The following is a 115,343-nucleotide window of genomic DNA, read 5'->3' on the forward strand; positions in this document are numbered from 1 at the left end:
GGGGCCAATCCACGCTTAATACTCAGCAAGAACAATAGTGGTCTGACCCTGAGGGATCCCCGATTTTTCTTAAGAAAAATCAAGAAGTTGGAATCATTGAAGAAGCCTGCATGAGTCGGCAACTTGGTTTGCACCACACTAAAACAAGATCCTCGACCCATGCAAGCCATCCGTTTTTTACACAGAGCGCTCGCTCAAGCACTGCCTTCAATCCATTCTCGTCGCCTGACAACACTGATGAGTTGTGTCAGTTCGTTACTGCAGGGATTCCTCAGGGTCAGACAACGTTAGTGCTCCGCCAGAAGAATAGGCGAAAAATAGGGGTCAGACCGCGTTTAGTGCTCCGTAAAAAATAGTAGCATAACCCCATTTTTTGCTCTTCCAAAGAAGAATAGTGTTCTGACTTATTTTTATCCTGTTTTCCTTTTACTGAACGATTCAACTAGACTAAAACCTTTTTGAGTAACGCTTTTCTAATCTTTCAGCAGACCTTAGAACAGCGCCCCCATCATCAGGAAAGAAAGTAGAGTATACATGAGCTGCAATTTTCATCAGGAAAACGTAGTCAGGCACTGGAAGACTTGAAGTTTCCACCTCGCCCAAAAAAAAGCTGACCTCATTGAAATCCTCTGGATCGTCCCAATCCTGATCGAGAGAGTAAAAAAAACCTTCACTTACAGAGACGCCAACCCCCCGCGAAGCATCATAGATAAAAGCCGGGAAGTTAGTCCTCCCTCTCGCTATAGCAGCCTCTATGAGTTCGTAAAGATCTTCATAACCCAGACCAGTTGAAGAAAATGACTCCTTGAGTTTTTCAAGCCAAACCAATCCATCCATCATTTTGTCCTTGAAAAATAGGGGGAAGACCACGTTTAATGCACCGCCAGAAGAATAGTGATCTGACCCCATTTCTCCCTTGACCTGAAGCGTCCAATTCTTCCAGTAATGCCCACTAAACTCATTAGAAACAGTAGAGATCAGACCACCTTTAGTGCTCATTTAGAACAACCTAGCTCTCCACATTAGTGATCTGATCGCATTTTTTTCGCAGGATCCGACCCATTTTTTCAACTCAAAAATCACTCTTTTCGACGATAAACAGCCCTATTGCCTTCCGAAAAACTAGGTAGATTTTCATTACCGACTAAAATCTCTGACTTGCATTGTAAACTCGAATCCTGATACGCGGCATATTGACATATAATGTCTTCTATCTCAGCGGTATCATCTTCTATATTTTTCTCGAGATAAAATCTTATTACCCAGACATCAACCTCACAAGATAACACCACCATTCTAAAGTTTGGAGTAACTGCCCCTAGCATCGCTTGAACAAGCATTAACACTTGGAAATTCCAAGCTTTCAATTTGGCTACCGCATTCATTTCTCGAGAAAAATGGGACAGATTTATTTAACTTTCCGAGCCCTTTGTTACTTAAACCAACCCATCCCCTTTTCCCTAAATACCTACCAGGACAAAAATGGCAATAAATTTCATTTTTAAGTGGGAAGGCGGGCTAACCTTTGCCATCACAGAGAAGAACCTCAAGCGCGGACTTAGCCTTATCCACCACTAACTGCCACTCTTTCTTCTCCAAGTAATCCTTATCAGAAAGATCAACGCCATACTTATCAAAAACCACATCAATGGCACTCACAAGGGCTGCCATAGAACTGGCTTCTTCCGTATTTCTCAGAACCACACCTATCCAAGCATAGGGATCCTTAGCGAGCCCGGTATCATCATATAAGAAATGCACAGTGTAATCGAGTTTGTCATACCCAGACTCTGGCAAGGAGTGTTCAACCCAGGCCCGATACTGATAATTAGCGTCTGACAACCCACCCATATAAGACAGAAGCTCCTCCCTCATTGTCGGTAGCTCCAGCTCGGAAAGTTCAGTACGTTTCATTTTTACACTCACCCAAGGACATAAGAAAAAAGGTGCCAAATTTACTTGTGATATCGACCACGTAAAATCAAATAAATTACCCACATTTTCCGCCCAGGGGAGAAAAAGCGGACGGATTTATTTGATTTTCCGAGTTCTTTGTTACTTAAAAAAATCTGTCCCCTTTTCGCCCCAGAGCCTTTTAACCTACACGTTGAAACCAGAGCTACCACCCTCAAGCAGTGCCGGGCTTCCCGTCGTCATAGATGTCGGCAAGACCGCGTACCTTAGTCAAGTTGCCGGTTTGAATCACGATGGTTTTGGCGAACATATCGCCGAGGCGGGTTCTGGACTCAAGGAAAATCCACACCCAGTCGATGATCACCAGCACCCCGGCATTGCGGGTGAGCGACTGAGAAATGGAGCAGCCCTTGCGGGTTTTACGGTCGACGACCGCGATGCTCAGCAAGCGCTTGCCCAGGCTCTGGCCATTGGGCAGCGCGTCTGCGAGCAAGAGGTAGGCAAAACCTGCGAAAAACGCCGCAAGGAACCCGCCCTTGGCCTTCACGGCGGGGACGGACGCCGACAGCACCTCGGCGCCGAACTTGACGATGAAAAAGATCAGCACCGCGATGCCAGAGTCGATGATTCGGGCCAGCAGGCGACGGCCGATGCTAGCCAAAATGGTCGGCCGTTTAGCGGGGGTAATTGCGTCCATACGGTGTCACTCCGGCTTATGTAAACAGCAACAACGGCCAAGCTCAACGCCCGGCCGCCTCAATCGCTTTTTTACTCACTTGCTTTCTTTTGCAATGGTACCCAACGACGCGTCCTTGACCAGATAACGGCCTTCCACATCGCTCAGCACTTTGAGGCTGTTGCGCGCCACGGCGAAGCCCATTTCGACTTCCTGCTTGAGGTAAACCACCTCACCGGCCTTGACGTTGATCGGCATGTCAGCCCAGTTTTCAGCTTTGGAACTGATCACGTGCTGGCCCGGCGACACGAAGAAATAAATGTACTGGTTACCACGGTTGTAACCCATCTCCGAGTCGGCTTCCTTGTCATCCAGGAACACGTTGAACCGCACCATCATCCCCACGTTGCTTGGGCGCACGACATACACCAGGCCTTTATCGGCGACGGCGGCCTTGGGCAACGAGTAGTTCGCCACGTCAGCCTGCATCTTCTCCACCGACGGCGTCGAGGAGCAGCCAAACAGCGTGGCCAGGGACAATACAACAGCAGCTTTGCAGAACAGCTTGATCATGTACTTCTTCCTTGTGGTGTGACGGTAGAGCGGGTTGAGAGCGCCGGCGATTGGCCGGCGCGGGTTCTTTGATGCGTTTAATCATCGCCAGGGTATCGGCCGCGGGGATGAAGACGTGAAGCGTTGTGCGTGGGCCAGCACTTTGATGCATTGTGGGGGGGTGGGCGCGGGGCTTGTAGTCCGGCCCGTCGCCCATATGGCGAACAGGTTTGGCGACCTGACAAGAGAGTGCAAAAGCAAGTTCTTCGTTATTTAAATAAATCTGTCCCCTTTTCGTTTCATCGTAGATAAAAAGCTCATCACCTAAGTTTAAAATGGATAGGCAAAAACCGTTATCAAACGAGAGAGCAACGCCTATCACTACGTCTTCTGCTAAGGACTGCACAAGCGATGCCGACACTAACCTTCTTCCTACAACATTGGAGAAATAAAGCTCACCAGAAATATTAAAAATATCTTGCCTACCGTATTCACCTAGATCGCAGTTTGAAATCGGATTCAAAGAAAAACAGATAGACGCACCATCAGGCCCGCCATAGAGCTTCCCAATTTCAGAACTTTCAAATAGAAGGCCAACCTCTTGAGGGGCAGAATCCCTCTCGAAAGAGAAACATGGAATAGAGCATTTACTGACAGTAATTTCTTCCCGAGCACTGTTAACAGCCAGGCAACCATAAGTCTAGGAGAGTTCATTACCTAACGCCGCCCTTTGATGCACTCTGCAGAAAAATAGAGGTCAGCACCACGTTTAGTGCTCCGTCAGAAGAATAGTAGTCTGACCCCATTTTTCTTTTTACCAATCCCCTCCTATTTCATTCTTATACTTTGTGTAACGTCCACCATCGGCAACTCACCTCAGGTTCGAATATCACCCTCGCCTCTGACAGTGATTCAGACATATCAAAGACAACATGAATCCCAGCCCCAGACTCATCTCGCACTAACTCAATAGACTTGACGCTCTCGGACGAAATAACTGCTAGCTCTTGAGTGGAAAGCCTAAGCACGACTTGGAATGACTTCATCACAGCACTAAAAGAAACATCAACCTCAAGTTCGCTATTTTTAGACTTCTGGATATAACGACATAGCGCCAAGTTTGGATCAACCTCAATAGGCTGGATACCGAACTCTTCCAAAAAATCATCTGTGCTTGGAAATTTCATTACGACCTCCTCAGTGAAGCGGTATGACTGTGCTGAGTTTACGACTTCCATCATCAAGAACCTGGAACGTGCTCTGAAAATTAGCAGCCTTACCCGATGGTCCCATAAACAAGGACTCTCTGACCTCAAATTTTCCGTATTGATTGGAGAATGCATTAATTAAATTGCCGTCAGTTTTGGCAGAGCGAGTCAAGTGATCAGTTAGCATCTGGCGACCAGCGGCATTATCTGGAACACCAAGTCTCTTCATTTCGAGAAAAAATAGGGGTCAGACCACGTTTAGTGATCCGTCAGAAGAATAGTTGCCTGACCCCATTTTTCCTCATTTACAAGCGAACCGGTCTTCCAATTGAGAAGGTGCGACAGCGGGATACTTTCAAACGTCTGCCCAAACAGGTCTTCAACCCGGCTGAACTTGGGTGGGCTGATTGCATCAGGGATAACCTGCACTGGTCCTTTTGCACCGCTTCAATCCAGAAACAGGACGTTGCCTCTTATAAATCACACACTAGAAAGCTTCCACAGTATCGCGTAAGGCAGCTCATCATCAACAATATCATGCAAGCGAAAATAATAAACAGCCAATGAACTTTCTAAGCCCTTATGAACAAATGCACCATCAGACATAACACGATAAGACGCGTACTCCATAAACTTCTCAGAACCAAGAGAGCTAAGAGCATTTTTAATCTGACTATAGGTCCCCCCCGCCCCAACCGGAAGCAACTCAGGCGGCGGCCGGCATACGGCCATGTCATCATTTTCAACATCCCTGTAGTAGGCTCTTCTAAATGCAGGCTCACTGCAAGCCCAGTAGAGGGATAGCAAACAAAGTTTTTCCTCTCCCTCATCAGAAAAAGCGTCAGCTAAAAAATACTGATCGTCTGAAATTTTGTATGCGCCGTCGTCCATAGCGATAACGCATTGCTCCCGTACATCAACGGCGTCCCCAACCTTTGACTTGCACAGCGATGACCATTCTTTCATCTTAAATACCTCAAGCCTATTGTGGCCATTTGAATATTCGGCCTTCGACCCTGCCAGCCTTAAGCGCACTCTCTGCGGCTGCTTTGGCCGATCCCTCCGGCATATTTTTAACAGAGTTTATGATCTCTGACTGCCAGGCCTGTAACTTTGAATCTGGCAAGGACGTCGGATAGCTTCCGCCAGGAGCACGATACTTGGCGTCCCAGACGATCACAGATCGCGATGATGGATCATACGTAATGTAATCTGCACCTGGGAGTGACGCTTTCCCAGGTCCGGAAATTGGTGTTTGCCCCGATTCAATAGCCTGACTCCAGCCACGAGCCTCCCCAATTGCACCGTTTAACTCAGAATATGGGCTGCGTCGAAAAAGGGGACAGATTTATTTAGTCCGAGCTCTTTGTTACTTAAATAAATCTGTCCCCTTTTTCCGTTGCTTTTGCACCATCAAGTTTTAACTAAAACGAACTCCAATAACGTATCAGGGTCTGAAATCGTACTTAGGAAGTACTTGGCCGATTTTCTAGACTCAGCTGGGAATAGCTCTCCGGTAGTCATAGCCAGGGCAGAAAAATCCGCAATACAATCCATGTCAGGCACTCTTTTACCTCCAACGACTTTGAACCCCTCGATTCCGAGTACGGCTGCATCGTGCTCATCGCAAAAAACTAGTAACTTATGCCCATCAATTAAGTTAAATAAAGGCGTTTCACCCCAAAGCCTAGTGGGCTCCGGCCCCGCACCCAGAAATATGAATTCATTCATTACATTTAGTCCCATGGCGCGACCCAATTTTTATCATTCTTATCCGATACCTGCACGATCGTACCAGTCCGGTCATTCCGCACAACGTAAGAACCATCTTTGGCTACATAACCAGTTGCGGGATCATTGAGTCTAGTACCAGAAGCCGGATCGAACCTAGTATCTTTAGTCACAACAGTCTTGCTTGGGTTTGCGATAACACCTTCAAGAGAATCGGTTGTCCAACCTCGCTTCCCCATTTGCTGAGCAATTTTTGGCTCCACGATTGAAGATATTCCTTTTGCACCAGACGGCATAACCCCTTTACCGTCTGCCGACGTTTTATCCTGCCCCGCCTGCGCTCCCGACGTCCCTCCCTTATTCTTCCCAATCATCGACGCGATAGACGTTTTATCACGCCCTATGGACGCACCTGTAGAGGTAAGCACCTCTTTTCCAATTAAAGCTGCTTTCTCCCATGTAGGTAGGGAGTTGTACAACAGCCCCATGTCGTACTGGTTTTCTTCAGTGACAAACTGGCTCAGGCGTGAAGCGTCTGCTTCTGAAAGGCCGAAGAACCAGCGCATGCTACTGACACTATCAGCCGTCTGTATCCCACCCTCATACTCAGACTGGTAACCCACGCTGCAAAGCCCGCCCGTGCCCGCACAGCCTGCCAGCATCTCTGCGCGCTTCTCAGCGCTCAACTCTTTGTATTTCTCCCAAATGGCTTCTGTTGGCTGTCCATTTTTACTGGCTTTTGCGAGTTCAGTCTGTAAATCCACGACATCTTTCGCGCTCAATTGGTTGTTTTCAACCGCATTCTTCCCAGCCTGAGCCGCCGCCACCGCACTCAGCGCATCCTTGCCCACAGCAGAACCCGCAATCCCTGCCACTAACGTCGACAATGCAGAGATCGTTTGTTTCTGCTCCGATGTCAGCTCGTCATTACTGACGTTTCCGTACAGCTCACTACGAATCAACCTCGCCGTGGCTTCCGCTGCTAACGCACCACCGGCCCCCACCAGCGCCGAATTACCACCAGCCCTGGCCAATACCGCGCCCAACACCGCATGAGCCATCAGGTTGGCGGCGTCATCACCTGCCGTCAGGTCTTTTACTTGTTGCGCGAGGTAGGGCGCGGATGCCCCCGCAATGGCCGCTCCCACATTGCCACCGGCGATCCCCTGCACGATGGCGGTCACGGTCTGCGTCGTGCGTTGGAAACTGCTGCCAACGCCGTAATCCCGTTCAGCCTGTTGCCTCACCTGTGCGGTGGTCGGGTCACTGATCCCACTGTCCAGCAACTTCTGCCGAGCAGCTTTACCCGCGTCGCTGTTGGGATCTTCAGACTCGTCGATCTTCGCCTTGCCAATGGTGCTTCCGATCGTTATGGCCAGTTGCGCAGAGCTGTTGATCAGGTCCATGCGTTCGCGCATAGCCTTTTCATCTGGCTTGTCGAGGTGCTTGTTGGCGTTTTGCGTATCGCGATTGAGGCCGACCAGATCGTTGGCGCCCTCAGGGTTACGCACAACAATCGTGCCCTCGCTGACCGCCGCCCGGGTTTTGCTGCTGTCGGACTCACTCAGTACTGCGCCCATAGGCGGGCCCATTGTGATACCGCTGGACCCTCCGGAAATGCCTGCGCTTGCCGAAGTGCTGTTGATCTTGCTGGTGTTCTTGATGTCACTGGTAAGCAAGCGATCGGTAATCAACAGGTTCTTGTCAGCACTGGCTTCGCTCGCAATGACGGCGCCCTGTAGCGTGGTGTTTTTACCCACATCCAGGGTGTAGCCATCCTTGCCCGCATACAGCCCCGTCTGATCGGTGACCGCCTTGTAGTCACTGTTCATGTTGCCGGCAGACATGTTCGCGGACGCCGTCACCGTCGTACCGTAGCAGAATGGTGGCACGCAGATACTTGCGCCAACACCGGCGCTGCTTTGCTTGCTCTTCTGGGTGTCGGTGTCATGGCGCGAAGCGATGTTGAGGTTACCGCCGATATCCGCCTTGATGCTGTCAGCACGTACCTGGGCACCCGCCAGTGTGGTGTCTTGGCCACTGCTCAGAACCAGCGCACCAGTGTCCAGTTTGGTGTTGACCTGAGTAACAGAACTGCCGGAACCCATGCCTTTGGCAATTTGTGCACCGAGGTCCAGAGTGAAGCCGTTTTGCTCGCCGATATTGAAGCTGGCACCGATGCTGGTTTTATTGTTGTTACTGTCGTTTTTCCGCTCGGTAGTGTTCTGTGCGCTTTCCAGAATGATGTCGTTTTTGGCGATGAGCGTGGTATTGGCTGCCTTCAGCTCACTGCCAATGACATGGATATCACCTTGGGTTTCTGCGGCCTTGCCGGTGGCCACAATCGATAGCCCTTGACCGGCGTTGAGCGTGCTTTGCTTCGCCGTTTCACTGCGGTACTCAGTGGTATTTTTACTGCTGGTATTGGCCAGTTCGGTGCCAATTTTGATCAGTGAGCCGTTGCTGGCCGTGCCTCCTTTTTTATCCGCGAAACCAGAACCCTGACCATTGGCATCCGCCATCTGGCCGCCCAGGTTATAGGTGTTCAAGGCAACCTGAGCCAGCTTCACCGCTTTGAGCCGAGGATCATCGGCATTTTTAGCGGCCTCAACCCCGTCGCGGATGCTCCTGGCGGTATCGACAACGGTTCCGCCGATAACGCGCCCAACTGCAAGGCTCTTGGACTTGTCGACCGTGCTTTGGCTGGCATTCTCCATACCCGCAGCAATGGTCACATTGGAGCCTTTGAGATCCATGTCCTTGGTACTGACCAAGTCACTGGCCACCACCTTCAGCTCACGCCCCGCCTCCAGCTTTACGTTGCCAGCACTGGAACCGACTGTGCTGCCGGTAAGCGTAGTTTCTGTCGCAGTGCCGTTATGTTTCTGGCTATTGATGAACAGATGCTGGTTGCCGGTGATGTCATCCAGGCCCAGCTTATTGCCGGTTAGCACACCCGTCAGGTCGCGGTTCTTTTCCTTATGCATGTCAGTGCGCGAGAAGGTGTTCTGCGCCGCGTCGATGGCCAGGTCACGTCCGGCCTGTACCGTAAGGTCGCCGGTGCTGACCAGTGACGAACCCGTCACTTTCACGTCTTGCCCGCCCGCAACAGTGACGGTATCGCCGGAGACCATACTCCCCACCGCAGTGGTACGTTTCTCGTCGACCTGGTCCTCAACCTTGCTCGACTTGAACCCACCCCAACTGCTTTTGCTTTCCTTGCGCTCATGGCTAACGCTGTCGGAATCGGTCACGGCCAGAATCTGTACATCCTTGCCGGCCACCAATTTCGCGGCACCTTTCTCGGCAGTCACGGCACTGCCGGCCAACAGCAGGTTTTCACCGGCTACCAACGTGCTGTTACCACCTGAGTTGACCAAGCTGCCAACGTTCGTGACGGTATCGGTTTCATCGAGACGGAACTTCTTGCCCGTCGATGTCTTGCTGGTCTTGCTAAAGAAGCTGTAGTCCTGGTCCTCAGCAGATTTGAGTTCCAGATTTTTACCCGCGTACAAATACGCCTCATCCCCCGCCGTCACCCGGCTGGCAATCAACGCCAAATCATTCCCGGCACTCAACGCCACATCACCACCGGCCTTCACCGTGGTGGACACTTGCTGGGCGTGGTCTTCCTGGATCTTGACCTTCTTGGTGTTATACGAGTAATGCTGTTCATCCACGCCTGAAGCCAAGGTCAGGTCGCCCGTGGCGGCCATGGCAACGTCACGCTTGGCGTCGATCCGGCTGGCAATGGCGCTGATATCACGCCCAGCCTGCACACGGAAGTCACGGCCGGCCTCGATCACGGTGCCGTGTTGGGTGACGCTGCCGGTGCTAGCCTCTGTGGTGCCACGGCCAGTGCGTTTTTCGGCTGCGATGAGGTTCACATCGCGCCCCGCCGCTATCGTCATGTCGGCGCCGCTGCTCATCACGCCGCCAACGCTGTTAACGTCGCGACCGGCGCGTACGCTCAGGTTGTTGGCCGCTTCGATACGGGCAGCGTTGTCCACAAAGTCCTGCCGCACCTCTCGGATGTACGCCCCGCCGCTGCTCTCGTGAGTGGTAACCGTGCGCTCGTTGATCACGTCGCCGTTAACCGCCGTGAGACTCACGTCGCGCCCAGAAATGATCCCGCCCGCCTTGTTGATCAGGTTATTGCCCGCCAACAGATCGAGACGATTACCGGCCTCGATCAGGCCGCTATTGACCAGGTTGCCGCCGGCGCTGGCCGACAGATTGTTGGTGGCGCGCAGGGTGCCGACGTTGTTGAGGTTTTCACCGGCAATCAGGTTGACGTCGTTACCGGCGATCAGTGCACCGTTGGGGCCAAGACGGTTATTGGCTTGGGCCAGATACAAAACCGGTACCAGCACTTGTTGACCGGCTACGGAGGCGCTTTCCATCCACACGATGTCGTGGGTCAGCGCCGCGACCTGTTCGGAAGTGAGGCTTACGCCTACGGCCAGGTTCAGTTGTTGCTTGCTGGCGATGGCGTTGTCCATCAGGTATTTGTACAAACCGGCATCGCTGGTCTGGTTGTCGATGAAGCGCTGTCCGGTGCGGGCGATAACGGCTTGCTGGATCAGCCGTTGTTCGTAGCGCAATTGATCGGTTTCACTGAGTAAGTCAGCGGCACGAGAACATTGGCTTTTTGATACCTTGCGCGTCTTTGCGCTGAAGGCTTATAGTCCGCCGGTCGCCCATATGGCGATTCAGGTTTGGCGACCTGACGGTAGAGAATGCGCAAGCTGACGGCTTTTTTGCAGACACTTGTGCGCCCGCAAAGTCGTTTATGACGGCTGTGCGCGGGAGACCTTAGGGTCTGCCGGTTTTCTCTACTGCCGGTTCGCCAACCTGCGTACAGCTGTCACCCATACGTTTGGCGACGTTTGAGTGATGGCATCCATCACTTAAGTAGAGAGATATAAAATGACCCGATACATGGCACTGACAGGCCACGATTCAACCATCCCCGCGCTGGTGATCGACACGCAAGCCCCTCTTGATGTTCTCTATGATGCCGCTGCTTACCGCATTCGTGCGGTGACTTAGTTTCTGGAAAACCTGGCATTTCGCGAGGAAATCAGGAGTGATGCGATTGTCCTTCACGACTTTGCGTTGTTGCTGGCTATTCCATTGCGTGATGGTTGCGATCTCATGGATGTGATTGGGCGAAGGCTGATTTCGCAAGACTTATAAATAAATTCGGGCGGCGTAGAGCCGCCCGATCTGGGTAAGCTCAGAGCCCACAATTTAAAAATAAAAGCCAATTTTTTAAAGAGCCAGTTTTTAATGTCTCAAACAAAAATCACATAGACCCAACAAAATCACACCAAACCTAAATAGATCCACCTTCCCCAGACACAAATACTCTATGAAAATCAAATAAATTTGTCCCCTTTTCCTTTCAGTAGCTCATACGGGCAACGCCTAATCTGACCTACCCAACAACCGCGCCCACCATCCAGACTTGGCACTTGGATTAGGTGTTGGTATCACTTCCTCACTGGGATGGAGCAAATCACCCGGATAGTGTTCGTGCCCAATGCAATTGCTGTCATCAAGCCCAAATACTTTCACGGCGGCGACCGCCTCAAGACACCAGCGGCCGAAGTAGCTTCCCATCTCAAGTGGATGTTTTACCGGATCACCATAGATGTACCACCACGGTTGCTGTTTACCGCGCCTGTTCAACTCCGGATACCAATGCTCTACGAATGCCAACAGCAGAGCTGCTTGTTGCACCTGTGGCGCATCAATTGCCTTGAGCAGTCTCGCATATGGTTTGGCATGTAACAGCTTCTCCCCAATTGCCCGCTCTGGTTGGCGGTACGCAATGATCCGATCCAGCAGAACGTCCTGCCCCCCTTTACCTATTAACGCAACCAATCGAAGCCACTGGTCATCGGGAATTTCGAGAGCAAGCGCCAGGCCCACCAGCCAGAAACAGTAGATGTAGTGGTTTAAGTCGGTCAGCTCGAAGGTCCAGTCTCGGCAAGTCTGAAGACCATTTTCAGCGCATATTTTGTCGGATTCTCGGTTGGAAAGTTCCCATGCATCCAGAACTCCGGGGAAGTATGTTGCGATCGATTTAACATCTCCACCACTCGAGTAGACCCGTATGGCCGCACGCAAATTATCTTTGGCAAAGTCGAACGTAAATTGCGCTCTGTATACGGGGTTAGCCGATGGCTCCGACAAAATCTTACTGGCACGCTCAATCCATTGCAGATCCTTTGCCTCACGACCATCCCAATACTGCTTATCTCCCCAAGGCGCACGAATCATGGAAAAACCCCATTCAAATTTTTGGAAGATATAATTTTAGACGTATCTATCGCTTTGATTTTTCCACGGGCATCAAGCACTTCAATTTCTGTCGCACCATCTGGCCGAGTTCTCACAACCCAGGTTTCAGTACGATTCGCATCCACGGCGATCCGTACATCTATGCTTTGATTCTCTCCGACCGCACGTTCCAGACGGTCACCTCCGAGTATCCATGAAGTCGAACCTTGTTTACCATCTTGCGTATTGCCTAGCCCCGAGGAGCCAGATTTTTTGTTATCACCAACAAATTTGTACTCGATAACAACAAAGTCGACATCCGGGCGATTGACCTTATAAAGATCATCGACCCCCGTCTCTCCAACACCCGGTACCCGCGCCAGTTTCTGTCCTTCGGGAACGATTTGCTGGACAGAACGTTCGCCAAACAAGTCACCCATGACACCTTTCTGTTCTCTGGTTAATATCCCCAGGTCCATCATCGGCTTGCCATCTGGACCAAAGATACCGCCACTCTTGATCAGTGCTTGTTCGGACGCTTCGTTGAGTATTCCGGTGAAACGTCTCCCCACGGCCTCTGCAAGCTCCCCTGTCAGGCGTGTCGTTGCCCCCCCCGCACCACCGACACCGGCACCACCCAGACCAATACCCACTCCCGCAGAGGTCGCGATAGCCTCATTCTGCCTCAGTACATCAGCACCATATCCCTGCATAATATGAAGTGTGTCCAGATACCCCTTGAGCCTTAACTCCTCAGGCAAACTCTGGACAGCTTCAACAGCGGCGACAAACTGTCGCCCTCCACAACTAGGGCAATTCACCGTGCTCATCGCCCACAGTGCCGTCTTGGATCCAAGGCTTGCCAAATCCTCTACAGCATTAGCAAAACCTTCGGCGCTACCCTGGCCCTTCGCGTTAAGTATTTCAGCCTGATTCTTAGGATCGTGCAGGTACTTATCAGGGTCAACCAACTCAATGTACTTGACTAGGTTTTCAACTGATTTCCTATCTTTCATCAGCTGTGACAAGCCCAGTCGCTCATTATTGTAGTCCGCCAGACTCACCTGAAACAGATCCGTACTTTTCGATTGCGAAAGCTCCGCGCGAAGGAAGCTGGCAGCATCCGCCGTATTGCCATCCCCGACACTCAGCACAGCATTCCACCCTCGGTCAACCATCGCCGCAGCAGTTCGCAGAAGCTCCATACGCGCTTGCTCGTCAGTAATACCTTTCTCTTTCGCGTAGCGATTGACTCGATCATTGTCAGAGGCGAACTTGATTTCGTCCGGATGCAACTGGCGGTTGTACTTCTCCACACCCACTGCAGTCCCAGCGGCCACGACTGAGCCGCTCACGCCATTACTGGATCCGACCGCAGTACCTACACCCGCGGCTATCAATGAGGCTACGGCCTTTTGATCAGCCTCATTCATCTTGCTGTCAGCCAGAGCTTGCATGACGGATGGTAGTAGAGCCGCCGAGGCTCCCGCACCCAACGCTCCGCTCTGCGCACTACCGCTGGAAAGCCCAATCGCTGCGCCCGCCAAAGCGTGCAATAAAACGCGCGCCGCGCCGCCTTCTTCCCATGCAGCCTTAGTCACGCTATCTATGTCTTTCCGGTTTTTCTGTTCGTCGGCGAAGCTACCAATTTTATTGAATATGTCACTGGATGAAGTATTAGCAACAATCCCAACCGCCGTACCACCCGTTGCACCACCCAAGCCCGCAGCAACCAGGCCCGATGCAATATCGGCCATCATTTTCTTATCGCCACCGACCTGCCAACGCTGGGCCTCTGCGTATGCCGCATCGGCTGCACGTGCTGTTCCGGCTGCATCAGACGAACCTGCGTTAGCCTGCGCCTCCGCCTGCTTGCGCAGTTTATTAGCCTCATCCGCCTTGGCTTTACCCACCATGCTGATCACGCTGCTGGAAAGCTGCGCCGAGCTTTGGATCAGGTCGATCCGCTCTTGCATGGCCTTCTCGTCCGGCCGATCAAGATGTTTGTTGGCATTGGCGGGGTCGCGGCTCAACCCCACCAGATCATTCGCCCCGGCAGCGTCACGCACGACGATGGTCCCAGGGCTGACAGCGCTGCGGGTTTTACTGCTGTCGGATTCCTTGAGCATCAACGGCATCGTGCCGCCGGTGTCCGTGTGCGCCCACTGCCTTTGATCGTCCGGTGTTTTTGGACCGCCCGGTTTATCCCCTTTGGTGCTGGTATAGGAAAGGCTCAGGCTGGCCGCCTGGCTTTTGATATCACTCTTGTTCTTGATATCGCTGACCAGCAAGCGTTCGGTGCTGAGGCGGTTTTTATCAGCGCTGGCTTCACTGGCAATCACGGCGCCTTCAAGCGTGGTGTTTTTGCCCACATTGATGTCGTAGCCACCGCTACCTGCAAACAACCCGGTCTGATCAGTGACGGCTTTGTAGTCACTGTTCATTTTACTGCCGGCGATATTGCCGGAGGCCGTCACCATCGAACCCCAGCAGAAAGGAGGTACGCAGATACTCGCGCCGACACCTGCGCTGGTCTGCTTGTTCTTCTGGCTCGCCTCGTCCTGGCGCGACGCGATATTCAGGTTGCCGCCAATGTCAGCCTTGATGGCATCGGCTCGCACTTGGGCTCCGGCCAGCGTGGTGTCCTGCCCGCTTTTGAGCACTAACCCACCAGTGTCGACGGTACTATTGACCTGAGTAACCTCCTGCCCAGTGCCCATGCCTTTGGCCATTTTGGCGCCAAGGTCGAGGGTGAAACCGTTCTGGTCACCAATGTTGAAGCTAGCACCGATACTGGTTTTGTTATTGCTGTTCTGGTTGTCCCAGTTTTTGCGATCTTGTGCGCTTTCCAGAGTGATGTTGTTTTTCGCCAGCAGCAGCACTTCCTTGGCCTTGATGCTGCTGCCAATCACATGGATATCGCCTTTGGTATCCGGCGCGTTGCCTGTGGCAACGATAGCCAGACTGCCACCGCTGTTGAGACTCGATTGTTTGACCGTTTCGGCGTCGTACTCGCTGGTGCTTTTCTTACGTGTAGAAGCCAGCTCGGTACCGATCTTGATCATGGAACCTTTGCTATTGGCGGGCTTGCCATCCGATTCGTTGGCCGCGCTGTCATCGCCGTTCATTGCGCCATAGGCAGAAAGCAGCGCCTGAGCGCCTTTGACGGCTTTCAAACGGCTGTCATCGGCCTGTTGTGCCGCCCGCACGTCATTGCGGATGCTCTTGGCGGTATCGACGATTGTCCCGCCGATCACGCGTCCCACGGCCAAACTTTTGGAACTGTCCTTACTGGTCTGGTTAGCCGTTTCGGTCCCTGCGGCGATGGTGACGTTCGCGCCATTCAGGGACATGTCTTTGGTGCTGATCAGGTCACTGGCTATCACCGTTAGCTCGCGCCCTGCGGTCAGCGTCACGTTGCCAGCGCTGGAGCCAACGGTGCTGCCGGTGAGGGTAGTTTCTGTAGCGGTTCCGTTGTGTTTCTGGCTGTTGATGAACAGATGCTGGTTGCCGGTGATGTCATCCAGGCCCAGCTTATTGCCTGTTAACACCCCCGTCAGGTCACGGTTCTTTTCCTTGTGCATGTCGGTGCGTGAGAAGGTATTCTGCGCCGCGTCGATGGTCAGATCACGCCCAGCCTGCACAGCCAAGTCACCGGTGCTGACCAGTGACGAACCCGTCACTTTCACGTCTTGCCCGCCCACGACAGTGACGGTATCACCGGAGACCATACTCCCCACCGCAGTGGTATGCTTCTCGTCGACCTGGTCCTCAACCTTGCTCGACTTAAACCCACCCCAACTGCTTTTGCTTTCCTTGCGCTCATGGCGAGCGCTGTCGGAATCGGTCACGGCCAGAACCTGTACATCCTTACCGGCCACCAATTTCGCGGCACCTTTCTCGGCAGTCACAGCACTGCCGGCCAACAGCAGGTTTTCACCAGCTACCAGAGTGCTGTTGCCACCTGAGTTGACCAAACTGCCAACGTTCGTGACGGTATCGGTTTCATCGAGACGGAACTTCTTGCCCGTCGATGTCTTGCTGGTCTTACTAAAGAAGCTGTAGTCCTGGTCCTCAGCAGATTTGAGTTCCAGATTTTTACCCGCGTACAAATACGCCTCATCCCCCGCCGTCACCCGGCTGGCAATCAACGCCAAATCATTCCCGGCACTCAACGCCACATCACCACCGGCCTTCACCGTGGTGGACACTTGCTGGGCGTGGTCTTCCTGGATCTTGACCTTCTTGGTGTTATACGAGTAATGCTGTTCATCCACGCCTGAAGCCAAGGTCAGGTCGCCCGTAGCAGCCATGGCAACGTCACGCTTGGCGTCAATCTGGCTGGCAATGGCGCTGATATCACGCCCAGCCTGCACACGGAAGTCGCGGCCGGCTTCGATCACGGTACCATACTGGGTGACGCTGTCAGTGCGCGCCTCTGTGGTGCCACGGCCAGTGCGTTGTTCGGCTGCGACGAGGTTCACGTCACGCCCCGCCGCTATCCTCATGTCGGCGCCGCTGCTCATCACGCCGCCAACGCTATTGACGTCGCGACCGGCGCGTACGCTCAGGTTGTTGGCCGCTTCGATACGGGCAGCGTTGTCCACAAAGTCCTGCCGCACCTCTCGGATGTAAGCCCCGCCGCCGCTCTCGTGAGTGGTAACCGTACGCTCGTTGATCACGTCGCCGTTAACCGCCGTGAGACTCACATCGCGCCCAGAAATGATCCCGCCCGCCTTGTTGATCAGGTTATTGCCCGCCAACAGATCCAGACGATTACCGGCCTCGATCAGGCCGCTGTTGACCAGGTTGGCGCCGGCGCTGGCCGACAGATTGTTGGTGGCGCGCAGGGTGCCGACGTTGTTGAGGTTTTCCCCGGCAATCAGGTTGACGTCGTTACCGGCGATCAATGCACCGTTGGGGCCAAGACGGTTATTGGCCTGGGCCAGATACAAAACCGGCACAAGCACTTGTTGACCGGCTACGGTGGCGCTTTCCATCCAGACGATGTCGTGGGTCAGCGCCGCGACCTGTTCGGAAGTGAGGCTCACGCCTACGGCCAGGTTCAGTTGTTGCTTGCTGGCGATGGCGTTGTCCATCAGGTATTTGTACAAACCGGCATCGCTGGTCTGGTTGTCGATGAAGCGCTGGCCGGTGCGGGCGATCACGGCTTGCTGGATCAGTCGTTGTTCGTAGAGACCATCACCCAGGCGTTTCCAGCTGTTATCCGGGTTGTAACCAAGTTTCGACAGCAGGTAGTCCGAGCCCATGAACTGCTTCAGATCGGTGAGAGCCGGGTTGGTTTCGATCAAATACTTTTGAGGATTGGACACGTAGCTACTGTCAGGCAACCCTTGCACACGGTTAACGGTCAACGAGCCCGTTGATGTCGCCTGCCCCTCTACGGGCGTTGCCGAGGTGACACCGCCGACGTCTGACCGGCCGGGCAGTGTGGCCCCCGTAACAGGATCTACGACCGGGGCCACGTTCAGGGCCGTGCCGCTACCGGATACATTGGCCGCCAGGTCAGCGGTGTGCACAGGTGCTTGCGTGGTCACTGCGGTTTGAGCTGCATTGCCCACCTGCACGGCCCTGCCGCTACTGGCAGGCACCGCTTGTTCACGTTGGGCAGTGTCGATAACCGCGCTGCCCATGGTCCAGCTTTGCGGGCCTTGTTGGGTCGGTGTTGCAGCACCTTGGCCGCTCAGTCGAAACAAACCATTCTGCCCTGTCGGCAGGCTAAAGCCGGGAAGTGTTATTGGGTTGACTTGTTGCTGGGCGAGATCTGGAGGGAGTTGCGCATTGATGGAAATAGGTGTCGAGTAGGCGCTGCCTGCGCCCGTGTCGGTCTTGGTTCGACCTGCCGCGACATAGGCATAGTAGGGACGAACTACGCTGTTATTAATATTCTGGGCAGCGTTGAGAGTGACTGCGCCCCCTGCCTGAATAATCGCATCCAGAGACTCGATGTTGGTGACGGTTGAGCTCTTGGGCAGCGTGACGGGTGGTGGCCCGGTCAAGGCCAGAAAGTTGCTCAGGTCCGCCTCGACCGTGGCCGAAGGAGTCGGGCTGTTTCGTTGATTGAAGAGAGCGGCCAGTTGAGCCGCTGTACCTGTCTGGTCAACGTAACTCACATATTGCTGGCTGGACTTGATCTCTTGCGATTGCAGCCCTTTGTTGTTGATCGTCGTGGCATTTGCCGTCAGGTTACCGGCCGCGCTGATGCTGCTGCTCGTGTTGTTCAGTTCTCGGGCATTGATCACCAGATCCGCACCGCTATTGATCGTGGCCGCTGCGGACCGCAGCGTGATCAGCAAGCGGTCGGTTTCTGAGACCTCCCAAAGGCCGTTGAAGCGCCCACCGCCCCGATTGTCGCATCCCCATATGGGTATCAGTGCGCACGATAGCCGAGTGATGGTCGTGGCACTTTTCTCATGTTCGGTGTACTGCAACACGTCCATGGTGTTGTTGAGTGTGGCGGCGGCGAGGGTCAGGTTGCCCACGCTTTCGATCCCTGCGGAACGGTTGTCCAGCAGGTCTGCTTTGGTCCCGTCTTTGTCCCGGGCAATCAGTAAACTCCCCAAGCTGTAGACCTGGGCGTAGCTGTTGGTGAAGCTCGGGCTGAGCAGCTGCATGTCTGCGCCACTGAAGATCAGGCCGCGGTCGTTGAGCAACGTCCCGGCAGTCACTGTCAGGTTCTGGCCGGCGCCCAGGGTCCCGGTATTGTTCACGCTACCGGCGGTCAGGGTCAGGTCGGTCGCCGACGTCATGCGCCCGGCATTATTCAACTGGCCCGTCACAGACACCGTCGTATTGCCGCCGCCCGCGAGCGTGGCGGCGTTACTGAGGTTCATTTGCGCGGCACTCAGGCCCAGTGTTCCGAGGCTGCTGACGCGTCCACTGCCGCTATAGGTTCCGCCCAGCGTCAGCTTGAGGCCGCCATCACTGGCAATCAGCCCATCGTTACTCCAGTTACCACCATCACCAATCAAGCTATCGGAAGCCAGTAACTGCCCCCCTGCCGTTTGGTTGAGCGTCTTGACGTTAACCGTCAATCGCCCAGCCTGGATCACGCTGCTGTTGGTCCAGTTGTCGGCCGTCAGGGTCAGGCCGCCGCGGGTGATAACGGTGCCGCCCGCATTGGTCAGGTTGGCGGTACTGATATCAAACGTACCAGCCCCCACGTGCAAGACACTGCCGCCCACGTTCTGGAAGCTGCCGGCGTTCAACGTCAGATCGCTGTTGGCGGTTTCCAACGTGCCGTTGCGGTTATCAAACACCCCACCAATCTGAAACTCAGTCTTACCGCTAGCCCCCAGCGCCCGCAGTTGGCCTTTCTGGTTGTCCACGCTGCCCGCAACGACTTTCAGGGTGGTATCGCTTTCAATGATGCCTTTCTGGTTGTTCAGCGCACCGCTGAGGTTGAGGTCGATCTGCCTGCCTGCAACCTGGCCGCGTACATCGCCGCTGTTATCAAAGCTGCCGCCGGTGACCTTGACCGCTCCTTTGGCGTACAGGCCGCCGTCGCGGTTGTCGAAGGCGCCTGTGGTGACAACGGTGTCGCCGCTCTGTGCAGCAATTCGGCCGCCGTTGTTGTTGAGGCTGGCGCTGGTCAGGATCAGGCTTTGTGCCTGGATGATGCCGGCCTGGCGGTTGTTGTTCAGGTCGAAGTCGTTGCGCAGCCAGCCGCCCAGTGCTTTGGCTTGCAGGGCGCCTTTGAGGCTGGCCAGGGTGCCGCCACGGTTGTCGAGGGTCGCGGCGTTGATGTCCACATCACCGGCCTGGGCGATGACTTTGCCGCTTTGGTTGTCGAGGTCGCCGCTGATGTCGAGGTTCAGGGTGGTCTGGCTTTGGATCGAGCCCTTGGCGTTGTCGAGGCTCGCAGCCTTGAGCTTCAAGTCGGCGTTCTGGCTGTAGATCAGGCCGTCGCCGCTGTTTTGTACGGCGCCAGTGGTGGTGATTGCCAGTGCGCCGTTGGCGGCGACGGTGCCGCGATTGCGGTTGTCCAGGCTGCCCGCGAATAGCGTCAGCAGGCCTTGGCTGGCCAGTTGGCCGCCCTGGTTGTTGATTTCAGTGGCGCGTTTGAGCAGCAGCGCGCCAGCGCTGGCGAGCTTGCCATTGGTGTTGGTCAGGGCGCCGAGCAGGTCCAGGGTTACGGTGCCGTTGCCGATCAAGGTGCCGGCGCTGTTGTCGAGGCTGGTGCCGATCAGGCTGAGTGCCTGTTGCGCATTGACTGTGCCGCCCGCGTTGTTGAGCGTTTGCGCTTGCAGGTCGAGGGCCGCGCCGCTGTCAATCAATCCACCTTGGGCGTTGTTGAGCAGGCCGGTGACGGTAAGGGTTTGCCCGCCTGCACTGGAGAGGATGCCTTTGTCACTGTTGTCGAGGCTGGCGGCTTTGACGGTCAGGGCTTTTTGGCTGACCAGCGCACCGGCGCCGCTGTTGAGCAGGCTGTTGCTCAGGGTGGCGTCGACGTTGCCATAACGGCTGGAGACGGTGCCTTGGTTGCGGTTGTCCAGGTCCGCGCCGCTGATGCTGACACCCTGCCAGCCGGAGATCAGGCCGCTCTGGTTGACCAGCTTATTGCCGCTTAGGGTCAGCAGGTTGTTGCTGATCAGTTTGCCGGTGCTGTTATCCAGCGTGCGACCACTGAGGTTGAGGTTCTGAGCGGTGGAGATTTCGCCACCCTGGTTGCTCAGGTCACGCAGGTGCGTGATGGTCAGTTGGCCGTCGGTGGTGATCAGGCCCGCGCTGTTGTTCAGGTCGCCGGTGGCGCTGCCCAGGTCGATGGCAATGGACTTGCCCAGCACAGAGCCGCCCTGGTTGTTCAGGCCGGTGCTGTTGAGGGTCAGGGTATTGGCAGCGTTAATCAGCCCTTGGTTCTGGTTACTGAGCTGGCCGTCGACATTAAACGAAGTGTCGCCACGACTGGTCAGGGTGCCGCCGCTGTTGTCCAGGCTGGCGGCACGGCCGTCGATGGACTGGGCGGCGATCAGGCCTTTGACGTTGCTCAACGCCTGGTTGATGCGCAGGGTCAGCGCCTGGTTGCTGAGCAACTTGCCGTTGCTGTTATCCAGGCTGTCGGCGGCCAGAGTGAAGGCTTGGGCGCTGGAGAGTTCACCGCCCTGGTTGTTCACGCCTTTGAGGTTTTTCAGCATCAACAGCGGACCGTTGATCAGACCGCCCTGGTTGTTCAACTGGCCGTGGTTCAGGTCCAGTGCGACCGAGGTGTTGCTGAAGAGTTTGCCGCCCTGCTGATCCAGGCCGGTGACCTTGGCGATCAGGGCCTTGTTGCTGGTCAAGCGACCGCCGTCCTGGTTGGTCAACTGGCCGGCGGTGATGTCGAGGGTGTCGCTGGTGCTGACGTTGCCGGCGTGGCTATTGTCGAACGCGCCGGTGGTGATCTTCAGCGCGGCAGTGCTGCTGAGGGTGCCTTTTTGCCTGTTATCCAGGCTGGCGCTGCTCAAGGTCAGGCCTGCATCAGTGACCAGTTCCCCGCCTTGGTTATCCACGGCCCCTGGGGTGGTGACGTTTAACGCCCCTGCACTGGATACGCTGCCTTGACGGTTGTTCAGGCTCGCCGCGTTAACAGTCAGCAGACCTTCACTGCTCAACTTGCCTTGGCTGTTGTTCAGCTCGCCACCGAGCTTAAGGGCAAGGTCTTTCTGGCTGATCAGGCTGCCGCCGCTGTTGTCCAGACTGTCGCCTGCCAGGTTCACACCGCTCTGGCCGCTGAGTTGGCCCTTGTTACGGTTCAGCACCTTGTCGACGTTTAGCTTCAAGTCAGTCGCGGCGAGCACCAGGCCACTGTCACTGTTATCCAAACGCTGGCCGGTTATCTGCACGGCGGCTTTGCTGGAGATCTCACCGCCACGGTTATCCACCGCGCCTACGTTGACGTCGGCACGTTGGTTGGCGCCTACGAAACCATTTTTCCGGTTGTCCAGCGTCTGACCTGTAAGGGCAAGCGCACCTTGGGCGATCAGGGCGCCGTTCTGGTTGGTGACCGCCGCGACGTTCACCGTGAGATCACCTTTGCTGGAAACCTGGCCGTCGGTGTTGTCCAGGCTGGCCGCCGTCAGTTGCGCGTTGCCGTCGCCAATCGCCGAGCCGTCCTGGTTCTTGAAAGCACCGTCAACCGTGAGACCTAACTCGCCACGGCTGCTGAGCAGACCGCCGCTGTTATCCAGGCTGGCGCTATGCACCTGCAGCGCAGCTGCAGAAACCAGGCCCTTAATGTTGCTCAGAGCCTGTTCAACGCGCAGGGTCAGCGCTTGGTTGCTGATGAGTTTGCCGCTGCTGTTATCCAGGCTTTTGCTGGCCAGGGTGAACGCCTGGGCACTGGAGATTTCGCCGTTCTGGTTGTTGACCCCGTTGAGTTTTTTCAGCATCAGTAACGGCGCGTTGATCAGGCCTTGCTGGTTGTTCAGTTGACCGTTGTTCAGGTCCAGGCTCAGTGAGGTCTTGCTGTAGAGCTGCCCGCCCTGCTGGTCAAAACCCGTCACGCTGGCGACCAGATTTTTGTCACTGGCAATACGACTGTCCGTGCCGTTGCTGACCTGGCCGGCAGTCAGAGTGAGGGTGTCATTGCTGATCAGGCGACCGGCCTGGGTATTGTCAAAAGCACCGGTGGTAACGCCTACCGCACCCTTGGCACTGAGTGTGCCCCCGCTATTGCCCAGGCTGGCACTGTTAAGGATCAAGCCTTGGTCGGTGGTCACGGCGCCATTGTGGTTAGTCATCGCACCGGTAGCGGTTAGCGCAATGGCACCGGCACTCGATACCTTGCCCGCCGTATTGTTCAGCCCGGCCGTTGTGGCGGTGATGGAGCCTTGACTGGTGAGCAAGCCGCCGGTGTTATTCAGATCACCACTGTGGGTCAGGGTCAGGCCTTGCTGGCCGGACACCGTGCCGCCGCTGTTGTCCAGGCTCAGGCCTTGCAGCGTCACCTTGCCCTTGCCGAACAACAGGCCTTCGCTCTGATTGATGACCTGCGCCACCTTGAGCCCCAGGTCGGTACCGGCCAACAGCTTGCCGTTACCGCTGTTATTGAGGCGGGTACCCGCCAGGTTCACGTCTACGGCGCTGGAGATTTCCCCGGCCTGGTTGTTGATGTCATCGACGGTGAGGGTCAGCGCTTTTGTCGCGCCGATCAGACCGCCGTTGCGGTTATCGAGCGTGCTGCCGGTCAGGCGCAAATTACCTTCGGCGACCAATTCACCTTTTTGCTGATTGAAATGGGTGACGTTGGCCGTCAGATCAGACTTGCTGGAGATACGCCCGCCGGCGTTTTCCACGGTCGTCGCGTCGAGGCGCACCGGTCCCACGCCACTGAGCAAGCCGCCCTGATTACTCAGGGTCGTGCCCAGGTATTGGATCGCCGATTGCCCGCTGAGCAGGCCTTTGTCCTGGTTATTCAACTGGGTGACGTTGAGCTGCAGGTTCTTGTCGGCACTGACCTTGCCGCCACGGTTGTCCAGGCTGGCCGTGTTCAGGGTCAGCAAGTCTCTGCCGCTCAGGCTGCCGCCCCGGTTATCGAGGCTGCCCGCCTGCACATCCATCGTGCCTTTGGCGGTGAGCAAACCGTTGTTCTGGTTGTCCAGCAGGCCCGTGATACGCGCGGTGAGGCTGCCGTTACTGAGCACTTTGCCGGTGTTGCTGTTGTCCAGGCTGGCGGCGGTGATCGAGGCCGTCTGGCCGGTGCCGAGTACGCCTTGACGGTTGTTCAGCGCGCCACGCACATCAACGTTCAATGAGGTATCGCCAGTGACCTTGCCGCCGCTGTTATTCAGGCTGGCAACCTGCACTTGCGTGGCGTTCGTGCTGGAAACTTCGCCCTGGTTGTTGGCCAGGGCCCCGTCCAGGTTCAGCAACAGGCCGGCGTCACTGGTAAGCGTACCCGTGCTGTTGTTCACACTGGCCGCACGGACATCAAGACCGTTGGCCGAGACCACGCCTTTGACGTTGGTCAGCGCCTGGTCCAGGCGCACGTTCAAGGCCTGATCGCTGAGCAGTTTGCCGCCCGTGTTATCCAGGCTCTTCGCCGTGAAGGTGAAACCCTGGGCGCTGGAGATTTCACCGCTCTGGTTGCCGACGTCGGCGAGGTTGTTCAGGGCCAGGGCCGGACCACGGATCAAGCCGCTCTGGTTGTTCAACTGACCCTTGTTCACGTCCAGGGTCAGCGACGTGACGCTGGTGAGTTGACCGGCGTTATTGTTCAGACTGGCAACGTTGGCGGTCAGTGCCTGGTTGCTGGCGATACGGCCAGCGGCGCTGTTATCCACGGCACCGGCCTTGAGGTTCAGCGTGCCTTGGCTGGTAAGTTGACCGCCCTGGTTATTGACCGCGCCGCTGGCGGTGAGGCTCAGGGCGTTGCCCGCAGTGACCAGCCCGGCAACGTTGTCCAGCGAAGCGATGTTCAGCGTGGCCGTGTCAAGGCTCGACACCTCGCCGCTGCGGTTATTCAATTGCCCGGCCGTCGCGCTCAATGGACCACTGCTGTTCACCAGCCCGCCCTGGGCGTTGAGCAATTGGCTGGCATTCAAGGTCAGGCTGCCCGTGCTCAGCACGCGGCCTTTGTTCTGGTTGTCCAGGGTGCCCGCGCTAATATTGGCGACCTGTTTGGCACTCAAGGTTCCGCCCTGGTTGTTCAGGGCTTGTGTCGCGTTGACGGTCAGGTTGCGACTGGCAACCAGACTGCTGGCGTTGTTGTTAACGGTTTGCGCGGTGAGGTTCAGATCACCTGTGGCGTTGCGGGTGTTATCCGCGTTGACCCCGGCCTCGATAATGCCGTTGTTGGTCAGTTGGCCGCCGCTGGTCAAGGTGATGCTGTCGCGGGCCGCGAGGGTTTTACGGCTGTTCAGGTCGCCTTGGGTCTGCACATCCAACGCCGTGCCGGCGTAGACCGGTCCCTGGGCGTCGAGGCTTGCGGCCTTGATGTTGACCGCGCCGCTGGCCGCCGCCTGCGCCATGCTCAACCGCCCATTGGCATCCAGCTGAATATCCCCACCACTGGCCGCCAACGTCCCGTCCAGCTTCACGCCCACACCGGCTTCGGTGCCCACCAGCTTGATCGCACCGGCGTACATCCCGCCTAACGCCGACGAGTCAATCGCCAGTTCCGGCTTGGCGCTGCCGTCATCGGCACGCGCGGTGGCATTCAGGGTCTGGGCGTTGACGTCGTTACGCCCGGCAATCACGGTCAAGTTGCGCGCATTGATCTGCGCGTTGATCTTCGCCGAGCGGGTGATGATTTCGAAGCGGTCGACGTTGCTGGCGTTCAGGCCCTGGCCGTCGATGGTCACGGCGCCGCCATCGACCTGGTAACGGTCCAGGCGGCCGTTATCGAGGATGGGTTTGCCGGTGGTCAGGGTGACGTTGGGGGTGTTGATGAAGCCGCAACCGTTGCAACTGATGCCGTAGGGGTTGGCGACGATGACCTTGGCCGACTGGCCCGCCACTTCGGTGTAGCCACGCAACTGGCTGGGGCTGCCGCCGTTGACTTCGTTGAGGATGATGTTGGCGGCGCGGCCCTGCAGGTTGGAGTTACCGAGGATGATCCCGCCCAACTGGGTCGACTGCGTGGTGGAGGTGGCGTTGTTGAGGATCAGCCCGTTGGCGCCGACGTTGTAGTCCTTGAACTGGTTGTGGGACAAGCCACTGCCATTGGGCGCGGCGATGTTCACCACCGGCACGCCATTGCCGGCCTGGCCGACGCTGGTGCCGGGGGCGCTGACCACAATGCCTTCGGCTTGGGCCAGCAATGGCTGCCAGAACAGCGCATTGGCCAGGATCAGGGCCAAGCCACGTTTGGGCAGGCCCAGGAACGCGTCACGGCTTTTCAGGGCAGCCGAAGGCTGGCGAACAAGGAAGGCAAACTGGCGAACATCCATTTCAAATTCTCGATGCAACGGGGCGTTGAATTACAGGAAAAAATCCATGCGGAAGTAGATCGGCGCTTCGCGTTCAAGCAGCGTGGCCGGTCGTTCCAGCGAGTGGGCAAAGGTCACACTGGTGCTGACGTATTGGCCACGGGCAAACAGCTCCAGCGAGTTGCTCGAGACCCGGCCGTGTAACTCGCCGTTGTAGCGCGCATTGCGAATCACGCCTTGGTCATAACCAACACTGGCGCCGTACTCACCGAACACCGGGCGCAGCCACTCCAGCGTCACCGGGCGACTCCAGCGCAGGTCGTTGCGCCAATAACTTCCACTGTCGCCACTCAGTTGCTGGTCCTTGTAGCCACGAATCGACGAGGAGCCGCCGAGGCTCATGCGCTGCGGGCTGAACAACACATCTTCACTGCGCTGCCCGGTGGCCAGGCTGGTGAAACTGAAGGACTCGCCCCACAGCTTGAACGGTTGCAGGTAGCTGACGGTGGCGGTGTATTTGCGGTAGCGCGCATCCGGCACGCCTGGGCCGGGGTTGTGATTGCCCTGGGCGTCGAACGCGCCGGTGCCGTTTTGCATGCCGACATCGAGGTTGACGAAGGCGCTGCCAATCCGGCGCCCGTGGTTGATGCCCACCTGCAACTCACTGAGGCGGTTGCTGCTCTCTTTGAGGTGGCTGTCGTTGATGTAGTTATTGGTGCGCAGATGGGCCAGGCCCACGTTGACCGAGGTTTTGCTCAGGGCGTCGCGATGGATCACCCGTTCGGCGCGCAATTGGTGGTTCTGGCTGTCGCCGGTTTGCTTGAAGTCAAAGCCGTCGCCCTGGGCCACCGAGCGGTAATCGCTCTGGTTGTAGCTGTAGCTGAAGTTCCACCAGCCCCACGGCACGTTGTAGTAGAGCATGGCGTTTTTTGAGGTTTTCTGGTGGTCGCTGATCGCGTCGTGGCCGCCGCGCAGCACCAGTTGATCAGCCAGGCCGAGTGGGCTGTCCCATTCAAAGCCGGTGCCCCACTGTTGCTCGCCGGTGCTGCGCTGCCCATCGTTATTGCGCGACAGGCTGGCACGCCAGGGTTTTTGCGGGTTGTTTTTGACCAGCACCGTGCTGCCGCCCACTGCGGTGCCGGGAGCCAGTTCCATTTGCGCCTGGTTGGACGGCAACCGATTGAGCTGATCGATGGCCTGCTCGACTTCTCGCAGGTTGAGCAAGTCGCCGGTGTGGCCGGGAAACGCCATGGCCAACTCGCGCTCGGACAGCTTGCTGTTGTCGGCGCCTTTAACCCCTTCGAGCTTGCCTTCCACCACCAATACTTGCAGACGACCGCTGGACAGGTCTTGTTGCGGCAAGTAGGCGCGGCTGGTGACCAGACCTTTGTCGATGTAAGAGTCGGTCACGCGCTTGAGCAATTCATTCAGCTGGGAAACCCCCAGGCACTGATTGAGATAAGGCTTGACCAGGCGCTCGCGCTCATCGACAGACAGGTTGTCTGCGCCCTTGAGTTCAATGTGCTGGATGGGGAAGCAACGGGTATCGACGGGGGTGGCGGGCGCCGCCGGTTTCAGCTCTTTGCCGGGCAGGTCCTTGAGTTCTTCAAGGCGCCGCTGTTGCTCTTCCAGCAGGCGGTTTTGCCGGTCGCGAATCAGGTCCTGGTCACCTGGATTGGTCGCGGCGAAGGCGCTGTTGTGAGCGCTGAGGCACAACACTGTCAGGCACAGTAATGGCCGAATCCATGGCGTGGACAAGTGCATATTCGATCCGTCGATAATTGAAGGCGGAACGCTATCATCGAACTTTGAATATGCCAACATTCCGGCAATTTATAAAATAGTCAGAATTATAGATATAACTTGTTGATATATATAAGAATAAAATAAATTTGTGCATTTTTTGGCATTTAATCTTTCCGACAAGCGGCAATAGACCTTGGCTTGACACTCTCAAAATAACGACTAATGAAATAGGAAATTTCCTAAATAATAGCGAAATTTTCTTAACGCCATAAATAGCCACAACGCTCATGCCCCGCTTCTAGTGCTCCAACGCATACCGCCGACAATGGTTGAGATACCCCTGCTCATGGCTGCCCACCAACTGCACCACGCTGGTCCATAACCACGAGGGCGCATCCAATTGTTTGGAGCGGTTTTCCTGCAACACCGCCATCCACTCCTTGCGCGTATCGCGGTCCATCTGCCGGGCATGGGCGATGCCGACCACGCGGGCCAGGTAACCGGCGGCGTGCATGGCGTCGATCTCGCTTAGCTCATCGAGTTCCAGCTTCATGTCTTGAGGCAGCAGTTCCCGGATGAAGAAACCGTGATCGAGAAAACGTGTGGCCAGCATGCGCTCGCCCAGGCCCGGTGACAGCTGGCGGGCGCCTTCCACCACGCGCCGGCCATTGTCGCGTGGCATCTTCGCGCGTGCCGCCCGGGGCGCGGCGGCGCCGACGGCTTCCTTGATGTCGATCAGGCAATATTCCTGGTCGTCCTTGTCGCCCACGCCCAACAAGGCTGCATAACGCAGCAAGCCGAGGGAGCTGCAGCCTTTGACCCAATAGGCCGAATCAAGCAATTGGACCTTGGCGTCTTTGGGCCGGCCTTTGAGCGAGGTCACCAACTGGTGGATTTCATCCGAGGCGCAAACACTTTGCAGCGCGCTCTTTTCCGCCCGTGACAATGACCAGAAGTGCTTGCCCAACGGAATAGTAGGCCGGGCATTTTCAATGCGTTCACGCGCCAGGTTTTTCCAGGTGCGTTCCACCGCGCTGCGCATGCCAGCCTTGACTTGGGAAGGACGCGGCGGCGCTTCATCGGGCTTGTCTTTGAAGGCTTGTTCGTAGCCCACCATCATTTCTTCCAGCATGCGTGCGGTGGTCACGCCCGGCAGGTCCGAGCCGCGTGCGGCGGTGGCCAACGACAGCGCCAGGCGCACCAGGTCATGGGCCGGGTTGCCGATCACGGTTTGGTCGAGGTCGCGGATATGCATGTCGATACGGCCCTTGGTATCACCCGTGGGGCCGAGGTTGCCCGCGTGGCAATCGCCGCAGATCCAGATCGCCGGGCCATGGGGCAAGCGGCGGCCGGGCTGGCTGTGCAGCCACTCGTAAAACTGCACGGTGCTGCCGCGCACATAAGCATGGGCCGAGCGCGCCATCTTCAGGTTGCGCAGTTGGATGAGGTGGGGCATGCGGGCAGAGGGGCGCGGAATTTTCATGGAAGCACTCGGTACGGGGTACGGTAGAGGTTAACCCGTCACGAATGTTTCATTTTGTTTCAAGAATAAAAACTTCAAGCCTGGGCGCTGTGTGCTTTCAACCAGCCTTTGAACGCGGCCATGGCCGAGGTTTCTGCCCGCGATTGCAAGCGCGTCAGCCAATAACTGCCGGTGCTGATGCCCACGCTGAACGGCTGGCGAATCACATCACTCTCCAGTTGCCGTGAGAACATCATCGCCGGCGCCAAGGCCACGCCGATGCCCTGCTGCGCGGCCTCCATCATCGCCAGGGACGAGTCGAACACGATGCTGCGCGGCACCGGCGTGTCGGCCGGCAGCCCGGCGGCCTGGAACCACAGGTTCCATTCATCGGCGCGGTAAGAGCGCAATAAGGTGTGCTTGAGCACGTCGTCCGGCGTGTGCAATTGCTCGGCAATCTGCGGCACGCACAGCACGGTCAACGGCGCGTCAAGCAACTGGCAGGCGTCGGTGCCATGCCAGGCGCCAGCGCCGAAGCGGATCGCGTAGTCGAGGCCCTCGGCGGCAACGTCAACACGGTTGTTGTGGGTCGACAGGCGCAGGTCGATAAACGGGTAGCGGCTTTGAAAGTCCGGCAAGCGCGGCAGCAACCAGCCGACGGCGAAGGTGCCCACCGCCCCGACGGTGAGCACTTCACGGTAATGGCCACCTTCGAACTGGCCTAAGGTAAGGGCAATCCGGTCGAAAGAGTCGCGCACAACCGGCAGCAGTGTTTCGCCTTCGCGGGTCAGCATCAGGCCGCGTGGCAGGCGCTTGAACAAGGTGACGTTCAACTGCGCCTCCAGGCTTTTGACCTGATGACTGACTGCCGCCTGGGTCACGCACAGCTCGATGGCCGCTCGGGTGAAGCTCAAATGCCGGGCGGAAGCTTCGAATGCGCGCAACGCATTGAGCGGTAAATGGGAGCGCAGCATGCATGACCCTAAATTAACTAATGGCTGATGCGAGATATCATCGTTTGCCCGCCGTACAAAATCCACCTAGATTTGCCCCGCCTGCGCAGGCCTTGATCGTCAGCACATCTTTTACATGGAAGCGAACCCGCATGAATCACACCTTACAAAAAATTCTGTTCAGCGCCCTGTTAATAGGCTCCGGTAGCTGCATGGCCGCCACCGACCTGCGCACGGTAGTCGATGCCAGCGTGGAGCCGCTGATGCAGCAACAAGGGATTCCCGGCCTGTCGGTCGCGGTGGTTAACCAAGGCAAGGTTCAATACTTTAACTACGGTGTTGCATCAAGGGAAACCAAACAGGCCGTCAACCAAGACACCCTGTTTGAAATCGGATCGATCAGCAAAACCTTTACCGCCACCCTCGGCGGCTACGCCCAGGCCACCGGTAAGCTCGAGCTCTCGGATACCGCCAGCCAGCACCTGCCAGCCCTGGCCGGTGGCGTATTCGATCACATCAGCCTGCTGCAACTGGCGACCTACACACCGGGTGGCCTGCCGTTGCAGTTTCCCGACGCGGCCGACAACGCCGGTGCCATGCTCGGTTATTTCCAGCACTGGAAACCCGCGTATGCGCCGGGCGAACAGCGTTTGTATTCCAACCCCAGCATCGGCTTGTTCGGCTACCTCGCGGCGCAAAGCCTGGGGCAGCCGTTTAACGTTGCCATGGAGAAAACCTTGCTGCCCAAGCTGGGCCTGACCAACACCCACGTCAGCGTGCCGGCGAGCAAAACCGCTCAATATGCGCAAGGCTATGACAAAAATCTGAAACCCATTCGCGTCAGCCCCGGCGCCCTGGACAGCGAAGCCTACGGTATCAAGACCAGCACCCAGGACCTCGCCCGCTATGTGATTGCCAACCTGCACCCCGAGCCCCTGGAAAAACCGCTGCAACAAGCGATCTCCACCACTCACGCGGGTTACTACACCGTCAATGGCATGACCCAGGGTCTGGGCTGGGAACGCTACCCCTACCCGATCAAGCTGCAGGCCTTGCTGGAGGGCAACTCGACCGAAATGGCGATGCAGCCGCACAAGGTCAATTGGCTGACGCCGGCGCAGGCACAACCGGCCAACGTGCTGTACAACAAAACCGGCTCCACCGGCGGTTTTGGCGCGTATGTGGCTTACGTACCGAGCAAGGACATGGGTGTGGTGATTCTGGCTAACCGCAATTACCCGAATGCCGAACGGGTGAAGCTGGCTTATGCGATCTTGGGCGCGATGGACCACTAAGACCTGACAAAAACCAAATGTGGGAGCTGGCTTGCCTGCGACGGCGGTATATCAGTCACCGAATTGGCTGACTGAACCACCGCTATCTCAGCATAGGTATCTACACAACTGCCGGTTAAAACAAAGCCTGCGGTACGCCGCTTGTTGTGGCGAGCAGGCTTGCCCTGCGTTGGGCTGCTCAGCAGCCCCCAGCAAGGGCACTGAAATTCTTTCTGAAAGAACTCAGCGCCTGGTTTTGGGGCTGCTGCGCAGCCCAACGCAGGGCAAGCCTGCTCGCCACAGGGGAACGGGGTGCCTTCGAACGTATGGCTATCGCAGGCAAGCCAGCTCCCACATTTTCAGACCGTGTTACATGCCCAGCCAGTGCGGCAGCGCCAGCGAGATAAACGGCAAGTACGTGACCATGATCAAAAACACCAGCAGGATCATCAGCCACGGTAACGCTGCGCGAATCGTCTGCCCGAGGGTCAACCCGGTCACCGCCGAGGTCACAAACAGGTTCAACCCTACTGGCGGGTGCACCAGGCCGATTTCCATGTTGACCACCATCACAATCCCCAGGTGAATCGGGTCAATCCCCAGCTTCATGGCAATAGGGAAGAAGATCGGCGCTAGGATCAGCACAATCGCGGACGGCTCCATAAAGCTGCCGGCCACCAGCAACACCACGTTGACCATGATCAAAAAGCCAATCGGCGTGAGGCCTTCGGAGATCACCCAGGCGGTGATTTCCTGCGGGATCTGTTCGGTGGTCAGTACATGGGCAAAGAGCATGGCGTTGGCGATGATAAACATCAGCATGATCGCCAGGCGCCCGGATTCCAGCAGCACCTTGGGGCAATCGCGCAGCTTCATGTCCTTGTACACAAACAGCGCGACAAACGCCGAATACACCGCCGCCACGGCCGCCGCTTCCGTCGGCGTGAACATGCCGCTGTAGATGCCGCCGAGGATGATCACCAGCAACAGCAAGCCCCAGAACGCGCGACGTGCGCAGGTCAGCCACTCGCGGAAGGTCGCACGGGGCTGCGCCGGCAGCTTCTTGATGCGCGCGACGATGTAGATCGCGACCATCAGCATCAGGCCCAGCAGCAATCCTGGAATCACACCGGCCATGAACAGCTTGCCCACCGAGGTTTCGGTGGCTGCCGAGTACACCACCATCACAATCGACGGCGGGATCAGGATGCCCAGGGTGCCGGCGTTGCAGATGATCCCGGCGCCGAACTCCTTCGGGTAACCCGAGCGCACCATCCCCGCCACGGCAATCGAGCCCACTGCCGCCACCGTCGCCGGCGATGACCCGGACAGCGCCGCAAACAGCATGCACGCCAGCACCGCCGCAATCGCCAGGCCGCCTCGGATATGCCCGACACAGGCGTTGGCGAAGTCGATCAGCCGTTGCGCCACACCGCCGGTGGTCATGAACGCACCGGACAGCAGGAAGAATGGAATCGCCAGGAAGGTGTAGGCGTCGGAGGTTTCAAACAGCTTGATGGCCAGCGAACTCACCGAGTCCTGGCTGAACATCAGGATCGACACCGCGCCGGACAGCCCCAGGGAAATCGCGATCGGCACCCCGAGGAACATGAACACGAACAACAGCAAAAACAGACAGAGCACGGCCATCAGTGACGCTCCTCATGGCTGCCAGCCAGCTTACTGGCCTCCCCGGCCTCGTCGGCCAGCCCCAACCCGACCTGACGGTGGGTAAAGATGCGGTAAAAAATTTCCAGGTAGCGGATAAACACCAGGGCAAAACCGATGGGCACGATGATCACGATATCGCCCACGTCCACGCCGTATTGGTCGAGGTCTTCGGCGCCGATCTGCGCGGTCATCACCGCACTCACCCACTTGTAGCTGGCGACCATGAACAGCCCGGCGTAGGCCAGGCAACACAGGCAGGCGAGCATGCCGAGCAGGCGTTGCACCGGGCGTTTGGTCAGCTTGACCAGCGCATCTACGCCAAGGTGGCCGGCGGTGCGCACGCCGTAGGAGATGCCGAAGAAAATCAGCCAGCCGAACATGGCCTTGGTCAGCGCCACGCTCCAGGTCATGTCCTGGGCCCAGGTCATGGTGTGGTCGCCCAAGGCACCGAAAAAGCTGCTGCTCCATGCCCACTTGTCAGACAGAGCAAAAAACAGGGTGTAGATGTTGTTGAGCATGACGTAGACGAATGTCACCAGGGTCATGGCGGCCAGCAGGAAGGCGATAAACCCTTCCTCCAGGTGCTCCCAGACGCGCCTTAGCGTTTGCATGGCAAAACCTCGCGAAGCGGGAATGATGTCGGGGTGGAAAGCGGAACAAACTGTGGAAGCGGACCTCTGTGGGAGCCGGGCTTGCCCGCGATGGGATCAACTCGGCGCTACAGATACACCGAGTTGCCTGCATCGCAGGCAAGCCAGCTCCCACATAAAGCCCTTTCCACAGTAGTTTTGGGTAGTCGCCCGATTACTGGTTGGAGGCGTCCGCCGCCTTGATCAGGTCGGCGCCGATCTCACCTTCGAACTTCTGCCACACCGGGCGCATGGCTTCGCGCCACAGTTGGCGTTGCTGCGGGGTCAGTTCGATGATTTCGCTGGTCTTGGCGTCGATGATCTTCTGCTTGGCCGACTGGTTCAGCGCTTCGGCCTGCTTGTTCACCTCGACGGTGACTTCGACCATGATCTGGTCCAGGGTGGTGCGCACATCCGGCGGCAGGCCGTTCCAGAACTTGGCGTTGGTGATCACCATGTAGTCGATCAGGCCATGGTTGGACTCGGTGAAGTACTTCTGCACTTCGTTGACCTTCTGGCTTTCATAATTGGACCAGGTGTTCTCGGTACCATTCACGGTGCCGGTCTGCAGGCCTTGATACACCTCGGCAAAGCTCATCTTGCGCGGGTTGGCGCGGATCGCCTTGAACTGTTCTTCAAGTACGCTGGAAGCCTGCACACGGAACTTCAGGCCACGGGCGTCCTTGGGTTCACGCAGTGCTTTGTTGGCCGAAAGCTGCTTGAGGCCATTGTGCCAATAGGCCAGGCCGAGGATGTTCTTGTCTTGCATCGAGGTCAGCAATGCCTTGCCCTGTGCAGCCTGGAAACGGTCGACGGCGGCCAGGTCGTTGAACAGGAACGGCAGGTCGTAGATCTGCACTTGCTTGGTGTACTGCTCGAACTTGGCCAGGGACGGCGCCAGCATCTGCACATCGCCCAACAACAACGCTTCCATCTCCTTGCCATCGCCGAACAGCGAGGAGTTGGGGTACACCTCGACCTTCACACGGCCCGGCAAGCGCTCTTCAGCGAGCTTTTTGAAGAGCAGCGCGCCCTGGCCTTTAGGCGTGTTTTCGGCAACCACGTGGGCGAACTTGATCACAATCGGGTCTGCCGCCTGGGCCAGGCCCGCGGCAAACAGAGTGGCGGCGCACAGCAGCGCCCGAGAAAGCTTGAGCATGGGGAATCACCTTCTTATTGTTGTGTTATAGGGCAAGGTGCCTGATGTGATGCGTGTAGTGAATTTCGAATTTTAGATACCTGCGTTCGGCCAGGCCGAACGCCATACTTCAGAACAATGAAGATCCAGTGTGGGAGCTGGCTTGCCTGCGATGGCGGTGTGTCAGGCCGTCAATTCATGGGAGGGTCCACCGCTATCGCAGGCAAGCCAGCTCCCACATTTTGCTCCCGGTTGTTTCAGTCAGAGTTGGCCGGCCAGGAGCCTTTGTGCGCGCAGCAACACCGGCGCATCCACCATCTGCCCATCCATCTGATAAGCCCCGGCCCCATGGGCACCCGCCTCTACCACGCGCTTGGCCCAGGCCAGGTCTTCAGCGCTGGGCGCCAGTGCGGCATGAATCACTGCCACCTGCTTGGGATGGATGCACAGCGCGCCGGCAAAGCCCATTTCATAGGCATGCCGGATCGAACGGCGCAGGCCTTCAGGGTCGTCGATGGCCGGGTGCACGCCGTCCAGTGGCGCCACCAAGCCAGCAGCACGGGAATGCACAATCAGCGCCAGGCGTGCCTGATCCAACGCAAACTGCGCAGCCGCGGAACCGCTGCTCAGGTTCAAGTCCAGCGCCAGGTCCAGCCCGCCAAACGACAGGCGCTCAACCTGCGGCGCGTGGGCAATCTCAGCCACCGCCAGCAAGCCCTTGGCGCTTTCGATAATCGGCCATATCACCTTGCCAGCAGCCGCCACCACGGCCACCTGGGCGGCGCTCTCTACCTTGGGCAGCAGCACACCCGTCACATTGGCATGGGCTTTACAGAACGCCACATCCTCAAAATGCTCGGCATGCTCCGGCGCGTTGATGCGCACCCACACCTGAGCCTCTGGATGCGCTTGCAAGAACACCCCGAGGTTATCCCGCGCCTGGCGCTTGAGGGGTTCTTCAACCGCGTCTTCAAAATCCACAATCACCGCGTCGGCGCCACTGGCCAGCGCTTTGGAAAAGCGCTCCGGGCGGCTGCCGGGTACAAACAAGGCCGAACGAACTATAGGCTTTGGCATCACTTGAATTCCTTATTAGATAACGCCGCGTGCGCGCAGGCCGTCGATGGTTTGCGCCGAAAACCCAAGCTGATCGAGGATGCCCTGGCTGTGCTGGCCCAAGGCGGGAACGCCGTCCATGCGCGGGGTAAACGCAGCATTACGCGCCGGCGGCAACAACGACGGCAGCGGCCCGGCCGGGCTCTGGACTTCACGCCAGCTGTCTCGCGCCTTGAGCTGCGGGTGGTCCCACACGCCTTGCATGTCATTGACCCTGGCGCTGGCAATCTGCGCGTTTTCCAGGCGTTGGATCACGGCTTCAGCGTCCAACTGCGCGAAGCTGTCAACGATGATCTGGCGTAGCACGTCACGGTTGGCCGAGCGCTTGAAGTTGGCCGAGAAACGTTCATCGGTAGCCAGTTCAGGCGTGAGCAGTACTTTGTCGCAGAACGCCGCCCATTCGCGTTCGTTCTGCAAGCCGAGCATCACCGTGCCGCCGTCGCCGGTGGGAAACGGCCCATACGGGTAGATCGTCGAATGCGCCGCCCCGGCCCGTGGTGGCTGGGGCGCGCCGTCGAAGGCGTAATACATCGGGTAGCCCATCCACTCCACCAGGCTTTCGAGCATGCTCACATCGATGCGGCTGCCCTGCCCCGTCTTGCCGCGCAACAGCAGGGCCGAGAGGATGCCACTGTAGGCGTACATGCCGGCGGAAATATCGGCGATCGAGCAACCGGCCTTGGCCATCTGATCTTCACCTGGGCCACCGGTTACCGATAAAAAACCGCCCTCGCTTTGGATCAGCAGGTCATACGCTTTCTTTTTCTCGTAAGGCCCGCCTTCGCCATAGCCGGAAATATCGCAGACGATGAGCCGTGGAAAGCGCTCATGCAGCGCTTCAAACGACAGGCCCATGCGCGCCGCCGCGCCGGGTGCAAGGTTCTGCACCAGCACGTCGGCATCCGCCAGCAGGCGTTGGAGGATGTCGCCGGCCTCGTCCTGCTTGAGGTCCAGGGTCAGGCTTTCCTTGGAGCGGTTGGTCCACACAAAGTGCGAGGCCAGGCCGCGTACGCGCTCGTCATAGCCACGGGCAAAGTCACCGGCGCCGGGGCGTTCGATCTTGATCACACGGGCGCCGAGGTCCGCCAACTGGCGGGTACAGAATGGCGCAGCAATCGCGTGTTCCAGGCTGATCACGGTGATGCCGTCCAGCGGTCGTTGATTAGTCATGACGCTTCCTCAAAGCCAGTGGGCCATGGACGCTGCACTGCGCAGGTTCCAGACCTTCTCGATCAGTGCATTGGCCTGCGCGGGTGTGTGCGCGCCGCTGAATTGGGTAAGGCGCCGGAATTTATCCGCGAGCTCCACCCGACTCAGGGTGTTACCAGGGTCGCCCTTGGGTTCATCGATGGCGCCTTGCAGCGTGCGGCCATCGAGCGTGGTGACGGTGACGCGGCCCAGCCAGCGCTGCGGGTAGGCGCCGTCAACTTCTGCGTCGAGGGTCATGCTGACCTTGTCGCGGAAAGCCGAGACGGCGGGGTCGGTCAGCGCTCGTTCGTGGAACTCGGTGAGCCCGGCTTTACCGTGCACGGCGATCAGGCCGAGCACGGTGCCCATGGAGAATTTGGCCTGGTGCACAGTGGCAGGCGTGGTCACGCGGCCCAGCACGTCGATGGCACCTTGATGGACACGCGTTTCAACCGTAGCGATATCTGCAGCGCACAGCCCTTCGCGCTGCATCAGATCCAGCAGCGCATCGGCGGCCGGATGGGTGTGACGGCACGAGGCGTGGAACTTGAACGAGGTTTCCAGCAGCGCCCAGCGGCTGCCAAGGTCGGCCGATAACTTGCGAGGCTCGGCATCACTGGACATGCCTGCTGCCAAGCCTTGATCGCCTTCCAGAATATTGCGTGCGCCGGTGAGCCCGTCCGCCGTCAAATACGCCGCGAGCAAGCCATCCGCCGCCGCCTTGGCGGTGTGCAGTTGCTTGGAGTCGGCGGCATCGCGCAAAAACTCCCACAGCCCGGCGGCCTGGGTGCCGGCGCTGCCGAGCAGGGTGATGAACTGTTCCTGGTTAAAGTCCAGCAGTTTGCCCACGGCCACCGCCGCCGCCAGGGTGCCGACGGTGGCTGTGGTGTGGAAGATGCGGTAGTGGGACCGGCCCATGAATTCGCCGATGCGAATTCCGGCTTCATAACCGGCCACCGAGGCCAGCAGCAATTCACGGCCGGATTTGCCGAGGTCCTGGGCGGCAGCCAGCGCGGCCGGAAACACCACGGTCGCGGGGTGCAGCACCGAGCTGTTGTGCAGGTCATCCTGCTCCACCAGGTGTGAGGATGCGGCGTTCACCAGCGCCGCAAAATACGCGCTGGTGGTGCTGCCATTGACGATCACCTGGGCGGGACCGCTGTGGGGTCCCATTTTTTGTGCATAGCGTTCAAACAACGGGATCGGGTGCGCGCCCTTGCTTGCCAGCGCCGAGGCCAACCAGTCCAGATACAGGTCTTCGGTGCGTGCCAGTACCTTTTCCGGCAATTGTTCGTAGTTCAGGTCCGCAAGGAACCGGCACAGCGTTTGGGTATGGCTCATGCTCAGGCCCTCAGAAACTGCGTGGCAGTTCGAGCAGGTGCTCGGCCACGTAGGACAGGATCAGGTTGGTGGAGATCGGCGCCACCTGGTACAGGCGTGTTTCGCGGAATTTGCGCTCTACGTCGTACTCACAGGCAAAGCCGAAACCGCCGTGGGTTTGCAGGCAGGCGTTGGCCGCTTCCCAGGACGCCTTGGCAGCCAGGTACTTGGCCATGTTGGCGCTGGCCCCGGCATTCTTGCCGCTGTCGTATTCTTCGCAGGCACGCCAGCGCATCAGGTCCGCCGCTTCGATTTCGATATGCGCCTCGGCAATCGGGAACTGCACACCCTGGTTCTGCCCGATCGGACGGCCAAACACCACGCGGTCGCGGGCGTAGGCACTGGCCTTTTCGATAAACCAGCGACCGTCGCCGATGCACTCGGCGGCGATCAGGGTGCGTTCGGCGTTGAGGCCGTCGAGGATGTATTTAAAGCCTTTGCCCTCCTCGCCGATCAGGCTGTCGAGGGGAAGCTCCAGGTTGTCGAAAAACAGTTCGTTGGTTTCGTGGTTGACCATATTGGCGATGGGCTGCACGGTCAGGCCGGTGCCGATGGCTTCGCGCAGGTCGACCAGGAAGATCGACATGCCTTCAGACTTCTTCTTCACCTCGGCCAGCGGCGTGGTGCGCGCCAGCAGAATCATCAAATCGGAATGCTGAATGCGCGAGATCCAGACTTTCTGGCCGTTGATCACATACTTGTCACCACGCTTGATCGCCGTGGTCTTGATTTTGGTGGTGTCGGTGCCGGTGGTGGGCTCGGTCACACCCATCGATTGCAGGCGCAATTCGCCGCTGGCGAGCTTGGGCAGGTAGAAGCTTTTTTGCGCTTCGCTGCCGTGGCGCAGCAAGGTGAACATGTTGTACATCTGGCCGTGCACGGTGCCGGAGTTACCACCGCAACGGTTGACTTCTTCGAGGATCACCGAGGCTTCGGCCAGGCCCAGGCCAGAGCCGCCGTATTCTTCAGGGATCATCGCCGACAGCCAGCCGGCGTCGGTCAGGGCTTTGACAAAGGTTTCGGGGAAGCCTTTTTGTTCGTCGATCCTGCGCCAGTACGCCGCGTCGAACTCGGCGCACAAGGCGCGCACGCCTTCACGGATGGCATTGAGTTCTTCGTTGTCATTGGGGTTCATTAACGGCTCTCCGCCTGTTGTTCCTGGATTATTCGAAGTGGACCTGAGCGGTCTGCGCCAGGCCACCGGCGTTGCCCGCCCACAACTGCGCCACACCGGTTTCGGTCACGCGCCCACCGACCACAAATGGCTGCGGTGCAATCAGTGGGCGAACACCGCGATAGGCAAAACGGCGCAGGGTCGCGTCGGGATGGGCGCGGCAAAACGCGCGCAGGCTCAAGGTAGCGATCAGCGGGCCGTGCACCACTAGGCCTGAATAGCCTTCGGTGTCGGTGACATACGGGTAGTCGTAGTGGATGCGGTGGCCGTTGAAGGTCACGGCGCTGTAACGAAACAGCAAGGTTGGCGTGGGGCTGATCGATGCCTGCCATTCGCCTTCGGGCAAGGCGTCGCCACTGCCCTGTTTGGGCGGCGTCGGTTCGCGGTAAACGATGTCCTGTTCTTCGCGGATCGCCAGGCGACCGTCCTGGGAATAGTCATGACGCACGGTGACAAACAACAGCGAGCCGGTTCGCCCGGTCTTTTCTTCGACCTGGGTGATGGTCGACACGCGGGTCGCCGCCTCACCCGCGCGCAAGGCATGCACGAACTCGATGCGCCCACCGGCCCACATGCGATTGCGGTTATCAGCGGGCGGCAGGAACCCGCCACGGGCCGGGTGGCCATCGGTGCCCAAGGCCGATTCCGGCAGCGGGTCCTGGAAAAAACACCACTGCCACAGCGGCGGCAAATCGGCACCCTGTTCCGGCACAGCTTCGCCAAAAGTAGCAGCAATGCGTTTGAGCAGGTTAAGGCTCAGGTGGTCGTGGGCAGTCTCGCTTCGGCCGATCCAGTCAGTGGCGCTCATCGGGTGCAGGTCCTCGGGCAGTGAGTGTCTGCCCCGGATCATGCAAGCGCCTGCCCGTTCTGAGAATTTGCATTTCAATAAACCAGCGTTCGGTTATGCTGAACGCTAGCCATGAGTACCACTCCATCCCCTGTGGGAGCTGGCTTGTTGTGGCGAGGGAGCTTGCTCCCGTTGACTGCGCAGCAGTCTCCGGCTTTTTGGGGGCGCTTCGCACCCCAGCGCAAGCAAGCTTGCTCGCCACAACAAGCCAGCTCCCACACTTGAACCTCACCGTTGCCAAAATAGGGGTTTGCATGCATTTCGATCTCGCCGACCTGCGCCTGTTTATCCACATCGCCGAATCCCCCAGCCTCACCCAGGGCGCCAAGCGTGCGTTCCTCTCGCCGGCCGCCGCCAGTGCGCGGATCAAGGCGTTGGAAGGCCAGCTGGATACGCGCCTGCTGTACCGCGACAGCCGTGGCGTGGAGATCACCCCGGCGGGCGAGCGGCTGCTGCACCATGCGCGTCTGATCATGCGCCAGGTGGATTACCTTAAAAGCGAGTTCACCCAATACGGCGTGGATTCGGCCGGGCATATCCGCATCTTCGCCAACACCACGGCGGTGACCGAGTTTCTGCCGGAGGTGCTGGCGGGCTTCCTGTCCCAGCGCCCGGGCGTGACCGTCGACCTGCAAGAGCGTTTATCCCGCGACATCGTACGTGGCGTGCTTGATGGCACCAGCGACATGGGCATCATTGCCGGGCCGGTTGAGGCAGCAGGTTTGCAGGTGTTGCATTTCAGCACCGATGAATTGGTGTTGATGGTGCCCGTGGGCCACCCATTGGCCGACCAGTCTTCGGTGACGCTGGAGCAAACCCTGGCCTACCAGCACATCGGCCTGCATGAAGGCAGCACGTTATTGAGTTTTTTGCGTGAACACGTCGATCGCCTGGGCAAGCAGTTGTCGCTGCGCATTCAGGTGTCGAGCTTCGAAGCGATCTGCCGAATGGTCGAGGCCGGCGTGGGCATCGGCATCATTCCCGAATCCGCCGCCGTGCGGCACAGCAGGACCATGCAGTTGGTGACGGTGAAGCTCGATGAGCCATGGGCGATTCGCGAACGCAGTATCCTGGTGCGCGAGCTTGAGGCATTGCCCGGCACCATTCGGGCGTTGATCGCCACCTTGATGCCGGACACACTCAGTGCAGGCTGATGTTGCGCTGGCTGGCGTTATCAATATTGATATGGCTCAGCCGGCCCTGCCCATCGAACAGCAACAGATCAGACCCGAGGCGGCGAAGCTGGGCCGGCGATTGCGGCCAGTGCAACGTGACGCAAAGCCGATCGCTGGCACGGTGGATCACGTGCCAGCAGGTGTCGTGCTCCTCAACCCGATAACTGATCAGCAACCAGTCCTCAAATAGAAACGGGCTGACGGACTCATCCCATTCTTCTTCCGGTAAGTTGCCAGGCAGTCGGTAGCGCTTTCGAACCCCGTGCTGCTTCAGTATCAGCGTGGGTGTTCCATAGTCGTGCTTGATCCGATACTGCGCCGATTCAGCGGTGGCACTGGGAACCTGGAAGTCCGTCGCGACGATGTCAAACGCGCTTTCGCGGCTGACCAAACGCCGCTCCGGCAGACGATAATGCCACAGCATCAGGCACCCGCCCGGCGCCGACAGCCACAGGTATTCATTGTGTTCATCCACCTTGATGGCACGCACCGACTCCGGTAGATCACTCACATGCCAGAGCGTTTCAAAGCCACGGTCAACATCCACCACGCGCAACTGCGGGCCTTTGCCGATGGTCCAGTTGCTGCCATCAAACGCGTGTGCAAAGACATCCATGGCCAGCATACCGAGGTCTTTGGCGACACGATTGACCAGGTCCAGTTTGCTCACGCGCCATACATTCCCCCGCCAGATCAGCACCAACGCAACCTGTCGGCTATGGGCAATCACGATTTTCTGCGCCGGTACAGCAAAGTGAAACAACGTTGTGCCCGCCGCATCCACCACCATCACACCCGACTCGCCCAGCGCCACCAGGTAACGCTGGTCTTCCAGCGGCGCCGCGTCGAAAATCGGCCGGCTGCCAGCCGCCGGCGCAGCCCACTTGCGGGTGTCGCCCAAGTGCTCCAGTGAGACCACAGGCGTACGCTTCAGGGCTTGGCCCGGCAAGTCCGCCTGAAGCGCTTTATCGCGACTCATCTTGACCAGCGCTTGTAACTGGTTATGGGTCAGTTGGCCTTGATCGCTGAATTGATCGGCCAGAATCGCGTGCACAGTGGCACCTGCCAGCCAGGCCAAGGCGGTGGTGTGTGCCTTGTGTTGCAACAACGCCTGCGCCAGGGCGGCGCGTTCCCCGGCGCGCGCGGGGTCGTCACGCAATTGCTCGACCCACGGCCCGTAAGCGTGCAGCGTTTCGGGCAACAGGACCGCGCGTTTAACCAGCGCCTCAATGCCCAAGCGCCCGCCGGCAGCCTCGGCGTTGAGCAGCCATTGCGCGGCGCGTGGGCGCTCTGCAGGCAGGCTCCAAATAACATCGACGGCTTGCAACCACAGGCCTTTGGCGATCAACGACTCGGCCCATTCCAGGCGCAAGCGGTCGGCGGCTTCCGGCGACTTGGCCTGGAGCATCACCACGGCGTCAGCAAACGCATTGTCGCGCCGCGCCACCAGCACGGCGCGCTGCCACTGCTCGGCCAGGCACAGCAAGCGCACGATCACCGCAGGCGGCATGTCCCACGCCAGGGCCAGGTCAGCGGCCTGCTGATAGCGCGCGTGTTTCTCCAGGTAATCGAGAGCTTGCTGATGCTCCTTGAGCAATTCGGCAAGGACAAACACCGCTTCCTCGATACGACCGGCACGGTCCAGGCGTTCAAAAGTCTGGCGATACACCTGGCGCAAATGCTCGGTCAAGTCGTCTTCAAACAGCATCGAGCGCGCGGGGCCAGCCTTTTGGCTGAGGCTCAAATCCTCGCGGCGCTGTGGCGTACCAAAGCTCTGTTCACCGCTGGAGGCAGCGCCGTTCAAGGGGATCGCGTGGCGCAAGGCTTCTTCGAAATTGCCGTCTTCGAACATCTCCAACATGCGCTGCATGTAGGCGGCCTGGCGTTTGCCATACAGTTTGGACAGCTGGGAATGCTGGGTCAGCCGGGTCAACAAACGGCGCCACGCGGCAGGTTTATAACTGCGCGGGGTGGCACGCGCAGCGATGCCTGGGTTAGCGGGTGCGCGAGCCACCGGCCGGGGCGCCGCTTGGGCGGGGGCAGACGCGCCACGGTGCAGGAAGCGGTTCAACCCGTACAACAACGCGGTGATCACCACCATCCAGATCACGGCGCCCAGGAGCATGCCGCCGAAGGACTGTGTGTGCTCGGCCAACAGCGCGGCGGGCTCGCTCTGGCCGAAGAGGCGGACCAGCCCACCCAGCAGTACCAGGCCGATCACGATTTTCAGCACCGGGGAAGAGACTTCGCGGGCGCTGTTTGCGTTGTTTTGCGCAGACGCCGCGCTGGCGCCAGTCCCTTTACTCGACGTGTGACGCGGGCGCTCCAGCAGTGCTTGCATGATTGCTTCGCGCTCCGGGCTGACGGGCTCCAGTGGCCCACCGAGGATTTCACGCAGGTCGGTGACCACCGCCTCCGGCAGCGTTGCCGGCAACGGGGTATGGCAGTCAAAGGTGTCGAGCAGCGTGTAGGTACTGATGTCGAGCCACAGCCCAGGCGTCAGCACGTGTGCATCGCGCAACTGCAATGCATGGATCTGGCTGCCGCGCACCAGCCACAAGTCGGCAACGGGCAGCCCGCGCAATTCCTCAGGGTGCAGCGCGGCAGACGACAAGCCCAGGCCCTGGCGGATCAGCGGCCAGCCGTGCAGGCTTTCGCAGTGTACCGGGCAAGGTGTGTGGAACTGCAGCAAGTCGCCGTCGGCAAAACGGTAGGCACGCGCGTCGACTTGCCAATACTTGAGGATCAGGCGCCTGCGCTCGCTCTCATCAAAACGCTCGGCGGCAAACCATAGGCCGTCAATCTGTTGGTGCCCGGTGAGTACCGGGCGGCGAATCAGCATCCGTTCTGGCTCATGCATTGGCAGCTTCCTGGGTGAGCTGCGGAGCCTGGTTGCACATCACTTGCAAACGCATGGAGCGCTCGCAAACCGAGTAAACCAGTAATTCGCGGTCAGTGGTCAGTACGGCGATCAAGCCGCTCATGGGGCAAAAGCTCGCGCGGGCAATTGGCGCCGAGGTGGTGAACAACGTGCGCTGTTGCCCCTCGGCGTACAGCCCGACGCTGTGCTGGTTCGGCCCCAGCAGCACCAGTGAGTAAGCCGGCCGTTGGGCGTACGTATAGTGCAGGCCGATGGCTTTCCAACCGGGCGCCAAGTCGATCTGTTCGTGTTTCGCCGGAAAGCTTTCATGGGTCACCAGGCGCCAACTCTGGTAGCCGTCCTCGGTGGTCAGCAGCGCGCAACCACCGCAGTACTGGCGCCAGTAAAAGTTGGCAGCCAACAATACCTGGCTGACGCCCGCTGCCGAGCCGACCGCATGACCATTGGCGCGTAAACCGTCAGCAGACCCGGAATACGCGACAATCTGCCCGCCTTCTCTGCGCGCATAAGCGATGGTCAAGGGGTCGACCTGCAACAGGCTCATCACGTCATCCGCCACCTGGCAAAGTTGACGCGACTTCCAATAGGCAAGCCGCCCCTGGCTGTCGAGCAAGTACACACGCACGGCGTTCTGACTGTGCAGCCAGACACTCGGCAGGAACGTCGCGGTGCCCGGTGGCAGTTGCAGCTGTTCACGGGCGGGCTTGTCGACGGTGGGCATACCGGGAATGTTCCAGAACGTCAGGCTGTCGTTGTCGCTCAACACGGCACCGAGGCTGCGGTGGTGAAAGGTGGTGCTCAATACGCGCTGATGCTTGCCCCACAGACGGCGTCGAACCTCCAGCGACTTTTTCTGGTTTTTGTGCGGCAGCTTGATCACCACCATGCCCGCCTCATCGAGCAGGCGCAGCGCCACATAGTTACCGGCGCTGGAGATTACCGGCGGCAAGGTCAAGGCTACGCGTGGCACCGCACGTGCGAGATTCGGCGGCGGCGCCTGGACTTCATCGTCGAACTGGCCTTTGAGCAGTTGCACCGCGTGCGCCTCATCCGGCATAGGCAACAGCACGCGCCGCACAGAACCGGCTTGCAACTCGAATGACAGGCTGTGCCCATCCAGGCTGCGCTGCACCTGCACCCGGTGCGTACAGGTCTTGGTCGTGTCCTTGGGCAAGCGTTGCCCGACTGTCCAGCACTCACCCAACGTCTCACCCTGCGTGGCCAGCCATTCCTGCCAGGCTTGCCAGTGCGCCGGGGCGACACTTTCATAGGTGCGCGCCCTGAGCAGTTGCTTGAGCTGCCCCGCGCTATCGAACTCATGCAGCAGCGGCGCGCCTTGCAGGATCCCCCAACGCAACTGCGCCCCTGCCTCCTCGGCACGCCGGGCCAGCAGCATCAGCAAGGCGATATGCACCAGCCGCGCGGCGCCCCATTGCAACGGGCCGGCGTCGAACAGCACGACAATCAGGCGGTTGGCTTCACGGGCGCGGTACTGCGGCGCCAGGAACATATGCTCGCCGCCGACAGCCCTGCGCATAAACTCATCCGGCACTTCATCGGCCAGCAGCCATTCGCTGGAAAGCAGGCGCTCGTAAGGCCCACGGCGTTGCAGATCGCCCACGCCATCCGGCTCAGGCACCCCGCCTTGCTGCCTACCGCGCAGTGGCCCCAGCACCGGGTTAAGCCGCCCAAGCAAGTCGGCGAACAGCGGCAGGTGCTGCGGCGCAAACCACTCCAGCCACTGGCGCCAGGGTTGCAAGGCTTCAGGCAGTTGCATGGCGGGTGCCCCAATTCGTCGCGATGCGCTGAAGGTGTTCAACCGTCACCGGCAACAGGCGATCCAACGGCACTACAACTTGCGGTTCGCGCCACAACAGCAAGGGCGAGCGCTTGAAACGTGCCGACAGCGTCTGGCCGAGCAAGTCTACCGGCACTGTCGGCTCCCAACTGGTGGGCAGCCATACGCCAGGCGCGCCGGGGTGTACTGCGGCGTATTCGACACCGTCGACCCACGGCAAATCCGCCACCGCCCCAGTGACGACCAATACATCGCCATTGGCGGTAGCGTGCAAGCGGGCAGCCTGTTCATCTGCGAGCAGCAGCAAGCGCGCAAGCAAGCGGCGCGCGGCGTCGCCCCATCCGACGGCTGCTTGTGGCTCGGCAGGCACCGGCCTTGGGCGCCAGGTCCAGGCGTAGTGGTCTGCACTCATGGCGTCAGCATTCGGGACAGTTGCCCGCGTACCTGCTGCAAGGTTTCCGGCATTGTCTCGCTATTGAAGTTGGCGTCGATCTCGCGCAGCAGCCCTTCGAGGACCGGGCTGTCGGGCGGCTCGCTGCGGGCCAGGTAGTCTTGCGCAGTTTCCAGCAAGCGATTCAAGCGCGACATCGGTTGCAAGGTGGCCTCTTCGACCGCACTGAACAAATGGCTGTTGCTGGACGCGGCAAACAGGTCGCGCAGCACCTCGCGGCCATGCTGCTGAGTCTCTTTAGTGGGCAGCACATACAGCAGGGGCCATAGATCCGCGTCGCTGGCTTCCAGCCGCCCGCCCAGCAACGCGGCGGCCGCGATCAGCCGTTGAGACTTGACGATACGGCGGTCCGATAACGCTATGCCGGCTTCGCGCAGGCGCCGAATCGCCTGGGCCAGGGCTGGACGCACCGCGCCCAGGTCGACGTTTTTCAGGGCTTGGCTCAGCGTATCCAACTGGGCCAGACCCAGTAACTGTTGCACCGGGCGCTGCTCCGACTGCCAACCGCCCGCCAGCATGGCTTCCAGTTGATTGTCCGGCACCGAATCGACGAACAGGTGCAACAGGAAGCGGTCGCCAAACGCCGCCAGTGCCTCATCGTCCGGCAAACCGTTGGCCGCGCCGACACACACACGCAGCGGACATTGAATTTGAGTATGACCCCGGCGAAAGCGACGCTCGTTGAGCACGCCCAGCAAGGTATTGAGAATGGCGGTCGAGCCCAGGAAGACTTCATCGAGAAACACGATATCGGCCTCTGGCAGCATGCCGCTGACGTCGGTTTCCACCGTGCCTTCACGCAATTTCTTCAGGTCTACGGCACCAAAAAGCTCCGACGGCTCAGTGAAGCGCCCCAGCAAGTATTCGAAGTAACGCCCACCCATGGACTGCGCCACACGGCGTACCACGGCGCTCTTGGCCGTGCCAGGCGGGCCGATCACCAGAATGTGCTCTTGGGCGACCGCCGCCAGCACAATCAGCTCGGCCAATTGCTCGCGCCCGATCAATCCTTCGGTCGCCTTGCGCACAGCGTGGCGGATTTGCGTGGCAGCGCTTTGCAACTGAGCAATCATGGGTGTCTTCCCTGAAACCAAAGCAGAGAATCTTGCCTGAGGCTAAGGTATTAGCAAAGTGTTGTTACACACTCTTAGAGGAGCCAGCCCATGCAACTCGAAGGATCCTGCCATTGCGGCGCCGTAACATTCAGCCTGAACAGCCAGCATCCCTACCCGTACCAGCGTTGCTATTGCTCGATCTGCCGCAAGACCCAAGGCGGCGGCGGTTATGCGATCAACCTGGGCGGCGACGCCAAGAGTTTGAAGGTACGCGGGCGCAAGCTGATCTCGGTCTACCACGCCAGGCTCAAGCCCGAAGGCGCCAGCCGCGCGCATGCGAGCACTGCCGAACGGCATTTTTGCTCGCAATGCGGCAGCGCCTTGTGGCTGTTCAGCCCCGAATGGCCAGAGCTGATTCACCCGTTTGCTTCAGCCATCGACACGCCATTGCCGGTGCCGCCCGAGCACACGCACCTGATGCTCGGCTCGAAGGTGCCGTGGGTCGAAGTCAGTGTGCACAAAGGCGATTTGCAGTTCGACGAGTACCCCGAAGAATCTATCGCCCAGTGGCATGAGCGTTTGGGGCTCGCGCGTTAACACTCTTTGACAGTTTCTCGACAAAGCTCTCAAAGATTGTTGGCCAGCATCGCCTTAGCATTCGAGCATCCAAACCACCATTCGGGTGCTCTTCATGTTTCGCACATTGCGCGGTATTCCGTTATGGGGTTGCCTGCTCGGCACGCTCGGCTGCCACGTGCAGCCGCCTGCCCCGCCCGCGATTCCCAAGGGCGATTACGGCGCGATCATCCGTTACCTGCAAGCGCGCATCCCCAAGGACCTGGCCCGCGAGAATGTGCCCGGTTTGTCGATTGCGCTGGTCAATGGCCAGGAGCTGATCTGGGCGCGCGGCTTTGGCCTGGCCGACAAGGCCCAGGGTGTGCCGGTGACCGCCAACACGGCGTTTCGCGCCGGCGGCATTTCCAAGTTACTGACGGCCACAGCGGCCATGCAGTTGGTCGACCAACAGCGCCTGGCCCTCGACGCGCCGATCCAGCAGACCTTGCGCGAATTCTACGTGCGTTCGCGCTTTCACACTGACCAGGCCGCCGCCGACCGCGACATCACCCTGCGCCGCCTGCTCAGCCATCAATCCGGCTTGCCCAGCGAGCACCTGCGCGACGTGCGCAGCACCTACGCCATGGGCCAGATGCCGATGCGGGTGTCGGGTGTATGGCTGAGCAGCCCGCCGGGCTCGCAGGTGGCGTATTCCAACCTCGGTTATTCGCTGGTCGGTGCGGCCATCGAGCGCAGCAGCGGCAAGAGTTTTGAAGCCCAACTGCAAAGCCGCCTGCTCAAGCCCCTGGAGATGAACCAGTCGAGTTTTGTCGGCACCGGCACGCAATTGAGCTTTCGCGCCCTGGGCTACGAAGACGGCGTGGCAAGTACCGATGCACAGGTGCGTGACCTTGCCGCCGGCGGCTTGTGGGCCAGCCCCAAAGACCTTAGCCATTATGTGCAGATGCTGTTTGCCCACGGTCTCTATAAGGGCAACCGTGTGCTTGAGAGCCCGTCGATTGATCAGATGTTCACCCAGCAAAACACCGGCAATGCCCTGGACTTCGATTGCCAGATGGGCCTGGGCTGGTTCCTGGCGCCCTGCGGCGATGAACCCGTCGCCCCCGGCGTGCGCACTTACCAGCACAGTGGCGGCGGCGATGATTTTGCCGCGCAGCTGAGCGTACTGCCAGACCAGCAGTTGGCGGTGATCATCATGGCCAATGACAGCAACGCCGAAGAACTGGTCGCGCGCCTGGCCACCGAGACCCTGCGCCTGATGTTCCAGGCGCAAACCGGGCAGTCCGTGTGCGCCGACGACTGCCAGGCGCCCAGCCATGGGCTCAAGTTGCGCCAGGTGCCCGCCGCCGTCGACCGAAAGCGCCTGGCCGGGTTTTATGCCACGGCCTGGGGCGTATTCCGGGTCAAGGATGAGGGCGATCGACTGAGCGGTGAGCTGGCCGGGTTTGACTTCGAGTTGTTGCGCGACGAACACGGCTGGCTGCGCGCGCAGAAAAAAGTCCTTGGCTTTTGGCTCAAGGACTTGGGTGAGCTGGGCCGCGTGCAGCTGGACGTGGTCACGGTGCAGGGCCGCCAAGTACTCACGGCCCGCAGCCATGGCCAACGCCTGGCCATCGGCGAGCGCATCGACCCGCCGCCGCTGCCGCTGGCGTGGGCCAACACCATCGGCACCTACCAGGTGCTTAACACCCACGAACCCGACGCGCCGTTGAGCGGTATCAGCGTGCGCCTGGAAGAAGGCTTTCTGGTGATTCGCGGCCAATTGCACAACGAGCCGCTCACCGACTACATCCTGCTTCCCGTCGACAACGCCCACGCGGTGCTGGCCGGCAACGGCTACGGCCTGGGCGACACGGTAAGCCGCCAGGTAAACGGACTCAGCGCTTCGGGTTACTCCTTCAAACGCACGCAATCGCGAGATAAACCCTTGAGTTTCTGAACCTGGGCTGAAGCAAAAGCCATCATTGCGCACCAATACAATTTACCAACAGAACTGAACACCCCCTGCCGCTACGTTGGTGCTCGAACGCTTCATTCAATATCAACCGATCAGTGACATCGTGCATTGGCGCGCCGACCAACGCGCCCATCGCATGAATACCGCAGTATCCGTATTTAACCGGGGAACGACCATCAAGCCTCTTAACCGATCGCATGCCTTTCGATCGCTATGCGCACTCTCGTTAGTGTCAATGGCGCTTGCAGGATGCTCAACAGCCCCCCTGCCGGTATTGAAACCGTCTACACCGGAGCAATGGCGCAACGTCCAACCTTCTCTTGCGCCGCCCCAACCCGACCTGAACCAATGGTGGCATGCATTCAACGACCCCCAGCTCAATGCGTTGGTGGATCGTGCACTGCAAAACAACCTGAACGTCGCCGTAGCGGTGGAGCGCTTGCGCGCCATCCGGATTATGAGCCAGCACGCGCAGTCCCCTTACCTGCCCTCGCTGAGTATAAAAACCAAGGATGCCGTCAGCCCTGATACCAGTACTTCTTATTTCCTGATCGGCTTCGATTCGGTCTGGGAGTTGCCATTGTTTGGCATGCAACAAAGTGCCGAGCGCCTCGCCCAAGGGAACCAGGCATTGGCGGATAACAACCTGCGCACCCTACAAGTTTCATTGGTGGCTGAAGTCAGCCGGCGCTGGATCGAATTGCGAGCAGCCCAACAAACGGAGCAGACCCTTGCAACCCTGCGCGAAGTTGGCCATGGAAAACTGGCACGGCTGCGCGCCCGGGAACAGCTCGCACTGGCCTCCTGCGCAGACGTTGCCGCTGCACAGGCTGAACTGGCCCTCGCTGAAATGGCGCTGACGCGCGTGCACCAGCGGACAAACCGCAGCGCGCAGCAATTGGCATTATTGTTGGGCCAGAGCGCGCCCGACCCTCTTTGGCTGCAACCGGGGCGGCTACCGACGCTCGGTGACTGGCAGCTCAATAGCGTTCCCACAGACCTGTTGCGCACCCGCCCGGAAATTGCCGGCGCCGAAGCCTCGGTGATTATCGCCGCCGGTGAGCTGGGCATGAGCCAGGCCGATATTTACCCGCACATCAGCTTCGGCACCTCACTGCAGTGGTCGCTCAATATCGCCAGCAACCGCAACAATACCCCCAATGGCAACAGCATCTTCTCGGCGGGCCCCGGCATCAGTATTCCCTTGTTCGACTGGGGCCTGCGCGTGGCGGCTGCGAAAGCCAAGGACCACCATCTGCAGGCCGCCGTCCTCGGGTATCGCCAAGCGGTGCTGGAGGGGGTTGCCGAAGTCGAAAACGCCTTGGGTGACCTGGAGCAATTACGTGCACGCGAACAATTGTCCCGTCAGGCCTATGCCGCCAGGCAAACCCAGCTTGGCGCACTGCAACAACGGGCAGCGTTGAAGCTCTTGAGTCCATTGGACCTGGTAGAAGCGCAGGTTCAGACACTGCATGCGCAGCAACAAGTCGACCGGGCCGGCACCGAGCGTGCCATTGCCTACGTCGCACTCTACAAGGCACTCGGCGGCGCACCGTTGCCAAGCGCTGCACCTCAGACAGCCACGCGCCATAAGGAGACTGACTGATGGTTGCGCTTGCACGCCTGACGCTGATCCATGAATGGCGGCGCTTCCTGCCAGCGATTATTGCAGTGGGCTTCGCAGGGCTGCTGCAACTGCTTCAGACCGCGTTGGTACTGGGTATCTTCAGCAGCGCCAGTGTGTACGTCACCGGCTCGCGCGCCGACCTTTGGGTGGGCTATCCCGGCACCCAAAGCGTCAACCTGGGTCGACCGATCGATGCCGGTGTAGAGATGCGTATACGCATGGACCCCGATGTCCTCAGGGTCGAGCCCTACCGCTGGGTGGATGCTGACTGGCGGGGTACCCAGGACACAGGTGGAGTCTCGGTATTTGTTTCCGGTATCGACGCAGACCCACAAGGTTTGATGTTCGCCCGCTTACTGCCCGGCTCGTTGCGGGCACGCCTGAATGAACCGGGAGCGGTCATCGTTGACCGCGCCGACCTCGACAGCCTGGGCCTTGATCCTGGAAACGCGGCCACTATCAACGGCCACCGGGTGCATGTAGTCGGCGTCATCAGCGGATTACGCGCACTGGGTGGGGTTAACGTGATTGCATCGTTAGCCACGGCCCGCCAGCTGGATACGAGCGCCGATACAGATCGCATAACCTACTGGGTGGCTAAGGTCCGAGACCCAAGTCAGGCGGACGCGGTTGCAGCACGCATCGACGGCAGCCCGGCATTCGGCAAATACGCGGTGTGGACCGCAGCGCAGTTCAGCTACCGCTCGCAGATGCATTGGATGTTCGACACCGGGGCCGGCGCGGGTGTGTTGTTTTTGGCAGTGATCGTGTTCCTGGTAGGGGCGGTGATTACCAGCCAGACCCTGGTGGCGGCCGTGATTGGATCGATCCGCGAATACGCAACCCTTAACGCCCTCGGCGTCGGCGTCACGTCTCTGCGCAAAGTCGTGATGGAACAAGCGTTCTGGGTGGGCGCCCTGGGCTTGCTGGGCAGCACTGGGCTGACCGGTCTGTTCTTCGCCCTGGCGCATTACTACAACGTTCCGATGACTCTTTCCCCCGTCGCAGCCCTGGCCTGCCTGCTCTTGAACATGACCCTGGCCCTGGTTTCCGGCCTGGCCGCGATGCACTCATTGCGTCATGCCGACCCAGCAAGCCTTTTGAGATAGAACCCACGATGACCACATCCTTCACCCTGCATGCCACTGGCATCGGCAAGGCATTTGTATCAGGCCAGGTTATGACCCCTGTACTGCACGACATCACCCTGGCAATAAGGCCCGCGGAACTGACCCTGATCGCGGGGCCATCCGGTTGCGGAAAAAGCACGCTGCTGGCGATTCTCAGCGGCTTGCAGCAACCCGACCAAGGCCGTGTGGAGGCCCTCGGGCAAAGCCTGGGAACGCTTGCCCCACGGGCGCTGGAGCATTTTCGACTGCATCACACGGGTTTCATATTCCAAGGCTTCAATCTGTTCCCGGCGCTGACGGCCTTGCAACAGGTCGAGTTGCCCCTGAGTTACCTCGGGCTCACTTCGCAGGAAGTGCGCAGGCGCGCGACTCAGGCTCTGGAAGATGTAGGCCTCGGTTCGCGCATGGCCTTGCGCCCGGCCGCGCTGTCCGGGGGAGAAAAACAACGGGTGGCTATCGCCCGCGCCGTGGCGAAGGCGCCCGAGTTGCTGTTCGCAGACGAACCCACCAGCGCCCTGGACGCGGCCAACGGCCAGATCGTGATCGATATCTTGCACCGTATCGCCCGTGAACGCGGCACTACGGTGCTGTGCGTCAGCCACGACCCGCGTTTGATCAGCCACACCGACCGTGTATTGGCCATTGAAGACGGCCGCATCATCAGCGACTCCCACCATCACCTGCGGCCCGCCAGCCCTGCCGCCCCCCAGGAACACTGCGTATGAATGTCCGCTCCCTCTCCCCTTGGCTGACCCTGTTCAGTGCCTGTTTGCTCCTAAACGGCTGTTCACGGGAGGATACGCCGGCTCAAGCCACGGCCTCGTCGCCGACTTACCTGGCAGTGGCTCGCGGCCGCGTCGATGTCGAGGGTGGCCTGCTCAACCTGCAGTTTGCCCGCGATGGCGTGGTGGCCGAGATCAAAGTCAAAGAAGGTGATTCTGTAAAAAAAGGCCAACTGCTCGCCTCCCTGGACAGCGAACAGGCGCGCCTGGCCGTAAGTGCCGCGCTTGCCGACCAACAACAGGCTCAAGTGCACGCCAGGCACCTGCAAAGACAGTTCAACTTTGCCGACCAGAAAGCCACGCGCCTGTCAAAGGCGGCCGCGGCTGGAGCCGCAGATGGCCAGAGTGCCGATGATGCGCGCGAGGCCGCCGAGCAACTGCGCGACGCTATTGAAAAAAACCAAGGACACCTCGAAGCCGCCACAAGAACACTCACCGGTGCGCGCTACGAACTGACCCAGCGCAACCTCTATGCACCGGCGGACGCCGAAGTCGTGCGGCGCCTGACCCAACCTGGCGCTACCGTTTCATCGGAGTCAGGGCCTGCCTTCGTGTTGCTGCCGAACGAGGTACGCATCGTGCGAGCCGAGCTCAACGAGTCGTTTATTGCGCAGGTCCACGCCGGTATGAAAGCCGATATATCGACCGAAAACGGCAACGACCAACCGTCGCTGTCCGGTCATGTGGTGCGTATCAGCTCCGTGCTGGGTAACAGCACGCTTGAAGGCGACCCACAGGCACGAGCCAATATGCGTACCGTGGAATGCATAGTAGCGTTCGAACAACCTGCACCTGCGTCACTGCGTGTGGGCCAGCGCATGCTGGTACGGTTCGGGGCACCTTAAAGCCTTTGGCGGCTGCCCGCGACCGCCGGCAACCGCCTACTCGCCATACGCCCACGTCATCCGAAACGACGCCCCGCCCCACTCCGAGTCCAGCACTTCAACCTGCCCGCCATGCCACTGGCTGACGCGTTTGACCAACGCCAGGCCCAAGCCAAAGCCGCCGGTGCGGCGATCGCGGCTGGCATCCAGGCGCAGGAAGGGTTCGAAGATTTTGGAACGGCCCTCCATCGGCACACCTGGGCCATCATCATTGACCCGCACTTCGTAACCATTGCCGAACTTGACCAGCGACACTTCTACACGGCGCTCGGCATAACGAATGGCATTGCGCAGCAGGTTGATCACTGCGCGCGCCATAAAGCGCGGCTCGATCTGGATAAAGTCGACGTCACAGGTGCGCAACGAGAGCTGCACACCCGCGGCTTCAGCTTCCAGGGCCACACTGCCGATCACACTATCGAGCCAGCTATGCGCTTCGATATTTTCCCGGGTGACCTGTGTGGCGCCGCGCTCCAGGCTGGCATAGGTCAACAACTCAGACACCATTTCTTCCAGTTCGCCAAGGTCGGCGTACATATCGGCGATCAATTCGCGGCTCTGGCGTGGGTCGGCCTGTTGCTTGAGTTGGTCCAGCTCAAACGACAAGCGCGCAATCGGTGTGCGCAACTCATGGGACACCGCGTTGGTCAGTTCACGCTGGTTGGCGATCAGGCTTTCGATGCGCTCGGCCATCTGGTTGAAGTGCCCGGCCAGCTCACGCACGGTGGAACGGCGCGGCAGCAGGATGCGCGAGCCGAGGTCGTTATCGCCAAAACGCTGCGCGGCCAGGCGGATATGCTCCAGGTCGCGCCAATGCGGGCGTACCCAAAAATACAGGACGATGGCCAGGCTCACCCCCAGGAAGCCATAGGCCCACAGGTACAACCATTTGGGCTCTTCCGGCAGCTTGATCTGCAACAATTGCGGGCCGCCATCAATGGTGGTCAGGAACTCCATGAAGTCGCCGCGCACCACCAGTTGGCCGCCCGCCAACAGTTGCTGTTCGCGGTCATTGAGCGCCAGCGTGTCGCGCGGCACCAGCTTGAGGCGCAAACCATAATGGGGTTGCAGCTCAGCCAGGCGCGCATCGCGGGCCGCCCCCTGCACCGGGCGCAGTTGCTCGACCAGGCCATAGGCCGGCCCGCGCAAGGCTTCACGGTTATAAACCTCGTTGGCCTCGGGCAATAACTCATCGAAGGTGTAGTTGACCAGCCAGATTGCCCCGGCCAACCCCAGCGCCAGGATCACATACAGGCGCAGAAACAGGCGCAGCATCTAAACCTCCCACGCAAACGGATTGAACAGATATCCCTTGCCCCAGATGGTCTTGATGCACACCGGTTCGCGCGGGTTGTCATTGAGCTTGCTGCGCAATTTGCTGATGTATACGTCGACACTGCGGTTCAGGCCGTCGAAGGCAATACCGCGCATGCGGTTGAGAATGTCGTCGCGCGAAAGGATGGTTCCAGAGTGACTGGCCAGCAGCCACAGCAACTCGAACTCCATGGTGGTGAGGTCGATGGCCTCACCGCCCAGGCTGACGCCCCGGCAACTGCGATCAATCGACAAGCGGCCGAACTCCAGCGCACCGCGCACCGTGGGCTCCGGCACCTGGCGGCGCTGCAGCGCGCGCAGGCGGGCTAGCAATACCGGCGGCTTGATCGGTTTGATCACGTAGTCATCGGCGCCCGACTCCAGGCCCAGGATGTGGTCCAGGTCGTCTTCCTTGGCGGTGAGGATGACGATGGGCGTGTCGGACACGCTGCGAATCCCCCGGCACACGTGCAGCCCGCTCTGGCCCGGCAGCATCAGGTCGAGCACCACAATTTTCGGCTTGAAGTCGAGAAACGCCGCCAAGGCTTCATCACCCCGGTGCACCACGCGCACCTCGAAACCATGTTGCGACAGGAAATGCGCGATCAGCCCTGCCAGCTTTTCATCGTCCTCAACGAGCAGGACCTTGCCCAGACCCAGGTTTTCCATAAGTTCTCAGTGTGGATGCGCGGATTGAAGTGGGAGCATTATAGGTGGCAAGCTGGCCTGTAAAGGTACTGGGCGCGGCAAAAAAAGCCTTTCTGTGGGGCTTTCGAACAACCTTCATGTTTTTAAAGGTTTTTAACATTTCACCCGGAGTTTTTAACGTATCAAATCGCGGCGTTCGCAGCCTTGCCCAAGAAAGATCGTGATTTTTCTGACAGCCATAACTCACGTCATTTTCGGAAGTTTCGACACTAACATTTATTGAGTAAACGCCTTAAATTGTCACGACACAGTGACAAAACAGTGACGCGGCCGTCGTTGACAGCCCAACAACGCCAATGAAACTATCCATGCACTTTTCAGCGACACCTGGCGGTGAAAGTCATGGAAGATAATTAAAATAAATATCAAAGGAGTTGATATTGTGCACCCGCAACTTTTATCGATTGCTACCCCTGGCGCTTACCTCAGCGCTTTATTCAAACACAGCCTTTATTTAATTTAGCGAACCGCTCTCACACAGCCGTTCTGTCTTTATTTAAGCGTGTTATTGAATACAGGTACACGCCATGCTTTTGTATCACGAGGTCATCGAACATAACGCCTCCCGCCACCCGCACAAGTGCGCTGTTGCGCTCGATGCCGTCCATTACAGCTATGGAATGCTTCAAGCAAGAACGACACAAATAGCCCGACTGCTGGTCGCCAGCGGTGTTCAACCAGGCGATCGCGTCGCCCTGTATTCACCGATCTGCATCGATCTCATTGCCGCTTATCTCGCCGTCCTGCGCGTGGGCGCAATTACGGCGGCAACGCACCCCACTTGACGCTTTGATCGATTGAAACGAGAGCACCATGCGCAAGGACTACCTGGCTTTTTTTATCTCGCTGTTCATGTCGCGGCTGGCGGACCAGATTCTGTTATTTATCGTGCCACTGATCGTGTTCCAGACCACCAACAGTGTGTCGTGGGCGGGGCTGGCGTTCTTCGTCGAGTCACTGCCGCGTTACCTGGCGTTCCCGGTGTGCGGTGCATTGTGCGACAAGTTCTCGCCGGTGCGCATTCTGCATATCAGCCAGGTTTACCGCGCATTGGCGTGCGTGGCGGCGGTGGCGTTGTATGGCGTGTTCGACGGCATCTATTGGTTGGTGATCCTGTCGGCGCTGTGCGGCGTGCTGACAACCCAGGGCATCATGGCGCGCGAAGTGGTGATGCCGCATATCTTCAAGCATTACACCTATGCCAAGACCTTGTCCTACTCACAGATCGCCGACCAGAGCGGCCTGGTGCTGGGGCCACTGGTGGCGGCGCTGATGCTGGAGGTGTGGGCGTGGCCGTGGGTGGTGGCGGGCATTGCCGGGCTGTTTGTGCTGGCGGACCTGGCGATGCTGGTGTGGCAGCGCAACACCACGGTCAGCCTGGAAAGCTTTGAGCAGCATCAGGATATCTGGCTGCAACCGCTGCGCATTGCCTTCGGGCATATCCGCAAACTGGCGGAACTGAAGCGGGTCATTGCCCTGGCGGTGGGCGTCAACTTGATCATCGGAGTCACGCTGGCGACGTCTGCGGCCATGGTCACTGGCCTGTTCGACGCCGGCAAAGATGCCTATGCGTTGTTGCAGGCTGCGGGCGCAGTGGTGACCATCGTTATTCTGTTTTACTTGGCGCGTTCCAGCCTGCCGTTGAAGCTGCTCGGCGGGCTGTCTTATTCAATGATCGCGGCGGGGGCACTGGTCATGGCCGTCAGCCCTAACCTGTGGGCTTACACCCTGGGGTTCCTGCTGATCACCGGCTTCGACAAGATGTTCAATGTGTACATGCGCAGCACCCGCCAGCGGGTGATTCCGGTGCAGGACTTCGGCAAGACAGTGGGCGTGATCACCTTGCTCAATAACCTGGCGCAGCCGCTGGCGGGCCTGTTGATCGCCGTGCTGGCGGCGCCGCTGGGCACGCAAACGGTGATCCTGCTGCTGGCCGGGATCACCGCGCTGATCGGCGTGGCCGTCGCCTCAGGCTGGCACGCCACTGTGAAAGCGGAACTCGATGTCGGGTGACTGGATCAGTTCCTGCTCGGCGGCGCGCACCCGTTCTATCACCTGGGCGATGTCCTTGGCGTCGCCGTACTGGTAGGCAAGCTTCAGGTAACCCTGGAAGTGCCGGGCCTCGCTTTTGAGCAAACCGAAGTAGAACTTGCCGAGTTCTTCGTCCAAATGCGGCACCAGGGCTTCGAAACGCTCGCAACTGCGCGCCTCGATAAAGGCGCCGACCACCAGCGTGTCCACCAGCTTGACCGGCTCGTGGCTGCGCACAACCTTGCGCAAACCCGAGGCATAACGGCCGGCATGCAGTTGGCGCAGCTCGATCTTGCGCTTTTTGATCAGGCGCATGACCTGTTCGTGGTGCACCAGCTCTTCACGGGCCAGGCGCGACATCATGCTGATCAGGTCCACGTGGGCGTGGTACTTGGCGATCAGGCTGAGGGCGGTGCTCGCGGCTTTGAATTCGCAGTTCTTGTGGTCGATCAGCAGGGTGTGCTGATCGGCCAACGCGGCCTGGACCCAGGCGTCGGGGGTGCGGCAGCCGAGGAATTCGTGGATTTCGGGCAGGTTCATCGGGCTCACGGGCAAAAGGATCACAAAAGGCCGGCGATTATACCGACCCCGCCGCAGACCACCAGCTACTGGCCTTGATGTGCATCAACATGACGTCTGGCGGGCAGCAACTATAGTTGTTCCAGGCCCACCCTTTGGAGACCCCGACCATGCAAGCCATCCGCAGCATCCTGGTGGTTATCGAACCCGAGCATTCCGAAAGCCTCGCGCTCAAGCGCGCCAAGCTGATTGCCGGGGTCACCGGCGCGCACCTGCACTTGCTGGTGTGCGACAAAAAGCACGAGCATTCGGCGCTGCTCAGCCTGCTCAAGTCCGGCCTGCAGGAGGACGGCTACAGCGTGACCACCGAGCAGGCGTGGAATGACAGCCTGCATGAAACCATCATCGACGTGCAGCAGGCCGAAGGCTGTGGCCTGGTGATCAAGCAGCACTTTCCGGACAGCCCATTGAAAAAGGCCCTGCTGACGCCAGCAGACTGGAAACTGCTGCGCTACTGCCCTACGCCGGTGCTGCTGGTAAAAACCTCGACGCCCTGGGCCGGCAAGGTGGTGCTGGCGGCCATTGATGTGGGCAACACCGACAGCGAACACCAGGCACTGCACAACGCTATCGTCGACCATGGGTTCGATATTGCAAGCCTGGCCAAGGCCCAGTTGCATGTGATCAGCGCTCACCCGTCCCCCATGCTGTCAGCAGCAGACCCGACCTTCCAGCTCAAGGAAACTATCGAGGCGCGCTATCGCGAGCAATGCAAGGCGTTCCAGGCCGAGTTTGATATCGACGACACCCACTTGCACATCAACGAAGGCCCGGCGGATGTGTTGATCCCCTATGCCGCGCGCACACTGCAAGCGGCGGTGACCATTATCGGCACAGTGGCGCGCACCGGGATTTCCGGAGCGCTGATCGGTAATACGGCGGAGGTGGTGCTGGATGCGGTGGAAAGTGATGTGCTGGTGCTCAAGCCGCAGGCGTTGATGGATCACCTGGAGGAGTTGGCCACCAAGGCCTGACGTAGCCTCTTCAGACTATGGAGATCAAAGGTGGGAGCTGGCTTGCCTGCGATAGCGACCTTTGAGTCAAAACACCTTTGGCTGATCTGCCGCCATCGCAGGCAAGCCAGCTCCCACATTGACCTGCGTGGTCAGTGTCCCAGTGCGTCTCTCAGGAACCCCGGCGCGATATAGCGTTGGTAATGCGCCTCGGACAAGATAAAGAACTCTCGATCGATGGCATCGCGCAGTTCCGGGAGTGCCCACTCACGAAACTCCGGCAGCAACACCATGCCATAGGCTTCAAGGTTGGAAATCACCCGCGCGCCTCGGGCGATCAACTGGTAGGCCCAGCAGTACTCGGACTGGTGCGGCACGAAGCGAATCTTGCGCAGCTCAAGCTGCCCGCGCAGCATCTTGGGGTCGAAGACTTCCAGTTTGCCGGCCATCACTTGCACCAACAGTTGCTCCAACCGCAGCCATACCGCACGTTTTTCTTCTTCGTTATAGCCATTCCACTGAATCACTTCATGGTGGAAGCGCTTGCAACCGCGGCAGACGAGATCGCCGTAAACCGTGGAGCACAGGCCGACGCAGGGGGTCTTGATGGCTTGGTTGGACATGGGCAATGCACACAAATCAGCGAAACAGTGCGCCATGTTAGCCCTTTGTCTAAGGTTGATCACCCAGCAAACTTGGCTAGGTAACTTACCTTTAGATTTTTTTTGCCGTAGAATCATCCGGCCTTGTAAGGCGCCAATAATCCGCTGGAAGCTGTTTTCAAAGCGTCACGAGCACAGTCGTTCCTTCAGAACGGTGTTGGCGCAGGTTCGACCCGGTAGGTCAGAGCCCGCGCCAACCCTCATCAGCTCCGTTCTGCAGGCGTAAAACTTTGAAAGCAGCTTCTGTGAGGAATGCCGGCAGCGCTGGCTTTGCGGCCCAAAAAGCCCCCGAGCGCATGCGTGCCGTTCATTTCTGGATGAGCGTCCCGTGGGACCACTGATGAGGGTAATAACTGTGCTTGAAGCCTACCGCAAACATATCGAAGAGCGTGCAGCACTGGGTATCGTTCCCCAGCCGCTTAACGCCGAACAAACCGCAGGCCTGGTCGAGCTGCTGAAGAATCCTCCGGCTGGCGAAGAAGAATTTCTCGTTGACCTTATCACCAACCGCATTCCACCAGGCGTTGACGAGGCTGCCTACGTCAAGGCCGGTTTCCTGTCCGCCCTGGCCAAGGGCGAAGTCACTTCTCCCCTGATCGACAAGAAACGCGCGGTTGAACTGCTTGGCACCATGCAAGGCGGCTACAACATCGTGACGTTGGTCGAGCTGCTGGACGACGCCGAGCTGGCCCCTGTCGCTGCCGCCCAACTCAAGCACACCCTGCTGATGTTCGATGCGTTCCACGACGTGGCCGAAAAAGCCAAGAACGGCAACGAACATGCCAAAGGCGTGATCCAGTCCTGGGCTGACGGCGAGTGGTTCCGCAACCGCCCAACCCTGGCCGACAAGATCAGCCTGCGCGTCTTCAAGGTCACCGGCGAAACCAACACGGACGACCTGTCCCCTGCCCCGGACGCCTGGTCCCGCCCTGACATCCCGCTGCACGCCCTGGCCATGCTGAAAATGGCGCGCGAAGGCATCGTGCCGGACGAGCAAGGCAAAACCGGCCCGATGAAGCAGATCGAAGAAATGCGCGGCCAAGGTTTCCCGATCGCCTACGTCGGCGACGTGGTGGGTACCGGTTCGTCGCGTAAATCGGCAACCAACTCGGTACTGTGGTTCTTCGGCGACGACGTACCTTACGTGCCGAACAAGCGCGCCGGCGGCTTCTGCTTCGGCAGCAAGATCGCTCCTATCTTCTACAACACCATGGAAGATGCTGGCGCACTGCCAATCGAATTCGACGTCACCAACATGAACATGGGCGACGTGATCGACCTGTACCCGCATGCTGGCAAAGTCTGCAAACACGGCACCGACGAAGTCCTGACCACCTTCGAAATGAAGACCCCGGTTCTGTTGGACGAAGTTCGCGCCGGCGGCCGTATCCCGCTGATCATCGGTCGCGGCCTGACCGACAAGGCGCGTGCTGAACTGGGCCTTGGCCCTACCGACCTGTTCAAACTGCCTGAAGCACCTGTCGACACCGGCAAAGGCTTCACCCTGGCACAGAAAATGGTCGGCAAGGCCTGCGGTCTGCCAGAAGGCAAAGGCGTTCGTCCTGGCACCTACTGCGAACCGAAGATGACCACCGTAGGTTCCCAGGACACCACCGGTCCAATGACCCGTGATGAACTCAAGGACCTGGCGTGCCTGGGCTTCTCGACCGATCTGGTAATGCAGTCCTTCTGCCACACCGCGGCCTACCCTAAGCCGATCGACGTGACCACCCACCACACCCTGCCTGACTTCATCATGACCCGTGGCGGTGTTTCGCTGCGTCCAGGCGACGGCATCATCCACAGCTGGCTGAACCGTATGCTGCTGCCGGATACCGTCGGTACCGGTGGTGACTCCCACACCCGTTTCCCGATGGGCATCTCGTTCCCGGCCGGTTCCGGTCTGGTCGCGTTCGCCGCAGCCACTGGCGTAATGCCACTGGACATGCCGGAATCGATCCTGGTGCGCTTCAAAGGCAAAATGAAACCTGGCATCACCCTGCGTGACCTGGTTCATGCCATTCCTTACTACGCGATCCAGGCTGGCCTGCTGACCGTAGAGAAGAAAGGCAAGAAGAACGCCTTCTCCGGCCGCATCCTGGAAATCGAAGGCCTGAACGACCTGACGCTGGAACAAGCCTTTGAGCTGTCCGACGCCTCGGCTGAACGTTCGGCTGCCGGTTGCACCATCAAGCTGTCCAAGGACTCCGTCACCGAGTACCTGAACTCCAACATCACCCTGCTGCGCTGGATGATCGGCGAAGGCTACGGCGATGCACGCACCCTGGAACGTCGCGCCCAAGCGATGGAAGCCTGGGTTGCCAACCCGGAGCTGATGGAAGCCGATGCCGACGCCGAATACGCCGAAATCATCGAGATCGACCTGGCCGAAATCAACGAGCCGATCCTCTGCGCACCGAACGACCCGGACGACGCCCGTCTGTTGTCCAGTGTTGCCGGCGAGAAGATCGACGAAGTGTTCATCGGTTCGTGCATGACCAACATCGGTCACTTCCGCGCTGCCGGTAAGCTGCTGGAGCAAGTCAAGGGTCAGCTGCCAACCCGTCTGTGGCTGTCGCCGCCGACCAAGATGGACGCTCACCAACTGACCGAAGAAGGCTACTACGGCATCTACGGCAAGGCTGGCGCGCGCATGGAAATGCCGGGCTGCTCGCTGTGCATGGGTAACCAGGCACGTGTAGAGCCGAACTCGACTGTCGTATCGACTTCGACCCGTAACTTCCCGAACCGTCTGGGTGATGGCGCGAACGTCTACCTGGCTTCGGCAGAACTGGCGGCAGTTGCCTCCACGCTGGGTCGCCTGCCGACCGTCGAAGAGTACATGGGTTACGCAGCGAAACTGGACACCATGGCCAGCGACGTTTACCGCTACCTGAACTTCGACCAGATCGCCGAGTTCCGCAAAATCGCAGCAAGCGCCAACATCCCGGTGATTCAAGCCTAAGATGTTGTGATTTAAAAAACGCCGCGCATCGCAAGATGCGCGGCGTTTTTTTATGCCTGGAATACGAGTATTCGTCACACTGATAAACAACTGTGGGGGCTGGCTTGACTGCTGTGGCGGGCTTTTGGTGGTGTACATATCCATTTCTTTGATAGCGGCGACCTATGGTTCCGCTCTTACAGCGGGTCACTTTTGGCAAACGCCCGGAATGCCGGCCCAGCCAAAAGTAACCAAAAGGTTTGTGCCTCACCACTCGGTGCCTCGCCTAGGCTCGGCATGCCCGCACTCCGGCCATCGTGGTTAACGGGGCGCCTCAGATCAAAATCAAGATCAAGATCTACAGCACGGCGGCCTGAAAGCCGACCTGAGTGGTTAGATCAAAAGCGAAAAGCGGATTTACATACACTGAGGATCTGCTTTTCTGTGGGAGCTGGCTTGCCTGCGATGCAGACACCTCGGTACATCAGGCACACCGAGTTGATGCTATCGCAGGCAAGCCAACTCCCACAGTTGACCGAGTATGGCTCTGCTGTTGCTGTTGCTCTGGCCCTTACATCATTTTCGCTGGCGAAGTCAGCGGTCTTTTGATCTGCGCTTTTGATCTTGATCTGAAATCGCCCCGTCAAACACGATGGCCGGAATCTGACAGTGATTTGGGGGGTAAACCGGCAGGGATGCCGGTTTAGCCGCGCTGGGCCAAGGATGGCCCATCGCGGCGCCCCCCCAAATCACTGGCGGATTGCGGGCATGCCGAGCCTAAGCGAGGCACCGAGTGTTGGGGCGAAGACTTTTTGGTTACTTTTGTCTGGGCCGGCATTCCGGTCTTTACAAAAGTGACCCGCTGTAAGAGCGGAACCAATAGAAGCCGTTACCGCAGCAACGGATATGTACACCACCAACAACCCGCCATCGCAGGCAAGCCAGCTCCCACATTTTTTGATCATTGGCACTCACTGCCTGGCGTGCAACGCCAACTGCACTGCACCATCAACACTCAAGGCACTCAGCAAAACCTGTGGCGCAACGGCTTCGGGCAAGGCTTGCAGCACTTCCATCGCCGCATGCCGCACCCGCGCCAGTACCAGCCGCTTGCCCTCCCCGTGCACCTGCGCAAAAAACGCCGCCAGCGCCTCGATACTGGTGCCGTCAAGGTCGGGCGATTCTTCCAGGCTCAACACCACCGCCTCGACCGGCGACTGACGCATCAAGCGCAACGCCGCGCCCAGGATGCGTTCGGCATTGGCGAAAAACAGCGCCTCACTGGGCCGCACAATCAGCAAGCCAGGCACCTGCACCGCATCCGCATGGTGTTGACGGTCAACAAAGTCATGACTGTCGCCCAGGCGCCCCAGCACTTGAATATCCGCCGAAGACATCTGGCGCAGCATCAACACTACGCTGATCGCCACCGCCACCAGCAAGCCATCCAGCACGCCCAGCACAAGCACTGCCGCCACAGCGCAGATCACCAGCAACCGGTCGCGGCGCCACAGGAAGTAACGGCCCAGGGGTTGCAGGCTCAAGCCACGGCCCAGCGCGTAGATGACGATGGCTGCCAGCACCGGCTCCGGCGTTAACGCCACATACGGCAGCACCGTCAACACGATCACCAGCACCACCAGCGCCGCAACGATGCCCGCCAGGCGCGAACCGGCGCCGGCAGCCTCATTCGCCGACGTGGCCGAATAGCCCGCGCCGGCGGGCATGCCGTGGAACAACCCGGACACCAGGTTCGCCGCGCCCAGCGCCAACAGATCGCGATTGGATGAAACCCGGTCGCCATGTTTAAGTGCGAACGAACTGATAGAGCCGTAGGACTCCGCATACAGGATCATGACCAAGGCAAACGCCAACTCGCCCAGGCGCAACCAATCCGCGAACGGCAGCACGGGAAAGTGCCCCAGCTCCAGGCGCAGATCAATCATGCCGATCAAGGCCACGCCATGGGCCTGCAAGCCCAGGTACTGCCCGGCAACAATCCCCAGGACCACCACCAGCAAGCCGCCCGGCAAGCGCGGGATTCGCGCGCACAGCCATAACACCGCCAATGCTGCCGCTGCGACCAGCGCCGCCGGCCAGTTCCAGTGCGCTAATTGCTCCAGTAACTGCGGCAGGAAGCGGATCAGGTTGTTATCGGTCAGGTGTACGCCCACCACACTGGCCAGTTGCTTGAGGATGATGGTCAACGCCAGGCCGAAGGCAAAACCGCGCAACACCGGCTTGGCGATAAACGACGTCACACCGCCCAGCTTGAACAAACCGGCCAACACAAACAGCACGCCGGTGATCAGCACCAGCCCGAAGGCCAGGGACAGTCTCAGCGCCGGATCATCCCCGGCCAGGCTGGCGGTAGCTGCCGCCAATACCGCCGCAGAAGAGGAAGTGGCCGAGACAATTGCAAAACGGCTGGTGCCCAACAGGCCGTAGCACACCAGCCCGGCAAACAAGGCGATCACACCGGCCTGCGGCGGCAACGCAGCGATGCTGGAATACGCCACAGCCTCCGGCAGCAGTAACCCGGCGATGGACAACCCGGCCAGGATGTCCTGGGTACGATTGGGGGGTACGGCAACGGGCGTAACGGTTTCAGTTTTCAATCGGCCCAACCCATCCTGGCAAATAACGAGCTTCCTGGCTGCGCGCCAGAGTCATGGCCTTGCCCAACAATTTGGCATTTGGCTGGCTGACAACATCGCTGCCGATACGGCTGCGAAAGAAGTCCGCCCACAAAAACTCGCTGAACGGTGTTGCGTCCTTGGCGTAACCGCCGGCGGTACGCAGCAGGCCGGCAAGGCTGCGGTAAGGGTCGTCCTGCAGGTCGGTTATCTTGCGGGGAATGGCCTCATAGGTACGCCGCAAACCGCGCGCGTCGTAGGGGTGGACCCATTGATTGAATGCCATGACATTCCAGAAGGTGCTGCGCTCCACGAAAGACAGGTCCTTGAGCATCAGCAGCGACACACTCTTGACCTCTTCCAGAATCAAAGCCATACCGAAGTGGTGATGGTCGGTGATGTAGTAGCGCTCGTCCGGCCCCAGCACACAAGGGAACCAGTGCTTGTCGAGGGCGGCGGCGCGCTCCTTGCGCTTGAGTTTGGTCCAGGCGTCGCGCTTGGCAGCGACTTCCGCCATGCCGACCGTCAATTGTGTAGGGTGCAGTTTTTCCAGCTTGCCTGTGACCAATTGCGGGCGGGGCCGAGCCATGGGTATCTCCAAAGGGAACCAACACGTCGACAGCTTAGCCCTCATTGGCATGGGGATTTTTTCGGACACAAAAAAAAGCCGATTCACGCAGTGCGCGAATCGGCTTTGTTACCCGGCGTCTGTCATCAGGACAACAGCGAGTAAACCAACGCAGTAATCGCGACCAGGCCCACCGCAGTGACAAACACATTGGATGCTTGCCCACGGTACTTGGCCATGGCCGGCACCTTGCGGATCGCGTACATCGGCATCAGGAACAGGATCGACGCGATGATCGGGCCGCCCAGCGTTTCAATCATGCCGAGAATGCTCGGGTTGAGCGTGGCGACCAGCCAGCACACTACCAGCATGAACGCGGCGGTCATGCGGTCCAGGGACTTGGCAGCCGGACGACGCCCGGTTTTCAATACCAGCCCCTTGAGGCCTTCACTGGCACCGATGTAGTGGCCCAGGAACGACTTGGCAATCGCCACGAACGCAATCAACGGCGCGGCGAAGGCGATGGTCGGGTTGTCGAAGTGGTTGGCCAGGTACGACAGGATCGACAGGTTCTGCGCTTTTGCTTCGGCCAGCTGTGCCGGCGACAGCGTCAGCACGCAGCTGAACACGAAGAACAGCACCATTACCACCATCAACAGGTGCGCGCGGCACAGGATCTGCGAGCTGCGCTCATCGGCATTGGCGCCGTACTGGCGCTTCTGATCAACCGCGAAGGCCGAGATGATCGGCGAATGGTTGAACGAGAACACCATCACCGGAATCGCCAGCCACAGGGTATTGAGCAGCGCGGACGGCGCCGGGACTTCGCTGGCAGTGCTGAGGATGCCGCCGGTCCAGTGCGGGATGAGGTACACCGCCAGGAACAGCAAGGCGACGATGAACGGATACACCATCAGGCTCATGGCCTTGACGATCACTTGCTCGCCGCAACGCACCACGGCCAGCAAGCCGAGGATCAGCACAAAGGCCAGGATCGCCCGTGGCGGCGGCATGATGTGCAGTTGGTGTTCCATGAAACTGCTGACGGTGTTGGTCAGGGCCACACTGTAGATCAGCAGGATCGGGAAGATGGCGAAGAAGTACAGCAAGGTGATCAGTGCACCGGCCTTGAGGCCGAAATGCTCTTCAACCACGTCGGTGATGTCAGAGCCGGCACGGCCGGACAGCACGAAGCGCGTCAGGCCACGGTGAGCGAAGAACGTCATCGGGAACGCCAGCAATGCCAGGATCACCAGGGGCCAGAAGCCGCCCAGGCCGGCGTTGATCGGCAAAAACAAAGTACCGGCGCCAATGGCGGTGCCGAACAGGCCGAGCATCCAGGTGGTGTCCTGGCGGCTCCAGCTTGTGAGGGTTGCAGGTGTCGTTGCATAGCGTTCGTCGACGCTATTGGCCTGATCATTCATCCGGTCGGATCTCCGCATTTACACGGCCGGGGCGAGTCAGAAAAACCTGACAGGCAGCGCCTCGACCATAGAAGGGGCCGGATTGTCCGGGATTCTCTCGAATAAGCAAAGACTTAGCTGAGGAATGGTTGAGCGGCGCAGCAATTCAAGGAGGGTGGCGGACGGCAGCTTTCGTGGGCTGCGAAAGGTTATGGCGTTGCCAAAAATCCGTCAAAAGAAGCAACTTCCAAGAAGTATCCGACATTTAAAGCAGACACAGCCTACATCTAAATAATATTTCCACTGAGATAGACCATTAACTATTACAAGACCATACATAACCATTGAGCCGCCGCCAGAGCACACACTAAGATCGCCGCGTCCCTCGCACAAACATCATGCCGCGCTCTTAGCCAGCAGCCTCAGGAATTCAAGAATGAAAACACTCAGTATTGTATTAACTGGTCTGTGTCTTATCGGCCTATTTAAATCCAGCGAAAGTTACGCAACGCCAACCGTGCCTGAACGGGATATCCAGGCGCTGGCCTCTTCCCCACAATGGTTGACCACCAAAGTCTATATCGAGGGTGCCCCGGATAAGGATGTCAAGGCCAACTACCCCGGTGTGGTGGGCATTTCAATGTGGGACCCACAGCGCAACCGTTATGAGTTCTTCTATGCTGACACCGGGCTTTCAAAATACGCCGATGGCGGTGGCGGCTACTTCCTCGTCACAGGCGACCAAAATACCCATATTCTGGTGCCCGATGTGGGACCGATCAAAACCGTGGTCAGGCGACTGGAAAAACTGGATAAGAACGAGTTCACCTACTCGCGCGAAGTACCTCGCGACATGATTGCCAACAACCCTCCTGTTCGAATCTATGTCGTCCATGCGCCTTATATCGGCCCGATAAAAACTGCGCTGTCGAACTAGTCAGCCCTCACGCCTGACGCTACGCCGCTTGAATTAATAGACTGCAAGGTGCCCAAGATGAAGCCATGTAACGCCCTCACATCATTGTTAATACCTGTGCTGTTGACTGTTGCTCTGTTGCCCGCAGCAGCCACTGCCAACACCGCCGCTCCCTCCAGCGTAAGCACTGTGGCGGCCACAGCTGATAACGCCGTCATGTTAACGGTGTTTCTCAAACATGATCAGTCGCGGCCCTTGAGCGAGTTGAAGACACAATTGGCGAAGCAAGCCTTTCACAAGGTATTTCCTCCTGCCGGGGTTGAAGTGGTCAGTTGGAATGTCACCATGGGCATCGGACAGATCGTCGTGCTACGCCTGCCGGCTTCGCGCCTGGTAGAGGTCAATCTGGCGATAGAGCGCACTGCCTGGGGTGCCTACACAACAGAATTCTATCCTACCTACGATTTCAGGCCGATCGCGCAAGCAGAGCAAATCCAGGCGCAGCAGGCGGATTCTGCCCAATAATGGCAGTGTGGCGGCGGCCCTTTGAGGAAGCTATGGCAGCGCCGTTGACAGCCACGCGCCCGCCCCAGCATGATCGAGCCATGAATCTCATTCAGCGCCGCCTCACCCGCACCACCACCACGACCGCTTATGGCGGGTCGGGCGGTGGCTGTGGGTGCGAAAGCTAAAAACATCCCGAAACACCCCAAGGCCCCGCCAGCAATGGACGGGGCCTTTTTCTTGCCCCGCCCGCTGGCCACTGCAAGGAGCAAGACCATGGCTAACGCCCTGTTGATCATCGATATGCAAACCGGTTTATACGACGGGCCGCAACAGCCCTTCGAGCGTGAGCGCGTGCTGGGCACCATCAACCAGCTTATCCAGCGCGCACGCAGGGCCAACGTGGCTATCTTCGTCGCTCGCCACACCGGCCCGGCAGGTTCGCCGATCGAAGCTGGCAGCCCGTTATGGCAACTGTGGCAAGGCCTCAACGTCGACGACGTTCACGATCACCTGTTCAACAAAACCCGCCCCAGCTGCTTCCTGGGCACTGACCTGGCGCAACAACTGGCGGCGGCACAGGTCGATGAATTGGTGGTGGTCGGCATGAAAACCCAGTTTTGCATCGACACCACGTGCCGAGTAGCGGCCGAGCTTGGGTTTTCGGTGATACTGCCCGAGGACGCTCATACTTGCATGGACACCCCGACCTTGCCGGCCAAGGCGATCATCGAGCATCACAATGCGACCTTGGCGGGGGCGTTTGTGAAGCGGGTGAAAGCTCAGGATGTTGAGTTCTAGAACTGCCTGTGCGGGATTTTTTCTGACCGAACAAATCGTTCCGTCTTACAAATCCCGCATACTCCTCCTATCAAACCCTTCAGGAAGAGCCTTCCGATGTCCACCACTGTTCTGGTCCTGGTTGAAACCATCAACGAATACCTGCAAATCATCGAGAGTAACGACTTCCATGTGATTCTGGCGCCGACACCGGCCGAGCGTGCCCAGGCGATCAAGGCCCACGGCGCGCAGATCAAGGCGGTACTCACCCGTGGCCCGCTGGGGTTGTATGCCGAGGAAATCGCGGCGCTGCCGTTGCTCGAGATTATCTGCGTGATCGGCGCCGGCTATGAACACGTGGACCTGCAAGCGGCGAGCAATCGCGGGATCGTGGTAACCAACGGCGCCGGCGTAAACGCGCCGTCAGTGGCTGACCACGCCATGGCGTTGCTGTTGGCACTGGTGCGTGGCATTCCCCAGACTGACGCGGCGGTGCGGCGCAGCGAATGGCCCAAAGTGATGCGCCCTTCCCTGGGCGGCAAGCAACTGGGCATTCTCGGTCTCGGCGCAGTGGGCATGGAGATTGCCAAACGTGCCGCCCTCGGCTTTGGCATGGAAGTGAGTTACCACAACCGCCAGCCCCGCGACGATGTGGACTACACCTATTGCGCAACCGCCGTGGAGCTGGCGCGCACCTCGGACTTCCTGATCCTGGCCACGCCGGGCGGGGCCAGCACCCGCCACCTGATTGATCGCCATGCCCTGGATGCGCTGGGGCCGAACGGTTACCTGGTGAACATCGGACGCGGCAGCGTGGTGGTGACTGCGGACTTGGTGGCTGCGCTGGAGCAACGGCGTATCGGCGGTGCCGCGCTGGATGTGTTCGACGATGAACCGAAAGTGCCCGACGCCCTCAAGCGGCTGAGCAATACCGTGCTCACCTCCCATGTCGCCGGCCTGTCGCCGGAAGCGGCCCACGACACCGTGCAACGCGTGGCCGATAACCTGGTGGAATATTTCGCCGGCCGCCCAGTGCTGACACCGGTTACCCTGCCGCCGCGCAACTAGTAGCGATTAGCCAGCGCCGACGCAAAACCTGACTACACTGCTTGCGGGGATGCTCAGGACGTCGGTGCAGGACCGGCGAAGGAACGCACAATGATTGGCCATGGACTCGGCCCGGCCCGCCAACGCGGCGCCATCGGCCTGATAGGCGCGGTAACCCTTGGTATTGCGCTGCTGTTTCTGCTGCTGGTGGTCGACAGCGGTCGCCTGTACCTGGAGAAGCGCAAATTGCAGCGTGTGGCCGATACGGCTGCGCTGGAAGCGGTGAGCCGCAGCGGCACATGCGCGGCGCCCGCTAACAATGCCGCACAATTTGCGACCGAAAGCGCCGCACGCAACAACTTTAGCCTTGACGACAATCGCACGCTGGCGACCGCCTGCGGCACCCTGGCCACCGGCGCAGATTTTATGCGCACGTTCAGCGCCGACCCGAGCAAAACCGATGCCATCCGGGTGATTGCTACCCATCGCGTGCACACCAGCCTTGCCCATGGCTTGCTCACGCTGTTCTCGGGCCAGCCCGTCAACCTGACAACGCTGCTCAGCGCCACCGCCGTCGCCGCCGCCCCCACCCCAACGGTTGCCCAGCTCACGGTTCGCAGCACCTTGTTAACGGTGGACAGCACCCAGTCTGTCGCCCTCAACGCCTTGATCGGCGGCCTGCTGGGCGGCAAGTTGCAGTTGGACGCAGTCGGCTGGAATGGGCTGCTCAATACCGATATCAGCTTGCTCAAGTACCTGGATGCGCTGGCCATCCAATTGAAAGTCAGCGCCGGTAACTACGACCAACTGCTCAAGACCGACGCCACTGTAGGCCAACTGATCCAGGCGGCCATTGATGTGCTCAAGCTGGGCGGTGACGCGGTCAAAGTGGTGATCAACAACCTGGAAGCCATCAAGCTGATTGCGCCGGGCACGCAGATCCTGCACCTGGGCGACCTGATCAATATCCAGAACGGCACCGACAAAAGTGCGCTGGATGTGAACCTGCAACTGTTCAACCTGATCCAGGGCTTTGTGCAGCTGTCGAACAAGGCCAGCGCAGTTGCCGTGGAGCTGCCGGTGGATGTGCTGGGCCTGCTCGGCGTGACCGTGTCGACCAAAGTGATCGAGCCCGGGCAGGTTTCCAGCATCGGCAACCCCAAGGATATCGCCAAGCAGCCCATTTATGTGCGCACCGCCCAGGTGCGCACTTTGATTTCGGTAAAACTGCCGATCGTCACGCTGGTGAATAACCTGCTGGGTGGCACGGTGCAAGCGCTCAGTGACCTGCTGGGCGGCCTGTTTGGCTTACTCGATCCCAATTGTTGCCTGGTCGCCAGCCTGGAAATCGGCGACACCCTCGACATCGCCCTGGAAGCCGCTGGCGGCAGCGCTATGGTCACTGGCTACAGTTGCGACAGCGGCAAAAAGTCGTTGTCGGTACTCGGCGAAACCTCGGCATTGCGCGCGATGATTGGCCAGGTTGACCCCAAGAATCTGTACTCGTCCACAGAAAAACTCAAGGTAGACGAGTACCCGGTGGTGGATATCGGCACTAAAACCTGCAAGCGCGGCACCGGCGTGTGTAGCGACAGGCAGGCCTTTGCGGCGGGCGGCCTGGGCATCCGAATCGACAGCGACGTGTTGAAAACCCAGCGTGCGCACACCTACACCGAGCCGCCCGCTATCAACCAGCAACCGCTCTATTACGCATTCGCCAGCTCGAACGCGGTCAGCAGCCTCAAGCAAACACTCACCGGCATCCAACTGATCAACCACCCGCCCAAAATGGCCAGCCTGTTGGGCGCCGTGTTGGGCCTGGTCACGGGCGTGGTCAACGGCTTGCTCACCACCCTGGGCGGCTTGATTGCCGGGCTGCTCGGCCCGCTGCTCGACCCCATCGTCAACAACCTGCTCGCCGGCCTGGGCATCGACCTGGCAAAAGTCGAAATCGGTGCCAATTTGTCGTGCAACCCCGGTGGCCGGGCCATGCTGGTCATTTGAGCACATCAGGCCCGCTGATCATCGTCCAACACGCTAACCTATTAAGCCGCCCCGACCTTGTCGCTGGGCGGCGGTGCGCATTAGATTAGCCAATAGTCCAAGGCCTTTAGAATAAGCAGAAGGGATAAGCATGGCGCTTAACGACCAATCGACCCAGATTCGCCCCGGCGAAGAACTTGATGCCAGCCTCATCGATCCCTACCTCAAGGCGCATATTCCGGGCCTTGCCGGCACGGTCAAGATCAGCCAGTTCCCCGGTGGCGCATCCAACCTGACTTACCTGCTGGAATACCCTGGCCAGGAATTCGTGCTGCGCCGCCCGCCATTTGGCCACAAAGCCAAGTCCGCCCACGACATGGGCCGCGAATACCGCATTCTCAATCAGCTCAAGGACGGCTTCCCGTATTGCCCCAAAGCCTATGTGCACTGCCTTGACGAGTCGGTGATCGGCGCCGAGTTCTATGTGATGGAGCGCGTCAACGGCATCATCCTGCGCTCTGACCTGCCGGCCGAACTGGGCCTGGACGCGGCCAAGACCGAGGCGCTGTGCAAGAGCTTTATCGATAAATTCGTCGAACTGCACCAGGTCGACTACGCTGCCTGCGGCCTGGCCGACCTGGGCAAGCCCGAAGGTTATGTAGCACGCCAGATCCGCGGTTGGAGCGACCGCTACGAAAAAGCCCTGACGCCCGACGCACCCAGCTGGGAAACCGTGCGCGCGTGGCTCAACGACAAGATGCCGGCCGACCACCCGACCTCCAGCATCGTGCACAACGACTACCGTTTCGACAACGTGATCCTCGACCCGCACAACCCAATGCAGATCATCGGCGTGCTGGACTGGGAACTCACCACGTTGGGCGACCCGCTGATGGACTTGGGCAACACCCTCGCCTACTGGATCGAAGCCGCTGACCCTGCGCCCGTGCAACTGATGCGCCGCCAGCCCAGTAACGCGCCGGGCATGCTGACTCGTCGCCAATTCGTCGACTATTACGCCGAGCGCTCCGGCATCCAGATCGATAATTTCGACTTCTACTACACCTACGGCCTGTTCCGCCTGGCCGGCATTGTGCAGCAGATCTACTACCGCTTTTTTCACGGCCAGACCCAGGACAAACGCTTTGCGCAGTTCATCCATATGAACAAGCTGCTGGAGCAAATGAGCCTGAATGTCATCGCTAAATCAGCCCTCTGACTACAAGAGCAAGGAACCCAGCATGTCCAAGACCCACCTGTTCGACCTCGACGGCAAGATCGCTTTCGTTTCCGGCGCCAGCCGTGGCATCGGTGAAGCCATCGCCAAGCTCCTGGCCCAGCAAGGCGCCCATGTGATCGTCTCCAGCCGCAAGCTCGAAGGCTGCCAGCACGTGGCCGACGCGATCATCGCCGCGGGCGGCAAAGCCACCGCCGTGGCCTGTCATATCGGCGAAATGGAGCAGATTACCCAAGTGTTCGCCGGTATCCGCGAACAGTTTGGGCGCCTGGATATCCTGGTTAACAACGCTGCAACCAACCCGCAATTCTGCAACGTACTGGACACCGACCTGGGCGCCTTCCAGAAGACCGTTGACGTGAACATCCGCGGTTACTTCTTCATGTCGGTGGAAGCCGGCAAGCTGATGCGCGACAACGGCGGCGGCAGCATCATCAACGTGGCCTCGATCAACGGCATCTCCCCGGGCGTGTTCCAGGGCATCTACTCGGTGACCAAGGCCGCCGTGATCAACATGACCAAAGTGTTTGCCAAGGAATGCGCGGCGTTCGGCATCCGTTGCAACGCCTTGCTGCCGGGCCTGACCGACACCAAGTTCGCCTCGGCGCTGGTCAAGAACGACTCGATCCTGAAGGTGGCCCTGGCGCAGATCCCGCTCAAGCGCGTAGCCGACCCGAGCGAGATGGCCGGTGCGGTGCTGTTCCTGGCCAGTGATGCGTCCAGCTACACCACCGGTGTGTCGCTGAATGTGGACGGTGGCTTCCTGTCCTGACCTGACCTTCCAGGCACCGCAAAATCCCTGGGGTAGCAAGCTTACTGTGGCGAGCAAGCTTGCTTGCGCTGGGGTGCGAAGCGCCCCCAAAAATCGGGAGACTGCTGCACAGTCCAACGGGAGCAAGCTCCCTCGCCATACACTCAAGGGCGCTTGAACTGTTGGCGTAGCGCCTCTATGCGCGGGCGGCAAACGCAGCCCTCCAAGTGATCATTGACCATCCCCATCGCCTGCATCAGCGCGTACATCGTGGTGGGGCCAACAAAAGTCCAGCCGCGCTTCTTCAAGGCTTTGGACAAACGCAGCGACGCCGGTGACGTCGGGTTGCCGGTCCAGTAAGCCATGTCCACCACCGCCGGGCGTTCCTCTGGCGTGGGTTCAAACGCCCACAACCAGCGCGCCAGCGAACCGGTTTCGTCCACCAACTCACAGGCCCGGCGTGCGTTATTGATGGTCGAGACGATCTTCGCGCGGTTGCGCACGATGCCTGGGTCGTTCATCAGCCGCTCAATGTCGGCCTCGCCGTATTGCGCAACGCGGCGAAAATCAAACCCTTCGAACGCCGCCCGAAACTGCTCGCGCTTACGCAAAATGGTGATCCACGCCATGCCCGCCTGGAAACCTTCCAGGCAAATTTTCTCGTACAGCTGGGTATCGTCTGCCACCGGTACGCCCCACTCGTGGTCGTGGTAACGCGGATATTCAGGTGCGGCAGTGCGCCAGGTGCAGTGCGTCAGCCCTGCTGCGTCGGTGGTCAGCCCGGGTCTATCCATGTGTCACCTCGCCAATCAAGGCGCGGATGATAAGCGAAAAAAAATATTACCTGCCAACCGCTCAAGCATCACCCTTACCGACCAACTGGTCAGACCGGGACCTGACAACCGTCGAATATTTACTTGTGATTTGAAAAAAACCCAGCGTAGACTGGCCGCGCACTGGACATACCGGTAAGACCACAACAATTAAGCCCTGGAACCACCAGGGCACCGAATAGAGATCCCTCCCATGCTCAGATGGTGCTCGCGTTCGATTTTCCTGCAAGTCGTGATTGGCCTGATGTTAGGCGTTATCTGCGGCCTGGCCCTTCCCGAATTCTCCTCACAACTCAAACCCCTGGGTGACGGCTTTATCAAGCTGATCAAAATGCTGATTGGCCTGATCGTATTCTGCGTGGTGGTCAGCGGGATCTCCGGCGCCGGCGACCTGAAGAAGGTCGGACGCATTGGCTTGAAGTCAGTGATCTACTTCGAAGTGCTGACCACCGTCGCCCTGGTGATCGGCCTGATCATGGCCTTCAGCACGGGTATCGGCCAAGGCGCCAATATTCACTTGGAGCAACTGTCGTCCGCCGGTCTCAATGAGCTGGCCGACAAGGGCCAGCACATTCGCGGCACCAGCCAGTTCCTGATGGACCTGATCCCCAATTCGGTGATCGGCGCCTTTGCCGACAACAATGTGCTGCAAGTGCTGCTGTTTTCGGTGCTGTTCGGCAGCGCGCTGAACCTGGTGGGCGAAGCCGCTTCCGGCATCTCGCGGCTGATCAACGAGCTGAGCCATGTGATCTTTCGCATCATGGGCATGATTGTGCGTCTGGCGCCGATCGGTGTATTCGGCGCCATCGCCTTTACCACCAGTACCTACGGCCTGGATTCGCTGCAACACCTGGGCAGCCTGGTGGGTTTGTTCTACCTGACCTGCTTTGCTTTTGTCGGGCTGGTGCTGGGCCTGGTGATGCGTTTGTCCGGCCTGCGCATGCTGCCGCTGCTCAAGTACCTGCGCGAAGAGCTGCTGATCGTGATGGGCACCGCCTCCTCCGACGCGGTATTGCCGCAGATCATGCGTAAACTCGAGCACTTGGGCATTGGCAGCTCCACCGTCGGCCTGGTGATTCCGACCGGTTATTCGTTCAACCTCGACGGTTTCTCGATCTACCTGACCCTGGCCATCGTATTTATCGCCAATGCCACCGGGACACCGCTGTCGATGACTGATTTGCTGACCATCCTGCTGGTGTCGTTGATCACCTCCAAAGGTGCCCACGGCATTCCGGGCTCGGCGCTGGTGATTTTGGCGGCCACGCTGACCGCGATCCCGGCAATTCCGGTGGTGGGGCTGGTGCTGGTGTTGGCGGTGGACTGGTTCATGGGCATCGGCCGCGCGCTGACTAACCTGATCGGCAACTGTGTCGCTACCGTGGCCATTGCCCGTTGGGAAAAAGACATTGATATCCAGCGCGCCAACAAGGTGCTCGATGGCGAGCAAGGGTATGCCTTCCAGGCCAAGAAGCCGGTGCTGCCGGCGCATCAGGAATTCTAGCAATACGATCCAACTGTGGGAGCTGGCTTGTCGGGTCCCACATGGAATCGCGACCCTATTGGCAACATCCAAGGAGACGTAGACGTGATCAGCACTTCAACCGTCGTCAACTCAGTCGTAGAAAAACTGCGCGCCGCACTCAAGCGGGGCCAGTGGCGCCAGGGCGACATGCTCCCCGGCCAGCGTGAACTGGCCGAGCAGATGGGCATCAGCCGCCCGAGCCTGCGCGAAGCCGTGATCGTGCTGGAAACCCTGGGCCTGGTGCGCTCGATGCCCGGCAAAGGCGTGGTCGTGCTGGAAACCAGCGTCAGCGAGCCACAGTCCAGCGATGCCGTGGCCGACGCCAGCCTCGAAGATATCCTGCAACTGCGCTACACCCTCGAACCCTTCATTGTCGGCCTGGTGGCCCAGTCCATCAGCAGCAAGGAAGTCGGCCAATTGCGCCTGACCTTGATGGACATGCGCGAAGCCCTGGATGCCGGCGACGCCGAAGCGGGCATGAACGCCTACATCGGCTTTCACGAAGAGCTGTTCGCGCTGACGTCCAACCCGATCTTCCAGAACGTGGTGCAACAAACCAGCAACGCCCTCAAGCAAAGCGCCCAGGTACTGCGCAATTCACCCGAGCACTTGGCCGAACGCCTGCAGGAAAACGACGCCGTGGTGCGCGCCATCCGCAACAAGAACAGCGCCCTGGCCAGCGCCGAAATGCGCCGACATATCCTCCAGGAAGGCCTGCGCATGGGCATTCGTTTGAATATCCCGGACGACCATCTGGGCAGCTGATTTTTTGGAGACCGACCATGAGCGCCCCCGCCCTGCAACGCAATGCCGTCCTCCCTGCCCTGCGCCTGGTTGGCGGTAAAAAACTTTCGGTGGATGACATCTACCCACGCCTGTTCGATGCCATCCTCGAACAACGCATCGCCCCGGCCAGCCGTTTTACCGAAGAGAGCCTGGGCGAAACCTTTGGTGTGAGCCGCAGTGTGATTCGCCGTGTGCTGGCCAAGCTGTCCCATCAGCAAGTGATCATCCTGCGCCCCAACCAGCGTGCCCAGGTGGCGGCGCCGGATGCGCAGCAGGCGCGTCAGATTCTGGAGGCGCGGCGGATGACCGAGATCACCGTGGTGCAGTTGGCCTGCGCCCAAGCGACCACCCCGCAGATACGCCAGCTGCGCGAGTTGATTGCACGGGAGCGCGACTGCATCGTACGCGACCAGCGTGGGCCAGCGATTCGATTATCGGGGGAGTTTCATCTTCAATTGGCGCAGATGGCAGGCAACGCACCGTTGGCGCAATTCCTCAACAGCCTGGTGCCGTTGACGTCATTGATCATTGCGCAATATGAGGCGAAAGCCTGCACCTACTGCGCCTGGCAGGAGCATCTGGGGATTGTCGATGCGGTGGAGCAACGCGATTCAAGTGGCGCCGTGACCCTGATGACTCAGCACCTGGATCATCTGGAAAGCAAATTACTCAAACACCACTGAGTCCAAGTGGATGAACATCAAACTGTGGGAGCTGGCTTGCCTGTGATAGCGGTGGGTCAGCAGCCTTCCTGTTACTGAAAGACCGCTATCGCAGGCAAGCCAGCTCCCACATTGGGTGTGTGGGGTTTGATGAATGTGGCGCCAACAAAAAGCCCCCGCATCTTACGATACGGGGGCTTTTGTTTTACCGAGGGATCAAGCCGGTTGCAGCACCGACTGACCGCTCAACGCCAGGTCGAGCAACTCACGGTTGGCGACCGCATACATGGCGTAGTCCGTGCCGACTGCTGCACGGATTTCGACCATCATTGCGCGCCAGCGATCGGCCATGTCCTGGTGCTGCTCAAGCCACAGGGCCACGCGGGCTTCCATGTCTTGTGGCGCGTCGGCCATTTGCAGTACCGAGATGGTGATCGCCCGTTGCTGCCAGTCCACATCGTCGCGGAACGCTTCGCGGGCCTGGGCCTGCCAGTTGTTGGCCACCGGCAGATCGCTGATCTGCTGCAGGTACCACGGCAGGTCCAGCGCGCTGCCGACGGCGAAGTAGGCCTTGGCCACTTCGGCGGCGTCATGCCCGGTCACGTCGGCGGCTTCGATAATCGGCAGCAAGGTGTACAGGTGAGTCGTGCCTGCAACCATGCGCGCCAACAATTCCGGTACGCCGGCTTCGGTATAGGCCTGGTAGCGGTTCTGCCAGCCTTCGCGGGTCGGGCCTTCCAGCAATTCGTCGAGCTTGAGGCCCAACGCCGCCAGGTGCGGACCGAAGTGCGCGGTGTCGCGGCCAGCGTCCTGCTCGTTGCGACGGCTGCGCAGGAACCAGCGCGTGGCACGACGGCCCAGGCGCATCAGCTCATCCATCAGCTCCAGTTGCACGTCGGCGGACACCTGGTGGTCCAGGGCTTCGATCTGACGGAACCAGTGCGGGAGGTGGAAGATGTCACGCACGATCACGTAAGCACCGGCCACGTTCGCCGGGCTCATGCCGGTCGACTCTTTGAGTCGTTGAACGAAGGTAATGCCCATGTGGTTGACCAGGTCGTTGGCGATCTGGGTGCTGACGATTTCGCGCTTGAGGCGGTGACGGCGCATGGCTTCGCCGAACTTGGCCACCAGGCTCGGTGGGAACGCGGTCTCCATGTCACGGGTCAGGTAGTCGTCATCCGGCACCAGCGACTTGAGCAGGGCTTCCTTGAGGTCGATCTTGCTGTAGGAGATCAACACCGACAGCTCAGGACGGGTCAAACCCTTACCGGTGGAGGCACGCTCCACAAGCTGCTCTTCGGTCGGCAGGTACTCGATGGCGCGGTCCAGCTTGCCACGGCCTTCCAGGTCGCTCATCAGGCGCTTGTACTCGGCAGCACGCTCGTAAGCCTTGCGCGCGGCCAGGGACAACGCCTGGGTCTGCTTGTAGTTGTTGCCCAACACCAGGTTGCCGACTTCGTCGGTCATGCTCGCCAGCAGCTGGTTTCGCTGCTTGTCGGTCATGTCACCGGCCTGCACCACTTCGTTGAGCAGGATCTTGATGTTCACTTCGTGGTCGGAGCAGTCCACACCACCGGCGTTGTCGATGAAGTCAGTGTTGGAGCCGCCGCCATTGAGGCCGAATTCCACACGGCCCAATTGGGTCATGCCGAGGTTACCGCCCTCGCCCACTACTTTGCAGCGCAGCTCATTGCCATTGACGCGCAACGCGTCGTTGGCCTTGTCGCCCACGTCGGCGTGGCTTTCAGTGCTGGCCTTGACGTAAGTGCCGATACCGCCGTTCCACAACAGGTCCACCGGCGCCTTGAGCAAGGCGTTGAGCAGTTCGGTCGGGGTCAGCTTGTCGGCCTGGATGTCGAAGCGTTCTTTCATCTGTGGCGAAATAGCGATGCTTTTGGCACTGCGCGAGAAGATCCCGCCGCCTTCGGACATGATGCTGGTGTCGTAGTCGGTCCACGCCGAACGCGGCAGCTCAAACATGCGCTGGCGCTCGACGAAGCTGGTCGCCGGGTTCGGGTTCGGGTCAATGAAGATATGCAGGTGGTTGAAGGCCGCGACCAGTTGCAGCTTGTCGGACATCAGCAAGCCGTTACCGAACACGTCACCGGCCATGTCGCCGACGCCCACCACGGTGATGCTGTCTTCCTGCACGTTGATGCCGCGCTCACGGAAGTGACGCTGTACACCGACCCACGCGCCCTTGGCGGTGATGCCCATTTTCTTGTGGTCGTAACCTGCCGAACCACCGGAAGCGAACGCATCGCCCAGCCAGAAGCCGTAGTCGATGGCAATGCCGTTGGCGATGTCGGAGAAGGTCGCAGTGCCCTTGTCCGCCGCGACGACCAGGTACGGGTCATCGTCGTCATGGCGCACGACGTTGACCGGTGGCACCAGGGCGCCGTCCTTGAGGTTGTCGGTAATGTCCAACAGGCCGGAAATGAAGATGCGGTAGCAGGCGATGCCCTCGGCCGCGATCTCGTCACGGGTGCCGCCCAATGGCAGGCGACGCGGCAGGAAGCCGCCCTTCGCGCCCACCGGCACGATGACCGAGTTCTTGACCTGCTGGGCTTTTACCAGGCCGAGCACTTCGGTACGGAAGTCTTCTTCACGGTCGGACCAGCGCAGGCCGCCGCGCGCAACGTTACCAAAGCGCAGGTGCACGCCCTCAACGCGCGGCGAGTACACGAAGATTTCAAACTTCGGCACCGGCTTGGGCAGCTCAGGAATCGCACGCGGGTCGAACTTGAAGCTGAAGTACGACTTGTTCTGGCCGTTGGCGTCGGTCTGGTAGAAGTTGGTGCGCAGGGTGGCCTTGATCAGGTCCAGGTAGCGACGCAGGATGCGGTCTTCGTTAAGCACCTGAACATCGTCCAGGGCCGTGAGAATCGCTTGTTCCAGGCGTTGCTGCTTGTCTTCGAGGTCATCGGCGGTGAGCTTGCGCGCCAGGTAGAAGCGGGTCTTGAACAACCGGGTCAACTCGCGAGCGATGTCGGTGTGGTTGTTCAGGGTGCTGGCGATGTAACCCAGGTCGAAGCCCAGGCGGATCTGCTTGAGGTAACGCGCGTAAGCACGCAGCAGCGCCACGTCGCGCCAAGGCAGGCCGGCGGTAAGTACCAGACGGTTGAACGCATCGTTTTCGGCATCGCCATGCACGATGTGCACGAACGCGTCCTGCAGGGTGTCGTTGAGCTGCTGGATATCCAGGTTCACGCCTTCGGCGGCAATGAACGCAAAATCATGGATCCAGAACTCACGGCCATTGGCGTGACGCAGGCGGTACGGGAACTCGCCCAGCACGCGCAGGCCGAGGTTTTCCAGGATCGGCAGCACGTCGGACAGCGCCAGTGGCGTGTCGGCGTGGTAGAGCTTGCAATGCAGCTCACGCTGGCCGGAGACCTGGCCCAGCGGCTGATAGAAGCTCATGACCAACGGGTTGGCTTCGGTCAGGCTGTTGAGGTGCTGCATATCGACCACAGCCGAATGCGCAGCAAAACGCTCGCGGTAACCTGCCGGGAAGCCTTTCGGGAAATCCGCCAGCACGTTGGTGCCCTGGGCTTCGCCGAAGCTTTCCACCACCAGGCTGGCGTAGTCGTCCTGCCAGCTGCGGCAGGCCTGCACCACTTCTTTTTCCAGCTGAAGCGGGTCGATGTCCAGGCGGTTCTTCGGGTCAACCCGCAGAATCAACTGCACACGGGCCAGTACGGATTCGGAGAAGAAGGTCCAGAATTCGCAGTCCGAGGCTTTCAGGCGATCCATCAGCACTTGCTGGATCTTCTGGCGCACTTCGGTGGAATAGATGTCGCGCGGCACGTAGGCCAGGCAGTAGCAGAAACGACCGTACGGGTCTTTGCGCAGGAACACGCGAATCTTGTTGCGCTCCTGGATCTGCACGATCGACATCACGGTGTTGAACAGCTCGTCGACCGGGGTCTGGAACAGGTCATCACGCGGCAAGACTTCAACCACCTGGGCCAGCTCTTTGCCCAGGTGTGCCTTGGCCTGGAAGCCCGAGCGGCGCTCGATTTCCGCGACTTTACGGCGGATGTAAGGGATCACTCGCACGCTTTCGCCGTACACCGACGAGGTGTAGAGGCCCATGAAGCGGTGTTCCTTGATCACCTTGCCGTCGGCGCTGATCTCACGGATCGACACATAGTCCGGGTACGCCGGACGGTGCACGCGGCTTGGGTGCGCGGCCTTGGCGAACGACAGCACGGTCGGTTCACGCAGGTAAGCCACGGCGTAGTCTTCGATGCGCGTGTCTTCGGCGGTGAGGCCGGCACGCAGCAATTTGGTCAGACCGAGGAAGGAGCCGGTGTCATATTCGATATGACCGCCGTCCGCCTCGTCACGTACCACAAACTCTTCATAGCCAAGGAAGGTGAAGTGGTTGCCCACCAGCCATTCCAGGAAGCTCTTGATCTCGGCTTTTTCTTCGCCGTCGATGCTGAACTGGCTCGCGTCGATACCGGCCAGCAGGTCCTGGACCTTGGCTTTCATCGGTTCGAAATCGGCCACGGCCACGCGCACTTCGCCCAGCACTTGCTCAAGCTCTTTGCTCAGCACGTTGAGTTCGGCGGCATTGGCGCAACGGTCGATTTCCAGGTACATCAGCGATTCTTGCAGAATGCCTTCGCCCTGGGTGCCTTTGGGCAGGATTTCCAGCAACTCGCCTTTTTTGCCGCGACGCACGCTGAGCACGGTGGTTTGCAGGGTGTGGATGCTGTAGCCACGGCGATTCAGCTCGGTGCGTACCGAGTCGACCAGAAATGGCAGGTCATGGTGCAGTACTTCGACCGCGGTGTGGGTCGACTGCCAGCCATGACGTTCGTAATCGGGGTTGTAGACCCGCACTTGCGGTTGGGTGTGATCAAAGCGCTCAAGCAGGCGCCAGGCAGACAGGGTGCAACCGGCCAGGTCGGAAAGGCGACGTTGGGTCAGTTCGTCCAGGGAAATAATGCCGAAGAATTGCTCAGCGAACAGCGCCACTTGTGGCAGTGCCTGTTCACTGATGTGCTGCGCCAGTGCCGCTTGCAGTTGATGCTGGAAGTCGGACTTGCTGGCTGCGGTGAAGAACGCCATCTGTGGTACTCCGCTTGGGCTTGTTATTGATGGAAGCGTCGCGTGTTATCCCCTTGCGGGGAGACCGTCAGCTCTGTTCGTCAATAACCTTATAACGAATCGAGGTGACAGGTGGGTGAAGCTGCGCAAGGCGATCAGGTCACATCGGATGCGCCGTTTGGCAAGTGACGGTACGACGGGCAGGTCAACGGCCTGACGGTGGCGCATCCACTGCGCAGCTTAACGAGTGTAGGAAGACGGTTGCTTTCCGTACGGCGACATATTCGGTCAAGCGCAGGCAGCGCTGAACATTCTCTAGCGCCCTGCACCTGGGCGAGTAGGACGATAGTTTTTTTCTGTGTAGGCCATAGGCATTTTGAATGGAGTGAATACAGCTCATTCGACCAATTAAAACTGACTCGATGCACACAGCATCGATTGCGCAAACACACCACGGACGGCCCACTGATTAATTGAAGTGAGCGTTTAGTATGACCAGCATAACTGCAACTGTAAGTCAGGGTATTATCAGTGCCTCGACGAATGTACCGAATGGCGTTCCCACTTACCCAACACCGCGCCAAGCCCATAATAAGCCTCCCCTCCCTGAATTAAACTGGGATCGCCCGGAGTTGAAGTGGGGCGAGCAGACCGTACGGCCAGAACAACCTGCCGTGCAACACGATAGCTGGCCAGCCTCTTATTTTTCCGAGCCATTAAAAAGAAACAACGCGCTCGACAGGTATGCAGCCGACAAGTACAAACCCTTCATGTCCGCCACTCAACATACCTCAGAACATGTGGCAGCCCAGATTAAACAAAAGTGGGGGATCGACGCCGATCCGGAAAAAACCTTTCTGGTCACCTTTGCTTATGACAAAAACACCACGCCTCACAAGGCGGTCATTACACAAAAAATCTCCCTGGCGGATGCGGCATGCCTGAATATTCAACACACGCCACGGCCCAAGGGGATGACTGGAAAACAAGAGGCTCCCAAAGGGCAACCTACCGAACCCTTCGACATACAGCCTAATTCCCGCCACACGGAAAAGCCCAATTGGGACGGCACTTTCCCACGTCCACTCGTGGGCAATTTCAATACTTATTATCACGGTATTGTGACTGAGCCCTCGCCCGACGCACCCACTACTTACGGTGCGGGCCAGCATGTTCAGATCCCCCCGGCCGACTTCAAAAAAATGGTCTGGGACCATGCCTATAAAAAACCCTACGACCAGTACCTGAACTTCAAGTGGTCGCCTGAAACCCGTGAGTCCTATACCGCACTTGCCAAAATTAGCTACCTTAATGCTGCGCACGCGCAACATCATGAGCGCTCGCTGGACGAGGAAGGCCGAAAGATCGCCATGAGCCTCGTCGGTGTACCCGCCAACCAGACTTATCTGGATGCAGGGCTGGAAACACTGGTTAAACCGCACACGCCAGACGCAAGCCTGGAGACCAAATTTCTGAGTTTCAATGGCTTCCACTCCACTGACATTTTCTATACCAGAGACGTCAATACTCAGAAAACGCTTCTATACATTCCAGGCAATTCGTCCCCCATCCACTCGTTCGATTCGCCCCAAGCAATGAATAAATGGCTGGCTACCCAATTGATTGACGAAGATAAAGCCGCCGCTTTCAAAAAACATTTCTCCCCAAAAGATGCTTCGTCTTCATTATTTAAAAAAGGCTTCGATGCGCGATTGGAGCTGATTCGACAGCACATCAAAGAGCCAGGCGCTGTGGACTTCCTGGAACGGCAAGGCTTTTGGGAAGAGGGTGGCGTATTTGATGGCAAAAAGATCACGGACGACCCTTTCAGCGAGGTTCAAGAGCGCACAGAAAAAAGCATGAAAGCCAGTACCAACCAGGAGTTCGTGCTGAACACAGACCACAACAAGCAAACAATTCTTAAGGCAAAAAAATGGTTGGATGGAGCGCTTCTGCTTGCAACCCCCATTGGCTTGGCACTGCCCCCCGTGGGCATCTTGCTGACGGCGCTGAGTGTGGGCTCCGGATTGCTGGAAGTGGGCGTGGGCATTCACGACAACGCCAACGACCGCGCAAACGCCGATGACAGGATTACGTTCGGTGTATTCAATGCGCTCAAGCCAATACTGACTGCGGGGGCTGGCAAGGCTTCAGAGCCCATCACCGGGCCGATCAAAACAGTGTTAAAGGCCACTATTTTGGCGAAATAACCCACTGCAAGTGCGATACCAGTAGTGGCAGGGGCAGTCCCATCCACTTAAGAGCAGCGTAAACGTTTGTACGATGGCAAAATTAGCCGCCCGTCGTTCAAGTACGCTGCTTTTAGAGGACTGCCCATGCAACTGACCACTCCCCACCTGATCGCCACACCCTGTGACGAAGAAGAAGACAACATGGCCATGCTGTGCTGCCACGGCAATAATGGCGAAATGTTCATGCTCAGCCGTTACCCGGACGAAGATGAGGTTGAGCTGACCTGGGATTACGAACCGTCGACCCTGGATGGGCTGAAAGTGACCTTGAGTGACACCACGCTGGTGATTGAACTGGCGGCGGGTGATGCCGATGCACTGGGCGGCAAGGACCACTTGCGGATCAACCACACCACCGCCGCGTCGGATTTGGCTGAAGTTGAAGAAACCTTGCAGAACATCCTCAAGGGCACCGGCACCTTTAGCCGGATTTAGGCTGTTCCAAGGATCAAATGTGGGAGCTGGCTTGCCTGCGATGCAGGCACCTCGGTGTATCAGGTCACTCCAGTTGATGCCATCGCAGGCAAGCCAGCTCCCGCAGGGGCCGAGCGACCCTCAGTGGAATTTGTGCTTTCCACACAAAAATCCTACAAGTTTTGCTAAAAATACCCGCCGCGTCGTTAGTCGCTATACCCTGCGATGCATTAAAGTAGATGCCCCAGGCCCGGCGGTTTTTTTCGACGTTGGGGCTCATCTCTCCAGGAACCGTCATCGATGGAACATCGTGAAGCGCTGCTTGCGCTGCGAACCTTTCTTTCTACGCAGATTCTCGGCCAGGAAAAACTCATCGATCGCTTGCTGATCGCCCTGCTCGCCGACGGCCATATGCTGGTAGAAGGCGCACCGGGCCTGGCCAAGACCAAGGCCATCAAAGAGCTGGCCGAAGGCATTGAAGCGCAGTTCCATCGTATCCAGTTCACCCCCGACCTGTTGCCGGCCGACATCACCGGCACCGAGATCTATCGCCCGGAAACCGGCAGCTTCGTGTTCCAGCAAGGCCCGATCTTTCACAACCTGGTACTGGCGGACGAAATCAACCGCGCGCCAGCCAAGGTGCAGTCGGCATTGCTCGAAGCCATGGCCGAGCGCCAGGTCAGTGTGGGTCGCAGCACCTACGACCTGTCGCCGCTGTTTTTGGTCATGGCCACGCAAAACCCCATTGAGCAGGAAGGCACCTACCCGCTGCCCGAGGCCCAGCTCGATCGCTTCTTGATGCACGTCAAAATCGGTTTCCCGGACGCGGCGGTCGAACGACGCATCCTGCAGCAAGCCCGTGGCGAGGCGCTCAATGGCGAAACCAAGCCCGAGCGCCGCGTGAGCCAGCAGGCGATTTTTGCCGCGCGCAAGGAAATCCTCGGCCTGTACATGGCCGATGCGGTGGAGGAATACCTGGTGCAACTGGTCATGGCCACGCGCACCCCGGCCAAGTTCGACCCGGAGATGGCCGAGTGGATCGCCTATGGCGCCAGCCCGCGCGGCTCCATCGCCCTCGACCGCTGCGCCCGCGCCCATGCGTGGCTGGCCGGGCGCGACTTTGTCAGCCCGGAAGATATCCAGGCAGTACTGTTTGATGTGCTGCGTCACCGCATCATCCTGTCGTTCGAGGCCGAAGCGGCCGGCATTGACCAGGACCGCGTGGTGCAACGCATTCTCGACGTCGTTGCCGTCGCTTGAACCCCATGAATGCCGGCGATGGAATCCGCGTCACGCTCAGCGAATTGATTGAGATGCGCCACCGCGTGCGCGAAGTGCAGCTGTTTTCCACGCCAAGCCAGCGCAGCCCGCTGATTGGCCTGCACCACTCCAAGCTGCGTGGGCGCGGTGTCGACTTCGACCAAGTTCGCGTGTACCAGGCTGGCGACGATGTGCGCACCATCGACTGGCGCGTGACGGCCCGCACCCAGGAGCCGCACACCAAGCTATTTCATGAAGAACGTGAACGGCCGATTTTCATCATGGTTGAGCAAAGCTGTCGGCTGTTCTTCGGCTCCGGGCAAATGTTCAAATCGGTACTCGCCGCCCAAGCCGCCAGCTTGATCGGCTGGGCCGCGCTGGGGCACAACGACCGCGTCGGCGGGTTGGTGTTCGGCGACAGCGAGCACTACGAAATCAAGCCCCGGCGCAGTAAACAAAGCCTGCTGCAATTGCTTAACCGCCTGGTGCGCGTGAACCAGAGCCTGAATACCGAAAGCCGCCCCGAAGCCGACGCGTTGGGCATGGCGCTGCGCCGTGGCCGCGAAGTGTTGCGCCCGGGCAGCCTGGTGATTGTGATCTGCGATGAACGCGCGTTGACCGAAGGCGCCGAGCAACAGCTGAGCCTGCTGTCACGCCATTGCGACCTGTTATTGTTGCCGATCTCCGACCCACTGGACCACGCCCTGCCCGCCGCCGGGCTGCTGCGTTTCGCTGAACGTGGCGCGCAATTGGAACTGGACACGCTGAATTTCGATTTGCGCCAAGCCTATAAAGCCCAGGCTGAGGAACGCATTGCGCGCTGGGAACTGCTGGCACAGAAGCTGCGCATTCTATTGATGCCCCTGAGCACCCAAAGCGAGATGGTCGAGCAATTGCGCGAATACCTCAACCCGCAACGCCCGGTTAAAAAGCAATGAGCAGCCTCGACCAACTGCAGCCACTGATCGCCCCGCCGGCCATCGGGTTCTGGCCGCCTGCGCCGGGTTGGTGGCTGCTGCTGCTGGTGATCCCGCTGCTGGGCTGGGGCCTATGGTGGTTGCGCCGTTTCCTGCCCACCCGACGCCCCGTGGCCCGCGCCGAACAACCGTTGGACCCGCTGCGCATCGCCGCCCTGGCCGAACTTGCGCTGATGCCCAAACCCTACGACGGCGCGCCCGCCGGTGCCTGGCTGCAGCAGCTCAATGGCCTGCTCAAGCGCCTGTGCCGCAACGACTACCCCTACAGCCAGAGCCACACATTAAACGGGCGCAAATGGTTGGCGTTCCTCGACAACCGTTGCCCGGCCGCCGGGCTTACACGCTGGATGGTGTTGGTCGAAGGCGCCTACAAACCCGAATGCAAACTCGACGACAAGGCCATCGCCGGCCTGACCCAAGCGGTCGATACCTGGATTCGCAAACATGTTTGAGTTCGCCTGGCCGTGGATCTTCGCCCTGTTGCCCTTGCCGTGGTTGATGCGCTTCATCCTGCCAGTGGCCGACAGCGGCGAACCCGCGCTGAAGGTCAGCTACCTGGCCGACCTTGAGGGCCTGGCGCGCCGCCGTGCGCGGGTCAACCTGCCCGGCTGGCGCCAGCAAGCGCCGTTCATGGTGCTGTGGCTGCTGCTGCTGACCGCCGCCGCGCGCCCGGAGTGGCTTGGCGAACCGCTGCCCATTGCCGCCAGCGGCCGTGACTTGCTGGTGGCCGTGGATGTGTCCGGCTCCATGGATTTCCCTGACATGCACTGGCAGGACGATGACGTCAGCCGCCTGAGCCTGGTGCAGCATTTGCTCGGCGACTTCCTGGAAAGCCGTGAAGGCGACCGCGTGGGCCTGATCCTGTTTGGCAGCCAGGCTTACCTGCAAGCCCCGCTGACCTTCGACCGGCGCACCGTGCGCACCTGGTTGGATGAAGCACGTATCGGCATCGCCGGCAAAAACACCGCCATCGGCGATGCGATTGGCCTGGCCTTGAAACGCCTGCGCCAGCGCCCGGCGCAAAGCCGTGTGCTGATCCTGGTCACCGATGGCGCCAACAATGCCGGGCAGATCGACCCGCTGACCGCCGCACGCCTGGCGGCCGAAGAAGGCGTGAAAATCTACCCGATCGGCATCGGCGCCGACCCGGAGCAAACCGGTTCGTTGGGCATCCTGGGCGTCAACCCGAGCCTGGACCTGGATGAACCGGCCTTGAAGGCCATCGCGGACGCCACCGGTGGCCGCTACTTCCGCGCCCGCGACGGCGACGAGCTGCAAAAAATCAAACAAACCCTGGACCAGCTTGAGCCCGTCGCGCAACAGCCGACCCAGGCACGCCCGGCCCAGGCGCTGTACAGCGCACCGCTGGCGCTGGCGTTGATCCTGAGCATGTTGCTGGTGGTTCAAGAACGCTGGCCCAATAACCCCTTGCAACGCACCTTCAACAAACTCTCGACCAAGGGCATTTTCCTGCAACAGCACCCGCAATGGCGCCAACGCCTTAAACGCCTGCGCTTGCGGAGGCGTCGATGATCGACCTGTGGCCACACTGGTTTCGCCCTTGGTGGTTGTTGCTGCTGCCGTTGCTCGGCTGGCTGCTGTGGCAGCTGTGGCACCGACAAAAGCGCGCCGGGCGTTGGCAAATGATTTTGCCGCCGGCGTTTCATGCGGTGCTGCTCAGTGGCGGCAATGGCCGCGAAAGTAAATCGCCCTGGGTGGTGTTGGGCATCGCCTGGCTGCTGGCCGTGCTGGCATTGCTTGGCCCCAGTTGGCAAAGGGTTGAACAGAACAGCCAGAAACCGGCCGACCCGGTGGTGGTGCTGTTGGAGCTGACCCCGGAAATGCTCGCCACCGACAGCCCGCCCAATCGTTTGGAACAGGCGCGGCGCAAGCTCTATGACTTGCTGCAGGCACGCGACAACGCGCCCACCGCCATCGTCGTGTATGCCGGCAGCGCCCATACGCTGGTGCCGCTGTCGGATGATCTGGCCACCAGCCGCAACCTGCTCGAAGCCCTGCGTCCCTCGATCATGCCCGAGCCAGGCCATCGTGCCGATCTGGCGGTGGAAAAAGCCCTGGGTTTGCTCAAGCAAGCCGGTCTCGGCCAGGGGCGCCTGTTGCTGGTCGGCTCGTCGCTGTCGAAACAGGAGCGTCAAGGCATTCGCCTGCAGTTGCAGAGCGCCCAGGCCCCCAGCTTGTCGATCCTCGGCATCGGCAGCCGCGAAGGCACGCCGGTGACCCAGGAAAGCGGTGAGTTCCTTAAGGATGACCAGGGCGCCATTCTGGTGCCGCGCCTGGACGGCCCGACGCTCAAGGCGTTTGCCAGTGAAATGGGTGGCCGCTACCGCGCCGCGCGCCTGGATGACAAAGACCTGCGCCAGCTCAACCTGCTCGATGGCCCGCAGGCCCTGCGCAACGACGGCCAACTGCTGCACCTCGACACCTGGGCCGACCAGGGTTACTGGCTGCTGCTACCGTTATTATTGCTCGCCGCCTGCGCCGGGCGTCGCGGCTGGCTGTTCTGCGTGCCGTTACTGTTACTTGGTGCGCCGCAGCCCAGCTATGCCTTTGAACTTCAGGACCTGTGGCTGCGACCCGACCAGCAAGGCCAATATCTGCTGAAGAAACAACGCCCCAACGAGGCCGCCAAACACTTCGAAGACCCGCAATGGCAAGGCGTGGCACTGTATGAGGCGGGCAACTACGCCGAGGCGATCAAGCGTTTTGCCCAAGGCAATGACGCGTATTCCCACTACAATCGCGGGAATGCGCTGGCCAAATCCGGCGAACTGGAAGCCGCCATCGACGCTTATGAGCAAGCACTCGAAGCCCAGCCCGACCTGCAACCGGCGCTGAAAAACAAAGCGCTGGTCGAAACCCTGATCCAGGAAAAGGCCCAGCCCGAGCCGGCCAAGCCTGTCAAAAATGAGGATGACGAAACCACCCAACCCGGCCAAACTGCGCAACCGGGCAGCAGCGGCCAAAGTGCCACGGGGGGCGAGCAATCACCCCAAGGCCAAGGCCAGGCCAGTGCCGGCGATAACCAGACGGGCGCCACGCCCAAAGCCGGCGGCAACGACGTACCGGGCAGCGAGCTAGGGGACGAACACACCACCACCCCGCCCTTGCGCCCCGCCGATGCCAGCCTCGATGGCGAGCACCGCCAGGCGCTGGAGCAATGGCTGCAGCAGATCCCGGACAACCCCGGCGAACTGCTGCGACGTAAATTCTGGTACGAACAGCAACAACATCAGGACAAGACTCGATGAGCCGCCGCACCACCCTTCTGCTCCTGCTCGCCCTGTCGGCAAGCCACGCCCAGGCGGCCAACCTGGTGGCGAGTGTCGACCGCAGCCGCGTCAATTCCGGGGAAACGGTGGAGTTGACAGTGGAATCCAGCGACGTCACCCAGTTCGGCAAACCCGACTTGTCACCTCTGGATGCGCAGTTTGAAGTGAGCGGCACGCGCCAGATCAACCAGCTGACTACCTTGGGCGGCGATAACCACGCCACCACGCGCTGGATCATCACGTTGCTGCCCAAGGAAAACGGCACCGTGGTGATTCCGCCGCTGCAAGTGGGCGAACTCAAGACCCAGCCGATCAGCCTGCAAGTGCTGGAAACCGCCAGCCAGAACACCAGTGCCGAACTGGCCCCGGTGTTTATCGAAGCCAATCTGGACCAGAGCAGTGTGTACGTTCAGGCCCAGGTGCTGTTGACCGTGCGCGTGTACCACTCGGTGTCGCTGTATGACGACAGCAGCCTCACGCCGTTGCAAATCCCCGATGCGCGCATTGAACAATTGGGCGAGTCGCGCACTTACGAGAAGGTCATCAACAGCATTCGCCACGGCGTAATCGAAACCCGCTATGCGATTTACCCGCAGCACAGCGGTGCCTTGGTGATTCCGGCGCAGACTTTCAGCGCCACCTTGGTGGAATCGCGCCCGCCCCAAGAGAACACGCTGCAGGGCACCAAGCCGGGCAAGTTGATTCACGCAAGCTCTGCCCAATTGCCGCTGACCGTCAAGCCCAAGCCGGAGTTCTACCCCGCCGACGCCGCCTGGCTGCCCGCGCGCAGCTTGACCCTGAGCGAAGTCTGGAATCCCGAGCCTGATCACGTTCAAGTGGGCGACTCCCTGACCCGCAGCCTCACGGTCAAGGCCGAAGGCCTGTCCAGCGCCCAGTTGCCGGCCCTGCCCAGCAGCGACATCAATGGCCTGCGCCGCTACCCGGACCAGCCGGTGCTCGGCAACCAAAACAGCGACCGTGGCCTGATCGGCAGCCGTGAGGACCGCGAAGCTCTGGTGCCAACCCGCGCCGGTGCCGTGGAGTTGCCCGCCGTGGAAGTGGTGTGGTGGAACACCCACGAAGATCACCTGGAACGCACCAGCCTGCCCGCACGCACGCTGCAAGTGGCGACCAACCCAAGCCTGGTGGTGGACACGCCCGCCACACCAACGGTCATTACCGCACCGGACGATAGCCGCCTGTGGCTGTGGCAACTGAGCACCTTGATACTTGCCTGCACCACGCTGTTGGGTTTCGGCCTGTGGTGGCGCGCACGTCGCCAACCCGCCGTGCAACGCGCCGTACAAACCGGCCCGAGCCCGCGCTCGCTGTTGGACGACCTCAAGCGCGCCACCCAGGCCAACGACCCGCAAGCCACGCGCCAGGCACTGGATGCCTGGGCGCGGCAACAGCCGGAAACCCTGGCCGACATGGCGGCGCGGTTCGTGCCGCTGTCGGATGCCTTGGATGGGTTGAACGGCGCGCTGTACAGCGAGAGCGGCCAATACTGGCTGGGTGAAGATTTATGGCGTGCGGTCAAGGCCATCCCGATGGTTGAGCGCGCCCAAGACCCGGCAACGGACACCACCAGCTTGCCGCCGTTGTATCCCAAGTAAATCTCTCTCTACCTGACAGCACAAAACCCATGTGGGAGCTGGCTTGCCTGCGATGGCCATAGGTATGCCGCTTTTTCCTGTGGCGAGCAGGCTTGTCCTGCGTTGGGCCGCGAAGCGGCCCCAGTAAAGGCACTGCAATTTTCCTGAAAGAACTCAGTGTCTGGGTTTGGGGCTGCTTCGCGGCCCAACGCAGGGCAAGCCTGCTCGCCACAACAGCACACTTGCCACAGGCTTCGTGTTGCTGAAATACCGAGGTGTCTGCATCGCAGGCAAGCCAGCTCCCACAGATGATGGGTGTTGCCTGGGCGACATGCATTGTTAAAGGCCAGCAGTCCATATCCCTTTAATTTGCGGGAAGTTTCCTAGACAATCCTTCGGCCTTGCGCCTGCTCACTTCACTGGCTAGCCTTCGCTCCGTCGCTGCATATCAGCGATCGGGAGTGAGATCCTGTGAACGGAGTGCCAAGTGCCACAACCGCGAGCAACATGCTCTATGGCGGCTGTGTGCGGGCAGACCTAGGTCTGGCCGGGTGCTCCTGACCGGTTATCTCACCCCGCACATAGCTGCCACCTTTTGTCGAGTGAGATCTGCAAAAGAATGGCTCCCAACTTTTAGGAGTTTCATTCATGACCAAAATCGTCCCAGACCCACCCCGTTTCACCCCCGACCGTAAAATCTTCGAACGCGCCCTGAGCCACTACCTGCAACCCACCCCACCGCCATCCTTCACCGTGCATCACGACCTCAGCTTCGAAGACGCCCTCGCCCAAATCTGCGATTTGCTGCGCTGTGCAGCCGCCACTGCCGCAGACACGCGCCAAACGCTGACAGGCGATGAACACCACATGGCCGGCGCCACCGAGCACTTGATCAACCAAGCCAAAACCTTTGCCGACCGCGCGCTGGAGTGCATGAACGCCGCGTAACCCTCTGCCGGAACTGGCTTATGTGGGAGCTGGCTTGCCTGCAATGGCCATAGGTATGCCAATTTCTCCTGTGGCGAGCAGGCTTGTCCTGCGTTGGGCCGCGAAGCGGCCCCAGTAAAGACACTGCAATTTTCCTGAAAGAACTCAGTGTCTGGGTTTGGGGCTGCTTCGCAGCCCAACGCAGGGCAAGCCTGCTCGCCACAACAGCCCACTGGCCACTAACCGGTTGTGTAGATACCTATGGCCATCGCAGGCAAGCCAGCTCCCACAGGTGATGGGTGTTGCCTGGGTGACATGCATTGTTAAAGGCCAGCAGTCCATATCCCTTTAATTTGCGGGAAGTTTCCTAGACAATCCTTTGGCCTTGCGCCTGCTCACTTCACTGGCTAGCCTTCGCTCCGTCGCTGCATATCAGCGATCGGGTGTGAGAACCTGTGAACCAGTAGGCGCCAAGCGCCGCAACCGCGAGCAACACGCTCTATGGCGGCTGTGTGCAGGCAGACTTCGGTCTGGCTGGAGTCCTACTGTCCGGTATTCTCACCCTGCACGTAGCTGCCACCCTCTTGTCGAGTGAGACCGACATCCGGATGGCTCCTTTTTCAGTAGGAATATCCGCATGACCAAAATCGCCCCAGCCCCACCCCGTTTCACCCCCGACCGTGAAATCTTCGAACGCGCCCTGAGCCACTACCTGCAACCCGCCGCACCGCCATCCTTCACCGTGCATCACGACCTCAGCTTCGAAGACGCCCTCGCCCAAATCTGCGACTTGCTGCGCTGTGCAGCCGCCACCGCAGCAGCCACCCGCCAGGCGCTGAGCGGTGATGAACAGCACATGGCCGGCGCCACCGAGCACTTGGTCAACCAGGCCAAAACCCTTGCCGACCGCGCCTTGGAGTGCCTGCACGCCGCCTAACCCTCTGTAGGAGCTGGCTTGTGTGGGAGCTGGCTTGCCTGCGATGGCCATAGGTATGCCAATTTCTCCTGTGGCGAGCAGGCTTGTCCTGCGTTGGGCCGCGAAGCGGCCCCAGTAAAGGCACTGCAATTTTCCTGAAAGAACTCAGTGTCTGGGTTTGGGGCTGCTTCGCAGCCCAACGCAGGGCAAGCCTGCTCGCCACAACAGCCCACTGGCCGCAGGCTTCGCGTTAACCGGTTGTGTAGATACCTATGGCCATCGCAGGCTTGCCTGCTCCCACTGGTCAGCGTCTACGCGTGAACGTCAGGTCTTTGCGCGACTGCGCTTGTAGACATAGGCGATGTTTTCAATATCGAACCGGCCGTCCTGCTTACCTGGCCCATCGTCGCCAATCCCGATATCCAGCGCCAGCAGCAACTCCGGGCGGGCCAGAAGTTCCAAAGCGCTCTCTTGTGCCTGTGCCGAAAAAGTCCGGGTGCTGGGCACCATGCCGGCGGCTTCTTTCAACTCATGAATATTCACAAAACGGTCGTTTTTACCGGCGGCAAACTCGCGCAAGTGATAGGCGATGTGCCGCAATAAGTATTCGTTGCTCCAGAACGGCTGTGGGCCGACCTTATGCGGCGCGTCTTCGCGGGAAGCCAGCCATTGCTTATCGCTGAGAGCGCCATACCCCTCCTGGGTGAAGGCTTGCCACATGCTTGCCGGTGTTTCGGCCACCGCATAGCCGCTGCCGGTGAACCCTTCGAGTACACCGTTGTTTGCATCCTCACCGCGAGTTTTGCCTGCTGCACTCAGAGACGCATCAATCCAGTTAAGTACTCTGGCCGCGTTGTAGGCCGCATCCGCTCTAGACTGGGGGTAAGGGTTACTGGAGGTCCAATCGCCCAATTGCCTATAGGCCATTTCAAAGTAAATATTATTTTCACGCACGGGTTGTCTCACCACTATTTCGACGTTCACTTTACCGACCCAGTCACGACGTATTCCTCGTTGGCTGTCCAGCCATTTGAGTATGGGGTTGTCATTAATGATTTGCTCAGCGGATCGAGTATCGCCCAGGGGGCGCTGGAGATTTTCCCTCGGGACAACATGCTGATTTTTCTCGCCGCGCAGCGGGTCGATGGGGCCGCGCACAGGCGTTGGCACATAGATTGGAAAGAGTTCCCCTGCGCTAAAGCCCCGTCGTTCATGTTCGTGCTGATCAATATTACCCAGAGACATTGTGTAGTGACTCCAAAAGGAAAAAGATGCCTCGCAGAATTCGGGAGGTCATTCTTAATTAACGCAGGTCAGAACTCTGGTTCCCTTACAGGGATCACCGAATGGGGCTGCATTCGTCGGCAAATGTTTCCACTGTGGTGTTGCGTAGATTCCCCGGTCTCCCCCCGACAAGCCCGCATACCAGCGGTTTTTACAGGTAAACTCCCTTCTTTTTCACCGCCCTTCTCTGTTCACGGCGGCCATTCACCTCTTGTATTTAACGGAGTTCGCCTTGCGTCTGTTCCACACCTCCGACTGGCACCTTGGCCAAAACCTGCACGGCCAGGAACGCGACTTCGAACACGCCTGTTTTCTCGACTGGCTGCTGGGCCAATTAAAAGCCGAGCAGCCGGATGCGCTGCTGATCGCCGGCGATATCTTCGACACGGTCAACCCGCCGCTCAAGGCACAGGAGCGCCTGTACGACTTCATCATCAGCGCCCACGAACAAAACCCCAAGCTGACCATTGTGATGATCGCCGGCAACCACGATTCCGGCTCGCGGATCGAGCTGCCCGCGCCGTTGATGCGCCGTTTGCGCACCCATGCATTGGGCCGCGTGCTGTGGCTGGACGACGGCCAATTGGACGCCGAGCGCCTGCTGATCCCGCTGCCCGACGCCAAAGGCAAGATCGCCGCCTGGTGCCTGGCGCTGCCGTTTTTGCGACCGGCGGAAGTCACGGGTGCGCACTTGGGCGACGACTATCTGCGGGGCATTGGCCGGGTGCATGAATGGCTGATCGCCGCCGCCAATGCCAAACGCAAGAAAGGCCAGGCGCTGATTGCCATCAGCCATGCGCACATGGCCGGTGGTTCGGTGTCGGAAGACTCCGAACGCAGCCTGATCATTGGTAATGCCGAAGCACTGCCTGCCAGCCTGTTCGATGCCAGTGTGAGTTATGTGGCGCTGGGCCATTTGCACAAGCCGCAGCAGGTCAACGGCGAAGAGCGCATTCGCTACAGCGGCTCGCCCATTCCCTTGTCGTTTTCCGAAATCGGCTACAAGCACCAGATTCTCGATGTGACCTTCCAGGGCCAACGCCTGGTGGGCGTCGAGCCACGCCTGATCCCACGCTCGGTCAACCTGCAACGCCTGGACGCTGCGCCGCTGGCGGATATCCTCGCACAGCTCGCCGACCTGCCCGACATCGACCTGCTCGCCGAAACCCAGCGCCACCCCTGGCTGGAGGTACGCGTGCGCCTCGACGAGCCGCAGCCGGACCTGCGCCAGCAAATCGAGACTGCCCTGCAAGGCAAGGCCGTGCGCCTGGTGCGCATCGCCGCCGAATACGCAGGCAAACGCGGCAGCGACGACACGGACGAAGCCGGTCTGGTCGAACTTGACCAGCTCACGCCCCAGGAACTGTTCAGCCGCGCCTGGCACGACAACTACGGCAGTGAGGTGGATGAACAGACCATGAAGGATTTCGCCGTGCTGCTTCAGGAAGTGCAACAGGAGGGCGAACAGCCATGAAGATCCTCGCCATCCGCCTGAAAAACCTCGCCTCCCTGGCTGGCCCGTTCGAGATCGACTTTACTGCCGAGCCCCTGGCCAGCGCCGGGTTGTTCGCGATTACCGGCCCAACCGGCGCGGGTAAAAGTACCCTGCTCGATGCCTTGTGCCTGGCACTGTTTGGCGCCGTGCCACGTTTGGGCGATACCGGCCAGGCCAAAATGCCCGATGCCGACAGCGATATCTCCATCGGCGACCCACGCACGCTGATTCGCCGCGGCACCGGCGGCGGGTACGCCGAGGTGGATTTTGTCGGCGTCAACGGCCGCCGTTACCGCGCCCGCTGGGAAGCCAACCGCGCCCGCGACAAGGCCAGTGGCAAGTTGCAGAACAGCCGCCAAAGCCTGACCGACCTGGACAGCGACCAACTGCTGGCCAGCCAGAAAACCGAATACAAGACCCAGCTGGAACTGGCCCTGGGCTTGAATTTCGAGCAATTCACCCGTGCCGTATTGCTGGCGCAAAGTGAGTTCAGCGCGTTCCTCAAGGCCAACGACAATGAGCGCAGCGAACTGCTGGAAAAGCTCACCGACACCGCGCTGTATACCCAGCTCGGCCGCCGCGCTTTCGACAAGGCCAAGGATGCCAGGGACGCGCATAAACAGCTGCAAGACCAGGCCACCGGCCTGGTGCCACTGGCGCCTGAGGCCCGCGCCGAACTTGACCAGCAGTTGGCCGAGGCGCAGCAGCACCTCAAGACCCAGCAGGCGCAACTCAAGCAGTTGGAGCTGCAACACACCTGGCTCAAGGAGCTACGTGAGTGGCAGGAGCGCCAGCTCAGTGCCACCGAACAATTGCAGCAAGCCCAACAGCTCTGGGACAGCCAAGGCCAACAGCGTCAGGACCTGAGCCGCCTGGAGCAGTTAGCGCCACAACGCCATCAGTTCGCGCGGCTGGCTGAACTCGACACCCTGCTCACCCCGCTGGCGGCGCAGATTCAACAGCACATCGAGCAGCAAACCGCGCTGCAAGCACGCCAGGAGCAGGCGCAACAACAGCAGGCCGCCGCCCAGGTCGCCTTGGCTGACGCCTTGAAACACCAGGCCGACGCCGTGCCCTTGCTGCGCCAGGCGTTCGAACAGCAGAGCACCCTCGCCCATCTGAGCAAAGACCTGGCCAAACGCAGTGACGACAAGCAACAACAGGAAACCGCCTGCGCCGAAGGGCAGTCGTTGCTCAATGGCTTGCTGGAGAAACAGGCCCAGGTTGCCGGGCGCCTGCAACGCCTGGCCGCTGAGCTTGAGCGCAGCGCTGCCTTTGCACCGCTGAGCGACGCTTGGACCGCCTATCGCGACCGCCTGCAACAGCTGATGCTGATCGGCAACCGCCTGAACAAGGGCCAGGCCGAACTGCCGCAGCTTGAACACAAAGCCGCCACCGCTGCCGAAAAATTCACCCAGCAGCGCGAGGCGTTGGACCTGCTGTACCAGGAAGCCGGCGCCGAACCGCACGCCGTCGCCGAGCAGGTCCAATTGCTCGCAAGCCTGCTGCAGGACAATCGCAAGCAGCAACGCGCCTTCGAAGACCTTACGCGCTTGTGGGACAGCCAGCAGCAGCTGGATATACAGAGCGCCGCGCTGACGCAAAAACTCGCAGACGCCCAGCAACAGCGCGAACAGTTGAACCAGACCGGCCTGCAAACCAAGGCCGAACTCACGGTGGCCGAGCAAACCCTGTCGGTGACCAAGCAACTGCTGGAACGCCAGCGGTTGGCGCGCAGTGCCAGTGTCGAAGAGCTGCGCGAGCAGTTGCAGGACGACCAGCCGTGCCCTGTGTGCGGCAGCCATGAGCATCCGTACCATCAGCCCGAAGCCTTGCTGCAAAGCCTTGGCCGCCATGATGAAAACGAAGAAGCCACGGCGCAGAAGGCCGTCGATACGCTGAAGGAAAAACTCACCGAGCTGCGTGGCGAAGTGGGCGGCTTGATCGCCCAGCAAAAGGAGTTCCTGCAACAGCAAGAGCTGTTGGCGACACAACAACAGGGCCTGGCCCCCAGCTTGCAAGCACATCCATTGTCGGCCTCGCTGTTTAATCAGGACGCCACCCAGCGCAGCGCCTGGCTGGCCCAGCAGTTGGCGCAACTTACGCAAAGCATCGCCCAGGATGAGCAACGCCAAGGCGCCCTGCTCAACCTGCAACAAAATGCCGGGCGCTTGCAGCAACAACTGCAAGCGGCCCAGGATGCCAGCCAGCAAGCCCGCCAGCTGCTGGTGGACCAGCAACGCGAACTGTCCAATGACCGTGAGCGCCTGGACGAAGAACTGCAGGCCTTCGCCGGCCTGCTACCGGCCGACACCCTCGACGGTTTGCGCCGTGAACCGGCAGCGACCTTTATGCAGCTGGACCAGCACGTCAGCCAGCGCCTGGAACAGCTGGGCCATCAGCGTGATGAGTTGGCTGAACAGCAAGAACGCCAGCAGGCCATCGAAAAAGAGCAGACCCATCAGCAGCATCGCCAGCAGCAGGTGGAAGCCTTGCAACAGCAAGTCACCGAGCTGACCACCCAGCAACAGGCCGCCCAGGCAATACTCACCGCCTTGCTCGGCGAGCACACCAGTGCCCAACAGTGGCAACACCGGCTGGATGAGGCCGTGGCGCAAGCTCGCCGAAGCGAGACAGACGCCAACCAACAGCTGCAAGAGCTGCGCGATGCCCTGATCCAATTGGCTGCCGACCTCAAGGCCCAGCAGGAACGCGTACAGGCGCTGACCGCCGAGCAGCAGACCCTCGATGCGCGCCTGGGCGAATGGCGCGCGCTGCACCCGCAACTGGATAACGACGGTCTTACGCGTTTGCTGGCCTTTGATGACAGCCAAGTCAGCGCCTTGCGCCAGCAGTTGCAGCACAGCGAAAAAGCCGTCGAGCAAGCCAAGGTGTTGTTGCAGGAGCGCGAACAGCGCCTGGCCGAACACCAGGCCTTGCACAATGGCAACCTGGACGCCGAACAGCTGGACAGCAGTCTCGCCGCGCTTAATCAGCAATTGGCCGAGGGCGACAGCCGCTGCGCCGAATTGCGTGCGCGTCAGTCCGAAGACCAACGTCGCCAGGACGCCAACCATGTCCTGGGCGAGCATATCGCCAAGGCTTATGACGAGTGGCAGCGCTGGGCACGCCTGAATGCGCTGATCGGCTCGGCCACCGGCGACACGTTCCGCAAGATCGCCCAGGCCTACAACCTCGACTTGCTGGTACACCACGCCAACGTGCAGTTGCGCCAACTGGTGCGCCGCTATCGCCTCAAGCGCGGCGGCAGCATGTTGGGGCTGTTGGTGATGGACACAGAGATGGGCGACGAATTGCGCTCGGTGCATTCGCTGTCGGGTGGCGAGACGTTCCTGGTGTCGCTGGCGTTGGCGTTGGGGCTGGCGTCGATGGCGTCCAGCACCTTGAAAATCGAGTCGCTGTTTATCGACGAAGGTTTTGGCAGCCTGGACCCCGAATCGCTGCAATTGGCGATGGACGCGCTGGACGGCTTGCAAGCCCAGGGCCGCAAGGTGGCAGTGATCTCCCACGTACAGGAAATGCATGAGCGCATCCCGGTGCAGATCCAGGTCAAGCGCCAGGGCAATGGTTTGAGCACGCTGGAGGTCAAGTGAGCGAGGCGCTGCTGTATTCGTTTCGGCGCTGCCCGTACGCGATGCGGGCGCGCCTGGCCGTGCGCTATTCGGGCCTGCCCGTGCAGATCATCGAAGTGAGCCTCAAGGCCAAGCCGGCCGAGATGCTGGCACTGTCGCCCAAGGGCACGGTGCCGGTGCTTTGCGTGGGCTGCCAGGTGATCGAGGAAAGCCTGGAAATCATGCATTGGGCGCTGGCGCAGCACGATCCTGATGATTGGTTGCTACAAGGCGACCCGAGGGTTCAGGAACTGATCGCTGAGAACGACCAGGTGTTCAAACATCATTTGAATCGATACAAGTACGCCGAGCGCTACCCCGAGCAGCCGATGGAACATTATCGGGCCGAGGGCGAGGTGTTTTTGCAGAAGCTGGAAGCGTTGCTGGCGGGGAATGATTACTTGCTGGCCGAGCATTTGAGCCTGGCCGATATGGCACTGGCGCCGTTTGTGCGTCAGTTTGCGCATGTCGACCGCGAGTGGTTTGCTTGTACCCCGTATCACCGGTTACAGACCTGGCTACAGCGCTTTCTGGAATCGCCGCTGTTTGTGGCGGTCATGGCAAAATCCTGAGGTCCACACAATCAAATGTGGGAGCTGGCTTGCCTGCGATGCCGACGACTCGGTGTAACTGATCCACCGCATCGATTTCATCGCAGGCAAGCCAGCTCCCACATTTGACCGTCGCTTGGCTCAAGCTCAGTGCTGGGCTTTGTGATCCAGTGCGGCATAGAAGTTGGCGCTTTGTTGCAGGTATTTCTGGGTGTAGGCGGTGGTGGTGGATTTTTTGCCGGTGACTTCCACGCTGGCGGCAGCAGGCAATGCCACGGTGGCGGAAACAGCGGAAGCAGCGATGATGGAGAAGAGGTTCAAGTTCATGGCGGTAACCCTTGTGTTCGTTTGGTTAGGTGGCCAGGGAAGGCCTTGGAACCAAACTTACGCCCGAGGGTTAAACCTTAGAAATGCTTTGAAACAGTAGCCGCTATTAATAGAATTAATACAAAGGGTCAGGCCCCGCACTGCGGGGCCTGTGGCTTATTGACGCACCAGGAACTTGAGGTCGCTGGGCGCATCGATCGACTGTTTCTGCACGGTTTTACCCAGCAGGCCGGTCTTGGGGTCGCGTTCGACCACCACGATTTCATTGCTTTTCTGGTTGGCGATCAGCAAAAACTTGCCGCTCGGATCCAGGCTGAACTCGCGCGGGTGGTCACCTTCTACCGAACGGCGCTGCAGTTCCTTGAGGTGCGCGGTGGCCGGGTCGATGCTGAACACCAGCACCTGGTTGGCCGTGCCACGGTTGCTCACGTACAGGAATTTGCCGTCGCTTGAGGCGTGTACGGCCGCACCGGCCTTGTCGGAAACCGGCTGCCCGGCGGCAAAATCGACCAACTGGGTCTGGCTGAGCTTGCCGTCGTTGTAATCGAACACAGCCACCTGAGCGCTCATTTCAGTGGTCAGCCAGGCATGCTTGCCATCGGCGCTGAACAACAGGTGACGCGGGCCGCTGCCCGGTGGCAATTGCACAAAGGCGGGGTCGGCCGGGGTCAAGGGCAGTTCGTGGTTGGCCTTGGGATCGTAGTGGTAGGCAAACACCTTGTCGGCGCCCAGGTCCTGTACAAACACATACTTGCCATCCGGCGACGACACCACCGAGTGCACGTGGTTGGAGGCCTGACGCTCAGGGTTCACGCGGCTGGCCGGGTGCGCGCTCAGTTGCACCGGCGACGACAGCTTGCCATTGGCGTCAACCGGCAGCACGGCCAGGCTGCCGCCCGGGTCTTCCAGCACCGAATAGTTGGCGACGAACAGGTAACGGCCATCAGCGGCCAGGCTGGAATGGGTCGGTTCGTTGCCCAGGCTCTGCACCTGGTTGATCAGGCTGAGCTGATGATTCTGCGGGTCGATGCTGTAGCTGCTGATGCGGCCGACCGGATCTTTTTGCCCTGGGCCGTTCTCGTTGACCACAAACAGGTGCTTGCGGTCTTTGGAAATCGTCAGCCACGAGGGGTTGGCCGCTTTGGCCGCCAGCACGGGTTTGCCGCTGAATTGGCCGGTGCGGCTGTCAAATTGCAGGCGGTAAATACCTTCGCTGGTGCCGGCGGTGTAGCTGCCCACCAACAGTTCATAGGTGTCGGCCGGCGCGGCTTGCACCGACATCGCACCGACACTGCCCGCCATCAACAGGGGCCAGAATTTACGCATCATCATCCGCTTCGTCCTCGTCGTTATTGTTGCCGGTGACGCCGCTCATGCAGACCAGGCGATGCTCGCCCGAGTCACCGGTAAGGGTCCAGCTTTGCAAGGTGGGATCAAACACTGCTGCTTTGACTTGCTCCAGGCTGAAGCTCCAGCGCTTTTCGGCGCGACCGTCCATGCAAATGACCAACAGTTTCTGGTCATCCAGGCTGAAATCAAAGGTGTGCAGCCCATCGATTTCAACCATCTGGCAGTCTTCAAAAGCATGCAGCAAGGTAGCGGTGTCGGCAGTCATAGACATCAATCATCAAGGGGAAAGCGCTCATGATAGGGCAAATTACTGCATCAGCCTAAAACCCTGCCTCAAACACACCAACGCGCATCATGCAGTACCCAGATACCGCTCCTTTACCACGAGATCGACGTTAACTCGCCATGACACCTGTGATGTTCGATTAACCAATCGTGGAGACCTCAAAAAATGCTACCACCGTCCATCAACGAGCCGCCTGCCAGCGATGTGATGCTCGCGCAATGCCCAAGCATGGGCGCTACCGTCAGCGCGCAGTTCGCAGACCGCCCCAGGCTTGAAGCCGTCGTAGAGCAAATGTTGGCGACAACCCTTACGCAAAAATACCCGGGCATGGCGCTGGACCTTTCCCGCACCCAACTGGCGACGCCCCAGGCCGATGGGCGCTATACCTTCGAGCGACTCACGACAAAAGCGCTGGACTATCTGGCCGATGGGGCCGACTTGGACTTTAGTGCGGTAGGCTCGCACGCCTTTTTCCTCACTGAGCAGGCACCCACGCCCATCACCACCCCCGCCGGTGACGCGCTGGACATGATGCAGGTCGAGGCACTGATTCGCGAACTGGCCTGGTCGCTGCCGATCGGCCTGCAAGATGCCTTGACGGCCTATTGGAACCCGGCCGGCGAGCTACCCAGCCGTTGGAGTTTACTCAGTGAGAGCTTGGTGCAAGCGCTGCAGATTTCAGTGCTGACCCAGCCAGGCTTGAGCGATATTGAGCGCGAGACGGTACAACAGGTCATTGACTTCCCTGACAGTTATCCGCGTCAGCAAAATAACGACAGCAACACCCTTGTCTACGAACTGGAAACCTACCTGAACAGCGCCAGCGGCAACTCGGTTTTATTCGCCCCCGAGCTGTTGCTGGAGCGTACCGTCAATACGCATACGGTCGTTCTGTTATGCCATCCGGGTGGAAAAATCGAAACATTTAGCTCAATGGATGCCTTTAACCAGCATTGGGGCAGCGCCCTCACCGCTCAATACAGCGTCGATTCGCTGAGCTGCAAACGTTACGAGGTTTATGGCGATGCGTTCGGGCATCAAGCCGAACTGATCCTGAATCAACAATTACTCAACATTGAAGCCGTGAAACTGCCCTGCTCCTTCGGGAAGGCTAAGCTGCAAGCGCTTTACCATGAGCTCAGTGACCCGACGCCCTGCTTTGCCAACACGACCCAAGTCCAGGCACAGTTTCAGAACGTGCTGAGCCCGCAACTGCCAGACTGGCTCCAAAACGCCTCGCACATCCCCAAAAAAAACTACTCCCGCTACAGTTTGGGGTTGGCGAACAGTAAGCGGCTCAGCAGGGGCCATACCTTTCTCAGCGGCATTACGGACATCAACGCCTTCACCACCGCCGCCTTGTCAAAGGCGCTCGACGCCGAGCAGCAAAGCCTGCCCGCGAGCGACGAAGAGGCTGCGCTACCCGAGACCTATGCGCCCGACAAAGTGCTTGTCACGGTGACCCCTGCTGCTGACGCTGAAGACACCGCACAGGGCATTTCCACTGAGTCGATGAGCCTGACAGACCTGGTGATCACCTGCCTGAAAGGCCGCCCTGCTGGCGCCTTTACCCTGGCGCACCGTGACGGCCTGACCCTGCCTGGATGGTTGACGGCGGACTTCATCACCCGCAACGGCGGGCTAATTGAGAGACTCGACATCGGCAAGGCTTATTCCGACTACCTCGAAACACAGTTATTGAATCACACGCCAGAGTCTTTCGCGCGCAAGCGCCAGCTCGTCGCCCAGCTATGTTATCAACTACCGTTGCAGGCGCTGGAGTTGCATCTGAAACAACCGAGCAGTGTCAGCGCACTGGCCGCCGGATACGTTGCCACGCTGCTGCAGCACAACGCCAACGAAGCCTCCATTGGCAGCAAAGGCTTCGTCGACACCCCATCGGTGATCATTCAACCGTTGGCACTGTTGCGCGCAGCGCAAGCGGAACCTGACGTCGTCAGCGCTATGTTCATCATCGAAGCGCAGGACAAGAGCAAAGGCCCCCATCTGCTTTACCGCCCCTTTTATGCACACGCCTTATGTGAGTTCGCCACACGCGACGCGCTGCTGAATGCTATCTCGCAGCCAGGAGAACTGCACGACAGTGTGCTGGCCTGGATGTCCGATGAAGCCCGGGCTGTCTATGACAACGGTGGCCTCCTGGCACCCCATCCCCTGGATGTTGGCCTGAATGCCGAGTCTGTACCCGATTCACCCCTACCCACGGCACAACTGGCCGATCAACGCGAGGTCGACAAATCGCTGACAAGCATGAACTTCTCCAGCGCCCAGTCCTTCCTCTACTTCTACATCGTAGAGGCGCTGACCAATGTGGGAGGTGATGGCGCGCCGCTGAATAAAACAAAACGCTGGGCAGCATTGCTGGAAATGAGCGGCGGCCCGTTTGATGCGTTACTGCAGCCGCAACAGCGAGCACCGGTTTTGCTGACCGCCTGGCTAGGCACACTGGTGAATCAATTGACGCCTGATCTGCCTGCACTCAATAGCAATGACCCCATCACACGCGAAGTGGCCATAGCCGACATGACACTCAACCTGGCTATCCTGCTCGCTGAAAGCATGCCGGTTGCCTCGACCACCGAGCCTGTGGACGCCACGCTCAAAGACCAGGCGTTACGCCCGCCCGCGCCGCGTCAATCCCAAGAGGGACGGCAGCTCTCCAGCAACGTGGTACTGACGGAAAACGTCATTGGCTACTACTACGGAGCCAACAAAAAGCTCGATTCAGCACTGGAATTTGGATACACCTTTTTCCAAAACAGAATGCCGTACGGGCATTGGGCGAACGTCACCAGCTTTTTCGGCGTTGCCTGTTTTGAAGCGCTGCCTGAAGCTTCGTCTGACGGCCCGTACCGAGGGCTATACCGGATCGACAACGCCTGGCACTTGAACGTCTATGGGATTCTTTTCAAGGTCATCATGCTCGACGACGAGCGTGTGTCGATCGTTCGCGCGAGTTCAGGCACCCGCGGACCTCGCTTAAAAGTCGACGAGCAAGGCAATTGGTCGTTCGATATGAGCCTACGCGTAAAAGGCGGTAGCGTGCTCAAGCGCCTGGCTACCGAACGCACCCGCAGGGCCCAAATCCCGCCAGCCGTGGCAGGCCTGTAGCGTGCAAAACAAGGCACGGCTTCGCCATCGGTAGGCACACAGTAAAACGCCCGACGGGTCAGGTCGGGCGTTTGTTTCCAAATTGCCTGTGGTCAAGCATGCTCAGTGCGCAAACAATGAATTGCCCTTCTGCCCCGCCAGCTTCTCGGGTTTGATCAGGAACCGCGCCAGTGCCGGCAACAGCCACAGCGCACCGAACATGTTCCACAGCAGCATGAAGGTCAGCATCAGGCCCATGTCGGCCTGGAACTTGATAGCCGAGAAGATCCAGGTGCACACACCGATGGCCAGGCACAGGCCGGTGAACAGCACGGCTTTACCGGTGGACTTGAGCGTCTGGTAGTAGGCCTCTTGCAACGGCAGGCCGGCGCGCAGGAAGCTTTCCAGGCGGCTGTAGATGTAAATGCCGTAGTCCACGCCAATCCCCACGCCCAGCGCCACCACCGGCAAGGTTGCGACCTTGACCCCGATGCCCATGAACGCCATCAGGGCATTGCCCAGCACTGAGGTCAGCACCAGCGGCAACACGATGCACAGGGTCGCCGCCCAGGAGCGGAAGGTGATCATGCACATGGTGGCCACGCACAGGTACACCAGAATCAGGATGGTCAGCTCCGACTCCTTGATCACCTCGTTAGTGGCAGCTTCGATCCCGGCGTTACCGGCGGCGAGGATAAATTCCAGGCCGTCCTTGTTGTTTTCCCTGGCGAAGTCCTGCACCGCATGCACGGCGCGGTCGAGGGTTTCGGCCTTGTGGTCGTTGAGGAACACCAGCACCGGCGCCAGTGAGCAATTGTTGTTGTACAGGCCGTCGGCGCGGGCAATGGAGTTGTTCAGTACGTCGGGGTTACGCGACAGGGTTTCCCATTTGAGGTTGCCCTCGTTCATGCCCTTGATCATCTGCTTGGACACGGTCACCAGCGAGATCGCCGACTGCACGCCCTCGGTGTTCTGCATCTTCCACATCAACTGGTCGATGGGCGCCATGGCTTCATAACGCGAGCAGCCTTCGGCCTTGGTCTTGACCATCACCACCAGCACATCGGAGCTGGTGGAGTAGTTACTGATGATGAAGTTGTTGTCTTTGTTGTAGCGCGAGTCCGGGCGCAGTTCCGGCGCGCCCTGGTCGAGGTCACCGATCTTGAGGTTCTGGCTGTACCAGAGGCCGCCGCCGAAGGCGACCAGCGCGAGCAGGATCGAGACTGGCGCAACTTTCGCGCTGGCGAACTTGGACAGCAGGCGCCAGAACGGGTGTTCGCGGTGCGCGTCCTTCTTGCTCTTGGCGATCGCGCGCTTGCTGATGCCGACATAGGAGATCGCCACCGGCAGCAGGATCAGGTTGGTGAACACAATCACCGCCACGCCGATGGACGCGCCGATGGCCAGTTCACGGATCACGCCGATGTCGATGATCAGCAGCGTGATAAAGCCCACGGCGTCGGCGAGGATCGCAATCATGCCGGGCAGGAACAGTTGCCGGAACGTGCGCCGTGCCGCGGTCAGGGCGTTATCTGCCTCGCTGGATTGCAGGGCGATGCCGTTGATCTTCTGCACGCCATGGGAAATACCGATGGCAAAGATCAGGAACGGCACCAGCATCGAATAGGGATCCAGGCCGAAGCCGAAAAAGTGCATCAGCCCCAATTGCCAGATCACCGCCACCAGCGTGGTACTCAACACCGCGACAGTACTGCGCAGGCAGTTGGTGAACCACAGCAACAGGATCAAGGTGATCACAAACGCGATGCCGAAGAACATCACCACCATTACCAGGCCGTCGATCAGGTCACCGACCTTCTTGGCGAAACCGACGATATGGATCTTGACGTTGGGGTTTTGCGCTTCGAACTTGTCGCGGATCTTGTCTTCGAGTTCATGGGAAAACTTGCGGTAGTCCAGGGCCAGCAACTTGCCTTGGTCCTGCGGGTCCGGGTAGGACTCCAGCAAAGGAATATCGACGATACTCGACTTGAAATCGTTGGCCACCAGACGCCCGACCTGGCCGGACTTGAGCACGTTGTTGCGCAGTTGGTCGAGGCTTTGCGGCGAGCCGTTGTAGCTTTGCGGGATTACTTCACCGCCGGCAAAACCCTCTTCGGTGACTTCGGTCCAGCGCACGCTGGGGCTCCACAGCGACTTGAGGCCCGAGCGGTCAACGCCGGAGATGTAGAACACCTCGTCGTTGATCTGCCTCAGCGTCTCCATGTACTCCTTCGAGAAGATGTCGCCATCCTTGGCCTCCACCGAGATGCGCACGGTGTTGCCCAGGTTCGCCAGGTCGTTACGGTGCTCCATCATCTTTTCGATGAAGGGGTGCTTGAGGGGGATCATCTTTTCAAAGCTGGTGGACGGGCGGATCAAGGTCGCCTGCCAGAACAGGAAAATACTCACCAGCAGGCAGATAACGATCACTGCCGGGCGGTTGTTGAAGATCAGGCGCTCAAGAAAGGTCGCTTTATCGTTGTGATGACTGCTCATTCTTTCCCCGCCTTCTTATTGTTTTTCGAGTTCAGCGCCGGTTGCCTTGGCAACACGAACGCCGCCCTGCCCCGCCAGAATCAAGTTGCCATTGCCCGCCGCCGTGACCGAGGAGAGCGAAATGCGGTCCGGGCGGTTGAATACGCTGAAGGTCTGGCCGTCGTCGTGGCTGATCACCACGCTGCCGCCGTTGCCGACCACCACGATGGCGCCGTCATCGAGCAACGTCGCCCCCGACAAGCCAAACTCCAGGGCACCACGCGCCGCATTCAACTCCACTGGCTCCCACGTGCTGCCAAAATCGGTGGAGCGGTAGAGATTGCCGCGCAGGCCATACGCCAACAGGGTCTGCGGCTGGGCGGTGCCGATCACTCCGAACAGCGAGCCCTCATAGGGGCCTTCGAGTTTTTCCCAGGTCTGGCCGTCGTCGCTGGAGCGGAACATGCTGCCCTGCTCGCCGACGATAAACAGCCCGGCACCCTTGATAGCGGCGATGGCATTGAGGTGGAACTGGTCTTCGTTGTCGAGGCGATCACTCACGTCGTCCCAGGTTTTGCCGCCGTCGGTGGTTTCGATCAGCGCACCGTAGGCGCCCACGGCCAGGCCATGCTCGGCATCCTTGAACCACACGTCGAGCAATGGCGCTTCGCGCTTGAGGTCCTGGTATTGCTGAGCCCAGGTGGCGCCACCGTCGGTGCTGGCCAGGATCTGCGCGTCATGGCCCACCGCCCAACCGTGTTTGTCGTCAACGAAATACACCGCCGTGAGCAGTTGCCGGGTCGGCACTTTGGCTTGGGTCCAGGTGTTGCCCTGGTCATCGGAATAAAGGATGTGCCCGCGATCGCCGACCGCCACCAGGCGCTTGCCGGCATGCACGACATCGATCATCAGGCCTTTGGCGGCCTTGGGAGACTCAATTGCAAATACCGGCTGTGCGCTGCTGGTGTCGCCGGTTGCCAGCGCGGGTGTCGACAACGCCCCAAGCAGCGAGAGCGCTGTGGCCAGCATCGCAACCCTGCGTGCGGCGCGCGGGCGGCAAACAGCCCAACCCATGACAGGCTCACTCATAGACCTTTCTCCCCATTTATTATTGTTAGGTGGTCTCGCCTTCCCGGGCTCTGAAACCTGCAATCTAGAGCGCCTGGAGGAAGCAGGGGCCATCCTATCGGGCTTTGGAATCGTCTGACAATCGGCGCTACGTTATCTTTTGTTAACTGACGGGTTTTGGCGCTGGCCTGAATATGCCTGCATTACCCAGGCTGATTAATGAATTTTTATTCCATCTATTGAATTATGGGAATTTTTATTCCATTAATAGCCTTCCTGACAACAATAATCCAAAGGACCACGGCGATGCGTGAACTCGGAATCGGCTTGATCGGCACAGGCTTTATGGGGCGCGCCCATGCGCTGGCGTTCAACAATGCCCGCGCGGTATTCGAACTGCCGGTACACCTCAAGCTGGCGGCGCTGGCCGATGCCGACACCGAACGCGCCCAACGTTGCGCCACGGCCTGGGGCTTTGCCCAGGCCCACGGTGACTGGCAGGCGCTGGTCAACGACCCTAATGTCGATGTGGTGGCCATCACCACGCCCAATCACTTGCACTACCCCATGGCCATGGCGGCCATTGCGGCGGGCAAGGCGGTGTATTGCGAAAAACCCCTGGCGGTCAGCCTGGAACAGGCCGACGCCATGCGCCGTGCCGCAAGTGCTGCCGGCGTGGTCACCCGGGTCGGTTACAACTACCAGCACAACCCGATGATTGGCCTGGCCAGGCAGATGATTGTCGACGGCGAACTGGGCGAGATCATCAGCTTCCAGGGCGAGTTCAGCGAAGACTTCATGGCCGACCCGGCCTCGCCGTGGTCATGGCGCTGTGAAGTGGAACATGCCGGTGGCGCGCTGGCGGATCTGGGCAGCCATCTGCTGTCGATGGCGCGCTATCTGGTGGGCGATGTGGTGAGCGTGTGTGCCGACACACACACCGTGCATGCCCAGCGCCCTGCCGTCAAAGGCAGCAACGCGCTCAAACCCATTGCAGTGGATGACCAAGTGCATGCACTGCTGCGTTTCGCCAATGGCGCCCGTGGCACCGTGAGCAGCAGTTGGCTCAAGCAGGGCTACAAGAACCACCTGAGTTTTGAAATCAGCGGCACTCGCGGCACGTTGGCGTTCGATCAGGAACGCTTGAATGAGCTGCGCATATGCCGCGCCGGCCAGGACGGTTTCCAGCGTGTGCTCGCCGGGCCCGCCCTGCCCGGCTATGCCGCATTCAGCCCGGCTGCCGGGCATCAACTGGGTTACAACGAATTGAAGACCCTGGAAGTGCAGGAGCTGGTCATGGCGTTGGCGGGCCAAGGTGCAGCGGGCACTGACTTTGAAGCCGCCTGGGCGGTCGAGCGGCTGGCAACGGCGATTCGCCTGGCCGCCCGTGAGGAGCGCTGGGTCGACGTAGGTGAGGTCTGATCAAGGGGAGCGGCGTGCTCCCCCGTGTGCTCAATTCAGATAACGAACCGCGCGACCATCCCATTCAGATCCACCGCCAGGCGCGACAGTTCATGGCTGGCCGCGCTGGTCTGGTTGGCACCCGCCGCCGACTGAGTCGCCAAGTCGCGGATGTTGACGAGGTTGCGATCCACTTCACGGGACACTTGGGCCTGCTCTTCCGAGGCGCTGGCGATGACCAGGTTGCGCTCGTTGATCAAGCTGATCGACTGGGTGATCTGCTCCAGGGCCACACCGGCCGCGCGGGCCAGCTCCAGGGTGGTCTGGGTGCGTTGGTTGCTCTGTTGCATTGATTGCACCGCTTCACCGGTACCGCTCTGGATGCCGGCGACCATCTTTTCAATTTCCTGAGTCGATTGCGCCGTGCGGTGCGCCAAGGCGCGGACTTCGTCGGCCACCACCGCAAACCCACGCCCGGCTTCACCGGCGCGCGCGGCTTCAATCGCTGCGTTCAGCGCCAGCAGGTTGGTCTGTTCGGCAATCGCGCGGATCACGTCGAGCACCTTGCCGATATCACGGCCCTGGGTTGCCAGGCCTTCAATCATCAACGCAGTGTTTTGCACGTCCTGGGTCATGGTCTGGATTGCACCGACGGTTTCCACCACGCGGTCACGCCCTTCCCGCGCCGCCTGGTTGGACTGGCTGGAAGCTTCGGAGGTGGACACCGCATTGCGCGCCACTTCTTCGACGGCGGCGGTCATCTCGTTGACGGCCGTGGCGGCCTGGTCGATTTCGTTGTTTTGCTGTTGCAGGCCTTTGGAGGCTTCTTCGGTGACCGCACTGAGCTCTTCGGCGGCAGACGCCAGTTGCGTGGCCGAGCCGGCGATGTGCTGGATAGTCTGGCGCAGGTTGGTTTGCATCGCCGACAAGGCGCCCAGCAGGCGCGCAGGCTCGTCCTTGCCGGCATCTTCGATAACTTTGGTGAGGTTGCCACCGGCAATGGTTTCGGCCACTTCCAACGCTTTGCGCAGCGGCGTGACGATGCTGCGGGTCAGCAGCCAGGCGAGCAGTACCGTCATGAGCGCCGCCGCGACGGCCACAATGACGATGCCCGTCACCGCCTGCTGGTAGCTGCCTTCAGCTTCCCGGCCGGCCGTGTCGGCATCGGCACTGTTGATGGCGATCAGTTTGTTCAGTTGCTCGCCCATCAGGTCGGTGCCGTCCTTGATGCGCGTATTGATGAGGGTGCGCATGTCCTCGACTTTATTCTGCTGGGACAACGACATCATTTCAGCCTGGGCGGCCAGATAGCTGTCGAGCGTGGCGGTGAAAGACTTGTATAAAGCAGCCTCATCAGCACCCGCCGGCAAAACGGCATAGGCGCTCTGGGCCTGCTTGACCTTGTCGACCAGCACGGCCACGCGGGTTTTGGCCTCTTCGAGCGCGGCCGGCTCGCGGTTGATCAAGATGCGGAACGAGAGAATGCGCAAGCGCAGTACGTTCTCGGTCATGTTGCCGAGGAACTTCACGCTGGGTAACTGGTTGGTCCCCATATCCACTGAGGCCTGGCGGATCGTACCCATGCGGTTGACCGCAAACACGCCAAGAATCACAACGAGCAATGCAATGAACGCAAAACCGAGAAAAGCGCGAGGTGCAATATTCAGATTACGAAGGGACATAGCGGTGCTCTCAAGAAGTAGTGTTGGCGC

78 protein-coding genes and 2 pseudogenes are annotated in these 115,343 nt (G+C 59.6%); 38 read left to right on the top strand and 42 right to left on the bottom strand.

All coding sequences use genetic code 11. The features are described from left to right. Positions 1-447: 447 nt before the first annotated feature. From HU759_RS16475 to HU759_RS16515, 9 genes and pseudogenes are all read right to left on the bottom strand, one after another. A complete protein-coding gene (locus HU759_RS16475) occupies positions 448-999 on the bottom strand; it encodes a hypothetical protein (protein ID WP_170037703.1) in 552 nt (183 codons plus the stop codon). A gap of 80 nt (positions 1,000-1,079) precedes the next feature. Then, complete coding sequence (locus tag HU759_RS16480) at positions 1,080-1,367, bottom strand: hypothetical protein (RefSeq protein ID WP_186616830.1); 288 nt, start codon at positions 1,365-1,367, stop codon at positions 1,080-1,082. A gap of 151 nt (positions 1,368-1,518) precedes the next feature. After that, positions 1,519-1,914 (bottom strand): hypothetical protein, encoded by a 396-nt coding sequence (locus HU759_RS16485; protein ID WP_100219310.1) that lies wholly within the window; start codon positions 1,912-1,914, stop codon positions 1,519-1,521. A 214-nt stretch (positions 1,915-2,128) separates the two neighbouring features. Further along, entirely contained in the window at positions 2,129-2,611 is a 483-nt protein-coding gene (locus HU759_RS16490; RefSeq protein WP_170037707.1) for an RDD family protein, read from the bottom strand. Positions 2,612-2,686: 75 nt separating this feature from the next. Further along, on the bottom strand, positions 2,687-3,079 hold the full coding sequence (locus HU759_RS16495) for a DUF2846 domain-containing protein (protein WP_026013838.1): 393 nt from the start codon (positions 3,077-3,079) through the stop codon (positions 2,687-2,689). Positions 3,080-3,981: 902 nt separating this feature from the next. Continuing rightward, positions 3,982-4,329: a hypothetical protein gene (locus HU759_RS16500; protein WP_056860342.1), complete on the bottom strand. Its 348-nt coding sequence runs from the start codon at positions 4,327-4,329 to the stop codon at positions 3,982-3,984. Positions 4,330-4,830: 501 nt separating this feature from the next. Next, complete coding sequence (locus HU759_RS16505; RefSeq protein WP_170037709.1) at positions 4,831-5,316, bottom strand: hypothetical protein; 486 nt, start codon at positions 5,314-5,316, stop codon at positions 4,831-4,833. Between the two features lie 447 nt (positions 5,317-5,763). Beyond that, positions 5,764-6,081: a hypothetical protein gene (locus HU759_RS16510; protein WP_186616829.1), complete on the bottom strand. Its 318-nt coding sequence runs from the start codon at positions 6,079-6,081 to the stop codon at positions 5,764-5,766. Positions 6,082-6,086: 5 nt separating this feature from the next. After that, a pseudogene (locus HU759_RS16515) lies at positions 6,087-10,679 on the bottom strand (hemagglutinin repeat-containing protein); the annotation flags it as partial. Positions 10,680-11,010: 331 nt separating this feature from the next. On the opposite strand from HU759_RS16515, the pseudogene HU759_RS29890 reads away from it, so the two are divergent. Then, positions 11,011-11,280, top strand: a pseudogene (locus HU759_RS29890) (hypothetical protein). Between the two features lie 231 nt (positions 11,281-11,511). Here the strand turns inward: HU759_RS29890 and HU759_RS16520 are convergent. The 5 genes from HU759_RS16520 to HU759_RS16540 form a co-directional block, all read right to left on the bottom strand. Then, complete coding sequence (locus HU759_RS16520) at positions 11,512-12,369, bottom strand: PoNe immunity protein domain-containing protein (protein WP_017134667.1); 858 nt, start codon at positions 12,367-12,369, stop codon at positions 11,512-11,514. After that, a complete protein-coding gene (locus HU759_RS16525) occupies positions 12,366-26,258 on the bottom strand; it encodes a hemagglutinin repeat-containing protein (protein ID WP_217858121.1) in 13,893 nt (4,630 codons plus the stop codon). Before HU759_RS16525 ends, HU759_RS16520 begins: the two co-directional genes overlap by 4 nt. A 30-nt stretch (positions 26,259-26,288) precedes the next feature. Next, positions 26,289-28,001 carry a ShlB/FhaC/HecB family hemolysin secretion/activation protein gene (locus HU759_RS16530; protein ID WP_170037713.1) on the bottom strand — a complete coding sequence of 571 codons (1,713 nt, stop codon included), beginning with the start codon at positions 27,999-28,001 and terminating at the stop codon, positions 26,289-26,291. Between the two features lie 280 nt (positions 28,002-28,281). After that, the gene (locus HU759_RS16535) at positions 28,282-29,466 is read right to left on the bottom strand and encodes a DUF2252 family protein (RefSeq protein WP_026013734.1); all 1,185 of its coding nucleotides are present in this window, start codon (positions 29,464-29,466) and stop codon (positions 28,282-28,284) included. Between the two features lie 74 nt (positions 29,467-29,540). Further along, positions 29,541-30,419 (bottom strand): LysR family transcriptional regulator, encoded by an 879-nt coding sequence (locus HU759_RS16540; protein ID WP_170037715.1) that lies wholly within the window; start codon positions 30,417-30,419, stop codon positions 29,541-29,543. Between the two features lie 131 nt (positions 30,420-30,550). On the opposite strand from HU759_RS16540, the gene ampC reads away from it, so the two are divergent. After that, positions 30,551-31,693 carry a class C beta-lactamase gene (gene ampC, locus HU759_RS16545; RefSeq protein ID WP_170037717.1) on the top strand — a complete coding sequence of 381 codons (1,143 nt, stop codon included), beginning with the start codon at positions 30,551-30,553 and terminating at the stop codon, positions 31,691-31,693. 348 nt (positions 31,694-32,041) lie between these two features. On the opposite strand, the gene dctM is transcribed toward ampC, so the two are convergent. From dctM to HU759_RS16585, 8 genes are all read right to left on the bottom strand, one after another. After that, positions 32,042-33,322: a C4-dicarboxylate TRAP transporter large permease protein DctM gene (gene dctM, locus HU759_RS16550; RefSeq protein ID WP_017137472.1), complete on the bottom strand. Its 1,281-nt coding sequence runs from the start codon at positions 33,320-33,322 to the stop codon at positions 32,042-32,044. Beyond that, entirely contained in the window at positions 33,322-33,954 is a 633-nt protein-coding gene (locus tag HU759_RS16555; RefSeq protein ID WP_017137473.1) for a TRAP transporter small permease, read from the bottom strand. The genes dctM and HU759_RS16555 overlap by 1 nt, the downstream gene beginning before the upstream one ends. Positions 33,955-34,147: 193 nt before the next feature. Continuing rightward, on the bottom strand, positions 34,148-35,131 hold the full coding sequence (locus tag HU759_RS16560) for a TRAP transporter substrate-binding protein (RefSeq protein ID WP_017137474.1): 984 nt from the start codon (positions 35,129-35,131) through the stop codon (positions 34,148-34,150). A 240-nt stretch (positions 35,132-35,371) separates the two neighbouring features. Continuing rightward, complete coding sequence (locus HU759_RS16565) at positions 35,372-36,187, bottom strand: CoA ester lyase (RefSeq protein WP_170037719.1); 816 nt, start codon at positions 36,185-36,187, stop codon at positions 35,372-35,374. A gap of 15 nt (positions 36,188-36,202) precedes the next feature. Then, positions 36,203-37,396 carry a CaiB/BaiF CoA-transferase family protein gene (locus tag HU759_RS16570; protein ID WP_099549623.1) on the bottom strand — a complete coding sequence of 398 codons (1,194 nt, stop codon included), beginning with the start codon at positions 37,394-37,396 and terminating at the stop codon, positions 36,203-36,205. A 9-nt stretch (positions 37,397-37,405) separates the two neighbouring features. After that, positions 37,406-38,755, bottom strand: a complete 1,350-nt coding sequence (locus HU759_RS16575; RefSeq protein WP_170037721.1) for an MmgE/PrpD family protein — start codon at positions 38,753-38,755, stop codon at positions 37,406-37,408. 10 nt (positions 38,756-38,765) lie between these two features. Beyond that, positions 38,766-39,929, bottom strand: a complete 1,164-nt coding sequence (locus HU759_RS16580; protein WP_186618354.1) for an acyl-CoA dehydrogenase family protein — start codon at positions 39,927-39,929, stop codon at positions 38,766-38,768. Positions 39,930-39,957: 28 nt separating this feature from the next. Then, entirely contained in the window at positions 39,958-40,776 is an 819-nt protein-coding gene (locus tag HU759_RS16585; RefSeq protein ID WP_186618355.1) for a MaoC family dehydratase N-terminal domain-containing protein, read from the bottom strand. A gap of 293 nt (positions 40,777-41,069) precedes the next feature. On the opposite strand from HU759_RS16585, the gene HU759_RS16590 reads away from it, so the two are divergent. Next, complete coding sequence (locus tag HU759_RS16590) at positions 41,070-41,969, top strand: LysR family transcriptional regulator (RefSeq protein WP_017137479.1); 900 nt, start codon at positions 41,070-41,072, stop codon at positions 41,967-41,969. On the opposite strand, the gene HU759_RS16595 is transcribed toward HU759_RS16590, so the two are convergent. From HU759_RS16595 to HU759_RS16610, 4 genes are read right to left on the bottom strand one after another with little or no spacing between them, the layout of a single operon-like run. After that, positions 41,956-44,850 carry a bpX6 domain-containing protein gene (locus HU759_RS16595; protein WP_186618356.1) on the bottom strand — a complete coding sequence of 965 codons (2,895 nt, stop codon included), beginning with the start codon at positions 44,848-44,850 and terminating at the stop codon, positions 41,956-41,958. The two genes, HU759_RS16590 and HU759_RS16595, sit on opposite strands and share 14 nt — an antisense overlap. Further along, complete coding sequence (locus HU759_RS16600) at positions 44,843-46,648, bottom strand: hypothetical protein (protein ID WP_170037727.1); 1,806 nt, start codon at positions 46,646-46,648, stop codon at positions 44,843-44,845. The genes HU759_RS16595 and HU759_RS16600 overlap by 8 nt, the downstream gene beginning before the upstream one ends. Next, positions 46,635-47,081 (bottom strand): hypothetical protein, encoded by a 447-nt coding sequence (locus tag HU759_RS16605; RefSeq protein ID WP_099549617.1) that lies wholly within the window; start codon positions 47,079-47,081, stop codon positions 46,635-46,637. The genes HU759_RS16600 and HU759_RS16605 overlap by 14 nt, the downstream gene beginning before the upstream one ends. Beyond that, positions 47,078-48,193, bottom strand: coding sequence for an AAA family ATPase (locus HU759_RS16610; protein WP_170037729.1), 1,116 nt, complete (start codon positions 48,191-48,193; stop codon positions 47,078-47,080). Before HU759_RS16610 ends, HU759_RS16605 begins: the two co-directional genes overlap by 4 nt. Positions 48,194-48,283: 90 nt before the next feature. Here HU759_RS16610 and HU759_RS16615 point away from each other — a divergent pair, with 90 nt between their 5' ends. From HU759_RS16615 to HU759_RS16640, 6 genes are all read left to right on the top strand, one after another. Next, complete coding sequence (locus HU759_RS16615; protein WP_017137484.1) at positions 48,284-48,772, top strand: GFA family protein; 489 nt, start codon at positions 48,284-48,286, stop codon at positions 48,770-48,772. Positions 48,773-48,866: 94 nt separating this feature from the next. Then, a complete protein-coding gene (locus tag HU759_RS16620; protein ID WP_017137485.1) occupies positions 48,867-50,690 on the top strand; it encodes a serine hydrolase domain-containing protein in 1,824 nt (607 codons plus the stop codon). Between the two features lie 79 nt (positions 50,691-50,769). Next, positions 50,770-52,314, top strand: a complete 1,545-nt coding sequence (locus tag HU759_RS16625; protein WP_225932996.1) for a TolC family protein — start codon at positions 50,770-50,772, stop codon at positions 52,312-52,314. Further along, entirely contained in the window at positions 52,314-53,444 is a 1,131-nt protein-coding gene (locus HU759_RS16630) for an ABC transporter permease (protein ID WP_169986306.1), read from the top strand. The genes HU759_RS16625 and HU759_RS16630 overlap by 1 nt, the downstream gene beginning before the upstream one ends. Before the next feature lie 8 nt (positions 53,445-53,452). Continuing rightward, entirely contained in the window at positions 53,453-54,190 is a 738-nt protein-coding gene (locus HU759_RS16635) for an ABC transporter ATP-binding protein (RefSeq protein WP_099549613.1), read from the top strand. Then, entirely contained in the window at positions 54,187-55,092 is a 906-nt protein-coding gene (locus HU759_RS16640; protein WP_170037731.1) for an HlyD family efflux transporter periplasmic adaptor subunit, read from the top strand. The genes HU759_RS16635 and HU759_RS16640 overlap by 4 nt, the downstream gene beginning before the upstream one ends. Before the next feature lie 36 nt (positions 55,093-55,128). Here the strand turns inward: HU759_RS16640 and HU759_RS16645 are convergent, their stop codons facing one another. Continuing rightward, a complete protein-coding gene (locus tag HU759_RS16645; protein ID WP_017137490.1) occupies positions 55,129-56,406 on the bottom strand; it encodes an ATP-binding protein in 1,278 nt (425 codons plus the stop codon). After that, entirely contained in the window at positions 56,407-57,114 is a 708-nt protein-coding gene (locus tag HU759_RS16650) for a winged helix-turn-helix domain-containing protein (protein ID WP_017137491.1), read from the bottom strand. A 566-nt stretch (positions 57,115-57,680) separates the two neighbouring features. Here HU759_RS16650 and HU759_RS16655 point away from each other — a divergent pair. Beyond that, on the top strand, positions 57,681-57,938 hold the full coding sequence (locus HU759_RS16655; RefSeq protein ID WP_099549611.1) for an AMP-binding protein: 258 nt from the start codon (positions 57,681-57,683) through the stop codon (positions 57,936-57,938). A gap of 28 nt (positions 57,939-57,966) precedes the next feature. Beyond that, positions 57,967-59,166 carry an MFS transporter gene (locus HU759_RS16660; protein WP_170037732.1) on the top strand — a complete coding sequence of 400 codons (1,200 nt, stop codon included), beginning with the start codon at positions 57,967-57,969 and terminating at the stop codon, positions 59,164-59,166. Here HU759_RS16660 and miaE read toward each other — a convergent pair. Next, on the bottom strand, positions 59,122-59,724 hold the full coding sequence (miaE, locus tag HU759_RS16665) for a tRNA isopentenyl-2-thiomethyl-A-37 hydroxylase MiaE (protein ID WP_170037734.1): 603 nt from the start codon (positions 59,722-59,724) through the stop codon (positions 59,122-59,124). The two genes, HU759_RS16660 and miaE, sit on opposite strands and share 45 nt — an antisense overlap. A gap of 149 nt (positions 59,725-59,873) precedes the next feature. Between miaE and HU759_RS16670 the strand changes: the two genes are divergently transcribed. Next, positions 59,874-60,737: a universal stress protein gene (locus tag HU759_RS16670; RefSeq protein WP_138453854.1), complete on the top strand. Its 864-nt coding sequence runs from the start codon at positions 59,874-59,876 to the stop codon at positions 60,735-60,737. Positions 60,738-60,868: 131 nt separating this feature from the next. Here HU759_RS16670 and HU759_RS16675 read toward each other — a convergent pair whose 3' ends face one another. Further along, positions 60,869-61,339 (bottom strand): DUF1289 domain-containing protein, encoded by a 471-nt coding sequence (locus HU759_RS16675; RefSeq protein WP_017137495.1) that lies wholly within the window; start codon positions 61,337-61,339, stop codon positions 60,869-60,871. A gap of 394 nt (positions 61,340-61,733) precedes the next feature. On the opposite strand from HU759_RS16675, the gene acnB reads away from it, so the two are divergent. Next, the gene (gene acnB, locus HU759_RS16680) at positions 61,734-64,343 is read left to right on the top strand and encodes a bifunctional aconitate hydratase 2/2-methylisocitrate dehydratase (RefSeq protein ID WP_017137496.1); all 2,610 of its coding nucleotides are present in this window, start codon (positions 61,734-61,736) and stop codon (positions 64,341-64,343) included. A gap of 950 nt (positions 64,344-65,293) precedes the next feature. Here the strand turns inward: acnB and HU759_RS16685 are convergent. The 3 genes from HU759_RS16685 to HU759_RS16695 all read right to left on the bottom strand — a co-directional run bounded on the left by HU759_RS16685 (position 65,294) and on the right by HU759_RS16695 (position 68,950). Further along, entirely contained in the window at positions 65,294-66,940 is a 1,647-nt protein-coding gene (locus HU759_RS16685) for a SulP family inorganic anion transporter (RefSeq protein WP_186618420.1), read from the bottom strand. Then, positions 66,930-67,547: a ParB-like protein gene (locus tag HU759_RS16690; RefSeq protein WP_017136633.1), complete on the bottom strand. Its 618-nt coding sequence runs from the start codon at positions 67,545-67,547 to the stop codon at positions 66,930-66,932. The genes HU759_RS16685 and HU759_RS16690 overlap by 11 nt, the downstream gene beginning before the upstream one ends. A gap of 125 nt (positions 67,548-67,672) precedes the next feature. Then, entirely contained in the window at positions 67,673-68,950 is a 1,278-nt protein-coding gene (locus tag HU759_RS16695) for a serine/threonine transporter (RefSeq protein WP_170039592.1), read from the bottom strand. A gap of 415 nt (positions 68,951-69,365) precedes the next feature. On the opposite strand from HU759_RS16695, the gene HU759_RS16700 reads away from it, so the two are divergent. The 7 genes from HU759_RS16700 (at position 69,366) to HU759_RS16730 (ending at position 76,168) form a co-directional block, all read left to right on the top strand. Next, on the top strand, positions 69,366-69,866 hold the full coding sequence (locus HU759_RS16700; RefSeq protein WP_170039595.1) for a DUF4822 domain-containing protein: 501 nt from the start codon (positions 69,366-69,368) through the stop codon (positions 69,864-69,866). A 57-nt stretch (positions 69,867-69,923) separates the two neighbouring features. After that, a complete protein-coding gene (locus HU759_RS16705) occupies positions 69,924-70,370 on the top strand; it encodes a hypothetical protein (RefSeq protein WP_138453228.1) in 447 nt (148 codons plus the stop codon). Positions 70,371-70,625: 255 nt separating this feature from the next. Beyond that, positions 70,626-71,150 (top strand): cysteine hydrolase family protein, encoded by a 525-nt coding sequence (locus HU759_RS16710; RefSeq protein ID WP_170039598.1) that lies wholly within the window; start codon positions 70,626-70,628, stop codon positions 71,148-71,150. Between the two features lie 96 nt (positions 71,151-71,246). After that, positions 71,247-72,197: a 2-hydroxyacid dehydrogenase gene (locus HU759_RS16715; RefSeq protein ID WP_170039601.1), complete on the top strand. Its 951-nt coding sequence runs from the start codon at positions 71,247-71,249 to the stop codon at positions 72,195-72,197. Positions 72,198-72,287: 90 nt separating this feature from the next. Then, a complete protein-coding gene (locus HU759_RS16720) occupies positions 72,288-74,180 on the top strand; it encodes a pilus assembly protein TadG-related protein (RefSeq protein WP_099549330.1) in 1,893 nt (630 codons plus the stop codon). Between the two features lie 130 nt (positions 74,181-74,310). Beyond that, the gene (locus HU759_RS16725) at positions 74,311-75,378 is read left to right on the top strand and encodes a phosphotransferase family protein (protein ID WP_170039607.1); all 1,068 of its coding nucleotides are present in this window, start codon (positions 74,311-74,313) and stop codon (positions 75,376-75,378) included. Between the two features lie 22 nt (positions 75,379-75,400). Beyond that, positions 75,401-76,168 (top strand): SDR family oxidoreductase, encoded by a 768-nt coding sequence (locus tag HU759_RS16730; RefSeq protein ID WP_170039609.1) that lies wholly within the window; start codon positions 75,401-75,403, stop codon positions 76,166-76,168. A 143-nt stretch (positions 76,169-76,311) separates the two neighbouring features. Here HU759_RS16730 and HU759_RS16735 read toward each other — a convergent pair whose 3' ends face one another. Beyond that, positions 76,312-76,941, bottom strand: coding sequence for a DNA-3-methyladenine glycosylase I (locus tag HU759_RS16735; RefSeq protein WP_170039612.1), 630 nt, complete (start codon positions 76,939-76,941; stop codon positions 76,312-76,314). Positions 76,942-77,158: 217 nt separating this feature from the next. Between HU759_RS16735 and HU759_RS16740 the strand changes: the two genes are divergently transcribed. The 3 genes from HU759_RS16740 to HU759_RS16750 all read left to right on the top strand — a co-directional run bounded on the left by HU759_RS16740 (position 77,159) and on the right by HU759_RS16750 (position 79,974). Further along, positions 77,159-78,484, top strand: a complete 1,326-nt coding sequence (locus HU759_RS16740; RefSeq protein WP_169986452.1) for a C4-dicarboxylate transporter DctA — start codon at positions 77,159-77,161, stop codon at positions 78,482-78,484. Positions 78,485-78,568: 84 nt separating this feature from the next. Continuing rightward, a complete protein-coding gene (locus HU759_RS16745; RefSeq protein WP_017136644.1) occupies positions 78,569-79,270 on the top strand; it encodes a FadR/GntR family transcriptional regulator in 702 nt (233 codons plus the stop codon). 17 nt (positions 79,271-79,287) lie between these two features. After that, entirely contained in the window at positions 79,288-79,974 is a 687-nt protein-coding gene (locus HU759_RS16750) for a GntR family transcriptional regulator (RefSeq protein WP_170039615.1), read from the top strand. A 195-nt stretch (positions 79,975-80,169) separates the two neighbouring features. On the opposite strand, the gene HU759_RS16755 is transcribed toward HU759_RS16750, so the two are convergent. Beyond that, entirely contained in the window at positions 80,170-85,038 is a 4,869-nt protein-coding gene (locus HU759_RS16755) for an NAD-glutamate dehydrogenase (RefSeq protein WP_017136646.1), read from the bottom strand. Between the two features lie 470 nt (positions 85,039-85,508). Between HU759_RS16755 and HU759_RS16760 the strand changes: the two genes are divergently transcribed. The 10 genes from HU759_RS16760 (at position 85,509) to HU759_RS16805 (ending at position 96,669) form a co-directional block, all read left to right on the top strand. After that, the gene (locus HU759_RS16760) at positions 85,509-87,227 is read left to right on the top strand and encodes a DUF6543 domain-containing protein (RefSeq protein ID WP_170039618.1); all 1,719 of its coding nucleotides are present in this window, start codon (positions 85,509-85,511) and stop codon (positions 87,225-87,227) included. A gap of 126 nt (positions 87,228-87,353) precedes the next feature. Then, positions 87,354-87,704, top strand: a complete 351-nt coding sequence (locus HU759_RS16765) for a hypothetical protein (protein WP_017136648.1) — start codon at positions 87,354-87,356, stop codon at positions 87,702-87,704. Positions 87,705-87,983: 279 nt separating this feature from the next. Next, complete coding sequence (locus HU759_RS16770) at positions 87,984-88,943, top strand: MoxR family ATPase (protein ID WP_003174327.1); 960 nt, start codon at positions 87,984-87,986, stop codon at positions 88,941-88,943. Between the two features lie 5 nt (positions 88,944-88,948). After that, on the top strand, positions 88,949-89,881 hold the full coding sequence (locus HU759_RS16775) for a DUF58 domain-containing protein (protein ID WP_017136649.1): 933 nt from the start codon (positions 88,949-88,951) through the stop codon (positions 89,879-89,881). After that, positions 89,878-90,372: a DUF4381 domain-containing protein gene (locus HU759_RS16780; RefSeq protein WP_017136650.1), complete on the top strand. Its 495-nt coding sequence runs from the start codon at positions 89,878-89,880 to the stop codon at positions 90,370-90,372. Before HU759_RS16775 ends, HU759_RS16780 begins: the two co-directional genes overlap by 4 nt. Further along, complete coding sequence (locus HU759_RS16785; RefSeq protein ID WP_170039621.1) at positions 90,365-91,453, top strand: VWA domain-containing protein; 1,089 nt, start codon at positions 90,365-90,367, stop codon at positions 91,451-91,453. Before HU759_RS16780 ends, HU759_RS16785 begins: the two co-directional genes overlap by 8 nt. Beyond that, positions 91,450-93,189 carry a tetratricopeptide repeat protein gene (locus tag HU759_RS16790; RefSeq protein ID WP_099549322.1) on the top strand — a complete coding sequence of 580 codons (1,740 nt, stop codon included), beginning with the start codon at positions 91,450-91,452 and terminating at the stop codon, positions 93,187-93,189. Before HU759_RS16785 ends, HU759_RS16790 begins: the two co-directional genes overlap by 4 nt. Continuing rightward, positions 93,186-94,826: a BatD family protein gene (locus tag HU759_RS16795; protein WP_170039624.1), complete on the top strand. Its 1,641-nt coding sequence runs from the start codon at positions 93,186-93,188 to the stop codon at positions 94,824-94,826. Before HU759_RS16790 ends, HU759_RS16795 begins: the two co-directional genes overlap by 4 nt. Positions 94,827-95,453: 627 nt before the next feature. Beyond that, positions 95,454-95,753 (top strand): hypothetical protein, encoded by a 300-nt coding sequence (locus HU759_RS16800; RefSeq protein WP_170039627.1) that lies wholly within the window; start codon positions 95,454-95,456, stop codon positions 95,751-95,753. A 616-nt stretch (positions 95,754-96,369) separates the two neighbouring features. After that, complete coding sequence (locus HU759_RS16805; RefSeq protein ID WP_170039629.1) at positions 96,370-96,669, top strand: hypothetical protein; 300 nt, start codon at positions 96,370-96,372, stop codon at positions 96,667-96,669. Positions 96,670-96,972: 303 nt separating this feature from the next. Here the strand turns inward: HU759_RS16805 and HU759_RS16810 are convergent, their stop codons facing one another. Continuing rightward, on the bottom strand, positions 96,973-97,893 hold the full coding sequence (locus tag HU759_RS16810; RefSeq protein WP_186617753.1) for a hypothetical protein: 921 nt from the start codon (positions 97,891-97,893) through the stop codon (positions 96,973-96,975). Between the two features lie 271 nt (positions 97,894-98,164). Between HU759_RS16810 and HU759_RS16815 the strand changes: the two genes are divergently transcribed. Genes HU759_RS16815 through HU759_RS16825 form a run of 3 tightly spaced genes read left to right on the top strand, consistent with a single transcriptional unit; the run spans position 98,165 to position 103,631 of the window. Further along, positions 98,165-99,406: an exonuclease SbcCD subunit D C-terminal domain-containing protein gene (locus HU759_RS16815; protein ID WP_186617752.1), complete on the top strand. Its 1,242-nt coding sequence runs from the start codon at positions 98,165-98,167 to the stop codon at positions 99,404-99,406. Next, positions 99,403-103,041: an AAA family ATPase gene (locus tag HU759_RS16820; protein WP_170039635.1), complete on the top strand. Its 3,639-nt coding sequence runs from the start codon at positions 99,403-99,405 to the stop codon at positions 103,039-103,041. The genes HU759_RS16815 and HU759_RS16820 overlap by 4 nt, the downstream gene beginning before the upstream one ends. After that, positions 103,038-103,631, top strand: a complete 594-nt coding sequence (locus HU759_RS16825; RefSeq protein WP_170039638.1) for a glutathione S-transferase — start codon at positions 103,038-103,040, stop codon at positions 103,629-103,631. Before HU759_RS16820 ends, HU759_RS16825 begins: the two co-directional genes overlap by 4 nt. Before the next feature lie 126 nt (positions 103,632-103,757). Here the strand turns inward: HU759_RS16825 and HU759_RS16830 are convergent, their stop codons facing one another. The 3 genes from HU759_RS16830 to HU759_RS16840 all read right to left on the bottom strand — a co-directional run bounded on the left by HU759_RS16830 (position 103,758) and on the right by HU759_RS16840 (position 105,552). After that, entirely contained in the window at positions 103,758-103,937 is a 180-nt protein-coding gene (locus HU759_RS16830) for a hypothetical protein (protein WP_017138150.1), read from the bottom strand. Positions 103,938-104,093: 156 nt separating this feature from the next. Further along, on the bottom strand, positions 104,094-105,269 hold the full coding sequence (locus HU759_RS16835; RefSeq protein WP_170039641.1) for a lactonase family protein: 1,176 nt from the start codon (positions 105,267-105,269) through the stop codon (positions 104,094-104,096). Then, positions 105,256-105,552, bottom strand: a complete 297-nt coding sequence (locus HU759_RS16840) for a DUF5629 family protein (protein ID WP_099549315.1) — start codon at positions 105,550-105,552, stop codon at positions 105,256-105,258. The genes HU759_RS16835 and HU759_RS16840 overlap by 14 nt, the downstream gene beginning before the upstream one ends. Before the next feature lie 186 nt (positions 105,553-105,738). On the opposite strand from HU759_RS16840, the gene HU759_RS16845 reads away from it, so the two are divergent. Beyond that, the gene (locus HU759_RS16845; RefSeq protein WP_186617751.1) at positions 105,739-108,705 is read left to right on the top strand and encodes a DUF6543 domain-containing protein; all 2,967 of its coding nucleotides are present in this window, start codon (positions 105,739-105,741) and stop codon (positions 108,703-108,705) included. A gap of 102 nt (positions 108,706-108,807) precedes the next feature. On the opposite strand, the gene HU759_RS16850 is transcribed toward HU759_RS16845, so the two are convergent. Together HU759_RS16850 and HU759_RS16855 are read right to left on the bottom strand one after the other, a co-directional pair. Continuing rightward, a complete protein-coding gene (locus HU759_RS16850; RefSeq protein ID WP_017138146.1) occupies positions 108,808-111,183 on the bottom strand; it encodes an RND family transporter in 2,376 nt (791 codons plus the stop codon). Between the two features lie 15 nt (positions 111,184-111,198). Further along, positions 111,199-112,236 carry a YCF48-related protein gene (locus tag HU759_RS16855; RefSeq protein WP_170039745.1) on the bottom strand — a complete coding sequence of 346 codons (1,038 nt, stop codon included), beginning with the start codon at positions 112,234-112,236 and terminating at the stop codon, positions 111,199-111,201. A 300-nt stretch (positions 112,237-112,536) separates the two neighbouring features. On the opposite strand from HU759_RS16855, the gene HU759_RS16860 reads away from it, so the two are divergent. Further along, a complete protein-coding gene (locus HU759_RS16860) occupies positions 112,537-113,652 on the top strand; it encodes a Gfo/Idh/MocA family oxidoreductase (protein ID WP_170039647.1) in 1,116 nt (371 codons plus the stop codon). A 35-nt stretch (positions 113,653-113,687) separates the two neighbouring features. On the opposite strand, the gene HU759_RS16865 is transcribed toward HU759_RS16860, so the two are convergent. Continuing rightward, on the bottom strand, positions 113,688-115,313 hold the full coding sequence (locus HU759_RS16865; RefSeq protein ID WP_170039649.1) for a methyl-accepting chemotaxis protein: 1,626 nt from the start codon (positions 115,311-115,313) through the stop codon (positions 113,688-113,690). Positions 115,314-115,343: the final 30 nt, after the last annotated feature.

Source organism: Pseudomonas sp. OE 28.3, from assembly GCF_014268205.2.
GTDB lineage: Bacteria > Pseudomonadota > Gammaproteobacteria > Pseudomonadales > Pseudomonadaceae > Aquipseudomonas > Aquipseudomonas edaphica.

Coding starts and splice junctions, on each gene's coding strand:
- HU759_RS16475 (WP_170037703.1), bottom strand. CDS start 999: ATGAGCACTAAAGGTGGTCTGATCTCTACTGTTTCTAATGAGTTTAGT.
- HU759_RS16485 (WP_100219310.1), bottom strand. CDS start 1,914: ATGAAACGTACTGAACTTTCCGAGCTGGAGCTACCGACAATGAGGGAG.
- HU759_RS16490 (WP_170037707.1), bottom strand. CDS start 2,611: ATGGACGCAATTACCCCCGCTAAACGGCCGACCATTTTGGCTAGCATC.
- HU759_RS16495 (WP_026013838.1), bottom strand. CDS start 3,079: ATGCAGGCTGACGTGGCGAACTACTCGTTGCCCAAGGCCGCCGTCGCC.
- HU759_RS16500 (WP_056860342.1), bottom strand. CDS start 4,329: ATGAAATTTCCAAGCACAGATGATTTTTTGGAAGAGTTCGGTATCCAG.
- HU759_RS16505 (WP_170037709.1), bottom strand. CDS start 5,316: ATGAAAGAATGGTCATCGCTGTGCAAGTCAAAGGTTGGGGACGCCGTT.
- HU759_RS16510 (WP_186616829.1), bottom strand. CDS start 6,081: ATGAATGAATTCATATTTCTGGGTGCGGGGCCGGAGCCCACTAGGCTT.
- HU759_RS16520 (WP_017134667.1), bottom strand. CDS start 12,369: ATGATTCGTGCGCCTTGGGGAGATAAGCAGTATTGGGATGGTCGTGAG.
- HU759_RS16525 (WP_217858121.1), bottom strand. CDS start 26,258: ATGGATGTTCGCCAGTTTGCCTTCCTTGTTCGCCAGCCTTCGGCTGCC.
- HU759_RS16530 (WP_170037713.1), bottom strand. CDS start 28,001: ATGCACTTGTCCACGCCATGGATTCGGCCATTACTGTGCCTGACAGTG.
- HU759_RS16535 (WP_026013734.1), bottom strand. CDS start 29,466: ATGAAAATTCCGCGCCCCTCTGCCCGCATGCCCCACCTCATCCAACTG.
- HU759_RS16540 (WP_170037715.1), bottom strand. CDS start 30,419: ATGCTGCGCTCCCATTTACCGCTCAATGCGTTGCGCGCATTCGAAGCT.
- ampC (WP_170037717.1), top strand. CDS start 30,551: ATGAATCACACCTTACAAAAAATTCTGTTCAGCGCCCTGTTAATAGGC.
- dctM (WP_017137472.1), bottom strand. CDS start 33,322: ATGGCCGTGCTCTGTCTGTTTTTGCTGTTGTTCGTGTTCATGTTCCTC.
- HU759_RS16555 (WP_017137473.1), bottom strand. CDS start 33,954: ATGCAAACGCTAAGGCGCGTCTGGGAGCACCTGGAGGAAGGGTTTATC.
- HU759_RS16560 (WP_017137474.1), bottom strand. CDS start 35,131: ATGCTCAAGCTTTCTCGGGCGCTGCTGTGCGCCGCCACTCTGTTTGCC.
- HU759_RS16565 (WP_170037719.1), bottom strand. CDS start 36,187: ATGCCAAAGCCTATAGTTCGTTCGGCCTTGTTTGTACCCGGCAGCCGC.
- HU759_RS16570 (WP_099549623.1), bottom strand. CDS start 37,396: ATGACTAATCAACGACCGCTGGACGGCATCACCGTGATCAGCCTGGAA.
- HU759_RS16575 (WP_170037721.1), bottom strand. CDS start 38,755: ATGAGCCATACCCAAACGCTGTGCCGGTTCCTTGCGGACCTGAACTAC.
- HU759_RS16580 (WP_186618354.1), bottom strand. CDS start 39,929: ATGAACCCCAATGACAACGAAGAACTCAATGCCATCCGTGAAGGCGTG.
- HU759_RS16585 (WP_186618355.1), bottom strand. CDS start 40,776: ATGAGCGCCACTGACTGGATCGGCCGAAGCGAGACTGCCCACGACCAC.
- HU759_RS16590 (WP_017137479.1), top strand. CDS start 41,070: ATGCATTTCGATCTCGCCGACCTGCGCCTGTTTATCCACATCGCCGAA.
- HU759_RS16595 (WP_186618356.1), bottom strand. CDS start 44,850: ATGCATGAGCCAGAACGGATGCTGATTCGCCGCCCGGTACTCACCGGG.
- HU759_RS16600 (WP_170037727.1), bottom strand. CDS start 46,648: ATGCAACTGCCTGAAGCCTTGCAACCCTGGCGCCAGTGGCTGGAGTGG.
- HU759_RS16605 (WP_099549617.1), bottom strand. CDS start 47,081: ATGAGTGCAGACCACTACGCCTGGACCTGGCGCCCAAGGCCGGTGCCT.
- HU759_RS16610 (WP_170037729.1), bottom strand. CDS start 48,193: ATGATTGCTCAGTTGCAAAGCGCTGCCACGCAAATCCGCCACGCTGTG.
- HU759_RS16615 (WP_017137484.1), top strand. CDS start 48,284: ATGCAACTCGAAGGATCCTGCCATTGCGGCGCCGTAACATTCAGCCTG.
- HU759_RS16620 (WP_017137485.1), top strand. CDS start 48,867: ATGTTTCGCACATTGCGCGGTATTCCGTTATGGGGTTGCCTGCTCGGC.
- HU759_RS16630 (WP_169986306.1), top strand. CDS start 52,314: ATGGTTGCGCTTGCACGCCTGACGCTGATCCATGAATGGCGGCGCTTC.
- HU759_RS16635 (WP_099549613.1), top strand. CDS start 53,453: ATGACCACATCCTTCACCCTGCATGCCACTGGCATCGGCAAGGCATTT.
- HU759_RS16640 (WP_170037731.1), top strand. CDS start 54,187: ATGAATGTCCGCTCCCTCTCCCCTTGGCTGACCCTGTTCAGTGCCTGT.
- HU759_RS16645 (WP_017137490.1), bottom strand. CDS start 56,406: ATGCTGCGCCTGTTTCTGCGCCTGTATGTGATCCTGGCGCTGGGGTTG.
- HU759_RS16650 (WP_017137491.1), bottom strand. CDS start 57,114: ATGGAAAACCTGGGTCTGGGCAAGGTCCTGCTCGTTGAGGACGATGAA.
- HU759_RS16655 (WP_099549611.1), top strand. CDS start 57,681: ATGCTTTTGTATCACGAGGTCATCGAACATAACGCCTCCCGCCACCCG.
- HU759_RS16660 (WP_170037732.1), top strand. CDS start 57,967: ATGCGCAAGGACTACCTGGCTTTTTTTATCTCGCTGTTCATGTCGCGG.
- miaE (WP_170037734.1), bottom strand. CDS start 59,724: ATGAACCTGCCCGAAATCCACGAATTCCTCGGCTGCCGCACCCCCGAC.
- HU759_RS16670 (WP_138453854.1), top strand. CDS start 59,874: ATGCAAGCCATCCGCAGCATCCTGGTGGTTATCGAACCCGAGCATTCC.
- HU759_RS16675 (WP_017137495.1), bottom strand. CDS start 61,339: ATGTCCAACCAAGCCATCAAGACCCCCTGCGTCGGCCTGTGCTCCACG.
- HU759_RS16690 (WP_017136633.1), bottom strand. CDS start 67,547: ATGGCTCGGCCCCGCCCGCAATTGGTCACAGGCAAGCTGGAAAAACTG.
- HU759_RS16695 (WP_170039592.1), bottom strand. CDS start 68,950: ATGAATGATCAGGCCAATAGCGTCGACGAACGCTATGCAACGACACCT.
- HU759_RS16700 (WP_170039595.1), top strand. CDS start 69,366: ATGAAAACACTCAGTATTGTATTAACTGGTCTGTGTCTTATCGGCCTA.
- HU759_RS16705 (WP_138453228.1), top strand. CDS start 69,924: ATGAAGCCATGTAACGCCCTCACATCATTGTTAATACCTGTGCTGTTG.
- HU759_RS16710 (WP_170039598.1), top strand. CDS start 70,626: ATGGCTAACGCCCTGTTGATCATCGATATGCAAACCGGTTTATACGAC.
- HU759_RS16715 (WP_170039601.1), top strand. CDS start 71,247: ATGTCCACCACTGTTCTGGTCCTGGTTGAAACCATCAACGAATACCTG.
- HU759_RS16720 (WP_099549330.1), top strand. CDS start 72,288: ATGATTGGCCATGGACTCGGCCCGGCCCGCCAACGCGGCGCCATCGGC.
- HU759_RS16725 (WP_170039607.1), top strand. CDS start 74,311: ATGGCGCTTAACGACCAATCGACCCAGATTCGCCCCGGCGAAGAACTT.
- HU759_RS16730 (WP_170039609.1), top strand. CDS start 75,401: ATGTCCAAGACCCACCTGTTCGACCTCGACGGCAAGATCGCTTTCGTT.
- HU759_RS16735 (WP_170039612.1), bottom strand. CDS start 76,941: ATGGATAGACCCGGGCTGACCACCGACGCAGCAGGGCTGACGCACTGC.
- HU759_RS16750 (WP_170039615.1), top strand. CDS start 79,288: ATGAGCGCCCCCGCCCTGCAACGCAATGCCGTCCTCCCTGCCCTGCGC.
- HU759_RS16755 (WP_017136646.1), bottom strand. CDS start 85,038: ATGGCGTTCTTCACCGCAGCCAGCAAGTCCGACTTCCAGCATCAACTG.
- HU759_RS16760 (WP_170039618.1), top strand. CDS start 85,509: ATGACCAGCATAACTGCAACTGTAAGTCAGGGTATTATCAGTGCCTCG.
- HU759_RS16765 (WP_017136648.1), top strand. CDS start 87,354: ATGCAACTGACCACTCCCCACCTGATCGCCACACCCTGTGACGAAGAA.
- HU759_RS16770 (WP_003174327.1), top strand. CDS start 87,984: ATGGAACATCGTGAAGCGCTGCTTGCGCTGCGAACCTTTCTTTCTACG.
- HU759_RS16775 (WP_017136649.1), top strand. CDS start 88,949: ATGAATGCCGGCGATGGAATCCGCGTCACGCTCAGCGAATTGATTGAG.
- HU759_RS16780 (WP_017136650.1), top strand. CDS start 89,878: ATGAGCAGCCTCGACCAACTGCAGCCACTGATCGCCCCGCCGGCCATC.
- HU759_RS16785 (WP_170039621.1), top strand. CDS start 90,365: ATGTTTGAGTTCGCCTGGCCGTGGATCTTCGCCCTGTTGCCCTTGCCG.
- HU759_RS16790 (WP_099549322.1), top strand. CDS start 91,450: ATGATCGACCTGTGGCCACACTGGTTTCGCCCTTGGTGGTTGTTGCTG.
- HU759_RS16795 (WP_170039624.1), top strand. CDS start 93,186: ATGAGCCGCCGCACCACCCTTCTGCTCCTGCTCGCCCTGTCGGCAAGC.
- HU759_RS16800 (WP_170039627.1), top strand. CDS start 95,454: ATGACCAAAATCGTCCCAGACCCACCCCGTTTCACCCCCGACCGTAAA.
- HU759_RS16805 (WP_170039629.1), top strand. CDS start 96,370: ATGACCAAAATCGCCCCAGCCCCACCCCGTTTCACCCCCGACCGTGAA.
- HU759_RS16810 (WP_186617753.1), bottom strand. CDS start 97,893: ATGTCTCTGGGTAATATTGATCAGCACGAACATGAACGACGGGGCTTT.
- HU759_RS16820 (WP_170039635.1), top strand. CDS start 99,403: ATGAAGATCCTCGCCATCCGCCTGAAAAACCTCGCCTCCCTGGCTGGC.
- HU759_RS16830 (WP_017138150.1), bottom strand. CDS start 103,937: ATGAACTTGAACCTCTTCTCCATCATCGCTGCTTCCGCTGTTTCCGCC.
- HU759_RS16835 (WP_170039641.1), bottom strand. CDS start 105,269: ATGATGATGCGTAAATTCTGGCCCCTGTTGATGGCGGGCAGTGTCGGT.
- HU759_RS16840 (WP_099549315.1), bottom strand. CDS start 105,552: ATGACTGCCGACACCGCTACCTTGCTGCATGCTTTTGAAGACTGCCAG.
- HU759_RS16845 (WP_186617751.1), top strand. CDS start 105,739: ATGCTACCACCGTCCATCAACGAGCCGCCTGCCAGCGATGTGATGCTC.
- HU759_RS16850 (WP_017138146.1), bottom strand. CDS start 111,183: ATGAGCAGTCATCACAACGATAAAGCGACCTTTCTTGAGCGCCTGATC.
- HU759_RS16855 (WP_170039745.1), bottom strand. CDS start 112,236: ATGGGTTGGGCTGTTTGCCGCCCGCGCGCCGCACGCAGGGTTGCGATG.
- HU759_RS16860 (WP_170039647.1), top strand. CDS start 112,537: ATGCGTGAACTCGGAATCGGCTTGATCGGCACAGGCTTTATGGGGCGC.
- HU759_RS16865 (WP_170039649.1), bottom strand. CDS start 115,313: ATGTCCCTTCGTAATCTGAATATTGCACCTCGCGCTTTTCTCGGTTTT.